The sequence below is a fragment of the Paraburkholderia phenoliruptrix genome (assembly GCF_019511605.1).
Classification (GTDB): domain Bacteria; phylum Pseudomonadota; class Gammaproteobacteria; order Burkholderiales; family Burkholderiaceae; genus Paraburkholderia; species Paraburkholderia phenoliruptrix_A.
In genome coordinates, this window is record NZ_JAEUAV010000032.1 from 1 (window position 1) to 87,940 (window position 87,940).

At 62.8% G+C, this 87,940-nt stretch carries 81 protein-coding genes and 1 riboswitch; of the genes, 41 read left to right on the top strand and 40 right to left on the bottom strand.

Features of this window, described 5'->3' with window-relative positions:
- Positions 1–13: 13 nt before the first annotated feature.
- Both JNB89_RS27720 and JNB89_RS27725 read right to left on the bottom strand, forming a co-directional pair.
- Positions 14–805: a CbtA family protein gene (locus JNB89_RS27720; protein WP_220364325.1), complete on the bottom strand. Its 792-nt coding sequence runs from the start codon at positions 803–805 to the stop codon at positions 14–16.
- An 11-nt stretch (positions 806–816) separates the two neighbouring features.
- Complete coding sequence (locus JNB89_RS27725) at positions 817–1,038, bottom strand: CbtB domain-containing protein (protein WP_013341877.1); 222 nt, start codon at positions 1,036–1,038, stop codon at positions 817–819.
- 50 nt (positions 1,039–1,088) lie between these two features.
- Positions 1,089–1,177, bottom strand: a riboswitch (adenosylcobalamin (AdoCbl) riboswitch).
- Between the two features lie 75 nt (positions 1,178–1,252).
- Here JNB89_RS27725 and JNB89_RS27730 point away from each other — a divergent pair.
- The 8 genes from JNB89_RS27730 to JNB89_RS27765 all read left to right on the top strand — a co-directional run bounded on the left by JNB89_RS27730 (position 1,253) and on the right by JNB89_RS27765 (position 10,776).
- The gene (locus tag JNB89_RS27730) at positions 1,253–1,879 is read left to right on the top strand and encodes a histidine phosphatase family protein (protein WP_220364326.1); all 627 of its coding nucleotides are present in this window, start codon (positions 1,253–1,255) and stop codon (positions 1,877–1,879) included.
- A gap of 128 nt (positions 1,880–2,007) precedes the next feature.
- Positions 2,008–3,519: an ATPase domain-containing protein gene (locus tag JNB89_RS27735; protein ID WP_220364327.1), complete on the top strand. Its 1,512-nt coding sequence runs from the start codon at positions 2,008–2,010 to the stop codon at positions 3,517–3,519.
- A 4-nt stretch (positions 3,520–3,523) separates the two neighbouring features.
- A complete protein-coding gene (locus JNB89_RS27740) occupies positions 3,524–5,182 on the top strand; it encodes an ATP-binding protein (RefSeq protein WP_220364328.1) in 1,659 nt (552 codons plus the stop codon).
- An 81-nt stretch (positions 5,183–5,263) separates the two neighbouring features.
- Positions 5,264–5,872 (top strand): MarR family winged helix-turn-helix transcriptional regulator, encoded by a 609-nt coding sequence (locus JNB89_RS27745; protein ID WP_220364329.1) that lies wholly within the window; start codon positions 5,264–5,266, stop codon positions 5,870–5,872.
- The gene (locus JNB89_RS27750; protein WP_220364330.1) at positions 5,869–7,971 is read left to right on the top strand and encodes an FUSC family protein; all 2,103 of its coding nucleotides are present in this window, start codon (positions 5,869–5,871) and stop codon (positions 7,969–7,971) included. Before JNB89_RS27745 ends, JNB89_RS27750 begins: the two co-directional genes overlap by 4 nt.
- A gap of 33 nt (positions 7,972–8,004) precedes the next feature.
- Positions 8,005–8,214 (top strand): DUF1656 domain-containing protein, encoded by a 210-nt coding sequence (locus JNB89_RS27755; protein WP_013341883.1) that lies wholly within the window; start codon positions 8,005–8,007, stop codon positions 8,212–8,214.
- Between the two features lie 7 nt (positions 8,215–8,221).
- On the top strand, positions 8,222–9,268 hold the full coding sequence (locus JNB89_RS27760) for an efflux RND transporter periplasmic adaptor subunit (RefSeq protein WP_220364331.1): 1,047 nt from the start codon (positions 8,222–8,224) through the stop codon (positions 9,266–9,268).
- A complete protein-coding gene (locus JNB89_RS27765; RefSeq protein ID WP_220364332.1) occupies positions 9,265–10,776 on the top strand; it encodes an efflux transporter outer membrane subunit in 1,512 nt (503 codons plus the stop codon). The genes JNB89_RS27760 and JNB89_RS27765 overlap by 4 nt, the downstream gene beginning before the upstream one ends.
- Positions 10,777–10,999: 223 nt before the next feature.
- Here JNB89_RS27765 and JNB89_RS27770 read toward each other — a convergent pair whose 3' ends face one another.
- From JNB89_RS27770 to xylA, 6 genes are all read right to left on the bottom strand, one after another.
- Positions 11,000–11,458 carry a (2Fe-2S)-binding protein gene (locus tag JNB89_RS27770; RefSeq protein WP_013341887.1) on the bottom strand — a complete coding sequence of 153 codons (459 nt, stop codon included), beginning with the start codon at positions 11,456–11,458 and terminating at the stop codon, positions 11,000–11,002.
- A gap of 14 nt (positions 11,459–11,472) precedes the next feature.
- Entirely contained in the window at positions 11,473–13,740 is a 2,268-nt protein-coding gene (locus tag JNB89_RS27775; protein WP_220364333.1) for a xanthine dehydrogenase family protein molybdopterin-binding subunit, read from the bottom strand.
- Between the two features lie 226 nt (positions 13,741–13,966).
- Positions 13,967–15,166, bottom strand: coding sequence for a sugar ABC transporter permease (locus tag JNB89_RS27780; RefSeq protein WP_013341889.1), 1,200 nt, complete (start codon positions 15,164–15,166; stop codon positions 13,967–13,969).
- The gene (gene xylG / locus JNB89_RS27785; protein ID WP_220364334.1) at positions 15,163–16,722 is read right to left on the bottom strand and encodes a D-xylose ABC transporter ATP-binding protein; all 1,560 of its coding nucleotides are present in this window, start codon (positions 16,720–16,722) and stop codon (positions 15,163–15,165) included. The genes JNB89_RS27780 and xylG overlap by 4 nt, the downstream gene beginning before the upstream one ends.
- Positions 16,723–16,801: 79 nt before the next feature.
- Positions 16,802–17,830, bottom strand: coding sequence for a D-xylose ABC transporter substrate-binding protein (gene xylF / locus JNB89_RS27790; protein ID WP_013341891.1), 1,029 nt, complete (start codon positions 17,828–17,830; stop codon positions 16,802–16,804).
- 147 nt (positions 17,831–17,977) lie between these two features.
- A complete protein-coding gene (xylA, locus tag JNB89_RS27795) occupies positions 17,978–19,300 on the bottom strand; it encodes a xylose isomerase (protein WP_220364335.1) in 1,323 nt (440 codons plus the stop codon).
- Between the two features lie 266 nt (positions 19,301–19,566).
- On the opposite strand from xylA, the gene JNB89_RS27800 reads away from it, so the two are divergent.
- The 4 genes from JNB89_RS27800 (at position 19,567) to JNB89_RS27815 (ending at position 22,924) form a co-directional block, all read left to right on the top strand.
- On the top strand, positions 19,567–20,790 hold the full coding sequence (locus JNB89_RS27800) for a XylR family transcriptional regulator (protein WP_220364373.1): 1,224 nt from the start codon (positions 19,567–19,569) through the stop codon (positions 20,788–20,790).
- 34 nt (positions 20,791–20,824) lie between these two features.
- Complete coding sequence (locus JNB89_RS27805) at positions 20,825–21,898, top strand: aldose epimerase family protein (RefSeq protein ID WP_220364336.1); 1,074 nt, start codon at positions 20,825–20,827, stop codon at positions 21,896–21,898.
- Between the two features lie 172 nt (positions 21,899–22,070).
- The gene (locus tag JNB89_RS27810) at positions 22,071–22,364 is read left to right on the top strand and encodes a DUF4148 domain-containing protein (protein ID WP_135895624.1); all 294 of its coding nucleotides are present in this window, start codon (positions 22,071–22,073) and stop codon (positions 22,362–22,364) included.
- Positions 22,365–22,543: 179 nt separating this feature from the next.
- Entirely contained in the window at positions 22,544–22,924 is a 381-nt protein-coding gene (locus JNB89_RS27815) for a hypothetical protein (RefSeq protein ID WP_220364337.1), read from the top strand.
- Positions 22,925–23,076: 152 nt separating this feature from the next.
- On the opposite strand, the gene JNB89_RS27820 is transcribed toward JNB89_RS27815, so the two are convergent.
- Positions 23,077–23,577 carry a hypothetical protein gene (locus JNB89_RS27820; protein WP_223216876.1) on the bottom strand — a complete coding sequence of 167 codons (501 nt, stop codon included), beginning with the start codon at positions 23,575–23,577 and terminating at the stop codon, positions 23,077–23,079.
- 345 nt (positions 23,578–23,922) lie between these two features.
- On the opposite strand from JNB89_RS27820, the gene JNB89_RS27825 reads away from it, so the two are divergent.
- On the top strand, positions 23,923–24,567 hold the full coding sequence (locus JNB89_RS27825) for a helix-turn-helix domain-containing protein (RefSeq protein ID WP_135895627.1): 645 nt from the start codon (positions 23,923–23,925) through the stop codon (positions 24,565–24,567).
- Positions 24,568–24,580: 13 nt separating this feature from the next.
- Here JNB89_RS27825 and JNB89_RS27830 read toward each other — a convergent pair whose 3' ends face one another.
- Positions 24,581–25,702, bottom strand: a complete 1,122-nt coding sequence (locus JNB89_RS27830) for a 4-hydroxyphenylpyruvate dioxygenase family protein (protein ID WP_013341899.1) — start codon at positions 25,700–25,702, stop codon at positions 24,581–24,583.
- Between JNB89_RS27830 and JNB89_RS31275 the strand changes: the two genes are divergently transcribed.
- The gene (locus JNB89_RS31275) at positions 25,701–25,835 is read left to right on the top strand and encodes a hypothetical protein (RefSeq protein WP_262927981.1); all 135 of its coding nucleotides are present in this window, start codon (positions 25,701–25,703) and stop codon (positions 25,833–25,835) included. The genes JNB89_RS27830 and JNB89_RS31275 overlap by 2 nt on opposite strands.
- A gap of 138 nt (positions 25,836–25,973) precedes the next feature.
- On the opposite strand, the gene pcaQ is transcribed toward JNB89_RS31275, so the two are convergent.
- Positions 25,974–26,972: a pca operon transcription factor PcaQ gene (gene pcaQ, locus JNB89_RS27835; RefSeq protein WP_220364338.1), complete on the bottom strand. Its 999-nt coding sequence runs from the start codon at positions 26,970–26,972 to the stop codon at positions 25,974–25,976.
- Between the two features lie 107 nt (positions 26,973–27,079).
- Here pcaQ and pcaH point away from each other — a divergent pair, with 107 nt between their 5' ends.
- The gene (gene pcaH, locus JNB89_RS27840; protein WP_220364339.1) at positions 27,080–27,784 is read left to right on the top strand and encodes a protocatechuate 3,4-dioxygenase subunit beta; all 705 of its coding nucleotides are present in this window, start codon (positions 27,080–27,082) and stop codon (positions 27,782–27,784) included.
- Between the two features lie 3 nt (positions 27,785–27,787).
- Positions 27,788–28,375 (top strand): protocatechuate 3,4-dioxygenase subunit alpha, encoded by a 588-nt coding sequence (gene pcaG, locus JNB89_RS27845; protein WP_220364340.1) that lies wholly within the window; start codon positions 27,788–27,790, stop codon positions 28,373–28,375.
- Positions 28,376–28,513: 138 nt separating this feature from the next.
- Here the strand turns inward: pcaG and JNB89_RS27850 are convergent, their stop codons facing one another.
- Positions 28,514–29,761: a serine hydrolase gene (locus tag JNB89_RS27850; RefSeq protein ID WP_220364341.1), complete on the bottom strand. Its 1,248-nt coding sequence runs from the start codon at positions 29,759–29,761 to the stop codon at positions 28,514–28,516.
- A 180-nt stretch (positions 29,762–29,941) separates the two neighbouring features.
- Positions 29,942–30,208: an H-NS family nucleoid-associated regulatory protein gene (locus JNB89_RS27855; protein WP_220364342.1), complete on the bottom strand. Its 267-nt coding sequence runs from the start codon at positions 30,206–30,208 to the stop codon at positions 29,942–29,944.
- A 314-nt stretch (positions 30,209–30,522) separates the two neighbouring features.
- On the opposite strand from JNB89_RS27855, the gene JNB89_RS27860 reads away from it, so the two are divergent.
- The 4 genes from JNB89_RS27860 to JNB89_RS27875 all read left to right on the top strand — a co-directional run bounded on the left by JNB89_RS27860 (position 30,523) and on the right by JNB89_RS27875 (position 33,943).
- The gene (locus tag JNB89_RS27860) at positions 30,523–31,158 is read left to right on the top strand and encodes a LysE family translocator (protein WP_220364343.1); all 636 of its coding nucleotides are present in this window, start codon (positions 30,523–30,525) and stop codon (positions 31,156–31,158) included.
- 305 nt (positions 31,159–31,463) lie between these two features.
- On the top strand, positions 31,464–31,667 hold the full coding sequence (locus tag JNB89_RS27865; protein ID WP_013341906.1) for a cold-shock protein: 204 nt from the start codon (positions 31,464–31,466) through the stop codon (positions 31,665–31,667).
- Between the two features lie 291 nt (positions 31,668–31,958).
- Positions 31,959–32,183, top strand: coding sequence for a hypothetical protein (locus JNB89_RS27870; RefSeq protein ID WP_013341907.1), 225 nt, complete (start codon positions 31,959–31,961; stop codon positions 32,181–32,183).
- A 200-nt stretch (positions 32,184–32,383) separates the two neighbouring features.
- Positions 32,384–33,943 carry a methyl-accepting chemotaxis protein gene (locus JNB89_RS27875; protein ID WP_220364344.1) on the top strand — a complete coding sequence of 520 codons (1,560 nt, stop codon included), beginning with the start codon at positions 32,384–32,386 and terminating at the stop codon, positions 33,941–33,943.
- A gap of 120 nt (positions 33,944–34,063) precedes the next feature.
- Here JNB89_RS27875 and JNB89_RS27880 read toward each other — a convergent pair whose 3' ends face one another.
- The 8 genes from JNB89_RS27880 to JNB89_RS27915 all read right to left on the bottom strand — a co-directional run bounded on the left by JNB89_RS27880 (position 34,064) and on the right by JNB89_RS27915 (position 45,476).
- On the bottom strand, positions 34,064–35,206 hold the full coding sequence (locus tag JNB89_RS27880) for a porin (protein WP_220364345.1): 1,143 nt from the start codon (positions 35,204–35,206) through the stop codon (positions 34,064–34,066).
- Between the two features lie 859 nt (positions 35,207–36,065).
- The gene (locus JNB89_RS27885; protein WP_013341911.1) at positions 36,066–36,239 is read right to left on the bottom strand and encodes a hypothetical protein; all 174 of its coding nucleotides are present in this window, start codon (positions 36,237–36,239) and stop codon (positions 36,066–36,068) included.
- Between the two features lie 163 nt (positions 36,240–36,402).
- A complete protein-coding gene (locus JNB89_RS27890) occupies positions 36,403–36,609 on the bottom strand; it encodes a hypothetical protein (RefSeq protein WP_223216877.1) in 207 nt (68 codons plus the stop codon).
- Positions 36,610–37,022: 413 nt separating this feature from the next.
- Entirely contained in the window at positions 37,023–38,234 is a 1,212-nt protein-coding gene (locus JNB89_RS27895) for a PLP-dependent aminotransferase family protein (protein ID WP_220364347.1), read from the bottom strand.
- 180 nt (positions 38,235–38,414) lie between these two features.
- Complete coding sequence (locus JNB89_RS27900) at positions 38,415–39,587, bottom strand: NAD(P)/FAD-dependent oxidoreductase (protein ID WP_220364348.1); 1,173 nt, start codon at positions 39,585–39,587, stop codon at positions 38,415–38,417.
- Positions 39,588–39,737: 150 nt separating this feature from the next.
- Positions 39,738–41,237: an L-piperidine-6-carboxylate dehydrogenase gene (gene amaB / locus JNB89_RS27905; protein ID WP_013341924.1), complete on the bottom strand. Its 1,500-nt coding sequence runs from the start codon at positions 41,235–41,237 to the stop codon at positions 39,738–39,740.
- A 166-nt stretch (positions 41,238–41,403) separates the two neighbouring features.
- Positions 41,404–44,385: an FAD-binding and (Fe-S)-binding domain-containing protein gene (locus tag JNB89_RS27910; RefSeq protein ID WP_220364375.1), complete on the bottom strand. Its 2,982-nt coding sequence runs from the start codon at positions 44,383–44,385 to the stop codon at positions 41,404–41,406.
- A gap of 62 nt (positions 44,386–44,447) precedes the next feature.
- Positions 44,448–45,476, bottom strand: coding sequence for a DUF1338 domain-containing protein (locus JNB89_RS27915; protein WP_220364349.1), 1,029 nt, complete (start codon positions 45,474–45,476; stop codon positions 44,448–44,450).
- 153 nt (positions 45,477–45,629) lie between these two features.
- Between JNB89_RS27915 and JNB89_RS27920 the strand changes: the two genes are divergently transcribed.
- Together JNB89_RS27920 and JNB89_RS27925 are read left to right on the top strand one after the other, a co-directional pair.
- The gene (locus tag JNB89_RS27920) at positions 45,630–46,535 is read left to right on the top strand and encodes a LysR family transcriptional regulator (RefSeq protein WP_220364350.1); all 906 of its coding nucleotides are present in this window, start codon (positions 45,630–45,632) and stop codon (positions 46,533–46,535) included.
- Positions 46,536–46,640: 105 nt separating this feature from the next.
- Positions 46,641–47,369, top strand: a complete 729-nt coding sequence (locus tag JNB89_RS27925; protein WP_013341928.1) for a YrzE family protein — start codon at positions 46,641–46,643, stop codon at positions 47,367–47,369.
- A 115-nt stretch (positions 47,370–47,484) separates the two neighbouring features.
- Here JNB89_RS27925 and JNB89_RS27930 read toward each other — a convergent pair whose 3' ends face one another.
- Positions 47,485–48,444 carry a LysR family transcriptional regulator gene (locus JNB89_RS27930; RefSeq protein ID WP_220364351.1) on the bottom strand — a complete coding sequence of 320 codons (960 nt, stop codon included), beginning with the start codon at positions 48,442–48,444 and terminating at the stop codon, positions 47,485–47,487.
- Between the two features lie 97 nt (positions 48,445–48,541).
- Between JNB89_RS27930 and JNB89_RS27935 the strand changes: the two genes are divergently transcribed.
- Complete coding sequence (locus JNB89_RS27935) at positions 48,542–50,611, top strand: NAD(P)-binding protein (RefSeq protein ID WP_220364352.1); 2,070 nt, start codon at positions 48,542–48,544, stop codon at positions 50,609–50,611.
- Between the two features lie 183 nt (positions 50,612–50,794).
- Here JNB89_RS27935 and JNB89_RS27940 read toward each other — a convergent pair whose 3' ends face one another.
- A complete protein-coding gene (locus tag JNB89_RS27940; protein ID WP_220364353.1) occupies positions 50,795–50,962 on the bottom strand; it encodes a hypothetical protein in 168 nt (55 codons plus the stop codon).
- A 50-nt stretch (positions 50,963–51,012) separates the two neighbouring features.
- Positions 51,013–52,179 carry a DUF4382 domain-containing protein gene (locus JNB89_RS27945; protein WP_220364354.1) on the bottom strand — a complete coding sequence of 389 codons (1,167 nt, stop codon included), beginning with the start codon at positions 52,177–52,179 and terminating at the stop codon, positions 51,013–51,015.
- A gap of 290 nt (positions 52,180–52,469) precedes the next feature.
- Here JNB89_RS27945 and JNB89_RS27950 point away from each other — a divergent pair, with 290 nt between their 5' ends.
- The 6 genes from JNB89_RS27950 (at position 52,470) to JNB89_RS27975 (ending at position 59,100) form a co-directional block, all read left to right on the top strand.
- Positions 52,470–52,718 carry a hypothetical protein gene (locus JNB89_RS27950; protein ID WP_013341933.1) on the top strand — a complete coding sequence of 83 codons (249 nt, stop codon included), beginning with the start codon at positions 52,470–52,472 and terminating at the stop codon, positions 52,716–52,718.
- Between the two features lie 142 nt (positions 52,719–52,860).
- The gene (locus JNB89_RS27955; RefSeq protein ID WP_220364355.1) at positions 52,861–53,253 is read left to right on the top strand and encodes an RcnB family protein; all 393 of its coding nucleotides are present in this window, start codon (positions 52,861–52,863) and stop codon (positions 53,251–53,253) included.
- A gap of 485 nt (positions 53,254–53,738) precedes the next feature.
- Positions 53,739–56,066, top strand: a complete 2,328-nt coding sequence (locus tag JNB89_RS27960) for a sigma 54-interacting transcriptional regulator (protein WP_220364356.1) — start codon at positions 53,739–53,741, stop codon at positions 56,064–56,066.
- Entirely contained in the window at positions 56,056–57,291 is a 1,236-nt protein-coding gene (locus JNB89_RS27965; protein WP_220364357.1) for a DUF917 domain-containing protein, read from the top strand. Before JNB89_RS27960 ends, JNB89_RS27965 begins: the two co-directional genes overlap by 11 nt.
- The gene (locus tag JNB89_RS27970; RefSeq protein ID WP_013341937.1) at positions 57,288–58,013 is read left to right on the top strand and encodes an aspartate/glutamate racemase family protein; all 726 of its coding nucleotides are present in this window, start codon (positions 57,288–57,290) and stop codon (positions 58,011–58,013) included. Before JNB89_RS27965 ends, JNB89_RS27970 begins: the two co-directional genes overlap by 4 nt.
- Before the next feature lie 799 nt (positions 58,014–58,812).
- Positions 58,813–59,100: a hypothetical protein gene (locus JNB89_RS27975; protein ID WP_223216878.1), complete on the top strand. Its 288-nt coding sequence runs from the start codon at positions 58,813–58,815 to the stop codon at positions 59,098–59,100.
- Positions 59,101–59,125: 25 nt separating this feature from the next.
- On the opposite strand, the gene JNB89_RS27980 is transcribed toward JNB89_RS27975, so the two are convergent.
- The 6 genes from JNB89_RS27980 to JNB89_RS28005 all read right to left on the bottom strand — a co-directional run bounded on the left by JNB89_RS27980 (position 59,126) and on the right by JNB89_RS28005 (position 67,231).
- Positions 59,126–60,334, bottom strand: coding sequence for an MFS transporter (locus tag JNB89_RS27980; RefSeq protein ID WP_220364358.1), 1,209 nt, complete (start codon positions 60,332–60,334; stop codon positions 59,126–59,128).
- A 156-nt stretch (positions 60,335–60,490) separates the two neighbouring features.
- A complete protein-coding gene (locus JNB89_RS27985; protein WP_013341940.1) occupies positions 60,491–60,889 on the bottom strand; it encodes a hypothetical protein in 399 nt (132 codons plus the stop codon).
- 84 nt (positions 60,890–60,973) lie between these two features.
- Complete coding sequence (locus tag JNB89_RS27990) at positions 60,974–62,251, bottom strand: NAD(P)/FAD-dependent oxidoreductase (RefSeq protein ID WP_013341941.1); 1,278 nt, start codon at positions 62,249–62,251, stop codon at positions 60,974–60,976.
- Between the two features lie 98 nt (positions 62,252–62,349).
- A complete protein-coding gene (locus tag JNB89_RS27995) occupies positions 62,350–63,924 on the bottom strand; it encodes an ABC transporter substrate-binding protein (protein WP_431026609.1) in 1,575 nt (524 codons plus the stop codon).
- Between the two features lie 277 nt (positions 63,925–64,201).
- Positions 64,202–66,271 (bottom strand): TonB-dependent receptor, encoded by a 2,070-nt coding sequence (locus JNB89_RS28000; protein ID WP_220364359.1) that lies wholly within the window; start codon positions 66,269–66,271, stop codon positions 64,202–64,204.
- 309 nt (positions 66,272–66,580) lie between these two features.
- The gene (locus tag JNB89_RS28005) at positions 66,581–67,231 is read right to left on the bottom strand and encodes an FMN-dependent NADH-azoreductase (RefSeq protein WP_135895661.1); all 651 of its coding nucleotides are present in this window, start codon (positions 67,229–67,231) and stop codon (positions 66,581–66,583) included.
- 126 nt (positions 67,232–67,357) lie between these two features.
- On the opposite strand from JNB89_RS28005, the gene JNB89_RS28010 reads away from it, so the two are divergent.
- Both JNB89_RS28010 and JNB89_RS28015 read left to right on the top strand, forming a co-directional pair.
- Complete coding sequence (locus tag JNB89_RS28010) at positions 67,358–68,245, top strand: LysR substrate-binding domain-containing protein (RefSeq protein ID WP_135895662.1); 888 nt, start codon at positions 67,358–67,360, stop codon at positions 68,243–68,245.
- 126 nt (positions 68,246–68,371) lie between these two features.
- The gene (locus JNB89_RS28015; protein WP_013341946.1) at positions 68,372–68,695 is read left to right on the top strand and encodes a hypothetical protein; all 324 of its coding nucleotides are present in this window, start codon (positions 68,372–68,374) and stop codon (positions 68,693–68,695) included.
- 9 nt (positions 68,696–68,704) lie between these two features.
- Here the strand turns inward: JNB89_RS28015 and JNB89_RS28020 are convergent, their stop codons facing one another.
- The 4 genes from JNB89_RS28020 to JNB89_RS28035 all read right to left on the bottom strand — a co-directional run bounded on the left by JNB89_RS28020 (position 68,705) and on the right by JNB89_RS28035 (position 71,383).
- A complete protein-coding gene (locus JNB89_RS28020) occupies positions 68,705–69,136 on the bottom strand; it encodes a DUF6691 family protein (protein WP_220364360.1) in 432 nt (143 codons plus the stop codon).
- A gap of 1 nt (position 69,137) precedes the next feature.
- A complete protein-coding gene (locus tag JNB89_RS28025) occupies positions 69,138–69,584 on the bottom strand; it encodes a YeeE/YedE family protein (RefSeq protein WP_220364361.1) in 447 nt (148 codons plus the stop codon).
- Positions 69,585–69,688: 104 nt separating this feature from the next.
- Positions 69,689–70,642, bottom strand: coding sequence for a universal stress protein (locus JNB89_RS28030; protein WP_220364362.1), 954 nt, complete (start codon positions 70,640–70,642; stop codon positions 69,689–69,691).
- Between the two features lie 51 nt (positions 70,643–70,693).
- Complete coding sequence (locus JNB89_RS28035) at positions 70,694–71,383, bottom strand: CBS domain-containing protein (RefSeq protein ID WP_220364363.1); 690 nt, start codon at positions 71,381–71,383, stop codon at positions 70,694–70,696.
- Positions 71,384–71,603: 220 nt separating this feature from the next.
- Here JNB89_RS28035 and adhP point away from each other — a divergent pair, with 220 nt between their 5' ends.
- On the top strand, positions 71,604–72,629 hold the full coding sequence (gene adhP / locus JNB89_RS28040) for an alcohol dehydrogenase AdhP (RefSeq protein ID WP_220364364.1): 1,026 nt from the start codon (positions 71,604–71,606) through the stop codon (positions 72,627–72,629).
- Positions 72,630–72,917: 288 nt separating this feature from the next.
- Positions 72,918–73,301 carry a DUF3564 domain-containing protein gene (locus JNB89_RS28045; protein ID WP_013341952.1) on the top strand — a complete coding sequence of 128 codons (384 nt, stop codon included), beginning with the start codon at positions 72,918–72,920 and terminating at the stop codon, positions 73,299–73,301.
- A gap of 41 nt (positions 73,302–73,342) precedes the next feature.
- Here the strand turns inward: JNB89_RS28045 and JNB89_RS28050 are convergent, their stop codons facing one another.
- Positions 73,343–73,534, bottom strand: a complete 192-nt coding sequence (locus JNB89_RS28050; RefSeq protein ID WP_135895666.1) for a DUF2964 family protein — start codon at positions 73,532–73,534, stop codon at positions 73,343–73,345.
- A gap of 213 nt (positions 73,535–73,747) precedes the next feature.
- Here JNB89_RS28050 and JNB89_RS28055 point away from each other — a divergent pair, with 213 nt between their 5' ends.
- The 3 genes from JNB89_RS28055 to pqqD all read left to right on the top strand — a co-directional run bounded on the left by JNB89_RS28055 (position 73,748) and on the right by pqqD (position 76,496).
- Positions 73,748–75,721 (top strand): sigma-54-dependent Fis family transcriptional regulator, encoded by a 1,974-nt coding sequence (locus JNB89_RS28055; protein WP_220364365.1) that lies wholly within the window; start codon positions 73,748–73,750, stop codon positions 75,719–75,721.
- Between the two features lie 287 nt (positions 75,722–76,008).
- Positions 76,009–76,083 carry a pyrroloquinoline quinone precursor peptide PqqA gene (gene pqqA, locus JNB89_RS28060; RefSeq protein WP_013341955.1) on the top strand — a complete coding sequence of 25 codons (75 nt, stop codon included), beginning with the start codon at positions 76,009–76,011 and terminating at the stop codon, positions 76,081–76,083.
- Positions 76,084–76,214: 131 nt separating this feature from the next.
- Positions 76,215–76,496: a pyrroloquinoline quinone biosynthesis peptide chaperone PqqD gene (gene pqqD, locus JNB89_RS28065; protein ID WP_013341956.1), complete on the top strand. Its 282-nt coding sequence runs from the start codon at positions 76,215–76,217 to the stop codon at positions 76,494–76,496.
- A gap of 159 nt (positions 76,497–76,655) precedes the next feature.
- Here pqqD and JNB89_RS28070 read toward each other — a convergent pair whose 3' ends face one another.
- The 3 genes from JNB89_RS28070 to JNB89_RS28080 form a co-directional block, all read right to left on the bottom strand.
- Positions 76,656–77,906 (bottom strand): c-type cytochrome, encoded by a 1,251-nt coding sequence (locus JNB89_RS28070; protein ID WP_220364366.1) that lies wholly within the window; start codon positions 77,904–77,906, stop codon positions 76,656–76,658.
- Positions 77,907–77,995: 89 nt separating this feature from the next.
- A complete protein-coding gene (locus tag JNB89_RS28075) occupies positions 77,996–79,723 on the bottom strand; it encodes a methanol/ethanol family PQQ-dependent dehydrogenase (RefSeq protein ID WP_220364367.1) in 1,728 nt (575 codons plus the stop codon).
- A gap of 445 nt (positions 79,724–80,168) precedes the next feature.
- Positions 80,169–81,065, bottom strand: coding sequence for a LysR family transcriptional regulator (locus JNB89_RS28080; protein WP_220364368.1), 897 nt, complete (start codon positions 81,063–81,065; stop codon positions 80,169–80,171).
- A 218-nt stretch (positions 81,066–81,283) separates the two neighbouring features.
- Between JNB89_RS28080 and sdhC the strand changes: the two genes are divergently transcribed.
- The 5 genes from sdhC to JNB89_RS28105 all read left to right on the top strand — a co-directional run bounded on the left by sdhC (position 81,284) and on the right by JNB89_RS28105 (position 86,570).
- Positions 81,284–81,700: a succinate dehydrogenase, cytochrome b556 subunit gene (gene sdhC / locus JNB89_RS28085; protein ID WP_041729290.1), complete on the top strand. Its 417-nt coding sequence runs from the start codon at positions 81,284–81,286 to the stop codon at positions 81,698–81,700.
- A gap of 4 nt (positions 81,701–81,704) precedes the next feature.
- Entirely contained in the window at positions 81,705–82,073 is a 369-nt protein-coding gene (sdhD, locus tag JNB89_RS28090; protein ID WP_220364369.1) for a succinate dehydrogenase, hydrophobic membrane anchor protein, read from the top strand.
- Positions 82,074–82,077: 4 nt separating this feature from the next.
- On the top strand, positions 82,078–83,853 hold the full coding sequence (gene sdhA / locus JNB89_RS28095) for a succinate dehydrogenase flavoprotein subunit (protein WP_218741273.1): 1,776 nt from the start codon (positions 82,078–82,080) through the stop codon (positions 83,851–83,853).
- Positions 83,854–83,877: 24 nt separating this feature from the next.
- The gene (locus tag JNB89_RS28100) at positions 83,878–84,582 is read left to right on the top strand and encodes a succinate dehydrogenase iron-sulfur subunit (protein WP_013341963.1); all 705 of its coding nucleotides are present in this window, start codon (positions 83,878–83,880) and stop codon (positions 84,580–84,582) included.
- A gap of 551 nt (positions 84,583–85,133) precedes the next feature.
- Positions 85,134–86,570, top strand: coding sequence for a sialidase family protein (locus JNB89_RS28105; protein ID WP_220364370.1), 1,437 nt, complete (start codon positions 85,134–85,136; stop codon positions 86,568–86,570).
- 78 nt (positions 86,571–86,648) lie between these two features.
- Here JNB89_RS28105 and JNB89_RS28110 read toward each other — a convergent pair whose 3' ends face one another.
- Both JNB89_RS28110 and JNB89_RS28115 read right to left on the bottom strand, forming a co-directional pair.
- The gene (locus tag JNB89_RS28110) at positions 86,649–86,969 is read right to left on the bottom strand and encodes a pyrimidine/purine nucleoside phosphorylase (protein ID WP_220364371.1); all 321 of its coding nucleotides are present in this window, start codon (positions 86,967–86,969) and stop codon (positions 86,649–86,651) included.
- Positions 86,970–87,137: 168 nt separating this feature from the next.
- On the bottom strand, positions 87,138–87,842 hold the full coding sequence (locus JNB89_RS28115; protein WP_220364372.1) for a hypothetical protein: 705 nt from the start codon (positions 87,840–87,842) through the stop codon (positions 87,138–87,140).
- Positions 87,843–87,940 lie beyond the last annotated feature (98 nt).

Below are 87,940 nucleotides of genomic sequence, written 5' to 3' on the forward strand. Positions count from 1 at the left end.
GCCCTTGCCAACCTCAACCCGCCGCCACCCCCGCTCGCCTGCGATCCACCCGCATAAACGGACTGCGCTCCACAATCGCGCCAAACAGCAGACCGATGGTGGTCCACATGATCGCCTGCATGCCAAGCGCGGCCACGCGGAACTTCCACAGTAGCGCGGCGGGGAAACCGGCCGGCACTTCGTCGATAACCGGCATCGACGTCTGCACGACAGCAATGATCGCGATGAACACCAGCGCCCCCACGATCGAACCGTTCCAGGCACCGAACCTGAGCGCTGCCCGCCGCCGCACTTTCAGCGAAAACACCAGCGCGGTGAGTGAAATGGCGATCATCAAAAAGAACAGGCCCGTGCGCGTGCCTATGGTTTCGGGCGAACCAACTGCCGGCGGGTTCGCCGGATATTTGATGTTCGGCACGATTACCAGCGCCACGAACGCGCCTAGCGCAAGCCACGCCGACAACGCCCGCACGCTGATCGCGCCCGCTCGCCCATACGCGTAAGCAAACACCAGTGCGAACAATCCGCCGAACGCCGCGCCGTACACCACCACGCCTGTCAGCAAACCCCAACCGGCTTGCGTGTCGCGACTGACCAGTTCCTCTTCATGCGAATGCTCGTGCGCATTCGCGGCCTGCGGTGCATGGTGATGCTCATGCGCCGCGCCGCCCGAATCGCCGGCTTGTTCCTCGAGGGCGATAGCCTGATTGACCTGAGGCTCGCCGGCCACGCGAGCGAACGCGAACGTGAGCAGCCCCGCGGCGATGCCTGCGAGCATCCCGCGCAACAACAACTTACCAACCATGTTCTGCTCCGTTAGTGGCAGGGAAAGCCGAGCAGATGGCGGCCGTCGTGCACGAACTCATGCACGTACATGCCGGGAAAGATGGAAGTGGCACCCTGTTCCGCGCCGACGAAATACAGCGCGAGCAACAGCAGCAATCCGCCGAACAAGGCCCAGGGCAACAGTTCACGCAGCGGAATTGGCGTGGGCTGAATAGCCGGTTGGCTGGCGGAATCGAAGACAGCTTCAGTCATGATGAACATCTCCTGGGGTAACGCGCCCCGTAGTCGATTGCGAAGGAATGCTGCGAAGCTCAGGTCTGGCTTTCGGCTTGCAATGCCGATTACAGTGGCGCGACCGCGCCGGGCTCTCACCGGCTTCCGCGCCTCGCAGTGCGGCTATTCTACGCGCTAAACTTCAGGGCCCGCTATCGCGGCCCGACCAGCCCGTTTTTATAAAAGCACACGAATGAACCTACGGCTGTTGCTGATCAGCCATGCCGCGACGGCGGCCATGCGCGCGGGCCGTTTTCCCGCCGACGATCCGCTCGACGCCCGCGCTCTCGAAGAAGTGCAAGCCGCGCGCTCGCGCCTGCCCATCGCGGACGATGCAACCGCCTTCGTGAGCCCCGCCCTCTGCGCACGCGAAACCTCGCGCGCGCTCGGCCTCGCGGCACGAACAGACGCAGCATTGGCGGATATCGACTACGGCAACTGGCGCGGCCGCCGCCTGAGCGAGCTCGCTAAGCACGCGCCAGACGCGCTCGCCGCATGGACGCGCGATCCTGACGCCGTCCCTCACGGTGGCGAGTCGTTCGCCCAGGTGGTGAAGCGGATCGGCAACTGGCTCGACGCGCTTGCCGTGCATGTCCCGCTCGACTCACATGACGAACCCCACGTTACAGCAGACAACGCATCTGTCGGCAAGCGCGCTGTCGTGGCCGTCACGCATGCGCCAGTGATCCGCGCCGCGATCGTGCATGTGCTCGGGGCGTCCCCGGAGATCTTCTCCAGCATTGAAATCGCGCCGCTTGCCGCCGTCGAAATGCGGCACTCGCGACAACGGGGCTGGACCTGGTGGCCGGGCTCAAGCTGAGTCTGGTTGCGCGCGCAACGTCCCAAATGTCAAACACACATTCCCGCAGATAGGCATGCAACTTGCATTCTGGCGTTACCGGCTGATTGACCTCCAGTCTATTACTTTGATGCAAACCGTCCACCGCTATGTCACAAGCCAAACACACGCCTGACCGCCTTCGCTCGGGAATCGAGGGAATCGACGACATTCTCGGAGGTGGCCTGACGCCGCACCGCATGTATCTCGTCGAAGGCGCGCCGGGCACGGGTAAAACTACCCTAGCCTTGCAATTTTTACTCGAAGGCGTCCACGAGGGGCAGGTAGGTCTGTACATTACGCTCTCGGAGACGCGCTCTGAACTGATCTCCGTAGCGGACAGCCACGGCTGGGACCTGAGCCAGTTCCGCATTCTCGAGTTGCTCTCCGACGAAGGCCTCGACCCGCAATTCGAGCAGACCGTGCTGCACCCGGCAGAGGTCGAGCTTGGCGAAACCGTGCGCAGCGTGATCCAGCAAGTCGAACAGATCAAGCCCGCGCGCATCGTGCTCGACAGTCTGTCTGAACTGCGCCTGCTGTCGCAGAACGCGCTGCGCTACCGGCGGCAGATTCTCGCGTTAAAGCGCTACTTCGCCACGCGTGAATGCACGGTGCTACTGCTTGACGACAACACGTCCGATCCGTCGGACATTCAGTTGCATAGCATCGCGCACGGCGTCATCACACTAGACAACGTCGTGCACGACTACGGCGGCAACCGGCGTCGCGTGCGCATCGCGAAGATGCGCGGCATCAAGTTCCGCGAGGGTTATCACGACTTTTCGCTGGATACCGGGGGCATCAAGGTCTATCCGCGCCTCGTCGCGGCAGAGCATCACGCGGACTTCGGCACCGAGATGACGAGCACCGGCACGCCGGGCCTCGACATGCTGCTCGGCGGCGGCCTGATACCAGGCACGAACGCATTGATAGTCGGCCCGTCCGGAGTCGGCAAAACCACTACGGTGGTGTCGTGCCTGATTGCCGCGCTCGAACGAGGCGAACGCTGCGTCTATTACGTATTCGACGAAACACTGGTCACCCTGGTCGCGCGCTGTGCGACGGTTGGAATGAACCTGCAACCGTATGTGGACAGCGGACTGCTCACGCTGCGCCAGATCGACCCGGCGGAAATCTCACCGGGCGAATTCGCGAGCGACGTTCGCGTTTCTGTCGAACAGAGAGGCGTGAGATACGTTGCGATCGACAGCCTGAACGCCTACCTGCAGGCCATGCCCGGCGAACGCTATCTGCTGCTGCAGATGCATGAACTGCTCGGCTATCTGAACCAGCAAGGCGTTATCACGATGCTCGTGTTGGGGCAGCATGGAATCATCGGCGAAATTCAAAGCGATATCGACATCAGCTATCTCAGCGACGTCGTGATCCTGTTCCGTTACTTTGAACACCATGGCGAAGTGCTGACCGCGGTCACTGCCGTGAAGAGTCGCGCGAACGCGCATGAGCGCTCAATCCGTCAGTTCAGGCTGACGTCGAAAGGCGTCGAGGTAGGCGAGGCGCTGCGCGACTTCGAAGGCGTGCTGTCCGGGCTGCCGGCTTATCGCGGCAGCACTGCGCTGCTCGGCGCGACAGACCACGTCATCGACACGTCGCGGCAGTAATCTCATGGAGCAACGCGTCCTGATCCTCGCGCCGTTTGGCCGCGACGCCGATGTCATTGCCGAGGTCCTGAACAAGGACAACCGCTCATGCCTTGCCTGCCGCGATGCGGACGCGCTCACCGAAGCCCTGGATGCGGGCGCGGGCACCGCATTGATCGCCGAAGAAGCGCTTGCCGATCAACGCGCGACGCGTTTATTCGAATGGCTCGAACACCAGCCCGCATGGTCGGATTTTCCGTTCATTCTGCTCGCTGCGACCGGCACTGGCCGCCGTTCGCCGCGCGGACTGGAGGCGCTCGAGCGGCTCGGCAACGTGGTCGTACTGGAACGTCCACTGAACTCGGAGACTCTGCGGCGAGCGGTGGCGTCGGGGTTGCGGGCGCGCGCCCGGCAATATGAATCGCGCCGCCATCTGGCCGAGCGCATAGAGGCGCAGGAAGCATTGGTCCAGCTCAACGATTCGCTTGAAAGCAGGATTGCCGAGCGCACTCACGAACTGGCTTCGGCCAACAACCGGCTGATGATGGAAATTCACGAGCGCGCGAAGGTGCAGGCGGTGCTCGTGCAATCGCAGAAGATGGAGGCGCTCGGGCAGCTCACCGGCGGCATCGCGCACGACTTCAACAATCTGCTGAACGTCATCATGGTCAACTCCGAGTTGATCGCACGCGTGAGCAGCGACGAGCGCATTCGCAGCATGGCCGCGACCGTCAAGCGCGCCACTGAGCGCGGCGCCAAACTCACCGGCCAGTTGCTCACGTTCTCGCGCAACAGCAATCTGGATCTGAAGGCCGTCGACGTCGTCGCCTTGCTGCAAGGCATGCGCGACATCATCACCGTGTCGCTGGGATCGGGCATCAGCTACAGCAACGAATTCGAAAGCGACGAGATGTGGACGCAGGCCGACGCGAATCAGCTGGAGCTCGCCGTGCTGAATCTCGCGATCAACGCACGCGACGCCATGCCGGGCGGCGGCCAGTTGAGGGTCAGCGTGAAGGAGCGCCCGGCGCCCGACCAGACCCTCGCCGAGGGCCAATATGTCGTGATCGAGGTCACTGACACCGGCTCGGGCATTCCGCCCGACATCGTCACGCGCGTGTTCGATCCGTTCTTCACCACCAAGCCGATCGGCAAGGGAACCGGCCTCGGCTTGAGCCAGGTGTACGGCATTGCGCGCCAGGCCGGCGGCACCGCACGGCTCGTGAGCGAAGAAGGCGTCGGCACCACCGTCGAACTGTGGCTGCCGATGCGCGAGCGCGTCGCGCCACAGAACGCCGAGGCATCGAATACGGAAGCGAACGCCGTCGGCGAAAAACGCGTGCTCGTGATCGAAGACGACAGCGAAGTGCGCGCCATGCTGGTGGAGTCGCTGCGAATGCTCGGCTACAACGTGACCGAAGCCGCCGACGGCCGCGCCGGCCTGAACCGTCTCGCGGACGACAACCCGGACCTGCTGATGGTCGACTTCGCGATGCCCGGCATGAACGGAATCGACGTCATCGCGGAAGCGCGCAGAATGCGCAGCGATCTGCCGGTGATTCTCGCCACCGGTTATGCAGACGTCGATATTTCCGGTCTTTCAGTGGAACGCTGCACCGTATTGCGCAAGCCTTTCCAGCTCGACGACCTTGCGCGGAGCATCCGCCTCGGACTGATTGCCTGAAACGCCGGCTTTCCTCGGGCCGCCAGGAATTTTCCAATTCGATAGTTTGCTAACGATTGTTTTGGAAATAGAATACCGGCCATGACGAATCTCGACGCCCTACGCCGTAAAGTGAGCAGCACGCTCGTGATCGCTGCCCGCAAGTGGCGGCGCACGAGTCATGGCGTGCTGTCCGCGTTCAACGTGTCGGAGGCGTGCGCCACGCCGCTCCTCACCGCAAGCCGGCTGGGCGAGGCGGTCCGTCAGGTCACGCTGGCCGACTACATCGGCATTGAAGGGCCGTCGCTCGTGCGTCTACTCGATCAGCTCTGCGCGGCGGGCCTGATGCGCCGCGACGAAGACCCCGCGGACCGGCGCGCCAAAACCGTGGCACTGACCCAGCAAGGCCGCTTTGTGACGCAAAAGATGGAAGACGAACTCGTCACACTGCGCGCGCAGGCCCTCAAAGGCATTTCGCGCAGCGACCTGGAAGCCACCCTGCGCGTGCTGAGCGCATTCACCGCCGGTCCCACCGAAGAGGCGCAAACCTCCGAGGCTGCTGGGGCCGTAACGCCCGCGCGGGCCGCGAACGTCACGAACGCCGCGAACGCCGCCAATCCGGCAAGAAAGGCGACAGCCGCGCAGCGAGTCAATGCCCCGCGCGGGAAACCGCGTCGGGCAACGCTCAAGGCACGGCGTAGCGCGCGATGATCTACCCTTCCGTTCGCGACTGGCTCTTCTCGGTCAAGACCTTTGCCGCTGCGATGATCGCGCTGTACATCGGCCTCGCGCTCGAACTGCCGCGGCCGTACTGGGCCATGGCGACGGTGTACATCGTGTCGAATCCGTTCGTTGGCGCGACGCGCTCAAAGGCGATCTACCGCGCGCTCGGCACCGCGCTCGGTGCGTCGGCGGCTGTGCTGCTCGTGCCGCCGTTCGTCGAATCTCCGTATCTGTTCAGCGTAATCCTCGCGCTGTGGGTCGGCACACTGCTCTTTCTCGCCATCTCGGACCGTACCGCACGCAGCTACGTGTTCCTGCTCGCAAGCTATACGATGCCGATCATCGCACTGCCCGCCGTCACCAATCCGGCAGGCGTGTTCGATCTCGCGGTGAGCCGCACCGAAGAGATCACCCTCGGCATTGTGTGTGCAAGCATAGTGGGCAGCGTGGTGTTCCCAAGCCGGCTTGCGCCCACCATCATCGAACGCACCGATGCATGGTTTCGCGACGCGGCGTTCTACGCGACCGAAACGCTGTCGGGACGCGTTGCAGGCGCGGCGATTTCCGGTGCGCGCCAGCGGCTCGCAGCCACCATCAACGGTCTGGAATTGCTGCTGAGCCAGTTGGCGTACGACCACACGCGCCCCGACCTTTTGACGCGCGCGCACGAACTTCGCGGACGCATGCAGTTGCTGTTGCCGCTCATGTCTGCGCTTGCCGATCCGCTCACTGCGCTCTACAACAGCGGCAGTCACAAGTGGCCCGAAGGGCTCGAAGCGCTGCTCGCCGACATCGTCAAATGGTTCAATGCACCGCTGCCGACGGCGAGTGCGGGCTATCATCCGGACCCGGCCGCAAACGCGCTGCGCGAGCGTATTGCCGCGATGCAGCCGCCGCCCGCCGCGCTCACGACATGGGAAGGCGCGTTGCTCTCGAGCGCACTGTGGCGCATGAAGCAGGTAATAGACGTGTGGCAGGACTGCCGCTCTTTGCGCATCATCATCACGCGTGAAGAAGGCTTCTGGCGGCCGCGTTTTCGCCATTGGCGGCTTGGCGGCACGGAGCGTTTCTTCGACCGCGGCATGATGTTGTTCTCGACCGGCTCGACCGCGGCGGCGGTGATTCTCGCGTGCAGTCTGTGGATCGCCTCGGGCTGGGCGGACGGCGCGAGCGCCGTGACGCTCGCGGCGGTCGCCTGCTGTTTCTTCGCCGCGCTCGACGAACCCGCGCCCATGGTGTTCCGCTTCTTCGTCGCCACGGCAATCAGCGTAGTGGCGGCAGGCGTGTATCTGTTCGCCGTGCTGCCGCACGTGCACGACTTTGCGATGCTGGTGATCCTATTTGCCGTGCCGTTCATTCTGGTCGGCACGTTGATTCCACGCCCGCAGTTCAACATGGCGACGGTGCTTGTGGCCGTGAATACCGCCACCTTCATCAGCATTCAGGATGCATACGACGCCAACTTTCTGACCTTCCTGAACAGCAATCTCGCGGGCCTCGCGGGGCTGCTGTACGCGTATCTGTGGACTCGCGCGGTGCGCCCGTTCGGCGCCGAACTTGCGGCCGCCCGGCTATTGCGCTCGAGTTGGACCGACGTCGCGTTGACGGCGTCCACGCGGCCGATCGTTGACCCGCGCAATCACGCGGCGCGCATGCTGGACCGCCTGATGCAGCTGATTCCGCGACTCGGCGCGACGGACGACCAGCGTCATCCTTCCATCGAAAGCTTTCGCGATCTGCGGATCGCCTTCAATTCCATCGATCTGCGCCGTCTCACGCGCAAGCTCGGCGGCGAGGCGCCGGCCGCGATCGAACAGGTGCTCGACGGCGTGCATGCCTATTACGAGAACTGCGTGAACCGTCGCGCGCGCGAGCCGGTGCCCGCCAGCCTGATGTCGTCGATCGACTCGGCCGTCGCGCGCGTCACCTCCGAAGGGCTTGCCAATGCGGGCGCGGCAAGCGCGGCCTCGCAAACCTCGGCACGCCACTTGCGCGACGCGCTGCATGCGCTGATCGGCATGCGGCTATCGCTCTTTCCGGCCACGCTGCAAGCAGCCACGCCGCCCACCCGCGACGCGAGTGCCTGATGCGCCGTTCAACACTTCTGCTCTGGTCCCGCGATGATCGGTGAAATAGACATTTTCGGTGTGTTCGTGCCGGCCGTGCTGGTGCTGATGCTGGTCGCCTATCTGATCAATCTCGCGATTCGCACGGTGCTCGCGCGGGTCGGCTTTTACCGCTTCGTGTGGCATCGCTCCATTTTCGACCTCGGCATCTATGTGCTGGTGCTGGGCCTTGTGGTCGTCGTTTCGCACAGACTCGTTTCGTGAAATCAACGTGAAAAAAACCTGGTTCTCCGTGGGTCGGATCCTGCTGACCCTGATCGTCGTCGTGGCCGCCGCACTCGTGCTGTGGAAGCTGATCGGCTACTACATGTTCGCGCCCTGGACGCGCGACGGGCACGTGCGCGCCGACGTAATCCAGGTCGCGCCCGACGTGTCGGGGCTGATTTCGTCGGTTCAGGTGGTGGACAACCAGCAGGTCAGGCAAGGCCAGGTATTGTTCGTCATCGATCAGGCCCGGTATGCGCTCGCGCTGCGCCAGGCACAGGCCACCGCGCAGCAACGCCGTGCCACGCTCGACCAGGCGCGCCGCGAAGATGCGCGCAATCGCAAGCTTGGCAACCTGGTGGCCGCCGAAGTGGCAGAAGAAAGCCGCTCGCGCGTCGATCAGGCGGAGGCGGCGCTTGCAGACGCGAACGTCGCGATCGACACGGCGAAGTTGAACCTGCAACGCGCGACCATCGTGAGCCCGGTTGACGGTTACCTGAACGACCGCGCGCCGCGTGCGGGCGAATTCGTCGCCGCGGGACGCGCGGTGCTTTCGGTCGTGGACATGCATTCGTTCCGCGTCGACGGCTACTTCGAGGAAACCAAGCTTGGCGGCATCGCCATCGGGCAGCCTGTCGACATCAGCGTGATGGGCGAGCCGCGCGTGCTGCGTGGCCATGTGCAAAGCATCGTTGCGGGTATCGAGGACCGCGACCGCACCCAGGGCACCAATCTGCTGCCGAACGTGAATCCGGCCTTTAGCTGGGTGCGGCTCGCACAACGCATTCCGGTGCGCGTAGCGCTGGACGAAGTGCCCGCGGATTTCCGCATGATTGCAGGGCGCACTGCAACGGTGTCGGTACGCGATGCGGATCATGCGCACGCTTCGCATGTGGCAGCGGCTTCGGGTGCCACGAGTGCTTCGGGCGCCACGGGTGCGTCGGGTGCTTCGGATGCTTCGGGCGTTACGGGTCCCGCGGCTGCTTCGCCCGCTTCTGGCGCCCTGGCTTCGCAGTCTGCGTCGTCCGCCATCGCTTCGGGCGCCTCGCAATGAAAGTGCTGCGCTTTGTGCCGTCCCCGCTCTTTTCCCGCGCGCTCGGGCTGCTGCCGCTTGCCGCGTTGCTCAACGGCTGCATGAACGTCGGGCCGAACTATTCGCTACCGAAAGACGCGCTCGTCAATGCGCCGCTCGCCAATGCGTCCATCGAAGGCGCCGACACGGCGCTCACCTCGCGCGCCGACGTGCCCGCTGTCTGGTGGAAGCTGTACGACGATCCGGTGCTGAACCGTCTGGTCGACGAAGCATTGCAATCCAACACCGACTTGCGCGTGGCCGCCGCCAATCTTGCGCGCTCGCGCGAGGCGCTCGGCGTCGCGCAGGCGCAAGGCGGATTTTCGGGCAAGGCGTCGGCGGCCTTCCAGCGCGCGCAGGAATCGGCAGAACAGTACCTGCTGACCGAGAAACTGCCGGTCGTGAACGAAGGCGATGTCGGCATCAGCGTCGCGTACGAGATCGACCTGTTCGGCAAGCTGCGGCGCGGCGTGGAAGCAGCGCAAGCCGACGCCGAAGCCGTGCAGGCCGCGGGCGATCTCGCGCGAATCACGGTGGTAGCGGACGTGGTGCGCGCCTACGTCGAGCAATGCTCGGCCGCCGAGGAACTGAACATCGCGCAGCAATCGCTCGCGTTGCAAAGGCAGCGGGTGGACGTATCGCGCCGACTGCGCGACGCGGGGCGCGGCAATCAGACGGAAGTCACCCGCGGTCAAACGCAGGTCGATACGTTGTCCGCGGATATTCCGCGATACACGGCACGTCGCAAGATCGCGCAATACCGGCTCGCGGCGCTGCTCGCGCGAGCGCCGTCCGACCTGCCGCCCGCCGTTCTCGCCTGCGAAAAGTTGCCGCGGATTCGCCAGCCGATTCCCGTCGGCGACGGCGCCGCGCTGCTCAAGCGCCGGCCGGACGTGCGCGAGGCCGAACGTCAACTGGCGGCATCCACAGCACGCATCGGGGTGGCGACCGGCGCGCTGTATCCCACCGTGAGCATCGGCGCATCGGCGGGTTTGACGGGCGTTCTCGAAGATCTGGGCACCTCGCCCACCGCGCGCTGGGGCTTCGGTCCGCTGATCAGTTGGACATTTCCGGCGAACGGCGCGCGCGGCCGCGTGCGCGAAGCGCAGGCGTCGAGCCGGGTCGCGCTGGCCCGCTTTGACGGCGTCGTGCTGACCGCGTTGCGCGAAACCGAAACCAGTCTCGCCACTTATGCCTCCGACTACGCTCGCGCCGAATCTCTGCGCGCCGCGCTGAAGTCCGCAACTCAATCCGCCGACGAAACCCACCGGCTGTACCGCGCGGGCCGCGAGTCCTTCATTTCGGACCTGGACGCAACTCGCACGCTGACCTCGACCAAAGCACAGGTCGCCGCTGCCGAAGGCCAGGTGGCCATTGATCAGGTCAATCTCTTCCTCGCACTAGGCGGCGGGTGGGAACAGGGCGGGCAACCCGCTCCCACGCCCGCGGCTGCAGCTTCCGGGGCAGCCGCGCACACCACGGCACCGTAAGCAGCCACTCAATTCTTACGTTCTATTTTTGTCTTTCTTTCTTTTGCCTTTCATTTGCGGTTAAATACCTGCCACCAACCACACGTACGAGGCCAAGGTATGTCGTCATTCATGAAAAGCGCAGCAGCATTGGGCGGATGCATCGGCATCTTCACGGCCGTGGTGGCCGTGCTCGAAATCCTGGCGGGCTAGGCGTCGGGCCCACGCAAAACGCCGGCCCAGTTCATGCGGGCCGGCGTTTTGCCGCTTGATGAATTGCGGCGCGCACACGCGGATAGGTGCCGCAACGGCAGACAATATTGCTCATCGCCGCGTCGATATCCGCATCCGTGGGGCGCGGCTTCTGTTTCAGCAGGGCGCAGGCGGCCATCAGTTGCGCGCTTTGACAATAGCCGCATTGCACCACGTCCAGATCGATCCACGCCGCCTTCAATGCTTGCGCTTCCACACCTTGCAGTCCTTCTATGGTCGTGATCTTCTGTGTATTCACACTCGACAGAGGCGTCTGACACGACAGGCAAGGCTTGTCGTTCAGATGCACGGTGCAGGCGCCGCAAATGCCCACGCCGCAGCCGAACTTCGTCCCCGTCATGCCGAGTTCGCAACGCAACACCCACAATAGCGGCATGTCCGCTTCCGCTTGCACGGCTACAGCGCGTCCGTTGATATGTAGCGATCCCATGTGCGTCTCCGGCTTTATGTGAGTCTCAACGGCAGGTTGCGCAGGCGCCTGCCGGTCAGTGCGAACACCGCGTTCGCGACAGCGGGTGCCACCGGCGGCACGCCAGGCTCGCCAACTCCTTGCGGATGCAACTGACTCGGCATGATGTCGACTTCGATCATCGGGCAATCGTTGATCCGCACCACCGGAAAGTCGACGAAGTTCTTCTGCTCGACCTGACCGTTCACAATGGTTATCTCTTCCTGCAATGCGGCAGAGAGGCCGAACACGATTGCGCCCTCCATCTGCTGACGAATCAGGTTCGGGTTCACCGGCAAGCCGCAATCGATCACACATGTCACGCGATGCACGCGAATCCGTCTGTCGGGCCCAATCGATACTTCTGCGACTTGCGCCACGACGCTGCCGAACGCCTCGTGCAGCGCGATGCCGCGCGCACGCGGCGCGCCATCGGCGGAGTGCGTCAACGGATGCCGCCACGCGGACAATTCAGCCGCTCGCTGCAACACAGCCAGATGCCGCGGATGCTGCATGAGCAGCGCGGCGCGAAATGCAACGGGGTCCTGATCGACGGCCGCGGCGAGTTCATCGGTGAAGCTCTCTGTGAAGAAAGCCTGATGCGAATGGCCGACCGAGCGCCAGAAGCCGACCGGCACCGGCAAATCGACAAGCTTGTGCGCAACGCGTGCGGCCGGCCATTCATACGGTTGGTCGAAGGCTCCCTCGGTCGTGGTCTTGTCAAGTGGAATGCGCGGCACGCCGTAATAGCGCGTGAGCGCTTCGGGCACGATTGCCTGACTCGCAGACGCGCTGTGCCATGCAACCAGTTTGCCGTGACTGTCGAAGCCCGCCTTCAATCGCGACACACACGCTGGCCGATAGAAATCGTGCGTGAAGTCCTGCGCGCGCGACCACAGCGTTTGCACAGGACGGCCGCCCGCCTGCTGCGCGATTACCGCAGCCTGCGCGATGTAGTCGAGTTCAAGACGCCGGCCGAATGCACCGCCCAGCAATTGCGCGTGCACATGCACCTTGTCGTCGTCGATATGCAGCACCTTGGCGACGTGATGCCGCGCAAGCGCGGGCACTTGTGTCGACACCCAAACGGTCGCCGTGCCATCGGCAACCTGCACGGTGCAGTTCAGCGGCTCGACCGCGCCATGCGCGAGATACGGCGCGTGATATTCGGCGGCGACAGTGCGCGCGGCCCCGCTCAGCGCGTCGTTGACGTCGCCGCGACGGTAGTACGCGTGGCCGTCTCCATCGTCGAGTGCGAGCACGAGGCGGCGCTCCACTTCCGCACTCGAAAGCGAAGCCGCAGCACCGTGCTTCCATGTGACCTTGAGCGCCTCGACGGCCTTTATCGCGCGAAACGGGTTGTCCGCGATCACCGCGACGCCGCCCGTGCCGCCCGCATAAGGCGCGAATGCAAGCGCCTTGACGAAGCCGCGCAATCTCTGCGCTGCTGTCGCGTCGAAACTTGCGACACTGCCGCCGAGCGTCGGGCACATCACCACGCTCGCGTAGAGCAGACCGTCAGGCAACGCGTCGATGCCAAAACGCGCGGTACCGTTGATCTTCGAGGCAGCCTCGATACGCCGCAGCGGTTTGCCGATCAACGTGAAAGTGGCGGGATCTTTCAACGCAACCTTGCGAGGCAGCGCCTGCTGAGCCGCGGTCGACGACAACTCGCCAAAGCTTGCCTTATGTCCCGCCGGATGCATCACGTAGCCGTTTTGCGCTGCACATTCGCCGGGCGGCACGTGCCATTGCGCCGCGGCAGCGGCAATCAGCATGGCGCGCGCAGACGCGCCGGCTTCGCGCATGGGCGTCCAGAGGTCGTTGATGCTGGAGGAGCCGCCGGTCATCATCGTGCCGGCTTCGCGCACCACTTTGCGCGTGTACCAGACAATCGCGCGCTTCGTCATGCTGTCGTGATCGGGACGAAACGGCAGATCGTCGATCACGTTTTGCACGCTGTTATAGATGTTGTCGATTGGCGCGTCCTCGAGACGCACGCGCGACCAGTCAGCGTCGAGTTCTTCTGCAAGCAGCATGGCAAGGCCCGTGTGAATGCCCTGCCCCATTTCCGCCTTGCACATCATGATGGTGACGCTGCTGTCCGCGGCGATCTTGACCCAGCCGTTCAGCGCGCTCTGCGTGCCTTCGATGGGTAACGGCGCCTCAGTCGTGAGGCGCTGCCGCGCGGGCAGCACCGACCAGCCCACCACCAGCGCGCCCACTGCGCCCGCGCCGCCGATGAGGAAGGTTCTGCGCTTCATGATGATGGCCCGTCTGCTCGCCTGCCGGCAACCCGCCGCAAGGCGCGGTTCGCGCCCTGCGTTCTCACGCAATATTAGTAAGACGGAGAGACGGGCGCGGACTTAAATAGGCAAGATGGAGCCGTATTCGCGCGGCACGGGCATGTCAGCGCTCAAGGCTCATGCTGTGAAGCCATAAGGCGCTTCATTAAATGTCCTGAGCGAACCAGTGCTTGACTGAACAGGCTCACCGCCGGTTCGACCCCGACACGACGTCGATCCACACGGCCAATACCAGAATGCCGCCCTTCACGATCATTTGCCAGTAAGCATCCACGTCGAGCATCGACATGCCGTTGTCGAGACTCGCCATCACCAGCGCGCCGATCAACGCACCGTAAACCGTGCCCGAGCCGCCGCGCATCGAGGTTCCGCCAATGAAGCACGCAGCAATCGCGTCGAGTTCGCCCATCGAGCCCGCCGACGGCGATCCCGCAGCGAGCCGCGCCGTGTTCACAATGCCGGCGAATGCACACATCAATCCCATCAGCGCAAAGATAGCGAGCTTCACGCGGTCCGTATTGACGCCCGAAAGGCGCGTCGCTTCGAGGTTGGAACCGACCGCATAGATGCGGCGCCCAAACACCGTCTGTGTGGCGATCCACGTAAAAATGCCGAGCAGCGCGAGCAGCAGCAGAACAGGTACCGGAATGCCGCCGTAGCGGTCCAGCGTCGCAACAAAGCCCGCGAGAATCGCACCGGCGCCGACCACCTTCGCGACGTCCTGCCAGACGGGCACCACGCTCAACTGATACCGCTCGCGGTTGCGGCGCTGGCGTACCGTCAGAAACGCGAGCAGCAGAAACAGCACGACCGCTAGCGTATCGCCGGCTAGTTGCGGCAGATAGCCCTGCCCGACGAACACGAAGCTGTCGGAGACCGGCGCGATGGTCGAGCCGCCCGTCACGCCAAGCAGAATGCCGCGATAAGCAAGCATGCCGCCCAGGCCCACAATGAACGAGGGCACACGCCGGTAGGTCGACCACCATCCGTTGAAAAGGCCGATGAGCACACCCAGCAACATCACCACCGGCAGCGTCACGCCGATCGGCCAGTGGCGGTTCACGTCGAGTATCGCCGCTACACCGCCTAGCAAACCCAGCAGCGATCCGACCGACAGATCGATCTCGCCCGCAATGATGACGAACACCATGCCGCACGCGAGCATGCCGGTAATCGACATTTGCCGCAGCAGATTCGACAGATTGCGCGGCGTCACGAATGCGCCATGCGTGAGCACCGAAAAGAAAATCCAGATTGCGGCCACGGCAATCAGCAACGCGAGAATCTTGTAGCGCGCGAACAGTTGCTGAATGCGCAAGGTACCGCCGAATGCGCCTCGTGGCGCGTTATCGTCGGCGCGTTGGGAAGTAACGTCGGGCGTCATGCTGCACTCGCTGCGGTTGGGTTCGGGACTCGCTGCACGGGACGGATGGCGGCGCTGAGAATGTCTTCCTGCGTAAGGCCTTCGTTGACGAAGTCGCCGCGCAGTTCGCCCTCGCCGATCACCAGCACGCGATCGCTCATGCCGAGTACCTCCGGCAATTCGGACGACACCATCACGACTGACATGCCGCGCTGCGCCAGCTGAAAAATGAGTTTGTAGATTTCGAACTTTGCACCGACGTCGACGCCGCGTGTCGGCTCGTCGAGAATCAGCACTTTTGGATTGGTCAGCAGCATGCGCGTGAGCACGGCCTTCTGCTGGTTGCCGCCGGAAAGACTCGCGATCGACAACAACGGATGGGCCGCGCGTACGGAAAGCCGCTTCATTTCCGTGTGAATCGTATCGAGCTCGGCGGCCGAATCGATACGGCCACCCGACGCAAAGCGCTGCAGCACCGCGAGGGTAATGTTGTGGCCCACGCTCAGGCCCGGCACAATGCCGTGGCGTTTGCGATCTTCCGGCACCATGCCGATGCCTGCGCGAATCGCGTCGATAGGCGCGCGAATCTTCACGGGCTTGCCTTCCATCACGACCGTCGCCTCGCTGACTCCAGGATACGCGCCGAAAATCGCCTGCATCAATTCCGTGCGGCCGGCGCCGACCAGACCGGCCACGCCGAGAATTTCGCCCCGCCGCAATGTGAACGACACATCGTTCACGCGTTTGCGGCGCGGATTCGTCACGTCGAAGCAGGTCACATTGCGCGCTTCGAAAATGACTTCGCCCACAGGATGCGGCTCGCGCGGGAACAGGTTCTTGATCTCACGTCCCACCATCAACGAAATGATGCGATCTGTCGTGAGCGTGTGCATGGGCTCGGTGGCGACATGGCGTCCGTCGCGTATCACGCTAATGGTGTCGCAAACAGCGGCCACTTCGTCGAGCTTGTGCGAAATGTAGACGCAGGCCACGCCGCGCCGTTTGAGATCGCGCACGAGGTCCAGCAAAATGGCGATCTCCGCCGACGTGAGCGACGACGACGGCTCGTCCAGAATCAGCAGCTTCGCGCGCTTATTGAGCGCCTTGGCAATTTCAATCAGCTGCTGATGGCCGCCGCCGTAGTTCATCACCGGCTGCGCGGCGTTGATTCCGCTAATGCCGAGTTCGCGCAGCAGTTCGTCGGCGCGTTGATACATTGCCGCGTAGTTCATTCGGCCGCCGGGCAGCGTGATTTCGTTGCCGAGAAAGATGTTCTCCGCCACCGACAGTTCCGGCACCAGCATAAGCTCCTGGTGAATGATGATGATGCCGGCGCGCTCGGTGTCGCGTATGCTCGCCGCTTTCAGCGGCTTGCCTTCCCAGGTTATTTCGCCATCCCAGGTACCGTACGGATAAACGCCGGACAGTACTTTCATCAGCGTGGATTTGCCTGCGCCGTTTTCTCCACACAAGCCAACGCACTCGCCGGGCGCGACCGTGAGGTCGATACCGTCGAGTGCCTTCACACCTGAAAATGCCTTGACGATGCCGCGCATCGTCAGTAACGGTTGCGTCATTCGCTATGCCTCGCTGCAAGGCGTGCGACCGCGCCGGTACGCTATGACCGTACCGGTGCGAGCCGCACGCACGTTACGGTCATTGGCTCGCGAGCTGGGCCTGGGTGTAGAAGCCGTCCTTGACGACCACGTCGACGTTGCTTTTTGTCAGCAACGTGGGCTGCAGCAGCACCGTGTCGACTTTCTTCTTGCCGTTGTCGTACTGCGCATTGAAGGCTGGTTTTTCGCCCTTAGCCAATGCAACGGAAAGCTTGGCGGCTTCGCCCGCGATCAGCTTCAACGGCTTGTACACCGTCATGGTTTGCGTGCCCGCAATCAGGCGCTTGACTGCTGCGAGGTCCGCGTCCTGGCCCGATACCGGCACCTTGCCTGCCATATGCTGGGCGGCAAGCGCCTGGATTGCGCCGCCTGCCGTGCCGTCGTTCGAAGCGACAATTGCGTCGATCTTGTTGTTGTTCGCGGTCAGCGCATCTTCCACTATGCGCAGCGCCGTGGACGCGCTCCACTCCGGCACCCACTGCTGACCCACTACCTTGATATCGCCCTTGTCGATGGCGGGCTTCAATACCTTCAACTGTCCTTCGCGCAACATCTTCGCGTTGTTGTCGGTCGGCGCGCCGCCGAGCAGGAAGTAGTTGCCCTTCGGCTTTGCCTGGAGAACGCCTTGCGCCTGCAGTTCGCCGACCTTTTCGTTGTCGAACGAGATATAGGCGTCCACGTCCGCATCCAGGATCAGGCGGTCATACGAAACCACCTTGATGCCCGCTTTCCTGGCTTCGGCCACGACGTTGCCGAGCGTTTTCGAATTGAATGGCACGATCACGATTACATCGACGCCGCGCGAGATCAGGTTCTCGATTTGCGAAATTTGCCGGGCCTCGCTGGCATCCGCGGATTGCACGGATACCTTCGCGCCGAGCTTTTCTGCAGCGGCGACGAAATAGTCGCGATCGCGCGACCAGCGTTCGACCCTCAGGTCGTCGATACAGAAGCCGATTTCAGGGTGATCCTTGCTCGCGTGCGCAAGCGGCGCGGCAAGCGACAGGCTGGCCAGTACCGCTCCACACACGAGCGAACTCAGTACAGTACGACGCGTTGCGAACTTCATCTCTGTCTCCTTCGTCTGATAGCCGGAATACCGGATTGGACGGCCTGCGCTGCGAGACGCAGGTCCGGACAAGCGACAACCCAAAGCTTCTTTTTTGTTTTGCGCGAGACGTACCCGCGCGCCTCTCTCCGATTGCAACGATGCTCTCTAACGCCCGCTATAAATGGCCTGATTGACGATGTTTTCCATGCGCTCCTGCTGGCCGCTCTTGTGCTGCGGATTCAGATCGCGCGACACTGCTTCGGCGGCGAGCGTCGACAACGAATAGTCGCCGGAAAGAATCTTGCGCCCGAAGTCCGCGTCCCAGCCCGCATAACGCTGACGCCTGAACTCGCCAAGACGGTCGTTGCCGATCAGCACAGCCGCCCGTTCAAGCGCGAGCGCCAGGTTATCTATTGCGCCGATGTGGCCATGAAACAGGTCTTCCGCATCCACGCTTTGCCGGCGCACCTTCGAGTCGAAATTCATGCCGCCAGTGGTGAAGCCGCCGTGCCGCAAGATCTCATAGAACGCAAGCGTGAGTTCTTCCACACTATTTGGGAATTGATCCGTATCCCAGCCGTTTTGCGGATCGCCGCGATTCGCGTCTACGCTGCCAAAAACGCCTAGCGCATAGGCCGTTGCTATTTCATGGTGAAACGAGTGGCCCGCAAGCGTCGCATGATTGGCCTCGATATTCACGCGAATTTCTTTCTCGAGCCCGTATTGCAGCAAGAAGCCGTGCACGGTCGCGACATCGTAATCGTATTGATGCTTGGTCGGCTCCTGCGGTTTAGGCTCGATCAACAGAGCGCCTTTGAAGCCGATCTTGTGTGCATGCTCGACCACCATGTGCAGAAAGCGCGCGAGTTGATCGCGTTCGCGCACGAGGTCGGTGTTGAGCAGCGTATCGTAACCTTCGCGCCCGCCCCACAACACATAGTTCTCACCGCCAAGCCGCTGCGTCGCATCGAGAGCGTGGCGCACTTGCGTCGCGGCATAGGCGAAGATCTCAGGGTCGGGACTCGTGGCCGCGCCGGCTGCATAGCGCGGGTGCGAAAACAGATTCGCCGTACCCCACAGCAGTTTGACGCCCGTATCGTGCTGCTTGCGCTCGAGGTAATCCACTATGCGGGAGAAGTTCTCGCTGTATTCGTGCAGGTTTGCGCCTTCGGGCGCGACATCGGTATCATGAAAGGTGTAGTACGGCGTGCCCAACTTCGAGAAGAACTCGAATGCGGTGTCCGCTTTCAGGTGCGCCATTTCCATTGCGTCGCCTGGCTGCTGCCAGGGGCGCCTGAACGTGCCTTGCCCGAAAATGTCCACACCGGGCCATACGAACGTATGCCAGTAACACACCGCAATGCGCAGATGTTCTTCTAGCGTTTTGCCGAGTACCTTTTTGCTCTTATCGTAATGGCGGTACGCAAGCGGGTTGTCCGATTGCGGGCCTTCGTAACGGATCTCGGGAATATGTTCGAAGTAGGACATCAGCGTCTCCTTCCCATCTAAAGGGATTATGTTGCACCGCAACCCGCGCGACGAGGCCGGGCCGGTCGATAAGGTGACGCCATGCTGCCGCTTGCGCAGGGCATCGGCAATTGCGAAATTGCGCAGTACGCTTGATGTTTCTTACCGCCTTCCATTTTGTTTTGCACCGGCGCGCGTTTCGCGGCCTAGAATAACTGGACGCTTAAAAACAGGGACCAAGGAGACAAGGCACTGTGGGTTTTGTGATCCGCATGCCGCCCACCGCCATGACCCGTCCGCAAACACCACAGACCACGCATCGCATAGCGCTGCTGTTCAACGCGAACAAGGTCTACGACCGCGAGATCATTACCGGCATTGGTAACTATTTGCTGTCCACGCGCGCGGCCTGGGACCTCTTTCTCGAGGAAGATTTCCGCTGCCGCCTGACCGGCATCGAGCGCTTTGACGGCGACGGCATCATTGCCGATTTCGACGATCCGGCGGTGAGCGAAGCACTGCGCGATTGCCCTTTGCCGGTTGTCGCAGTGGGCTCGTCATTCGAGGACCCGGCGCAATATCCTCCGGACTTACCCTATATCGCAACCGATAACAGCAAGCTGGTTTCGCTCGCCTACACGCATCTGATCGGCGCGGGACTCGAGCACTTTGCGCTGTACAGCTTGCCGCAAGCCGAAGAGAACCGCTGGGCGCAACAGCGCGAACTCGCATTCGCTCACCTGCGGCATGCAGACGGCTACAGTGCAGAGCAGGTTCACAGCGAGATTTATCGCGGCCTGTCGACCAGCGCACCTTCATGGAACCAGGCGACAGAACAACTGACGGCGTGGCTGCGCGAGTTGCCGAAACCGGTCGGCATCATTGCGGTGACCGACGCGCGTGCGCGGCATTTGCTGCAAGCGTGTCTGATCGCGGGCATTCCAGTGCCTGAGGAAGTGGCGATTATCGGCATCGACAACGACCCGCTCACGCGCACGCTGACGCGCATTCCGCTTTCTTCGGTTATTCAGGGCACCGAGGAAATGGGCCGCACTGCCGCTCACCTGCTGCATCAGATGCTGCGCGGTGCACGCTTTCCGGGGCGGCGCATTCTCGTGCCGCCGGTTGGCATCAACGTGCTCGAATCGACGAAACACCAACCGCTCGCCAGTCCCTATGTGATGCGCGCGCGGCATTTCATTCGTCAGTATGCGTGCCAGGGCATTCGCACAGAACAGGTTGCGGACTATGTGGGCGTGTCGCGCTCATCGCTCGAAGAGTACTTTCGGCGCGAAAGAAAGTGCACCGTGCATCAGGAAATCTTGCACCATAAACTCGACGTCGCCAAAGCACTGCTCGCGAAGGGGGACGCGTCGAGTGCTGAAGTGGCGATACGTTGCGGCTTTACTTCGCTTCAATACATGTACGCGGTATTTCGTCGCGAGCTTGGATGCACGCCGCGCGAGTATCAGGAGCGCGCGAAGTCCACTGAGGCTTCCACGCCGGGCTGAGCATGCCTTTACTCATTAATTTTCTATCGACGACATGATCAGCATCGCACAACTTTCCTCAGAATCATGGGGCACGCTCAACGGCACAGACCGCGTGTCGCTCTTCACGCTGCGCAATGCACATGGCATGAAGGTGGCGATCAGCGATCTGGGCGCGACGCTCGTTTCCTGGCATGCGCCGGACCGCGCGGGGCGTCTTGGCGATATTCTGCTCGGCCACGATACGCCGGCTCAATACGTTGCGGCCACAACTTATATGGGCGGCCTGATTGGCCGCTGGGCCAACCGCATTGCGGATGCGCGCTTTACTCTCGACGGCATTCAGTACACGCTCGATCGAAATGAAGGCACGAGGCTGCTGCATGGCGGAAGCGTCGGCTTTCATCGCATGCTATGGGACGTGAGCGAAGACAATGGGTCATTGCTGATGCGACTCGAGTCGCCAGAGGGCGACGCCGGCTTTCCCGGCAATGTGACCACGCAAGTGCGTTATACGCTCGACGACGACGGCACGTTGACGATCGAGTACGAAGCCGTTTCCGACGCCGCCACGCCGCTCAATCTCACCAGTCACGGATATTTCAATCTGACGGGGCGGCCAGGCACCGATATCCGCGGGCACATGCTGTCGATCGACGCCGACCAGTTCTACGAAATCGACGCAGCCATGATCCCGTGCGGACTCGCTGACGTGGCGGGCAACGCGTTCGACTTCCGCCAGAGCGCGCCGATCGGCGCGCGCCTCGACTGGCCGCACGCGCAGCTCGTGCAGGCCGGCGGATTCGACCACTGCTACGTCTTACGCGATTCAGCAGGTGGCGCCGGCAAGGTGCGCGAAGTCGCCTGTCTTTACGACCCGGGCAGCGGCCGCGAGATGACCGTCTCGACCGATCAGCGTGGCTTGCAGTTTTACAGCGGCAACTGGTTGAAGGGCGAAGCAGGACGCGGCGGCGTGGTTTATCACGCACATGCCGCGCTGTGTCTGGAAGCGGGCGGTTTTCCAAATCAGGTGAACATGCCCGCCGAGCGCGAAGAACTCATTCTGCGGCCTGGCGACACGTACCGCCAGGTCACCGCATATCGCGTAGGCGTGCGCGAGGGCATTTGACAAAGAGCCTTCATTGTTTGCGCGCGTCATTACAGCACGCCGACTTATCGATTGTTGCAAGAGTGAATTACTGCATTGGGGGTTTTCCCTGAAAAAACCGCTTCCTACAATCCGCGCATGGTGCCGACGCCCCGCTGCGGCATCTGACGACATCATCCCGGAGGGAAGCATCATGAATACGCAGATCAAGCTCATTGCGCTTTTCGTCGCGCTGGCTGCACCGTTGGCTTCGTTTGCTCAGGCCGAGCAGCCGCTCACGCGTGCGGAAGTCAAGGCGCAGTTAAAGCAGATCCAACAGGCCGGTTATAACCCTGCGGTTGCCGTGGACGCGAACTACCCCGCCGATATTCAGGCGGCGGAAGCTCGCGTTGCTGCGCAGAATGCGATGGCTCAAAGCGAGACTACCGGCTATGGTTCGACAGCGACCGGAACGTCGCAAGCCGGATCTGCCGCGCCGGCTCAGTAATGGAGGGGCTTGCCGTTGCTGCCGTTGCTGCGGTTGCTCTTCACGGCGAGCCTTATTGTCTCTTCGTCTATTCGCTGTGCGTTGAAAAGTAGCGCACGCAGACTGCGCTTTTCCATTAATACGCAACAACCACTTTCACTGCGTTCGATCTAAGATTGGTGCTCGAAAAAGGAGCGCCTATGGGTTCGACCGTCAAGAATTCGTTGCTGTGGGTTTTCGATCCTTTCGAGGACGATTCCGGCTTCACGAGAAAGCGCCTGTTCGGCTTCGAAGCGGCTTATGTGGATGGCCTGCTGTGCCTTGCAGTCGGCAATGGCGAAGAGCCGTGGAACGGACTGCTGGTGTGTACGTCGCGTGATCGGCACGCCGATCTTATTGGCGAGTTGCCCGAATTGGCGCCGCATCCTGTCCTGGGAAAATGGCTTTATCTGTCGCAGAAGCATGAAGAATTTGAAGCAATTGCAGGCGCGGTCGTGAAGCTGGTGAGCGCGCGCGACCCGCGCGTGGGGGTAGAGCCCGGCGCGGGGAAGAAAAAAACGAAGAAGGTGATGGGGAATTAGGCGCGGCACGGCTTGCCGTGCCCGCTGCGTCATGCAGCGTCAGCGGGCCGCGCCGCCCCTAATGCCACGACACCCGATGCCGCAGCGAACACCGTTGCGAGCGACATTTAAGAAAAAGAAGCTTCGTTTTGCACGTCGCACCAGTGCGGCCCTCACCACGGCGCCCGCCTTTCGCTCTGGCTGAACCGCGTGACACGCAATTGCGCTTCATGTACAGCGAACACCGGCGCGCAAAGCAACTGCTGCTCATGTAAATCGAAAATCCTGATAATCGAAAGGCAATCGGCAGTTTCAATAATCCAGGCATCGCGACTGGCGCCAGAAGCTGCGCCATCCAGAATACGCTCGGCGTCGAGAAAAAGCTCGCGCTCAACTGCGCCAAAACCCGCCTGCTGAAGATACCAGGCAAGATAAAGAACCTCCGCGAGTTTAGCCAGCAAACTCCCGTTACCCTTGCCCGCTTTGAAAGCTGCCAATGCAAGATGCCAGGTAAGCGCCTGCTCGCGAGCGTAGGCGGCCGTGTATGGCAAGAGTTGCGCTTTGCCAAGCGGTTTTCTGCGCGGTTGATTCCCCGATGGCCGTTTTTTCCGATTCTGCGACATGGAGCGATTTATGTTCGTGATGCCATTTTTAGTTTCAGCATCGTAATACATTGGAACGATAAATCAATTGCCACGCGCCAGTTTTAACATTTAATCAATATGCGGCGGGCATTGGCATTTCAAAGTGGCGGTTTTATGTCACATCGCGCTGCAAAGTCACGCTAAATGCAGGGCCGGCCAACCCGTGAGATATGCAGGCGCCGCATCGTGCACTCGTTTCCAATCAGAAAAAGCGCCTTCCATGCCGTGCATAGGCGGGCGGCAGCATTAACCTGCTCTCAACCAAGTCGCCGCTGCTACCGAATGTTATTATCGGAAACATTGAAGATGCCGCCCGTACCGCAACCGGGCGAGCAACTAATGCAGCAACCAACGCAGCAACCAGCGCAGCAACCCATGGACACCAACACCACCAAGCCTGTCGAACCCTCCACCGCCGACCTGGGCCGGCGCGTGCGCGCCGCCCGTCAATCGCAGGACCTCACGCTCGAGACCGCAAGCCGTCTTTGCGGCGTCTCGCGCTCCACCCTTTCCAAAGTCGAAAACGGCCTCATGTCCCCGACTTTCGACGTGCTGCAGAAAATCGTCGTCGGTCTGAAGATTGAAATCGGCGAATTGTTCGGCTCGACGCCTAAAGTCAGCGCGAGCGGACGTCGCGCGTTGACGCGCAAAGGCGAAGGCCAGCGCCACGCCTATCGCGGCTATCAAATGGAACTGCTCGCGACCGACCTCGCGCACAAAGCCATGCTGCCGTTTCGCATCCGCATTTCGGCGCATACGCTCGACGCGTTCGACGACTGGGGCCGCCACGAAGGCGAAGAATTTCTGTATGTCATCAGCGGCAGCGTCTGCCTGTATTCGGAGCTGTATGCGCCGACGCACCTCAACGCGGGCGACAGCCTCTACTTCGACAGTCGCACCGGCCACGCGGCGGTATCGACAAGTGAAGAGGACGCCGAAGTATTATGGATGGCAACGAACGCGGATATTCCCCGAACGCCCAACCGCGACGAATCCGCCGCCAAATCTGCGGTGAAGTAGCGTAATTCGCAGGTCAATCGCGCGCCTGTGCGAGTGCGCTCAAATTGCCTTCGCCGAATCCGTGATGTCCCTGGCGTTGCACAATCTCGAAGAAGATCTCGCCGGCGCGGCGGCGCACGAAGGTCTGAAAAAACAGTTGCGGCACACCGTCGGCGCCAATCTCGCCATCCACGAGAACATGCGTGGACTTCAGGCGCTGCACGTCGAGGCCATGCCCCGGCAAGCGCGCGTCGAGCTGCTCGTAGTAGCGCGGCGGCGGCTCCACGAATTCCACGCCGTTTGCAAGCAACTGCTCGACACAAGCAAAGATATCGTCCGTGGCGAGTGCAATGTGCTGGACACCTTCGCCGGGATGATCGGGCAAGTACTGATGCATGAGATCTGTCCGCCGTGTGCCCTCTTCATACAGCGGAATGCGGATCGCGCCACAAGGCGACACCATCACGCGCGATTCGGCTGACACATGCCAGTTGGCGTGCAGCTCGTGAATTTCGCGGAAATTCAGCAGGTCGCGGTAAAAATCGAGCCACTCCTGCATGCGGCCCGCGCCCACCGTTTGCGTCAGGTGATCCACGGCGACGAGGCCCGTGCCGGCGTGGCTCAGATCGGCATGCGCAGTGTCTATGTGTATCGGGCGGAAGTCGATGTCGAAGATGGAGATATCGCCCAGCCCGCCGCGCTGGCCCCCGCGCCCGCGCCAACGGTCGACAAAGTAGATGTGCGAGTCGCCAATGCCCTGAATGGCGGGAATCAGCAGCTCGCCAGCGCCGATTCTCTCGCCTTCGAACGCCCACGCGCCCAGTTCGATAGCGCGGTCGAAAGCGCGCTGCGCGTCGGCCACGCGAATACCGATTGCGCAAATGCCCGCGCCGTACTCCTCGGCGTAGCGCGCGGCAAACGAATCGGGCTCGGCATTGATCAGGAAATTCATTTCGCCCTGCCGGTACAGCGTGACATCCTTGCTGATGTGGCGCGCAATCGCCTTGAAGCCGAGCCGGGTGAAGGTGTCGCCAAGCGCCTGCGGATCGCGCGAGGCGAACTCCACGAATTCCAGGCCGGCAGTGCCGAGCGGATTGTGCTCGGGCGCCGACACAGCGCGAAGCGCGGCTTCTGGAGTGGGCAAGTCGCTGGGCATGGCAATCTCCTTGTACGGTCTTTCGATGCTGGTTCGCTTGTTGCTAATCGCGGTGCCAATCATGTCGCCGACCGCGCTGCAGGCCGTGCTGCCCGGCTCGCAATTCGACGCTGCCCGAGCGATGTGGCGCTAACGAGCGGGAAGCAGCCGCTTTCGCACCGTGTTTTTACACCGGCTCACGCCAGCTTCGCAACCTCATTTTGTACTGAATGGTTCACTACAGCGACGATCCGCGTTGCGGCGCCGGTCGTGGGTGAACGCGGTGGCTCTGTCAGCTCGCCGGCGTCCGGCCGCGCACGCGCTTGCGCGTTACCTTGCCCGCGGCGTTGCCGCCGCTTGCCGCCATCCTCGCTTGCGCGACTTCCCGCACCGCGTCGATAAACGCTCGACCCACCGGCGAAGGCTGGGTATCGGAGCGCCGGATCAAGCCAACCGGTTCGTCCGTGCCAGCAAACGGCAGAGGCAAACGCACGAACATGCCGTGCGTCAACTCGTACTCCACCGCGCTCAACGGCACGAACCACACGGCGTCGTTCTCGAGCGTCAACGCGCGCCCCGTCGATACCGACAACACTTCGACAAACGCGGACAGCGGCAGCACGCCCCACGCGCTCAGCAGACTGTCCGCTGACTGCCGGATCAGCGTGCCAAACGGCGGCAACACCACCGGGAAGTCCTGCAACGCAGCGGGCGGCAAGCCCGACGTTACGTCGAGTGGATGCCCGGCCCGCACGACGGCGACCAGCGGCTCGCTGAACAACTGCTCGAAGCTGAGCCCCACCATTCGCTCAGGGTCGGCTAGCCGCCCGATTGCGAATTCAATCGTGCCCGCTTTCAGACGCTCGAGCAATTCCGGGTTTGCGCCCGTTGCCAGACGCACGATTACACGTGGCCAGAGCGACGCAAAACGCTTGAGGACAGGCGGTATCAACGCGCCGGCGACAGTCGGCAGAACGCCGACCTCGAGCGTCGCGGCGGCCGCGCCTTCTGCGCGTGCGAGCAGATTGACGCCCTGGCGCAAGGCGCTGACGCAAGCGCTCGCATGCGGCATGAACAGTTGCCCTTCGCGCGTCGGCACGGCTCCGTGGCGCCCGCGCTCGAACAGTTTCACGCCGAGAATGTCTTCCAGTTCTGCGACGGTCTTCGAGACGGCAGGTTGGGTGATCGACAGGCTGCCAGCCGCCCGCTGGACGCTCCCGAATTGGGCCACGGCCAGAAAGCACTGAAGATGACGGAATTTGACGCGGCTGTCCGCGAGGCTTCGTTGCATAACGGGAGGTTATATTAAAAACGCCAAAACGTCATTTTTCATAACCGGATAGTTTGGATAAAGTCTCGCCATAACGCCGTATCCCACAATCCCCGAAGGAGACATCGATGGACGATTCCTTTCTCAGCGCGCGCGATTTCGCGTCGCATCCCCAGTACATCTCTCCCAGCTACGGTTCGTCGGTCAAACGCGGCCCGACGCGTCCGTTGATTCCGCTGAAGGAAAAGCTGCGCGACCAGCGCGTGCCCGTGTACGGCACCGAAGACCTCGGCGCGCTCGACAACGACCTCACGCGCAACGCCGTGCGTAACGGCGAGCCGCTTGGCGAACGCATCATCGTGACGGGCCGCGTGCTCGACGAAGGCGGCCGCCCGGTGCGCAACACGCTCGTCGAAATCTGGCAGGCCAATGCCGCCGGCCGTTATGTGCACAAGGTCGATCAGCACGACGCGCCGCTCGATCCGAACTTCCTCGGCGCCGGCCGCTGCCTGACGGATAACGAAGGCCGCTACCGTTTCCTGACCATCAAGCCGGGCGCGTACCCGTGGGGTAATCATCCGAACGCCTGGCGTCCGAATCACATTCACTTCTCGCTGTTCGGCGAGCATTTCGGCTCGCGGCTCGTCACGCAAATGTATTTTCCCGGCGACCCGCTGCTGGCGTTCGATCCGATCTTCCAAGGGACGCCCGAACACGCGCGCGACCGGCTGATCGCTAAATTTTCGCTCGACACCACGCAAGAGTCCTACGCGCTCGGCTACGACTTCGACATCGTGCTGCGCGGCCGCAACGAAACCCCGATGGAGCGCTAAGCCATGACCACTCTCAAGCAAACGCCCTCGCAGACGGTTGGGCCCTACTTCGCATACGGTCTGTGCCCGCAGCAATACGACTTCGACTTCAAGAGCCTCTTCACGCCCGTTCTCGCGGACCGCGAGGCGGCCGGCGAACACATCGCGATTGTCGGCCAGGTGTTCGACGGGGACGGCAAGGTCATCAGCGACGCGATGCTGGAAGTGTCGCAAGTGGATGCGAACGGCCACTACCCTGAATCGCGCGAGGAAATCCTGAAGACGGGCTTTCGCGGCTTTGCGCGCGTCGGCACCGGCACGGATCCGCACAAGCGCTTCGTCGTGGAGACGGTCAAGCCTGGCCGCGTGAGTGCGGACGAGGCGCCGCATCTGAACGTGATCGTTACGATGCGGGGCATGCTGCTGCACGCTTTCACGCGAATCTACTTCGAGGACGAAGCGCAAGCCAACGAACGAGACCCCGTATTGGCGACAGTGCCGGCTGATCGCCGCGATACGCTCATTGCGCGCCGCGATCCGAACGCAGCCAACGTGTATCGCTTCGACATCTATATGCAAGGCGACAAGGAAACGGTGTTTTTCGACCTGTAACGCCGATTTCTCACACTTTCATGTAGCTTTCATCTACACTCAAGTCGATCCGTCCAGCGACTGGATCGCGAAACTCCAGGTAGTTGAGCCCGCCTTGCGCGGGCTTTTTTTCGCACTCGCTGCAACAGCGGACCGCCGTCACCTCAGCGAGCAACCCAGCCAGCGGCGGATTCTGATTACGTCCGCAAGATGGTCGCGCGGGCCTGGCGCGCCAAGCACGACAATGTCGATGGGTCGGCCGTGCACCATCATTCGCACGACGACGCAGTGCCCGGCTTCATTAATGAAGCCGGTTTTCTGCAACACGATCGAGCGGTCGCCCCCTCTCACGAGCGCATTCGAGTTGTGATAACTCAGGCTCGCGCGCCGGCCGCCGGGAAATACCAGCTGAGCGCGGTCTGTCGAATAGGCGCGAATCAGCGGATAGCGGCTCGCTGCCGCCACGAGCCTGGCGAGGTCGCGCGCCGTCGACACGTTGTGCGGCGACAGGCCGGTGCCGTTCACGAACCGCGTATGGCGCATGCCGAGCGCACGTGCCTTTGCATTCATCGCGGCCACGAAGCCCGGCCTGCCGCCCGCGTAATCGCGGCTCAACGCGGCAGCCGCGCGATTCTCCGACGACATCAGCGCAATGTGCAGCATGTCGTGGCGAGGCAGAACCGAGCCCACACTCAGGCGCGATCCGGTGAACTTGTCGAAATCCTGGTCCTGAACCGTGACGTTGAGCGGCGCATCGAGCGCGTGTTTCGCGTCGAGCGACACTACTGCCGTCATTAGTTTGGATATCGAAGCAATAGGCATTACCGTGTCGGCCTGTTTTTCCGTGAGCACGGTTTGCGTTCGCTCGTCGATCACAAACACCGAACGCGAGCGCAGCAATGCTCGCGACTTCGGCGTATAGCCGCAGCGCGGCAACAGGCGAAGTCTCGCATGCGCCGCGTGCGCTCCATGGGCCGACGTACGCGAGGCCGCTACAGGTTGCCGCTTCCGATGCACGGTCACGCTCGCCGGGTGCTTCGGACCGCGTGGTTCGCGGACAATGCGTGCGGCCTGGCGGCGCGCTTTGGGCGCAAGCTTGCTTGCATGCAGCGGACGCTCCGTGTCGGTGATGTGTTTGCGCTTGTGCGCGACACGCTGCCGCGCCTTGTGCCTGGCAACTTTCTTCGCCTTGCTCCCGGTCCGCGCTTGCGCCTTCGAGAAGTGCCGCACCGGCGGCGACACATGGCGGCTCACACGAACCGACGCTTGCCGGGGAGGCTCGTGAGCCGCCCCGAACGTCCAGCCGATGTTCAGCCACAACAGCGCGAACACGGCGGCACAGCGAAGCCACGCAGCAAAATGGAAAACAGGAAATGACAATGAAGGAGTGACTCGACGGTACGGCATGCAGCTTCCAGTTCTGTGGCGCGCGCCTTCAATGCCGAAAATGAGGAGGAGAACCGAGCGAGCGCGCCACCGGCAAAAGAGCGGAGATGTTAATGGAGATCGCACACACGATCAACGCGAAACTGCCAACGAGTCGGCGCGCAACTGGCATGCGCGCGCACTGCAGTGACCCGCCGGCGCTCAGCAGCGGAAGTGCTCGATGTTTTGCCCCGCGTAAATGGCGCGTGCCAGCCAGTCAGGTTTCTCGCCATGTCCGTCCCACGTATTACCGAATGCATCGCGATAAATGACCGCGCGCGTCGCGCTGGCGTCCGCTTCAATCGACTCGGCGAGTGCTTCTATCGTGATGCCGTATTCGTCCATGCGCCGGCGTATCCACACGATCAGGCGCTCGCGTGCATTGCCGTCGAGGTCGAACAGCCGTTGTTGTTCTTCTCGCTCTTTCATAAGTAACGGTGTGGCAGTTGATAGTGCCTGCGATTGAAAAGAAAAAAGATCTGGCTGGAAGAACGCGAAGCCTTTCTGTTATTCCCGAATGAGTGACACCGGGTATTGGGGAATTCGCCGCGATTGCTCGAATTGCACCCCGCGCTGCGGTGTTCCGAAGCAGCTTCAGCGTATGGAGCGCGATTCTAGCATTCAAATATTTGCGGCTGCCGCCAGCGTGTACGCGGGACACCCATGCTATCTTTCAATGACGTTGTCCATTCCCAAACAATGACCGCAATGAAGGCCGATAGTCAGAACAAGGAGACGCAACCATGCCAGCCTCAACCGCCATCCTCACCATTCTTGCCGCGCTGCTATTGGGCGCAATGAGTCCCGGACCGAGCTTCGTTATCGTCGCTAGAAATGCCATTGGTCTTTCGCGCGGGGACGGCCTCGCCACTGCGCTCGGCATGGGAATAGGCGGCGTGTTTTTTAGCGGTATTGCACTGCTCGGCTTGTACACGTTGCTTGCCACCGTCGAATGGCTTTATATCGGCCTGAAAGTGGCCGGCGGACTTTACCTCGTTTATCTGGCCTCGAAGATCTGGCGCGGCGCCGCTAAACCGCTGGCATTCGACGCGGGCCAACGTGCCTCCACCAATCCGCGTAAATCTTTCTGGGTCGGCCTCAGCACGCAACTGAGCAACCCCAAGACGGCGGTTTACTACGGCAGCATCTTCGCGGCGCTGTTGCCGCAACATCCGCCGCTGTGGTGCTACTTCGCATTGCCGCCTGCAATTTTCTGCATTGAAGCCGGCTGGTACACGATAGTTGCGTTGTGCTTTTCGAGCCGGCGTCCGCGCGAGATCTATCTGCAGTGGAAAGCGTGGATCGACCGCGTCGCCGCCAGTGCGGTCGCCGCACTTGGCTTGCGTCTGATCGTGACCGCGCACAAGGTGGGGATCTGAGCCGAACAGCGAGTTGAACCACGACATAAAGCCCGATACGAACCGCCATCCGGATAGCCCCATAAACGGGGCCATCTTGCAAACCCACGGCAGAACTGGCGGTGCGCGGCACATCAGAACAGTTACAAGTTAATTGTTGACGCTGGTGTGCCGCAGCGGTTACTGTGGCATCCGAAGTTCAAGAAGTTCGATTGCTGTTCATCAATGTCTCGCTCCTCAGCGGTATTCGTTGTCCTCTCCCTCCTTGACGCTTCTCCCGCTCTTTCGCAGAGCACATCTTCTATTTCTTTTCTCAGGGGTTCTTTATGGATACCGGTACCGTTAAGTGGTTCAACGACAGCAAAGGCTTTGGCTTCATCACCCCGGACAAGGGCGGCGACGACCTGTTCGCGCACTTCTCCGAAATCAAGGGCAATGGCTTCAAGACGCTCGCTGAAAACCAAAAGGTGAGCTTCGAGACCAAGCAGGGCCCGAAGGGTCTGCAAGCGGCCAACATCACGCCGCTCTAAGCAAAGCATGAAGGGCTCGGTGTCCGGCATCGGACATCGGGCTGCAGCGACATCCTCGCGGAGTTTCATCTCCCACAGTTGGCGCGCGACCGCTTCAGAGTTGCGGTGGTATTCGCAATTCGCCCGAGCGCCAAACGCCTCGTTGCACCTCATCCCCCTTTCGGCTTCAACGCCTTTTTAGCTCTCCGGCTGCGTTCTGATTCGGCTCGCAATGGCTTTGAATCGGCTCGTCCGCGCGACTCATTGAAAGTTCGCACGGCGGCGCGCGCCCGCACATCATTAAAATTCAAAATGCAAAACAAACATATTCATCATTACAACGGCTATGCCGTCAAACCTTCGGCGCACCGTTTGCCCGACGGTACGTTTTCGTCCAACCTGTTGCTCGAACGCGCCGATAGCGCGCGCTGCGAGGGTCTCTACCAGTTCTACTCGCTCGACTACTTCGCCGACGAAGAACAGGCCCTGCAGCATTCCGCACGCTGGGCCCACGAGTGGGTCGATACGCGCGGTTGACGCATACAGAAGCGTCATAGTGCGCCGTTCTGCGCTTTTGACGCTCTTTACCAGCGCACGGCGAGCGCAACCGCTCGCTCCGCTGCCCGTTTTCTCGGCACGCGGATAAAGAATCGGCCTCGACAGCCGTTATGCGAACTATGGCGCGGCCCCGCCCGCGCACCCTATTTTTCGCGTCCAACGCACTGTCGAATCCGATAATGAACCGTCTGACACTGAAACAGAAGTTGTGGGTGCCCCTGCTGCTTTGCTGGGCAGCGCTGCTGATCGTAACCATCGTCAACGCGCTCGATGCACGTAGCGCGCAACTGGACGCGCGCCGCGCGGCTCTTGCGGACGTCACCGACATGGCCGCCTCGATTGTCGCGGACTACGCGAAGAAGGCGGAGGCCGGCAAGCTCTCCGTCGACGAAGCCAAGCAGCAGGCCATCGCCCGCGTCAACGCGCAGCGTTACGGCACGTCGGGCTACGTGACGATCGTACGCGGCGACTCGGTGATGATCGCTCACCCGATGAGCCCCAAACTCAACGGCAAGGACATGAGCGGCTTTCGCGACGCGAAGGGCAACGCGCTCTATCACGAGATCGCCGCAGCGGGCGGCTCCGCGGCGGGCTCCGGCTATCTGCGCTACTGGTGGCCGAAGCCCGGCGAGACGAAGCCGAGCGAAAAAATCGGCTACGTGAAGCGCTTTGCGCCGTGGAACTGGGACTTCATTGCAGGCGCCTACATGGACGACATCCAGGCGCAGTTCTACGAGACATTGCTGCGCTCAGGCGGCATGCTGCTGGTGCTGGGCGTGCTCGTGTCGTTCGTCGCGTCGCGCGTGGTGAGCAATGTGTCGCGCTCGATCGGCGGCGAGCCGTCCGCGGCCGCGCAGATCGCCATGCGGATCGCTCGCGGCGACCTGGCTACACCCATCGACCTGCGCCGCGGCGACACCACAAGTCTGCTGTTCTCGCTGCGCGAAATGCGCGATCAACTCGCAGCCACCGTCGCACGCATCAAGACTTCCGCCGAGACGATCACCGTCGCTTCCAAGGAAATTGCCGCCGGCAATCTCGACCTGTCGAGCCGCACCGAAGAGCAGGCGGCGTCGTTGCAGCAGACCGCCGCCAGCATGGACGAACTGACCAAAACCGTCACGCAGAACGCCGACAACGCCGCAACGGCTTCCGATCTGGCTAAAGACGCGTCGAGCATCGCTGCGCGCGGCGGCGAAGTGGTCAACGACGTCGTCGAAAAAATGGCCGGCATTACCGAGAGTTCGCGCAAGATCGGCGAGATCATCAACGTGATCGAGGGCATTGCGTTCCAGACCAACATTCTTGCGCTCAATGCCGCCGTAGAAGCCGCGCGCGCCGGCGAGGAAGGCCGCGGTTTTGCGGTCGTCGCGGGCGAAGTCCGCAATCTCGCGCAGCGCAGCGCGACGGCAGCCAAGGAAATCAAGGTGCTGATCGACCAGTCCGTCGAGCAGGTCGGCGAAGGCTCGACGCTGGCCGGCCGCGCGGGCAGCACGATCGGCGAAGTGGTCGAGGCAGTGCGCCGCGTCACGGCGATCATGAATGAAATTTCGGCGGCGTCCAAGGAGCAGAGCTCCGGCATTGGCGAAGTGAATCTCGCGATCCGCCAGATGGACGACGTCACCCAGCGCAACGCGGCACTGGTCGAGCAGGCAGCGGCCGCCGCCGGTTCGCTCGACGAGCAGACCGAGCAGTTGCGCGAGGCCGTCGCCGTGTTCAAGGTCGAACAACCGGCCTGATCCGGGCAGCGGAACGGCGACTCGCCGCGCGTCGAGGTGCAGTGACGCACCTTTCGCGAAAGCAAAAAAAAGGTGCCCCGAGGGGCACCTTTCTCTACAACAAGCAGCTTCTGCTGAAGCTTAGAAGCGGTGACGCAGACCGACCGTAGCAGCCGTCTGGTTCTTCGACGACGACGGAGCTTGCGTGATGTCGCCGCTGTAGATCGAAGCGACGCCGCCGTCGCCCATTGCGTGCTGGTACACGGCTTGAGCGTAGACGTCCGTGCGGCGCGACAGAGCGTAGTCAGCCTGCAGGCCGATCTGGTGGTAACGCACCGAGGTCGAACCGCCGTTCGCAGCAACGCCGTAGCCCTTGCCGTCCGTGAACGTGTAAGCAACGCCCAGGCCCAGAGCCGGGGTCAGGTTGTACTTGCCGTTGACTTCGTAGTTGTTGGCACGCAGCGATTGCTGAAGGCCGGTAACGTTGTCGATACGCGATTGCGTCCATGCCAGGCCAACCGTAGCCGGGCCGAACGAGTACGAACCAGCCGCGCCGAATTCACGCTGACGGAAGTTGCCCGTCAGACCAGCGAATGCGCCGTCCGAAGCGCCGCCGTTGCTAGCCGTGCCAGCTGCGTTCGTTGCGCCCGGGTTGTTCTGCTGCGCGTAAGCAGCACCCAAACGCAGACCTTGCCACTGGTATGCAGCGCCCAAGCTGTATTCGCGATTGTTTGCGAATGCGCCAGCCTGGTTCGAGAAGCCGTACGTGCCGCCGAACGTGAAGCCAGCGTAGTTAGCGCTCGTGTACTTGACCGAGTTGTTAACCGCGAAGCCGCCGTTCGTGTTCAGGTTGTCGTTGTTGAACGGGTGCGCGAAGTACGTGCCGCCCCAGCTGCCCGTTGCGGTCAGCGGTGCCAGGAAGTCTTGCGCTGCGTCGTATTGACGGCCCAGCGTGACGGTACCGAATTGCGCGCTCGACAGACCGACGAATGCCTGACGGTTGAACATGCCGTTGTTGTTCGCGAAGCGGCCGTTGTTGACGTTAAAACCGCTTTCCAACGTGAAGATTGCCTTCAGGCCGTTGCCCAGGTCTTCCGAGCCGCGCAGACCGAAGCGGCTCTGGTCGATGCCGCCGCTGCCAGCTGCCCACTTGGAGCTGTGAGCAACGTTGCTCGTGTAGGTCACGCCTGCGTCCAGCAGACCGTACAGGGTGACGCTGCTTTGTGCGTGAGCGACGGAAGCGAACGATGCGGCAACCGCAACGACGATGAGACTCTTTTTCATGCGTGGGACTCCTGTTCGATAAATTTTCGCGAGGGGAGCGGGACCAGCCTCGACAGCACGAGCACGTGCCGCCGCCCTATCGCCGAACCTTGCCGGTACGGCCGGGCACCCTCTGAACGAAGCGTGAGTGTAGGGGGACACCCTAATAGTCGCGCGAGCAATTCTCGCAACACGGTCTTGCAGGATCGGCAATAATCCGACGGCGAGGGCGAGTAAGTTGCTGAATTCTTAGAGAAAAACGCAAAAAGGGACAGAGGCGGCGTTTGCGTGAGACATAATTAATTTGCAACTTATCAATAACTTTGGTTGCGCGAATGCAACAGCTCGTAATAGCCGTGAAGTAATTCTGCGGGTTGAAAAATGGACGAGGCGGCCGAACGTTGCTTATTAATTAGGCAGACACGCGATACAGAATCGCGCGATTAATTATTTTAAAAATTGTGGAACTCAATTAGCCGGATATTGTCGCATTTGACGAATTCATCGATTGGCTTATCGCCGTTGTTCGCGATCTCGGGCCTGATGCGCTGCATAACGGTGACAATGATCGGATGACAGCCCTCGCTTGCGGATGCCGAGATCAGCCGGCTTTCTCCCGCAAAATAAAAGCCGCCCTTCAGGCGGCTTTTCGCGCGATTGCGGCAAAGGCGCCGCATCCACTTATTTCGATGCTACTCATAGGGTGAAGCCTTCAGCACGGGCGTGTCCGGAGGTAATCTGCGGCGCCGACCGCCGCGTGACTCACCCGGTGCTGAAAGCGGACGGCAATGCATCGAACAGCCTTCCATCTACATTAACGGCACGGCCGTTCGTCTTTTCACGCGTAGTTTCCCTAATTCCGGCAAGGCGCCTCGCTGAACTAGGACTGCTTTTGGGACTGCCCAAGGGCGTCTTCGTCTTCCGGAGAACTGCCGGGCGCGAGCGGATCGGTGTCGGGCGGCGTGCCGGGTAGCGGACGCGGCTGGTCTTCGGGCGCGTCCAGCGGCTCGTTCGACGGGTCGGCTACGGGGTCAATCGTGGGGTCGGTTTGCATGACGAGGCTCCTGAGAAGGGGATGTTCCCACCTCCTCCGGCGCAACCGCTATTCCTGCCGGGGACGGCTTGTGCAGCCGTCAGGCAAGAGCCCTGATCGTCCAATGTAGAAAATGCCTGCGTGCGCGGTGCGAATTTCAAGCGTCTGCGCTGGGCAGGCGCGTCTAACGACGTTCCTCTCCCGGTGCCGGGGAATCGTTGACGGCGCCTGTCAGGAAAGGCTCCAGTCCGAACAGCCACGCAAAGCAGAATGTGACCCGCGCGAGCAGTCGCAGCGGGCGCTGCGGCGCTCGCTCGACAACGCCCGAAAGCGGCGCTGCAAGAATCGGTTCGGGCTGCGTGAAGTCAGTAGCGGGCTGGTCGTGTCGCATGGTCATTGTCGTTTTGATTGGTGTGGGCGCGGACCATGAGCAATGCGCGTGCCACGGCGGGCGTGGCGATTGTCGAGGCGCCTGGTTTGCGCTTAACGGCGAGTTTTAAGGACAAGGTCGCACGCCGGGTGTTGACCGATGATCGCCCTGATCGCCCCTGATCGGTCTTATCGCCGTCGTGCGGTCAGGGGACTGGGGGCTGGGAATTGGTGGGACGGGCGAGGGTGAGCGGCTGGGCGGCCGACGAGACCGACGAGGGCGCGCGCAAAACGTAGCCTCCGAGTGGCACGCTATGGCGTTAGCAGGAGCCGGTTCGCCTCCTTGACAAGCACGATCGGCAGACGAAAGCTGGACTCGACCCGGGAAGGGCGATAACGATCGCCCGCCTCGCTGTGCAGATCATCTCGGAGCAGCTATGCGCCGTATGCGCGCTTCAGACGCCTTACGCCTTCTTCAATATCGGCAATGCCTGGCGCGGCAAACGACAGCCGCAGCGACGCGGCATCGACCTTGTCCGCGAAAAACGCGTTGCCGGGCACGAACATGACCTTGTTTTCGATCGCGCGTTGCAAAAGCGCGGAGGCGTCCATACCACTGGCGCTGCCGCTGCCCGCTGCATTCAGACGGGCCCAGACGAACATGCCGCCCTCGGGCCGATGAAACTGCAGAGCATCCCCAAGCTGCAACTGCAGTGCGTCGCACAGCGCTTCGCATTTGCGCCCGTACATTGCGGCGATACGTGGCAGGTGTCGTTCGAGCGCGCCGTCCGCGAGGTATTCGGCGGCAATGGCTTGGGTCCACGGCGCGCTGCAAAGGTCGACAGTTTGCTTCGCGATCACGCAACGCCGCGCGATTTCTGCCGGCGCGATTGTCCAGCCTACGCGCAGGCCGGGCGCGACAATCTTCGAGAGGCTAGCGAAATGGACAACCCAGTCGCGCGAGCCAGGCACTTCAGCGGCAAGAGACAGAATGGAAGGAACCGTTTCGCCGGAAAAACGCAGGTCGCCGTAGGGGTCGTCTTCGACAAGGACAAATTCGTATTGCACCGCCAGCTTCAGCAGCGCGATGCGGCGCTCGCGTGTAATGGTCGCCCCCGTGGGGTTCGCAAACGTGGGAACCGTATAGAGCAGCTTGGGGTGCGCGACCGTACCGGAGGCAAGAAGCGTGGCGAGATAGTCGACGTCGAGACCGTGAGCATCGACAGGTATCGTCACGATGTTCGCCTGCTGAAGCCTGAGTGCCTGAAGCGTAGCGGGATACGCCGGCTGTTCGGTTAGCGCGACATCGCCCGGATTCAACAACACGCGAAGCAACAGGTCGAGCCCCTGCTGCGATCCCGTCGTGACGACCATCTCGCGGGGCGCGCATGGCACACCGCGACGCGCCATCAGGTTGATAAGCTCATGCTTCAGGCGCGGCAAACCGTCGGTGGGTCCATATTGAAGACACTGGCTCGTGTCCTGGTACGCGCGAGCCGAGGCTTGCTGTAGGCCGTCGACATCGAAAAGATCGCTGGCAGGATAACCGCCCGCAAACGAAATCATGCCCGGCTCGGCGAGGTATTTGAAAAGTTCGCGAATCGGGGAGCCAGAGGGGCTCTGAAAAGGAGCAGTAAATTCGTACATGTCGTGGTTAGCTGAGAGCCGGGCATACAAACGCTCATTGTGGTGAGCGGTTATGACCGCAGCAAACGATATCTATGCACTACGTAGTGCGGTTTCGTCATCAAGCGCATGGCCGGCAAAAGAAAAAGCCCGGCAACAGCCGGGCTCCGCATGCTCGTTCCATGCAGATCGAACCACGCTCTAAACCACGTTCTTTTCCACAATCGGCCGATTTTCCAGCAAGCGCTGCCAGCTTAGCGAAGACAGATCGAGCGACACATAGCGCCCGTTGAGAATCAGCTCGCTCACGCCGCGGCCGGTCGCCGGACCTTGCTGCAAACCATGGCCGCTATAACCGTTGGCAAACACGCAGTTATCGACTTGCGGGTGATAGCCGATAATTGCGTTGTGGTCGAACACGTTGTACTCGTAATAGCCAGACCAGCAGTTCTCCACACGCAGCGCCTCGAATTGAGGCACACGGTGCGCGAGCGTCGGCCAGATGACGTCGTCGAAAAGAGCGTGGTCGACCTCGTCGAGCGGCAGATCGTCTGGATCGTTGTCCGCCTGCGGCGAGGTGCCGCAAATATAAGTCTTCCCTTCGGGGCGAAAGTACACGCCGCTCGGATCGATCAGCAGCGGACAAGCGTCGAGCCGCGCCGGCGAAGACACATTGAAAATGCTGCGGCGGCGGGCGAACACCGGAATGTCGATGTCCATCATCGCGGCGATCTTGCGCGCCCACGCACCGGCGGCGTTCACCACCGTATCGCATGCATGGCGTTCGCCGTTGCCGGCAGTCACGTGTGTGACCTTGCGGCCCTCGCGAACCACACCCGTGACTTCCGCCGCGACGTAACGCGCGCCGAGCGACTGTGCTTTCTTGCGCAGTGCCTGCACGAGTCCATAACCGTCGAACCACCCTTCGCCGCTCTCACCGAATGCGCCGGACACCAGGTCCTCGACATTGAGCCACGGGAACCTGGCCTTCAGCGCCTGCTGATCCAGCAGATTGATGTCTGCGCCAAGGCTCTTTTGCAGCGCGTGATTCTCGCGCAGCGTTGCATCCCCTGCGGGGGTGGCGAGAAACAGATAGCCGCCTTCGTGCAGATCAATCGACGGCCGGTTGCCGTCGACTTCGAGCAGCTCGCCGATATTGCGCAGGAATTCGATACCGTACAGCGACATCTGAACCGACAGCGGCGTGGAAAACTGCTGCCGGATGGAAGCGGCCGACAAGGCCGACGACGACTTCGCATAGGTGGGGTCCCGCTCGATCACCGTGACCGAAACGCTCGGGTCAGAAGCCCGCAAGAAGTAAGCGATAGAACTGCCGATAACCCCGCCGCCAACAATAACGACTCGAGAACTCACGACTTGCTCCATATGGCTCATGACCGGACGGTTGGCAATAAGGCGCCCACCGCCACTGCGTAACCCACGTTGTCTTGCACGCCCGCACAAGCACAATGCCTGAAAAAAACGGCCGTCTTGCAACGGCCGTCGCTACGCAGCGCAATAGGCCTAGCCGATGTTGAAATCGATACCCTGCGCGAGCGGCAGAGCCGACGAATAGTTGACCGTATTGGTTGCGCGGCGCATATAGGCCTTCCACGAATCCGAGCCCGATTCGCGCCCGCCGCCGGTTTCTTTTTCGCCGCCGAACGCGCCGCCAATTTCGGCGCCGCTCGGTCCGATGTTCACGTTGGCAATACCGCAGTCGCTGCCCGAGGCCGAGAGGAATCGTTCGGCTTCACGCAGGTCCGTTGTAAACACGCACGACGAAAGACCGTGCACGGCGGCGTTGTTGCCGTCTATTGCTTCGTTGAAGTCGCTGTACTTCAGCACGTAAAGAATCGGTGCGAAGGTTTCCTTCAGCACCACCGGCGTTTGCGAAGGCATTTCGACAATGGCCGGCCGGACATAGAAAGCCTTCTCATGGCCCGCAACCGTGTGACGCTCGCCGCCGAACACCTTGCCGCCTTCGCTCTTCGCCTGCTCCAGCGCCGCCTGCATGCGGTTGAACGACTGCTCGTCGATCAGCGGTCCCATCAGCACGCCCTGTTCGAGCGGATTGCCGATCACCACCTTGCTGTAGAGCGTCTTCAAACGTTCGACGGCTTTGTCGTAGACACTTTCGTGAACGAACAGCCGGCGCAGCGACGTGCAGCGCTGACCTGCCGTGCCGACCGCCGAAAACACGATGCCGCGCAGCGCCAGTTCGAGATCGGCGGTGCCGGAAACGATACCCGCGTTATTGCCGCCGAGTTCGAGGATCGAGCGGCCAAAGCGGCGCGCCACTTCCACGCCGACGGTGCGGCCCATTTCCGTGCTGCCCGTCGCGCTAACGATATTCGAGCGCGGGTCGGCAACCAGCTTCGCGCCGACCTCGCGGCCACCGTTGACCACACACGTGAGGCCTTCAGGCGCGTCGCCGAACTCCTTTAACGCGTCTTGCAGAATCTTGTCTACCGCGAGCGCGGTGAGCGGCGTTTTTTCCGACGGCTTCCAGATCACCGCATTGCCGCACACGAGCGCAAGCGCCGCATTCCACGACCATACGGCAGCCGGAAAGTTGAAGGCGGAAATCACGGTGCACACGCCCATCGGATGCCAGGTCTCAGCCATACGATGACCTGGGCGCTCGGATGCGATCGTCAGGCCATAAAGCTGACGCGACAGACCGACCGCGAAATCGCAGATGTCGATCATTTCCTGAACTTCGCCGAGGCCTTCCTGAAGAATCTTGCCGGTCTCGAGCGTAATGATGCTGCCAAGCGCGTGCTTCTGCTCGCGCAGTTTGTTGCCGAGCAGGCGCACCAACTCTCCGCGGCGCGGCGCCGGCACGTTGCGCCAGCTTGCGTAAGCCTTTTGCGCGTTGGCGAGTGCGGCGTCGACGTCGGCAACCGTCTTGCTCGCGACGCGGCCAATCAGTTCACCGTTGATCGGCGAATGAACGGCGATGTCGCCCGCTTCCGCGAGGTGGGAAATGCCGAGCTCGGAGAGAATGGTCGATGCTTTCACGATTGAGACCTCTTTGAATTTCCAATACGAAATTTTGGTACGTTCGGAAACTATACACGCCCGGGTTTTTGGCGGCAATAACAAACGTGCTGCGCTGGCCGCATGAAGCTCGAGCGGTATTTCTGATCGGAAAAGCGGCGCCCATAGGGCGTGCAACGGCAGTGATTTAATGGGCGTTGTCAGCGTCGCCCGTCGCCTGACTGAGCGCCTGACTGAGCGCCTGCATGGCCAACTGCGCAATATGCACCGACTGCCTGCCCGCGCCGTGCTGAATCTGCTCGCGACAGCTAAAGCCATTGGTCACCACGATCGCCGCAGAGGGCGCGTTGCGCACGAGCGGCAACAGCTTGTCTTCGGCGATCTTCATCGACAGGTCGTAGTGGTCGGCGTTGAAACCGAACGAGCCGGCCATGCCGCAACAGCCGGTGTCGAGCAGCGACCACCGCACGCCGAGTTTGTCGAGCAGGGCCGTGTCGCCCTTCATGCCGAAGATCGACTTCTGATGACAATGGCCGTGCACCACCACTGCCGCGTCGAGTTTCGGCCAGTCGAACTCGGCGCGCGCGACGAAATCCGAAAACAGGAAGGTTTGATCCGACAGCTTTCGTGCATCCGGATCGTTGGGAAGCTGCTTCAGCAGTTCGTCTTTGAAGACGGACAGGCAGCCCGGTTCCAGTCCGACTATCGGCACGCCGGCGCGAATGTCGTCGGCGAGTTCATCCACGGCGCTGCGCAGCAGGGCGCGCGCTTCGTCCAGCAGACCGTAGTCGTACAGCGGCCGCCCACAGCAAAGACGCTTGCGCGGCAAGACCACGTGGTAGCCGATGCGAGTCAGCACGTCGAGCGCGGCCGTCGCAATGTCCGGCGAGAAGTGCTCGTTGAATGTGTCGACCCACAGAATGACCTTGCGCGAAGGTTCGCTCGCAACGGCGCTGCCTGCGGCCGCACGACGCCTCGCGATAGCGCGGAAAGGGCGCGGCGCGAATACCGGCAGATGCCGCTCGGCAGCCACGCCCGCGACCCACTTGCTGGCATGCGCCAGTGGTTCCGCCGACGTGATAAAATTAGTTAGCCATGCAAAGCGACTCGCTAACGGCGCCCATTGGCCGATGCGACCCATGAACATGGCCTGGCGTGGCCGACGGTGCTGCTCGTAGTAATGCGACAGGAATTCCGCCTTGTACGAGGCCATGTCGGTATGCGTCGGGCAATCGGACTTGCAGCCCTTGCATGCGAGGCATGTGTCCAGTGCTTCCTTGACTTCGACGCTGTTCCAGCCGTCCTTGACCACCTCGCCCTGAAGCATTTCCCAGAAGAGATGCGCGCGGCCACGCGTCGAAAATTTTTCCTCGCGCGTCGCGCGAAAGCTCGGGCACATGGTGCCGCCCTCGAGAGAACGGCACTTGCCCATGCCGATGCAGCGTTCCACCGCACGCTGCATGCCGTCGCCCTCGGGGCTCGCGAACGCAAGCCTGGTGGTGAGCGTGACCGGCTTGTAGGCCGGCCCCATGCGCAGGTTTTCGTCGGCGCGGTAGGCATGAACTACCTTGCCCGGATTCAGGCGATTGTGCGGGTCCCAGATTGCCTTGAACTCTTCCATCGCCCGCATGATTTCCGGGCCATACATGATGGGCAGGAATTCGGCCTTGGCCTGGCCGTCGCCATGTTCGCCAGATAGCGAGCCGCCGAAATCGACCACCAGTTGCGCCGCCTCGCGCAGAAAACTGCGCCATTTGCCGACGCCTTCGGCGCTGCGTATGTCGAACGTGATGCGCGCGTGCACGCAGCCGTCGCCGAAATGACCGTACAGACACGTCTCGTAACCGAAGCGGTCGACGAGCGCCTGAAACTTGCGCAGATAATCGCCGAGTCGCAACGGATCGACTGCCGCGTCCTCCCAGCCGACAATCGGGTCCGGCTTCGACGGGTCGACCGACAGCGCCACCGCCGATGCGCCCGTTTCGCGTATCGACCAGATCTTCTGCTGCTGCGGCATTTCTTCGACGACGAGGCCGCTGATCTCCATGCCCGCCGCGCCGGACTTGAAATACGCGTCTGCCTCATGCGCCTGCGCGAGCGCCTCGGGCACAGTGTCAGCGCCGAATTCGAGGACGACCCACGCGTCGCCTCCGGGCAGCAGCGCGATTTCGTCGCGCTTCAGGCCGCGCGCCTGCAAACCGCGAATGATCGCGCGGTCCAGACCTTCAATGGCAATTGGCGAAAAACGGTTGAAGTGCGGCACGGCGTCCGCAGCGGTGTAGATGTCGCTGAAACCGAGCACGAGCAGCACACGAGACGCCGGGCTGCGCACGAGGCGCACCTTGGCCTGCAGCGTGACCGCGCAGGTGCCCTCGGTGCCCACGAGCGCACGCGCAACGTTAAAGCCGTTTTCCGGCAACAACTGATCGAGATTGAAGCCGGAAACGCGCCGCCTGATTTGCGGGAACTCAGCGCGAATGCGCTCGGCGTAGCGCTCGCGCAAGTCACGCAACTTCGCGTAAATCTCGCCCTGGCGCCCGCCTCTCGCGATAATCGCTTGCAGTTGCGCTTCGCTGGTCGGTCCGACCCAGAAGCGCGCCCCGTCGTACGTGGCGATTTCCAACGCCTCGATATTCTCAACGGTCTTGCCGCCCATTACCGAATGCGCGCCGCATGAGTTGTTCGCGATCATTCCGCCGAGCGTGCAACGGCTGTGCGTGGCAGGGTCGGGCGCAAACGTGAGGCCATGCTGTTCTGCCGCATCGCGCAGCGTGTCGCAAATCACGCCCGGCTCGACGATAGCGGTTTTGCCTTGCGGATCGATGCTGACGACGCGGTTCACGTACTTGCTCGTGTCCGCCACCACCGCAACGTTCACGCACTGCCCGTTTTGCGACGTACCGCCGCCTCGCGTCAGAAACGGCACGTCGTGGCGGCGGCACACTTCGAGCGCTGCGACGAGATCGTTCACATCGGCGGGCACGACGACGCCCAACGGAATCTGCCGATAGTTCGACGCATCCGACGCGTACAGCGCTTTCGAGCCGGCGTCGAAGCGCACTTCGCCGCGCAGCCCGGCGCGCAGATCGGCCTCGACCCGTTGCAGCAGGCGCGCGCTTGCTTCGAACGGCGCGGCCCGCTTCGCTGCATGCGCCGGCGCATCGTTCACAGCCTGGCCCACGGCGTCCTCAACCGCGTCTGTTGCCGCATTTTCCACCGGCTTTTTCACCTCTACTGCGCCGCGTTCGCGGTCATTTTGAAAATGCCCTGCGCGTTGCCGGCGTCGAAGCGCAGGTCGGTCACCCAGCTACGCGACGCCTGATCGAACGTGCGCTTGCGCGTAATGAACTCGTAGAACGAACCGGGAACCTTGCGCGTGACGAGCTTGCCGGCCACCGAGCGGAACTGGCGCTCGACGGTGTCCGCGCGATACGCCGTCTGGAACACGCGGCCGGAACGCGAGCGCTCCACTTCCGGCTTCATGGGCCGGCCCTTGCTCTTCTCTTCGTCCGACAGCGTGAACACATCTTCCACGCGGTCGGTCGCGTGATTGAACGCATTGCCTTCGGTGGAAATCCACGCCATTTCCGCGGATTCGCGCAACAGCACTTCATAGTCCGCCTCGTCAGGCACATCGTGCTGACGCGCGAACGCGCCGACAATCACCGGCAGTAGCGCGTGCGCGGCGTCGATAGGCAGCGAGCCCTCGCGCTCCAGCTCCCAGAGCTGCGCGACCGCGAGCGGCGTCAGCGGATCTTTCGACGAACCGACCACGTTCGTCACGGCCTGCTGGAATTCGGCGGAGAAGCGCTCGGGATGCAGTTCGCTCACGAAGAACTGCGCGATTTCGTCGGGCGCGTCTTCATGCGCGTAAGCGCGGCCCGTCATGCCCAGCTTGTCGAGCGGATAGCGGCCATTCAGCCTGAAGCCGAGCGGACGCAGGATTCGGGTAAACGCGGCCTCGCCCGGCGGCAGTGCGCCGTTGTGCTCCCAACGCACGGTGCGCAGCGCGCCGTGGTCGAAATAGACCGAGCCGCCGTTTGCGATTGCGTCGCTCGTGTAGGCGCGGCCATTGGGCGAACGCTCCAACAGGTCCTCGAACAACGCCATGTTCATTGCCTGCGCGAGTTCGGCGCGGGTGACGGTGCCGTCTTCCCAGTCTGCCAGTGCAGTTGGAAACTTCAACGTCGTGAAAAGCGACTCCGTTTTTGCCGGACCCAGCAGCTTCAACAACAGGCGTTCAACGTTCGAATTGCGCATTTGCTCGTCTCTCGCGGCGCGGCGCCGCAACGGGAATGGGGGGTTCTAGCGAGCCGTCATGGCGGCCGACCTTACGTAAACAGCATTATTCAAACTGTTGCGAGCCGCGTAAAGCGAGATTAAATTGTCACTTGATGACTTTCCGGAACAAACATGCGTAAGTTCAAGATTCCCAACATGAGCGCGCTGCTGGCCTTTGAAGCCGCCGCGCGGCACGAAAGCTTCACGCATGCGGCGAAAGAGCTGTTCCTCACCGAAAGCGCGATCTCGCGGCAAGTCGCAACGCTCGAATCGAATCTCGGCGTGCGCCTTTTCGTTCGTTCGAAGCAGCGTGTGATGCTCACTCGCGCGGGGCGCCTGTACGGCACCCAGGTGCGCCGCGCGCTGGAGAATCTGGATCGCGACACGCTCTCCATCATTGCGCACGGCAGCGGCGGCGGCTATCTGGAGCTTGCGGTGCTGCCCACCTTTGCGTCGCAATGGTTGATTCCGCGCATGAAGGACTTCAACGACCGCAACCCGGACGTGCGCATCAACATGGGCATCCGCACGGACCTGTTCTCTTTCGAGGAGTCGCATTTCGAAGCCGCCATTCACTATGGCAAGCCGACATGGCCGGGCACCTCGTCCGACTATCTGTTCGGCGAGGAAGTGGTGCCGGTGTGCTCGCCGTCGCTGCTTGCGAAGACGGTCCGCAAGCCGCAGGAATTGCTGAACTACCCGCTGCTTCACTCGACCACGCGTCCCGACGCCTGGTCGCGCTGGTTTGCGAATCTCGGCGTGGAAGACAGCGCCACGATGCACGGCGTGCGCTACGAACTGCATTCCATGCTGATCAGCGCGGCCGCCGCAGGGCTCGGCATTGCGCTCGTGCCCAAGTTTTTCGTCGACGAACAACTCCCGCAACGGGGCCTCGTGATTCCATTCGCCGCCACCGCGGTCGAAGAATCCGCTTACTACCTGGTCTACCCGACCGAACTCAGTCACGGCAAGCCGCTGGAACTGTTCAGGACATGGCTGCTCGAGCAAGCCGCCGCATACAACGCGCGCCCCCGCTGATACAAGGGCTTGCAGGCGGTTCACGGCATGGCGCTTGCGCAAGCGCAGAGGCCGGGCGACGTGCGCGGCACAGGCGACCTGTTCCTCTCTCTTGCAGGAGACACCATGAAACTGCTCACCACACAAGACGGCCTGCCTCGGCTGTCATGGGGCCCGATTTTCGCGGGCGTGATTCTTTCGATGATCGTCTATCTGATCATGAGCGTGCTCGGCACGGCCATCGGCGCATCGCTGCTCGCGCCGATGTCCAAACCGGATCCGCTGCACGGCTTCGGCTTCGGCTCGGGCGTGTGGGTGATCGTGACGACGGTGCTGGCGGTGTTCGTCGGTTCGTACTACGCAGGACGTTGCGCACCCGTGCTCGGCTGGCTGCACGGCCTGCTGGCCTGGGCGGTGATGACGCTTTTCATCGTGTATGGGATGACTTCCGTCATCACCGGCGCGGTGAGCACGGCGGGCAGCGTCGCAGCGACTGGTGCGCAAGTGGGCGCGCAGGTCGGCGCCACGGCGGGCAACCAGGCCGGTGGCACCAACTCGGTGGTCGATACCGCCAAGCAGCAGATGCAGTCGGCGCTTGCATCGGCAACTTCGATGGCGTCGAGCCCCGAAGCCGGACAGCAGGTGCGCGAAACCGCGGACGCCGCCGCGCGCGGCGTGGCGCGCGCAAGCTGGTTCTCGTTCGCGGCGTTGGTTGTCGGCGCGATTATCGCCATCGTATCGGGCAATGCAGGCTTCCGGCATCAGCCGCCGGTTGAAGAAAGTGGCGGCTCGGGCGTCGGCCGCACCGCGGTTCCGGGACACAACCGCGTTGTTTCGCCGCGCAGCAGAGCCTGAGCGCGGCTAACCATGACACGGCAAGCGGCCCGCGCGGGGCCGCCTGCCGTTCGCTGCTACACGCAACCCTTGGGCGCGGTGCACGCCGAAGAGGTGAAGCAGCGCGTCGCCATGCTCAAACCGGCGCGCGAGTTTGCACGCCCTCTGCTGAAGCGAGAATGGTTTCGACGTTCTCCAGTTCGACGCGCATTTCGTCGATAAGCCACTGCGCCACCTCGCGCGTAGCGCGTGACGGCTCGCGGCTGCGGCATTCAAGCACATAATTGCAGCCCGTCTCGACGATGCGTCGCGACGCCGGAACGACCGTACCGGCATTCAGCGGCGCGGCGACGGCCAGCAGCCAACCCAGCATCACGCCATGCCCTAGCATGGCCGCCTGCAACGCCAGGCCCGCATCCGAATAGCTGACATGTTTCGCACCTGCCCCGTTCGCAAGTCCCGTCACGGCAAAATAGTCGGCCCACGTATGCGTGGTCGGCTCGAGGTGGATCAGCGTGTGGCCGCACGTGCCGTCAGCCGTTTGACGCAGTGCGTCGAGCGAACCGCGTTCGGCAAGATAGTCTGGACTGCATACGGCAATGATCACCTCGGGGCAAAAGAACAACGCGTCGCTCGCCGACCCGGGCTTGTGCAGGCGAATGCCGAGATCGGCGCCGTCGAGCGGACCATAGAGCCTGGTCGCCATGACTTGCAGACGTAGATTCACTGCCGGGAACGCAGCCTGGAAGCGCGGGTGACGCGGCAGCAGCCACTGCGCGGCAAAGCCGCTGGACACTGAGAGCGTGACCGTCTCGTTCTCCTGCTGGCGGCTCTTGAGTTCGTGGATGGTGTCGCTCACGAGGCCGAAACCGGAGGCCACTGCCTGTTGCAGCTTTGCTCCCTCGTCGGTGAGAGCAAGCCCTGTCTTCGTGCGTGCGAACAGCTTGAAGCCGAGTGCGTCTTCGAGGCGCGCCACCATGCGGCTCACCGCCACCGGCGTGACATTCAGTTCATGCGCCGCGCGCGTGAGGCTCAGGTGGCGCGCCGCCGCCTCGAAAACGTGCAGCGCCTGAAGCGACGGAAGTCGAAGTGCCATCGGCTAACACCATGTAATTCACGTTGACGAAGATGTAAATTGACGCGCTTCGAGGGCACCCTTAGCGTTGTCGGCAGACCGTTTAGAGAGTGCCGACATGACCTTGCCCACCGCGGACGACACGCGCCCCGCCGCTTCTTCCGACCCGCTGCTGCAACCGCTGACCATCAAGCAGCTCGTGCTGAAAAACCGCGTCATGAGCACGAGTCACGCAAGCCGTCTCATTGAAGGGGAATTCCCGCAGGAAGCCTACCAACGCTATCACGAGGAAAAGGCGCGCGGGGGCATTGGCCTGACGATGTTCGGCGGATCGTCGAACGTGAGCATAGACAGTCCCAACACGTTCCAACAGATCAACATGGGCGTCGACGCAGTCGTGCCGCATCTGCAGCGCTTTTCCGAACGCGTGCACGCGCACGGCGCCGCGCTGATGTGTCAGATCACGCATCTGGGCCGGCGGGGCGACCCGTATGCCGAACCGTGGTTGCCGATGCTCGCGCCCTCGGCGCGCCGCGAGACGCTGCATCGCGCGATCCCGCAAGCGATCGGCACGCATGACATCGCGCGCATTGTCAGCGACTTTGCACGCGCCGCGAAACGCTGCATGCAAGGCGGACTGGACGGTCTCGAAACACACGCCGGCGGCCATCTGATCGGGCAGTTTCTCGATCCGACCGTCAACTTGCGCAGCGACCGCTACGGCGGTTCGGCCGCGAACCGCTGCCGTTTTGCGCTCGAGGTCCACGAGGCGATCCGCAAGGAGGTCGGCAACGAGTACCCCGTCGGCCTGCGCTTTGCGCTCGAAGACGGCTGCAGCTTCGAAGAGAGTCTTGAAATGGCGCGCATTCTCGAGCAAAGCGGCCTTTTCGACTTTTTCAACGTGGTCTATGGGCGTATGGACACAAAGATGTCGCTCATCGTCAACAGCATGCCGGGCATGTTCATGCCGTCCGCGCCGTGGCTTGCGAAAGCCGCCGCGTTCAGGCGCGCTGTGCGGCTACCGGTCTTTCACGCCGCGAAGATCGCCGATCTCGCCACCGCGCGCCATGCGATCCGTGAGGGCCTCGTTGACATGGTCGGCATGACGCGCGCGCATATCGCGGAGCCGCATCTTGTGCGGCTCATAGAAAACGGACGCGAAGAAGCCGCGCGGCCGTGCGTGGGCGGCTTGCATTGCCGCAATGCGAAGGCCACCTGCATCCACAATCCGGCGACCGCGCGCGAAACCTATTTGCCGCACGCCATCGTGCCGAGCGCGACGCCGCGCAAGGTGCTGGTTGTCGGCGCAGGACCGGCGGGGCTCGAAGCGGCGCGCGTTTGCGCGAGCCGCGGCCACCGCGTGACGCTGCTCGAAGCGGCCGATCGCGCCGGTGGACAACTCCTGCTTGCGGCGTCCGGAAGCTGGCGCAAGGACCTGATCGGGATTGTGGACTGGCGTCTCGGCGAACTCGTGCGCCTTGGCGTCGAAGTCCGCTATAACCACTACGCGGAACTCGACGATGTGCTCGAAGCGCGACCCGACGTGACGATCGTGGCAACGGGCGGCATTCCCGATCTGGGCGGACTGGCGGGCGGCCAGTGGTGCCTCTCGGTCACCGACGCGCTGACGGCCACGCCGCCACGAGCGGGGCGTGTCGTCGTCTATGACGGCACTGGGCGCCACAACGCGTATCTGTGCGCCGAGCGCTACATGTCGGCGGGACTCGAGGCGGGACTCGAGGTGCGCCTCGCCGTGCTCGACGCGCTGCCCGCGCAGGAAACCGGCGGCAAAGGCGACGACCTCGTGTGGATGCGCAATCTCGAGAAGTGGCGGTTGCCGGTGCGCACACACGTCGAACTGATCGAGGTGCAACGCGGCGACGCGGGCGTATTGCGCGCGATCTTCAGACACCAGCTAACCGGCGAACTCGTGCAAATGGAGGCAGAGCATGTAGTGGTCGAACGCGGGACGATAGCCGTGGACGATCTCTTCGAAGCGGCGCGCGCGCATTCGGTGAACGACGGTCAGATGGACCTGGCGGCCTTCGCGCGCGGGGCGGCGCAGCCGGTCTTGCAGAGCGCGAATGGCGGCGGGCAGTTTCATCTATACCGGATCGGCGACGCCGTGGCCTCGCGCGACATTCACACGGCGATCTACGATGCGTATCGGTTGTGTGTGGCGATCTAGGTTAAACCCTGGCGCACGGCTCTCTGCCTTTACCTGGCCACGATGCGGGAATGCGGGCACGCTTGCGAGAGTAAGCGAAACCCCGCAGCGCTTTGAGCCCGACAGCCACAAGTCGAAGCGATGCGGGAGCGCCGCACAGGCGCGCCCGCGATGCCAACGAGCATGTGATCAGCGGGGTGACGCTTAGCAGTTACCCTTCTTCGCCTGTCCCGGCGGGCAGAAGCCGTTGCCCGGACCGCCTTGCGGATGGCCTTGCGGCACCACGACCACACCCGGCGCATCAGGCACATACAGCGCGCAGCCGCTCAACATCACGGCACCCGTAGCAAGCAGACAGAAGATCTTTTTCATGAGGTTCCCCGAGGAAGGGCTTGCGCCCTTCCGTCATCATCTAATGGTGGTTAGAAGCTGAAGTTGACGTTGGTTTGATCGGTAGTCAAGACATTGACTGCCGACTGCTGGGTCGCACCGGTCACGCTGGTGGCCTGCGCGGTGTACTGACCCGCGACGCCCGCCACAGGCGCGAGCGAGACCGGCAGCGTACCCGAATACGTGCCGACGACGGGCGCGGCCGCCGGCAGGTTCATCGCATAGGCGCCGGTATCCAGATTGGCGTTCGCGCTGGTGATTTCGTAGTTGACGCCGCTCACCGACTGCAACGCCCGCACGATACCCTGCGCGCTCACGGGCAGAACCGTGCCGCTTGCAACGTGCATGGTGGAGGCCGGCAGCGTGATCGGCGCAGCCGAGGTAGACACCACGGTCGATGCGTTCACAACGACCGGCACGGAACGCACCACGCCCGTCGCCACGTTGTTCTGCACGATCACAATGTCGTAGTTGCCGCTCGTGGAGCTCTGCTCGAGCGGTGTCAGCACGAACTGTCCGCTGCTGTCCGCCACGGTGCCCTTGATGATGCGACCGTTCTGCTCGGCATACACCGCAGCGCCCGCTTCCGCAGGCGCGACGTAGCCAGAGATCGTGCCGCTCACCACCGTGGGCGTGGCCGTCACGACCGGCTTCAGACTGTATGAGCCGTTGCCTTTCTGCACGATGGACTTGCAGGCGTCGAAGTCGAGCACGAGGTCAACCAGGGTATTCGCCTGCACGGTGAAAGGCCGGATGATCTTGTAGCCGCTTTGCGTGGCGCTCGGCGTGTCGAGGCCCTGCTCGCTGCCGCCTGTCGGGACAACAGAGTTGGCCAGCGCGTTGCCCTGGTTCTGCGCGAGCACGAGGCGGATCTGCTGATACTGGCCGGCGGGCAGGGCCGTTTGCCCGAGGTCCGCGAGCACGCCGTTGGTCAGCGAAAGCAGGTCGATTCGTTGCGGCGTCGCCAATGTGACGTCGCGCCAGCCGCTGTCGCCGTCGCCGGCTTGCGCGTTCATGTTCACGCGCACCTTGTTGACCGTCACATAGACATGGTCGAAACCGCACGCGGGAGCGTCGGTCATCTGGACTCGCAGCGTGCCGGTCGGCGTACTGCCGCCGTCGCCGCCACCGCCTCCGCAGGCCGTTAGCGCAAGCGGGAGTGCAAGGACGCACGTGAGCGTTTTAAACAGGGTTTTCATGGGGAATCCCTCCTTCATCGTTGTTGTGGCCTGAAGGATATGGAAATTCCCTGTAAGGAGATCGTGCAATTTGCAACGACTGGTAACCCCGTCCGATTTGACATTCTTTGCCATATCAGGGGAGACTTGTACCCGTAACTTGCATATCATGCTTTACAAAGGTGCTAAAAGCCGGCGCGAATCCTTTAGCCGGTCCGCATAAACCCGGGGCAATTGGCTATTTGCCACGGGTGGTCTAAGGTTTAGTTGCTCTTCGTTACACAACAAGAACGAACGTTGCGAGGTGGGACATGCTCACACTGATCGACCAGGAGATCGCGCACCTTGCGCGGGTGATGCGCGCGTCAATGGCTGGGGACCTCGCGGGGCCGATCCTGCCGGGCGCTTACTGGCGCGAGCGGCTTCATCAACTGCTGGATTCGCAGCACTTGACCAATGCGCAATTGCGTTCTATTGACGTGCTTCTGCTGCAACTGGACGAACTCGAAGCCCAAGCCGCAAATAACAGCGCTCATGGCGTTGCAATCGGCACTAGCTAATGGGCTGCAATACGGCACAATAAGGAGCGGAAATCCTCAAACGCAAATTTTGAGGCGTGCGGCATCGCGCAATTGCGGTTGCCAACGTCGTCGGTTTTGCGCTTTCTTAACCTTGAGCCACCAGTTTCAGAGGAGATGGCTAATGAGCAAATCCCGTCTATTTCTCGCATCGACAATTGCCGCGAGTCTTCTCGTATCGTCGCTAGCATTTGCTCAGCCGCCGCAAGGCAACCCAGGGCATGGCGGAGGCCATGGGCAGGGACCGGACAAAGGCAAGGGACCGAACGGTCACGGGCATAAGCAGATGCCGCCCGGACACAGCCCCGATGGCCCGGGCAACTCGGCAAACGCGCCGGGACATTGGCGCAAGGGCGACCGCCTGCCTCCCGAATACCGCGACCGTCAATACGTGATCGACGACTGGCGTGCGTACCGGCTCGCTCCGCCGCCGCGCGGTTACTCGTGGGTCGGCATCGGCGGCGACTATCTGATGGTGCAGTTGTCCTCCGGCTTGATCTTGCGCGTCGGGCCGTAAGCGGCGACACCCAGGCGGCCGCCGCGTGCGGTCGCCTTGGCTGTTACGCGCTTGTTCCGCTTGTTCCGCTTCTTCGTTTTGGTGAAAGGCACGGCTTCCTGGCTGCACCCCATCCGGTCGCTGCCGTGCCTTCCTCGCTCCCTCTGTTCTCAGCGACTGCTGCCTGATCGCGGCCCGCTCCCCGCTGCACCGCTAAAGAATCACGCAAACTCCGCCGTTATATCCGTAATGCATAGCAAGCGGGTTGCGACGGCTTGTGCTACCGCGCGCGCCTCGCCGTGACAAGCGCGAAGCAACCGGCGCAACGATTAATTTCCAAAGACAACATCGGCAGCAAGCCGTCATACTCTGTCTCTCCCAGGGTGGAACATTCCTACAGCAGACTAGGAAGTTTCGCCTGACACCTGATCGATGCATGACCGCCGTCGCCAGACGGCCACTTCCGCGTTGCGTCGCACGCGGATCATGTGGAGCGTACTCGCTAAATGAGTTATACCCCTGTCGTTCCGTTCGCCCAGGAGAAGACCGAATCGACCGAGTCGGGCTCCTTCGTGGGCGGCGCGCCGGCGTTTCGGCAACTGGTCCGGATGATCGATCGCGTCGCGCCCACCGATCATCCATTGCTGATTTTCGGGCCGACCGGCTCGGGCAAGGAACTGGTGGCGCGTCGCGTGCACGCGCACAGCCAGCGCCAGGACCAACCTTTCGTCGATGTCAATTGCGGCGCGATTCCCGAGCATCTCGTCGAAGCCGAACTATTCGGGCACGTCAAAGGCGCATTCACGGGCGCCGCCGAAAACCGCCAAGGCCTTTTCCAGCAGGTCGGCAAGGGCACGCTGCTGCTCGATGAAATCGGCGAGTTGCCGCTCGCATTGCAACCCAAGCTGCTGCGTGTACTGGAGACGCGCACGTTTCGCCCGCTCGGCTCGGCGACCAGCCTGCACTTTGCAGGACGCGTCGTAGCCGCGACGCACCGCGACCTGCGCGAGCTCGCGCGCGAGGGACTCTTTCGCGAGGACCTGTTCTATCGCCTCGCGGTATTCGTGCTCGCTGTGCCGGGACTTGAGCAGCGCGTGGAGGACATTCCCGCGCTCGTCAACCACTTCGCGTCACAGCACGCGCGCCGTCTGGAGTTTTCACCGGCGGCGCTGCGGCGGCTCGCGCAGCATCCATGGCCGGGGCACATCCGGCAATTGCGCAATCTCATCAGTCAGCTGAGCGTGCTTGCCGAAAGCGCACACATCGACGTGGATACGCTCGAGCCGTTCCTTGCTAACGAGGCAAGCGGACCGGTATCGCGCGCGAGCCTCGCGGACATGCTGTTGCAACTGGAAGGCCGCGACAAGCTGAGCGCCGCCGAAGATCTGCTGATCGATCGCGCGCTGGAACGCACGAGCGGCAACAAGAGCGCAGCGGCCGCGCTGCTCGGCGTGGGCCGCAAGACCATCGAACGGCGCCTGAAGTCGCGTGAGGAACATCATCGGGAGGCGCGCAAGTGCCTTGAGCATGCGCGGGCGTTGATCGAGGAATCGAATTTCGCCGAGGCCATTCCGCCGCTGCGCCGCTGTCTCGACGTGCTGCAAACGCCGAACGAACACGAAGCCGTGCGCCGCCTGCAGTTCGACGCCTACCGCCTGCTCGGCATGAGCTTGCGCAGCGTGCACGGCTGGCTGTATGCGGAGGCCACCGCGTGCTATGCCGCGGCGCTCGCCATCGGCGAAGGTGTTTGTGCGCCCGCGGAGATCGCTGCGATCCAGTTCGGCATCTGGACCACGCAACTGACTACGCTGCAACTGAAGCAGGCACGCGCGACTGCGCAAAACATGCTGGAGCGCGCGCAGAACGGCGGCGATCGGGTATCGCTCGACGAAGCTCACGTGGCGATGACCAACACGCTGTTCTGGCTGGGCGACAGCGAGGAAGCGCTTGCCTGTCTCGCACGCGGCAATCTGCTCGGCGTGGGGGTCAACGACATTCGCACCGGCTCGCAAGGCATCGACCTCGCAAGTCTCGCCCTCACTTTCGAAGGACTCGCCGCGTATCAGATCGGCGCTTTCGCGCAGGCGCGCCGCGCGATGGAGATGCTGATTCTGCGCGCGTCGGAGCCGGGCGTGCACGCGCTCGCTCACGTCGTCAATCTGCAAGGCGCGGCGTGGCTCGCCGCGCTCTTCGATGACATCGACCGGCTCGGCCGCCTCGCGAGCGAACTGGAATCGGTGTCCATCGCATATGGCTTTGCGTTCTATCGCGGCGTCGGCCAGGTGTTGCGGGCCTGTCATCTCAGCGCGCTCGGCCAAACCGACGAAGCCGAAACTGTCATGCTCGACGGCTACGATAACCATGTCGTGTGCAATGGCGGCGCGCTGTTCTATTCGTTCAAGACGTGGCATCACGGGGAACTGCTGCTGCGTGCCGGACGCGCCAGGGAATGCGAAGCAATGCTGGCCACCGCCATCGACGAAACACTGGCGCGCCAGGAACGCGTCTACCTTGGCAAGCTGCTCGTCACACGGGCACGCGCGCAGTGGGCGCTCGGCGACGTGAACGCGGCGGAGCTGGGCTTGCGCACGGCCCTGTCGACCGCGCTCGCGTTTGGCTCCGTGCCCGCGCGCGTGGAAGCCGCGCGTTATCTCGGGGACCTCTTGCGCTCCACGGGCCGCGTCGCAGAAGCGATCGAGACACTCGAGCGCGGCTTGCGTTCGCTGCCGGTGGATGCAACGCCGCGTGTGGCAGGCACGGCGAAACTGCTGGCTGAACTCCAGCAACAGACTTCTTTCGACAACTACACTCAAGGAATCGTAAATGGCATTTGACCTACGCCCGGAAGATCTGGAACCGCTGTTATTGGGCGCGGCCTTTTTCGGCAGCGGCGGGGGCGGCACGATCGAGTCCGCCCGGCATCTCGCCGCGCATTTCGTGGCCGGCGACTACTACCCGACCGATACGGTCAAGGTGGTCTCCGTCGAAGAAGCCACCGAAGGCGCGGCCGTCATGGTCGCGTATCTCGGCGCGCCCGAAGCGATCAATTCGGCGACCTATCCGCTGGGTCCCGTGACAGCCGTGCAGAACGTGCAGGCGCGGCTCGCCTCGCAGTCGAAGAAGCTCGCCTATGTGATGCCGCCGGAAAGCGGCGCGCTCGGCTTCACAGTCGCGGCGCTGGTCGCGGCGAAGCTCGGCCTTGCGGTGATCGACGCGGACGGCGCCGGCCGCGCCGTGCCCTCGTTGCCGATGCTCACGTTCGCCGCCGCTGAAATCGACCCACGGCCTGCGTTTCTCGTGAGCCAGGGTGGCTTGTGCGTCGAACTCGACGTGACGCCTCGCACCGGCACCTTCGGCGCCCCGACGCATCAGCGCGACGTGTCGGCGATCGTCGAGCAGATGATGCGCCCGGTCGTCGCCGATCCCGAGTTCGGCCAGTTCGGCGGACTCGCGATGTGGGTCATGCAGCCGGCCGACATTGGCCGCGCGACGCCAATTCGCGGCACGCTCACGCGCGCGCTCGACCTCGGCCGCGCGTTGCAGGCAGGCGCCATTGGCAGTGCGCGGCAGATGGCGGACTATCTGGTCGAGCGTTGCGGGCTTGCCGCGCGAGTGGTGTCGGAGCCGGGCGAGCTGGTGTCGGCGGAAGTGGATACGAGCGGCGGCTTTGACGTCGGCAAGATCCGGATTCAGGCGCAACAGCATACCTACACGGTCATGTACCAGAACGAGTCGCTGCTCGTATGGGACAGCGCGTGCCCGCAGCCAATCGTGCTCGCGCCGGACAGCGTCGCATATTACGTGGGCGGCGAAGGCCAGTCTGTCTTCAGCAATGGCGACCTCGTGAACTCCGACGGCTCGCTGAACCCCGTTGTCGGCAAGCGCCCGGTGACGCTCATTGCCTGGCGCGCTGACGCGCAACTGCGCAAGCCCGGCCTGATTCTGGACAGCTTCATGCAACTGCTCAACTCGCTCAACTATCTCGGCCCTTATGTGCCGCTGGAGTCATTGCAGTCGCTTCAATCACTACAATCCGCCCACAAGGGAGACGCATCTTGAACTCGCCGATTCGCATCTGCGTGCTCGTGCCTGTCGCCACGTCGCAGTACAACGAACGCATCCTCAAAGCCATCGCGCCCGTCGTGCCGCCCGACGTGCAGGTCGAGATTCGCAACATCGCAACCGGACACCCCGACATCGAGAACCGCACGAACTGGCTGCAAAACGGCATGCCGGTGGTCGAGCTCGCGCAGGCCATTGCCAACGACGGCTTCGACGGCATCTGGCTGACCGACTTCGACATGTGCGGCGTGGAAGCCGCCCGCGAGGTGATCGACATTCCGATCATCGGCGGCTTTCCGGCTTCGGCGTTCACGGCGCTTGCGCTCAGCCAGCGTTTCTCGATCGTCACGATCCTGCCGAGCACGCTCGCCATGCAGCGCGGCCATCCGCAGACGTATGGCATTCAGGACACGTTCGCGTCGATTCGCGCAATCAATTGTCCGGTCGCGCAGCTCGACGACATGGACGTCGTGATCATCCGCACTTTCGACGCCGCGTTGAAGGCAATCAAGGAAGACGGCGCGCAATCCATTCTGCTCGGCTGCACGGGTTTCGTGGATGTCGCTAGCCGTGTCTCCCGAATGCTCAGCGACGAGATGGGCAGCTATGTTCCGGTGATCGATCCGAACCAGGCCGGCTTCAGCTTTCTCGTGTCGCTCGTGCGCATGCAGGTGCGCCCAAGCCGGCTGACGTACAGCAAGGTCAGCCTGCAGTCGTAGGTCTTCCGGTCGGGCCGTCCCAGGTTCTTCCGGGGCGGCCCGGCTTTCCGGGTTCTTCCCGGCTATTCCCGGTTATTTCAAGCCCCTCCCAGTTATTCCGGTTCGTCCGGCCTGGCGCCCGCTCGCCTCGCCGACCCTCTGCCGCGTGGCCGCTCGTGCCCCGGTGCTTTATGCCCTTACCCAGTTCGCCCGTCTTGTCCGGTTCGGACGAAAACGCCCCTCTACGCGCCTTGCCTCGCCACATGGACGAAACCGTCCACTTTCAGCACCCTACCTGGACGGGATTGACCAGGATCGCATAAGTCCGCCACCCGGTTTGCTCGCGCAGACGCCGTCTCGACATATGGCATGGCCCTTGCTTTTATGAGCGCTCGCAGCGTTGAGCCCAACCGCTGTGACCGAATTTGTCCGAAACACCGGGAGCCGGGAGACCAAACAGGAATCGTGTGCCGCACTGTGTTCGAGCTTCGGCGTCTGGACCGCACGACGCCGCTCATCGAACCATCGCCATTCATGAACGCGACGAGTCGATTAGTTATACGAACGAGTGCAGAGCACCGACCACACCGCCGATTGCGTGTCGTCGGCATAAGACTGAGAGAGGGCTGTGCTGTAGCAGTGACAGTGCTGGATCGTGGCAAGAGAACGCGTCCATAGAGAAGCGGCTTGCCATGCAACGCACTGAATAGCGGAAAATCCTTTGGCTATGTACCAGACGATCCGCTGCGGGGTTGGTCTGGCCGCCGTTGCATGCCCTCGGGGGGCGGCAACGGCGGCTCGTCCGTTGTAGTGAGCGCACATGAACAAGCTGCAAGACCAGTTCTACGCGGCGTCAGATCGTCAGCGACGCCGCGAGCAGACCAGACTGGCTACTCACGGGGGTTCAAGCATGCATCACCACATACTGGAGAACGAGCTCGTTCATCTGGAGCGCGTGATCTCATCTGTGTCGCAAAAGCCTTTCCCGCCTACCTATTGGCGCGAACGGGTCGAAAACCTCAAAACCTCGCCGCAGGCGACGATGTATCACCAGCGCATTGCCCGCCTGTCACGCCTCGTCGCGGAACTCGCGGAGCTAACCGAATAACCCGGTCCAGGCTCGCTCTGTCATGTCAGCGTGGCGCCACCCGCGTGTCACGCGCCTTGCCGGCCACCAGCAGCACGATGGTGGCAATGCAGAACATCGCGCCTGCATGAAAAGCGGTGGCAGCGCCCAGCCGGTCCCACAACTCACCGGCGATCACGCTCGAAAACAGAGTGGCGATCCCGCTCAGCAAGTTGAAAAAGCCAAACGCTGTGCCGCGAAGTTGCGCCGGCGCGGTGTGCGAAACCATGGTGGCGAGCAGCCCTTGGGTCATGCCCATATGCAAGCCCCACAATGCGACGCCGAGCAGCACGCTGCCCCAGTGGTTGCCATGTGCGAGCACGAGGTCCGCGACGATCAGCACGACAAGGCCCGCAATCAGCAGCCTCGTGTGACTCGTCGTGTCGGCGAGCTTGCCGAACGGATAGGCCGACAGCGAATACACGATATTCATCGCCACCATCACGAGCGGAACCCACGCGACAGGCACACCGCTGCCCATCGCCCGCAACACGAGAAACGCTTCGCTAAAGCGCGCGAGTGCAAACACGCCGCCAATGGCGACAACCCACCAGTAGTTCGCACCCAGCTTCTTCAGGTTCTCCAACCGGATCGGATTGACCCGCTTCGCGCCGGGCGCGCGCGCCGGCTCGTGGATGCCGACGCTCAGCAGCGCGACGGCCAGCACGCCTGGTATGACGGCAAGCCAGAATGCGAGACGAAAGTTATCGGCCCACACCGACATGATGAGAACCGCGCACAGCGGCCCCAGCACCGCGCCGATGGTATCGAGCGACTGGCGCAACCCGAACGCGGCGCCCCGCAGATGAACCGGCGTGACGTCGGCAACCAGCGCATCGCGCGGCGCTCCGCGAATTCCCTTGCCGATGCGGTCGATCACGCGCGCGCCCACGACGACGCCGACCGTCGGTGCAGTCGCGAAGAGCGGCTTGCTCAACGCGCCCAATGCATAGCCTGTCACCGCGAGCCACTTCCGGTTGCCGAGATAATCGCTGAGCGCGCCGGAGAACACCTTCACGATGGGCGCCGTTGCTTCGGCAATGCCTTCTATCAGGCCGATGGTCGCGGCGCTCGCGCCCAGGCTCACCATCAGGAACATCGGCAGAAGGCTATGGATGATCTCCGACGAGACGTCCATCAGCAGACTCACGCACCCTAGCACCCACACACTGCGCGGAATGCTTTCGAGCACGCTGATTCGGGATCGGACTCGCATCTGTGTGTTCCGTTTGCGAAAGAGTCGGGCATTGAACCGGCATGCGTTAAACCAGCAGCCAGATCAGCAAGCGCACGACCTAGGCGAGAGCCGCGCGAGAGTCAGACGAGACCCGCATAAAACTCTGGCAAAACCACGGCAAGACCCACGCGCCAATCACTCCTGGCACTGCACGTCCTGCCTCGGCACCGCGATCAGCACGGGATAAGTGCCGTGGTCGAGTTCGACGCGCGCCACCACGGCAGTCAGCGAACTGTCGATCTGATCGTACACGCTGACCTGTTCGCGCCGCAGCGTGGTGATGCCGGTACATGCGGACGCACGCCCCTCGTCGGAAATCCGGCACTGGATCGGATTGTCGGCGAGGTAGCGATACTGGTCGCGCGGGGGCGTAGCCAGGTATTCCCGCACGCTCTGCTCGGACCCGCCCACGCCGGTCACTTTTCCGATCGCGCATTGCAGTGCGCCGGTATCGCCGTTAGTGGATGTTTGAGCGTTAGCGGCCGCACTGGCCGCGACGGCTGCGGCAAGGGTCAATGCAAGGTGGTATCTCATCGCGCAGGTCACGTTTGTCGGACTGAAGTGGGCAATTGTAAAGGCAGCTTGCCCGACCGGCTCGCCAACGCGCCGCGTGTCGCGTCAGTGGAGAATGTCCTGGATGCGATAGTAGGCGCCAACGAGCGGCAGCATCCAGCGGCGCGCGGCATGCGCGGGCACTGGCGGCCAGGGCAGCGCACGCCACGGATTGGCCCCGGCGCGCCCCTCCATGACGTCTGCCATCACACGTCCCATATGGGTGGACATCTGCACGCCGTGCCCGCTGTAACCCATGGAGTAGTAGAGCCCGTCATGCTGTCCGGCGCGCGGAAGGCGGTCCACCGTCATGTCGACGAGACCGCCCCAGCAATAGTCGATTCGCGTGCCGTGCAACTCCGGAAAGTACCTGGCGAGGTTGGCCTGCAGCACCTGGCCGCTTTTTGCATCCGAGCGCGGATCGGACATCGCGAATCGCGCGCGCCCGCCCCAAAGCAGCCGGTTGTCCGGCGTCACGCGAAAGTAGTTGCCGATATTCAACGAGGTCACATAGTTGCGACGATGCGGAAAAAGCGCGTCGAGCCGCGTTTGCGAAAGCGGCTCCGTGACCACGATGAAACTGCCGACAGGCGCCATTCGTTGCTGGAACCACTGCAACGGCCCTTGCCGCGATGGTCCGGTTGCCACCAGCACCTTGTCGGCCCGAATCACACCGCGCGTCGATGTGATCTCGTAGCGGCCGCCGTCCATGCGCTTCGTCCGCGTCACGGCGGCGTTCTCGAAGATGCGCGCGCCGTGCCGCGCCGCGCTTTGCGCGAGGCCCACGCCGAACTTGCCCATATGCATCTGCGCCCCGTTACGCTGCAACAGGCCGCCGTGAAACGCATCGGAGCCCACTTCGCTGCGCGTGCGCGCCGGCTCGATCAGTTCGATATCCTGATCGACTTCGCGATGCAGTACTTCGTAGGTCCGCGCAAGCTTGTCGAAGTGCTTCGGCTTTGCCGCGAGTTTGAGCTTGCCGCAACGCACGAAATCGCAGTCTATCCGGTGCTGCGTCACGATCGCCTCCACCGTCTGCACCGCGCTCTCATATGCGCGATAAAAGCCACGGGCCTGCTCGAGTCCCACACTTGCAGCAAGCGCGGCGAAGTCTTGCGCGACGCCGGTATTGCACTGCCCGCCGTTTCTTCCCGAGGCCTGGCCGGCAATCCGGCCGGCTTCGAGCAGCGTGACGGACACGCGGCGGGTAGCGAGTTCCAGCGCAGCCGACAGGCCGGTGAAGCCGCCCCCGATCACGACCACATCGCTGTGCCCTTCAACAGGCCCTTGCGCACCGTCCCTGAATTCGGGAGCTGTGTCCAGCCAGTACGAATCTAGCTTCATTGTCTTTGCGGTTCAATGCCAACACGGAGACCGGCCTGCGCGCGAGGTGTTCGCGAGAAGCCGGTCAGCGCAACGCTCGACACGCTAAAGCGCCCAGGTCAGGCAGACCACCATGCGTACTCGGCAAACGAAAAGCCCATCATGCCGCCGGTGGGAATCGAGCCGACGCCTTTCAGGCGCTTGTCGTTGGCATCCAGAAGACTGATGAACGCGGGTATGCCTATGCCGCTCTCGTCTGCAACCAGCGCCTGCATGTCGGCGTACATCTGCTTGCGCTTGGCGTCGTCGGTCTCGGCGCGCGCGTTGACGAGCAACTGATCGAACTTCGGGTCCTTCCACGCGGACTCGTTCCATGGCGCGTCCGATTTGAAGAACTGCGTGAACAGTACATCGGCGCTCGGGCGCGGATTGATGTTGCCAAAGCCAAGCGGATGCTTCATCCAGTGATTCGACCAATAGCCGTCGGCCGGCACGCGATTCACGCTCAGATTCACACCGATCTTCGAGGCCGTCTGCTGGATCAACTGCGCCATTTCGATAGAGCCGTTCGCGTCGGTGGTCGCGTAGATCGGCGGCAATGCGGCAGTGCCGACCGCGCCTGCCTTCTGCAGGTAGAACTTCGCCTTGTCGAGATCGAATTTGCGCTGCGGCAGCGAAGCATTGAAGTACCGATGCCCTGGCGGAATCGGCTGATCGTTGCCGATCACCGCGTAGCCGAGAAACACCGCCGAACGGATCTGTTCGCGGTCGAACAGGTACTTCATGCCTTTCACGAAATCGGGGTTGCCCGTCAGCGCATTGTCGCGGCGCATGATCAGGTCCGTGTACAGGCCCGACTTCGTTTCCTTGATCTCGTAACCCGGCGTCGCGGCGATGCGCCGCGTGGCACGCGGGTCGACGGAGTTGATCAGATGCACATCGCCCGCAAGCAGCGCGCTCACCCGCGCGGCGTTGTCGCTGATGCCGATGAGCTCGATCTGGTCGAGGTACGGCTGTCCCGGCTTCCAGTAGTTGTCATTGCGCACGCCGACGGTACCCGCGCCCGGCCTGAAACTTTTCAGCTTGTATGGTCCCGTTCCGATTGCGGAGTTGAAGTTGGTCGTGCCGTCCTTGACGATGACGAGCTGCGGCGTGGCGAGGATCACCGGCAGATCGGCGTTCGGCACTTGCAGCGTCAGCGTCACTTCGTTCGGCCCGCTTGCCGTCACGCTCGCGAACTGATCGGCAAGCGTCTTCACGCGCGAGGCGGTTTGCGGATTCTTGTGACGCATCAGCGAATAGACCACGTCCGCCGGCACAAGCGGCTTACCGTCGTGAAAGGTCACGCCGCGGCGCAGCTTGATGATCCAGGTTTTCGCATCGGTGCTGGACACCGATTCGGCGATGTTCATGCGCGGCGTCAGGCTCTCGTCGAGTTGCGTGAGGCCGCTGTAAAACATGAAGAAGCGGATATAGTCGCTGCCCGTCGAACCCGCTGCGGGATCGAGCGTATCCGATACCGAACTCGTGTCGCACGCGACGCGGATGCTGCCGCCCTTCCTGGGCACCTCGGCGGCAAGCGCGCCCGGTGCAGCCGTGAGCAGCCCTGCGCCGGCGGCCATCATGCCGGTTCCCGCGAGCATGCGCATCATGTCGCGGCGGCTGATGCCGCGGTTAATCGTATCGTCGTTCACGTCAATTGGCTCCGCAGATGTTTAATGATCTAAGCAACGTTCCGTACGCGGCGGGAAGATTTCCCAAGTCTCGTTAGCAGCATCGTATGCCGGCATGGACTGCAAAAAGCGCCGACAAAAAAAGGCCGACGGCATAAACAAACTGTTCTTTTGCCGCTAACGCGTCAATTTGTATGGTCGCCGCCTGGGAGCTCTGGAGCGTGCCTGTTGCGGGCTATGCGAGGCGGCCGCCGAGGCGCCGCCTTCGTGTGATGACAAATGCGACTAGGGCCGCGCGTCAGAACCGTGTGCGCAAGCCCACCATTACGCTTCGGCCACCTTCGGGTGCGATGTCGCGCACCACCGAACTCGCATAGCGGATGTCCTGGTTGGTCAGGTTATCGCCGCGTAGATAGGCTAGCCAGTCGGTCGCGCCGACGCGGAACTTGTAGGTGAGAAGCAAGCCGAGCTTCGTATAGGTAGCCGTCGGCAGATCGTTCTCGGGTACGCGGTGCTGGCCCCACGCGTGTTGCAGTTCGGCGCGCGCACCGAATGGACCATAGCCGTAGTCGACAGCCACTGTGGCGCGCAGCGGCGAAATACGCGGCAGCGGCTGGTCGTTGTCCATATTGCGCGCATGCGTGTAGTCGCCAGTGAACTCCACGTCCACCTGGTGCGGGCCTTTCTGAAAAACGCGCCACTTGCCGTCCAGTTCGATGCCGTAGAACTCCGCGCGCACGCCGCGATATACGGCTTCGTTCAACGCATCGTCAGTGCCGGGCGCGACGACCTGGTCGGAGTCGTCCACCAGGCGGCCTGTGTTGAACTCGGTCAGATAATTTTTGAAGCGGCTGTAAAACACGCCGACACTGCCCTTGTTGGGGCCGCTCGCGAACCGCAGCGACAGATCGGTCGACACGGCCTTTTCTTTCTGCGCATCCGGTTCGCCTATCAGGTACTGACCTGTGGCGTCGTGCGGACCGTTGGCATACAACTCGTACAGCGCGGGCGCGCGCTCGGTGTAGCCGACGTTGCCCGCCACGGACCACAGCGGCGTCAACTTGTAGAGCGCACCGAGCGATGCGCTCACCGCGTTGAAGTCGCGGTCGCGCGCGCTCGCGAACTTGTCGTTGCCGGCCGCCGTCGGCTGTTGTTTGACGTGCTCGTAGCGAAGGCCCGCGCTCAGCTTGAACGCATCGGTCACGTTCCACTCTTCGAGGCCGAACAGCGCGACGTTCGTGGTTTGCGTGGTCGGCACGAGTGTCTCGTCGCCCAGAGCAGAGAAGGTGTTCTGGCTGAGTTGAACGCCGAGCGCGCCCTCGAACGGACCCATCTTGCGATGCCGCGCCTCGATGCGTGCCTCGTATCCATGATTGCGGAACGTCGTGCTGGTCTCGCCGTTGTCGATTTCCTTGTGCTGGTAGTCCGTATAACCGAAGTCGAATTTGAGTTGCGAGAACGGTCCGCGCAGGTTGCGCACTTCGGATGCGAACGCTACGTGGTCCTGGCGCATGCGCAGCCGCACGTCGTCCTCGGCGACCGAGCCGTAGTTCGCTTCGTAGCCGTTGTACGACAGGCCCGCGTAACCGTCGGCCCATGTGTAGGCGCCGCCGAGCGCTCCGCCATGCCAGCGGCCGTCGCTATTCGGCAGGCTGCCGTAGGCCTCGTCCGCGTCGGGACCGTCGAGCGCGCGCTGGCGGTCCGAATGCGCGAAGCCGGGAATGCGCTCCTTGCTCGTTTCGCGATCGAATGCGTCGACGTGAAAGGCGAATTGCCCGTTGCCGCCTTCCACCTGAGCCGCGCCCGCCCGCGCGTCGTTCGCGCCGCCATAGCTCGCATCCACGCCGCCGGTCAGCCCCTTGATCGGCTCGCGCGGAATGCGGTTGTCGATGGTGTTCACCACGCCGCCGATTGCATTGCCGCCGTACAGCAGCGCCGCCGGTCCGCGCACGATCTCGACACGCTCGACGGTGAGCGGCTCTTGCGGAACTGCGTGATCGTAGGACAACGACGACGCGTCCCACGCGGCGACGCCGTTTTGCAGAAGTCGGATCCGGTCGCCGTCCATGCCGCGAATGATGGGTCGCCCCACCATCGGACCATAAGTCGTGGTGGACACGCCGGGCAGGCCGTTTAGCGTCTCGCCGAGCGAGTTGGTCTGACGGCGCGTGAGCGCGTCGCCGTACAGCGCGGTTGCGGGAGCGATCAGGTCGCTGTCGCCCAACGGATTCGCGGTGACGAACACCGGCGCAAGGGAACCCTCTCGCGTCGGGGTCGCATTCTGGGCCGGAACCGGATTAGCGGACTGCGCATGGGCCAATGCGGCAACCAGCGCAAGAGAAAGCGGCGACAGCCGAAGCGCGCGCATGCTTGTGCGTCGAATGCGTCGAGAGTTTTTGTTCACGGTCATTTTGGGATTCGCTTGCACACCGGGACCGCCATTAACGCAACGTTATAACGTTGCGTTTCATGAGCGGACGATTCCGGGCCGACATTGAGCGATGGGACGTGCGGCGCAACAGCGGGCGACTCGTCCTGCTCAAAGCGAGCGAATGATATAACGTAACATTTGTTACGTAAACTGACAGCGAACAAACGATGCACACCAAACCGCTCGAAAGCAGACGAGCGTCACCAGCCGCGGCGGCGACGCTCCAGCCCTGGCACCGCGCGTGACTTACTTCGCAGCAGAAACAGCGCTCGCCCTCGCGAGAGCCACGGCCTGGTCGCATGCAGCCTGCCGCGCCGCGCGGTCGACCTCCGCTCCCAACAGCGTCTTCTCGACGATGATCGATTCGACATCCGTCACGCCGACCGAACGCAGCCACGCCTCCATGAACGGCCGCTGATAATCGAACGAATGCGCGGGTGTGATCGAGTCGATCGAATAATCGAGACCGCGCGCGTAGATCACCACGGCGTTCTTGCCGCGCAGCAGGCCGGTCAGCCCTCGCTCGTCGAACGAGAAGAGCACGTTTCGTTGCGATACCACGTCGATGAAGTGCTTGAGCTTGTACGGAATCGAGAAATTCCACAGCGGCACCGAAAACAGCAGCGTGTCGGCGTCGTGCAAGCGCTGCGCGAGTTGACGAATCCGGGACCACGCCTGCTGCTGGGCTTCGCTGAGGGACGCGCCGCTCAGGTCGGCGTACTTGGCCTCGAGCGTGTCGCCGTCGAACTCCGGCAATTCGGTCGACCACAAATCGAGCACGTCGATTCGAGGTTCGGGATGCACTTCCCAATAGGTGTCCAGATAAACGTGCGCCACTTCGAGCGACGCGGAGCGCGTCTTACGCGGTGACGATTCGACATGCAGCAGGGTCGGCATCAGATTGCTCCACTCGGTTTTGGGGTGGAGCAATCACAACATATTTCAAAGAGAAATTTAAACGAAGTATAGTGAGCCGATTCAGTCAGATTCGCACTGAATCCGCCAACTCGAGGAGAGCGTGCTGTGTTCGATACTGTCCTGTTGCGTTCATTCGTGGCGGTCGTGAAGGAAGGCGGCTTCACGCATGCCGCCGCCCGTTTGAATCTGACGCAGTCGGCGGTGAGCGCGCATGTGCGGCGCCTCGAAAACCAGATCGGCCGCGAATTGCTGGCGCGCACCACGCGCTCGGTCGCGCTCACCGCTGACGGCGAGTTGCTGCTCGGCTACGCGCGCGCGATCCTTGCGCTCAATCAGGATGCGCAGGCGCAACTGTCGCGCGAGCCCAGCCAGGGCGAGGTTCGTGTCGGCCTTTCCGAGGACCTTTCCAACGTGCGGCTGATGAACGTGATGCAGGCGTTTGCCGTGCGCTATCCGCGCATCGCTTTCAGTGTGCGCGTCGGCATTCCCGCCGATCTACTGGTCGCAATGGATCAGGGCGAACTCGACGTGGTGATCGGCGGCCGCTGCGACGGTGGGCGTGCCGGGCAGGTACTGTGGCGCGAGCCTTTGGTGTGGGTGGGCGCGGAATGGTCTTCGCTTGCGCGGGGCGCGCCCGTACCGCTCGCGCTGTTCCCCGAACCTTGCCCCTATCGCGAAGCGGCGCTCGCCGCTCTCGCGCGCGGCGGCGTGGAATACCGGATCGCGCTCGTGGGCTCGAGCGTCGCCGGTTTGCGGGCAGCGGCGCAAGCCGGCTTCGCGGTCACGCCGATGGTCCACACGCAACTTGTGAACGGCTTGCGCGTGATGCCGCCCGATGCGGGTCTGCCCGCGCTTCCGGACGTCGAATTCACGATGTTCGCTGCGGGCGGTCCCTCGCCCCGCATCGCCGATGAACTGGGCAGCGCGATCGTGCAGGCATTCGCGCACAAGGCGGATGCGGCCGATGCACGCAGGGCGCAAGCAAACGGGTAACAGTCATACCAGCATAAACGCCTGGCTGGTTGCGCGAGTGGACAGTGCTTACGATTGGAGCGTGTCAAGGTCGAGCGCACCACCCGACCGCCACCATCCACCCTCCACCACCGCCCTGGACCGATCATGAAGCGCTTTCACATTGCACTGGCTGTTGCCAATCTCGACGACTCCATTGCCGACTACAGCCGGCGCCTCGGACAACCGCCGTCCGCCATCGTGCCGGGCAAGTACGCGATGTGGCGCACGGATCTGCTTAACTTTTCGATTAACGAAACACCGGCGCAGGCGGGCCAGTTGCGCCATGTCGGATTCGAGGACGACAGCGCTGCGGCGTATTCGAGCAGCGTCGACGTCAACGGCCTCGAGTGGGAGCTTTTTTCCGCCGCGGAACAGGACGCGCGAATCGTCAGCACCTATGGCAAGGCGGTGCGTTCCACGCCACTTTAGGCGGAACTGTCACGCGTGCTGGCGGCGCGGCTTCGCGCGCTCGACGAGTTCGAACGCCGCCATGCCGCCTAGCATCGCGGCGACAAACACCCAGGCTTTTGGAAAACCCGCGCCCAATGCGACAAGAGCAGGGCCCGGACAAAACCCGGCCAGCCCCCAGCCGATGCCGAATAGCGCGCTGCCCACAATCAGCCTCGTGCTCACAGCGGAACTCGCGGGGATTTGCATGGGCAGGCCGAGCAGCGATTTAGTGCGGCGTCTGGCCAACCAGAACGCGACCACGCCGACGGCCAACGCGCCGCCCATGACAAAAGCGAGCGACGGGTCCCACTTTCCGGCGAGATCGAGAAAGCCGAGCACTTTCGCCGGATTGGCCATACCCGAGATCATCAGGCCGACACCGAACAGTAGCCCGGAAAGCAACGCAGTCAGTTTCGCCACGTCAGCCTCCGAGCACATGTCGATAGACGAAGACCGTCAGGAAGCCGGCCACCATGAAGGTGGCCGTGGCGACCACCGAACGCAGCGAACCGCGCGCGATTCCGCAGACGCCATGTCCGCTCGTGCAGCCGCTCGCGTAGCGCGTACCCAGGCCGACGAGAAAGCCGGCCACGAGCAACTGTCCCCAGCCCGCGCCAATGTCGAGCACGAGCGATTCGCCCAGCAAATGCGCAAGCACCGGCGCAGCAACCAGCCCCGCCAGAAATGCGACGCGCCACGCCGTATCGCTGCGCTGTGAACCGAACAAAGCGCTCACGAGGCCACCCAGAATGCCGCTAATACCGGCAATTCGCCCGTTGAAAAGGACGAGCACCGCGACGGCGACCCCGATTGCGAGGCCGCCGGTCAGCGACCAGCCGGGCGTGAAATTAGCGATATCGATCGACACGTGGCCTCCAATTGTTCCGCGATTGTGCCACTTTGGCCAACGCATGCGCCAATCGATTCAAACCGGCATCGCATCACGCGTATGCACGCGTGCCGCTCGCCGGTTTATGCGTCGGACCGCGGCCGCGCGAGCAGCACAGGAGTACGGGCAAGGCGCGCTGTGCGGGCCGCGACGCTGCCGAGCAGCCAGCGTGCGACGCCGCGTCGTCCATGCGTGCCCAGCACCAGCAGGTCCGCGTGCCACCGTTCGGCATCGCGCACGATGGCGTGCGAGACGTCGTCGCTGACAGGCTCGGTTTTGACGAGCGCGGTCTCCGCCGTATTGCCGAGCGTTTCGAAGACGCTTCTTGCTCTCGCCATAGCCGCCTCGCCTTCTTCGATGAAAGCCTCTTCGAGCACGTGGATCGGCACGAAATCGGTCAACCGCACTGCACGGTCGACCACATAGATCGCGCGCAAACGCGAATCCGGCCGGGCGAGCCGACAACCGGCGTGCAGCGCATCCAGCGACGCCACGCTGCCGTCGAGAGCAAAGAGAATCCGCTGGGGCGAAGGCCCGATGTCGGCCTCATAGCCGGCAGGCACGATGAGTATCGAACACAGCGCGCGCGTAGTGACGAACTCGGACACGGTGCCCTCCACCCAGCGCATCATGCCGTGATGCTGACGCGCGCCGAGCACCAGCAGATCTGCGCCCCATTGTGCCGCCGCATCGATCAGCGCGTTCGCCGTGTAACCGCCCTGCCTTGCAATCTCGATCACGCCCGATTCGACCTCGATGCCCGCGTCCGCGAACATCTTTTTCGCACGCGCCACGGCTTGTGCGGCGTCGCGCGCGAGTTCGGTTCGCGCGAGCTGCAACTCCGCGTCCGTCATCGATCCGAGCGGCAACAGCACGCGAGGGTTTTCCGCCACGCTCACAATGCGGATCAGCGCGCCGGGCAGCGTCATGTGGCATACGTAGTCCGCTGCGCGCGCCGATTCCGGCGAAGCGTCCACGGCAATGAGAATCCGCCTGATGGCGGCGGCGCCGTCGGCGCCGCGCTCGCTTGAACTCATAATGCTGTCTCCATGCGGTTCGGCTGGCGCGCTTGCGCCGCCCGTCGTTTTTCAAATGCCCGGCATTACCTGATACGGCTCAGTGTGGTCTTCGATCCGCTTGACGCCCGGTATGCTTTGCGCCGCGACGCGAACCGCATCCACCGCCTCGGCCGACTGAAACACGCCCCACAGATGCACGACGCCATCGGTCACGACAATGTTGCGGCCAGCAAAAGCCCACTTGCGGCCCGCCAGTTCGCCCATCAGCAGCGCGCGGATTTCGGCGTCCGAAAGCGTGGACTTCGAAACCGGTTCATCCGGCACGCTCGCGAGCGCCTGCACGAGATTCGCACGGCTAACGATGCCGACGAGCCGTCCCGCTTCCGTCACGGGCACACGCTTGATGCCGCGCGTCTCGAGGATACCGGCCACCTCGCCGAGCAGCGTGTCGGGCTCGACGGTGATCACGTCCGTGGTCATGACATCGCTCACTTTGGTGCCATGCGTTTTCACGTAGTCGCGCGCCTCGTGGCTTGCGGACCAGAAGTCCAGCCACGACACGCGCCTGCGCTCGTCGGTGCCTATTTCGCTGCGCCGCAGGAGATCGCCCTCGCTGATCATGCCGACGACGCTGCCGTCCGGATCGAGCACCGGCGCCCCGCTGATACGTTTTTCGACAAACAGCCTCGCGACCTCGCGAATGGTCATGTCGGGTGTGACCGAGATGACGTTGCCGGTCATGACATCAGATGCGCGCATGGCAAGCCTCCTGAGTGATTAGGTGATGGTGTGATTCCAGATTAGGACGGCGCCGCCTGCCCCCGCTTGACCTGGATCATGCGGAAGGACCTTGCACGCAACCGTGGTCCCGGCGCTGCAACCGCGCGCCGTCGGCGAGCGTCCTGGCTGACTCATGTCAATTCGTTCGAGTGCACGGAGCAGATACTGATTGCGGTCCAACCATCGTCTGGAGAAGCTCATGGCTCACATGATGAAAGCCGCCGTGGTTCGCGAATTCGGTGCGCCGCTGCATATCGAGGAAGTCGCCGTGCCACGGCCTGGCCGCGGTCAGATTCTCGTCAACGTGAAGGCGTCGGGTGTCTGTCACACCGACCTGCACGCCGCCGACGGCGACTGGCCGGTCAAGCCGTCATTGCCGTTCATTCCCGGCCACGAAGGCGTGGGCTATGTCGCCGCAGTGGGCGAAGGCGTCGCGCATGTCAAGGAAGGCGATCGCGTCGGCGTGCCGTGGCTCTATACCGCGTGCGGTCACTGCGAACATTGCCTCGGCGGTTGGGAAACGCTGTGCAACGAGCAGCAGAACACGGGTTACTCGGTCAACGGCGGGTATGCCGAGTATGTGCTGGCGGACCCGAACTATGTCGGCCATCTGCCGGCGTCCGTTTCGTTCGAAGACATCGCGCCGATTCTGTGCGCCGGTGTGACCGTCTACAAAGGCATTCGCGTGACGGACACGCGGCCGGGTCAATGGATCACCATTTCGGGAATCGGCGGCCTCGGCCATGTCGCGGTTCAATATGCGATTGCGATGGGCCTGCGCGTCGCAGCCGTCGACATTGCGGAGGACAAACTCGCTCTTGCGCGCGAACTCGGCGCGGAACTCACGTTCAATGCGCTGGAGTGCGACCCGGCCGCCGCGATTCAGAAGGAAATTGGCGGCACTCACGGCGTGCTCGTGACCGCCGTGTCGCGCAGCGCGTTTGCGCAGGCGCTAGGCATGGTACGGCGTGGCGGCACGGTCGCGCTGAACGGCTTGCCGCCTGGCGACTTTCCGCTGCCGATCTTTTCCACGGTGCTCAACGGCATTACCGTGCGCGGCTCGATTGTCGGCACCCGCAGGGACTTGCAGGAATCGCTCGACTTTGCCGCGCAAGGCCGCGTTCGGGCGCGGATTCATCTCGACCGGCTCGAGAACATCAACCATGTTTTCGAGGAACTGAAGAACGGCCGCGTGGACGGCCGTGTGGTGCTGAAACTCGACTAGCCGCCGCGCGCTCGCGGCCGCCATGACGCTGGGTTCGCCGTTGCAAGGCGGCTGATCCAGATCAATCCGCGCATGGCCTGGCCTGACAGAGTGACAACAGGCAATTCACGCACCCGTGCGGTCGATCCCGGCATGACGGTAGCACGGCAGACGGCGGTATGGTCGTCGACGAAGATGAACTGGAACGCGGCGCGAGCGCGAAAGCGAAAGCGAAAGCGAAAGAGAGCGCAGATCGCGCCGCGCTAACCAGCTTTGATCAAGCGGGGGCATTTTGTCAGGAGAACCACGATGCGTCTCACTATCCACCTCCACACGTTCGATCGCGTCCACCCCATGGCATTCGCCATTCTCTGGCTCGATCTGGACACGCGGCAATGGTCTCGCGAAGGCCATCTTGGTCTCGAACTCCCCGAATGGGGCACGTTGCAAATGGACTGCGGCAACACGCTGGTGTGCTCGCCCGAAGACGGTGCGCCGGTCTGCGTGCTCGAAGGTCTCGACCTGAACGACTGCAACAGACGCTTTGAAGGCGAAACCGGGCGCGCGCAGTGGTGCGCCGAACGCGCCCGGACGCTGATGACGGGCCACTGGCACGTGCAATGTATCGACAACGAACAGGCGCAGGCCGAACACCGCCTGTTTGCCGCCGGCGACGAATCGGAAAGCGTCTGAACCCCGTGCGCGCGGCGCGTGCCGCGCGCACCTGGACTACCTCAGTCTCTGTCATTGGCTCCGGGATTGAGCAGCAGCACGAACGCTGCGACTCCGGCGACCATAGCTGCGAACCCGTATCGCACGAAGCCGCTGTTGTCGAACAGCAGTCCGTCGATGGCCAGGGACAACCCGGCAAGAGACACAAACACGGCAACCACTGCAACGACGATCCGGTATTCGGCGCGTACCATGATTTTCTCCTGGCCGCTCGCGCGGCAGCAGCATCCATATTTTCCAGGCGGGCGTGCATCACCCAAGCTCATGATCCGTGCTTTGCCGGCGCCGCGATTGACTGATGTCAACGACGTCCGCCACGCGGATGCCGATCAGCTGGCGCGGTATTTGCATTGTGTCGCACCAGCACGACTCCGGCACAGCGACCGGAGCCTGACCAGGAGGAGACAATGCGCGATGACACGTATCACGCCGTAACCCCGCTCGCCCCGCGCGAGGCTTGCTGGCTGACGCCGTCCATTCAGAAGTCCCATGAACGCTCGGAAGTATTTGGTTTGAGCGAGTCCATGCGCCCGGACTACGACGTGCTGCCCGCAGCCGAACTGGCATTGAAGCTCGAGCAGAACCGCATTCTCTGCGCGCACGCCACGCCGGTTATGGAAACCCTGCATGAGCAGATTGTGAACACCCAAAGCATGATCGTGCTGACGGATGCCGAAGGGCTGATCCTTCATTCCATCGGCGACGACGACTTCCTGCAGCGCGCCGAGAAGGTTGCCCTCAGACCCGGCGCGAACTGGGCGGAAAGCCGACAAGGCACCAATGCGATCGGCACGGCGCTCGCGGAACGCACTGCTACCGTCGTGCACGGCCAGCAGCACTATCTGGCTGCAAACCGTTTTCTGACCTGCTCGAGCGTGCCGATTCTCGATCCGTACGGCGATCTGATCGGCGTACTCGACGTGACCGGCGACCACCGCAGCTATCACCAGCACACCATGGCGCTCGCGAAAATGTCGGTGCAGATGATCGAAAATCATCTGTTCGCCAATACGTTTCGCGACACCTTGCAGATCGCCTTTCACGGCCGTCCGGAGTTTCTGGGCACGTTGATGGAGGGCATCGCCGCATTCACGTGCGACGGCCGCTTCCTGTCCGCGAATCGCAGCGCGCAATTCCAGCTCGGCCTGCCGCTTGCCGGGCTGCGGGCGCATACGCTGTCGTCGCTGTTCGGGCTCACGAGCGCGCAGCTGCTCGACCGTCTAAGCATGCAGCGCGACCGTCACCTGTCGCTGAACCTGAGCAACGGCGCGGTGGTTTGCGCACACGTCCAGTTGCGCCGCGGCACGGTGGCCGACGAGCCCGCCCGGCCACGCGTGCAGAGTCCGCCGCCCGCAACGCAGCGCAGCGAAAGAGCCGCGGCGGCCGCGAATCCGCTGTCGAAACTAAGCTCGCTCGACACAGGCGACCCGCAGATCGCGGCGGTCATCACCAAGGTACGCAAGGTGATCGGCAAGAACATTCCAATCCTCATCACCGGCGAGACGGGCACTGGCAAGGAACTGCTCGCGCAAGCCATTCACAACGATTCGCCGCGACATGCCGGGCCGTTTGTCGCGGTGAACTGCGCGTCGATACCGGAAACGCTGATCGAATCGGAACTGTTCGGCTATGAGGAAGGCGCCTTCACCGGCGCGCGGCGCAAGGGCGCTGTCGGCAAACTGCTGCAGGCCAACGGCGGCACGCTTTTTCTCGACGAAATCGGCGACATGCCCTATCCGTTGCAAGTGCGGCTCCTGCGGGTGCTGCAGGAGCGCCTGGTGAATCCGCTCGGCTCCGCGAAGTCGATTCCGGTGGATGTCGCGATCATTTGCGCGACCCATCGCGATCTGCGCGAAATGATTGCGCAGGCCCGCTTTCGCGAGGACCTGTACTACCGGCTCAATGGCCTTGTCGTCAAACTGCCGCCGCTGCGCGAGCGTACCGATTTGGCCGCAGTAATCCGAAAGATGCTGGATAACGCATCGGCCGAGAATGCCGGCGGCCAGCCACTCACCATTGCGGACGACGTCATGACGCTGTTCGAGCAATGCGCGTGGCCGGGCAATTTTCGCCAGTTGGGCAACCTGCTGCGCACCGCGGCCGTCATGGTGGACCAAGATGGCGAGATCCGCCGCGAGCATTTGCCGGACGACTTCTTCGACGACCTGCGCGCCGTCTGTCCGACATCTGCGCAAAAAGCGGGCGTATTGCCGCTGCCCACGGGGCGGCTGCACGACGTCGCCGCAAGCGTGATTGCCAACGCGCTCGCGCAGCATGGCGGCAACGTGTCGGCTGCGGCACGCACGCTTGGCATCTCGCGCAATACGATCTACCGCAAGCTGCCGGCGCACGGCGCAAATCACAGCGAAGACGCAGCGTAACCGCCCGGTGCCGTGCCGGCATTGCTCCATCGTGCAACACTGGTGCTCCACAATTGAACAGCGCGCGGCCATCAGCACCGCGCGTTGCGCGCTCCACGTTCGCGCACGGCGCGCGTTCACCCGCGTTCACCCGCAAGCGAGCCTTGGTTGGCGATACAACGCATGACTTGAGCTTTTAACCGGCTCAATGGAGACGTCAACACGTTCGGCATGGACCTTGCGTTTGGATACGAGACCGCTTCAACGATGCGGTTATTCAATCGAACGTCCTATCCAAGGAGACAGCCATGCAGTGGACCACCCCCGCCTACACCGACCTGCGTTTCGGTTTTGAAGTCACGATGTATATCGCCACACGCTGAAGCAAGTATGAATTCCGCGCGCGTCGTTCGACGCGACGCGCGCGGCACGATCCGAGTCGTCCCTCATCGCAACGTGAATCTTCTTAGCATGCAGGCGCGGCCTGCCACCACGACTACAACGCGTGCCTCGCATGAACGCTCCGGATACTGAACGCTGCGCCGGTCCGCGGCCACATTTGCGTCCGCTCTTTTGCGTGCGATGGGAAGTGGACGAAGACGGCTACGTACTGCTCTCGCCGAACGGAAAGATCCGCCTGAATCCAAGCGCGGGCGAAATACTGAGCCGTTGCGACGGCACACGCGAACTCGACGACATCATCGGCGAACTCGAAGACTTGTTCAACGCGTCGAATCTCGCCACTGACATCTACCGCTTCATCGAGCATGCGCGGCAGCGCGGCTGGCTGGAGTGAATTGAACCGCGGGCAAGGTAGCGCGGGGCCATTCGGCTTTTCGGATTGCATTGGCCGCGCACGTGTTCAAGCGCCCGGCGATTCTGCTGAACGACAGAGAATCGCCGGGCGCTTTGCTGAGCGGGCCGCGCCGCCCGCCACTTTTTTGGACGCCTACAGCTATTGCGCAGCGCCTGCGTTGAGCGAAGTACCCGCGGTCAGCGGTCGTGACGACGCCCTCGCGCCCTCGTCCGTCAGCTTGCTCTTGCCGGCGCTGTAGCCGTTCGAATACAACAGGAACGCCATGATGTCCGCGTAATCCTGCGGCTTCATCTTGCCCGGACGATCCGCCGGCATGTTGTTCGCCATGTACCCGTACACACCGCCGATGGTCAGCTTCGAATGGCCCGCAGGTGCGAACGACGGACCACGCAACGCCGGCGCATTCAGTCCTTGCAGTTCAGGACCATGGCACTTCGCACAGGCGCTGGAATACAAGGTCTTGCCATGTGCGACCTGCCCGCGGTCGAAACCGGGCACGTCCGCGGATGCCACCGCGTCCACCTTGATGATATGTGGTCGGTCCATCTCGCGCCCTCCGGTTCGCATGACGGACGACATCACGCCGGCACCGCGAGGACCATCGAGATAGGCAAACACTGCTGCGTCCGGCGCGCTCGCCTGCGCTGCGCGAGGCAGCGTCCAGCCGCGCGTCAACGCGGCTAGCCTGCCGTCGGATTCCATCTTGCGCAGCGCGGCGTCGATACGCGGCTGCAACGCCGCACCGTTTTTGCCGAACGCAAATACGAGTTGCCAGTCGGCATATGGCGACGCGGTCTGCGCAATCCTGAAGTGGCGCTCAGGGTGCGTGTTCGTATACGCGACGACCGCCGGATACCAGACGATCGCGCGTTGCGCATGGCCGTTCGCGACGGCGTCGACGGTCAGTTCAGCGGTGTTCTCCAGATCGAGCTTCACGTTGGGCTGCTGCACGGCGATGAGTTGCGCCGGACTCGCATAAGTGGCAGCAACAGTCTCGGCGCCGTCCTTCTGCGCCACCGCTTCGGGCATCGTCACGCTCACATAGCCTGAGTGCAAATACGCACGCGAAAACCTCAGTTTGCTATCCGAGCCGTCGGCGACGGTCGAACGTGGAAAGCCCGCAATCACATCGCATTTGCGCGCGAGCGCCTTGTCGAGCTCCTTGAGCGACACGCCGTCGTCGTCGCTGCTCGCAAAGCCGCCGGGCGCGAGCGTGAGGGCTATGCCCGCGGTGCGAAAGGCTTCGCGCGCAACGGCCTCGTCGAGTACCGTCGACGGACTGCCCGGAAACGTGCAGGCGCGCACGCCCGCGCTGGCGTGGCCGGAGATCAGCGCGCCGCTCGCGAGCAACGCGCCGGCGAGCGCATAGGAATTGAGTCGAGTCTTCATGATCTTGCTTTCCGGAAAAGGCGGGGCTGCCGCGACCCGCCTGCTCGCGTGCAGCGGCGTGGAGCGGGCCGGTACGGCGGTAGTGGACATCAGCCGTTGTTGAGTGCGAACACGTAGAGCGTGCCGCCGCGTGGGATCTTCTCGGCCGCTTTCGCCATCGGGCCGCCCCAGATGGGATTCGCACCGCCGTAGCCGGCGAGGATCGCCACATACTGCTTGCCGTCCACCTCGAACACCGAAGGTTGCGCGACAATGCCGCTCGCGAGCTTCGGACTCTTCCAGAGCACCTTGCCGGTTGCCGAATCGAATGCATAAAGGTGGCCGTCGAGCGAGCCGCTGAACGCAAGGCCGCCTGCGGTCGTCGCCACGCCGCCGTTCCAGGGCAGCTTGCTCCAGTAGCTCCAGAGCTTCTTGCCGGTGCTGACGTCGATAGCCTGCAGTTCGCCGTAGCCCTTGCTGCCCGGCTCAGGCTTGATCTCGAAGCCTTCGCCGAGGTACGGCAGCCCTTCCATGTAGGTCACCGACTTGCCGGACAGCGACATGCACGCATGCAGCGTAGGAACGATTGCAATGTGCTTGTCCGGATCGTACGAGACCGACCACCAGTTCTTACCGCCGAGGAAGCTCGGACACGTTTCGATTGTGGTGCCCGTCTTCGGGTATTTCGAGCGGTCCTGAATCGGTACGCCGTCCGCTGTGTAACCCGTTACCGAGGTCGCCTTGACGAACGGCTTCGCGTAGATCAGCTTGCCCGTGCCGCGGTCGATCGCATGGAAGTAGCCGTTGCGGTCCGCGTGGATGATGGCGTCGTATTCCTTGTCCTGATACTTGATGTTGGCGAGCACCGGCGTGTTGACGCCGTCGTAGTCCCACGTATCGTTTCTGGTGTACTGGTAATGCCATTTGAGGTCGCCGGTTTTCGGATCGAGCGCGAGCAGCGAATCCGAATACAGGTTGTCGCCCGGCCTGAGATCCGCGAGCCAGGGTCCGGGATTGCCGACACCCCAGTACAGCGTTTTCGATGCCGCGTCATATGTGCCTGTCAGCCATGCAGGTGCACCGCCGTGCTCCTGCATCCCGTCGGGCCACGTGTTGCCGCCCTTCTCGTTGGCCGCCGGAACGGTGAAGCGCTTCCACAGCACGTTGCCGTTGTCGGGATTCAATGCCGCGATAAAGCCGCGTGCGCCATATTCGCCGCCCGCGCTGCCTACCACCAGCGCGCCGTCGAGTGCGAGCGGCGCGAGCGAGAACGCGTAGCCGAGGCCGGGCTCGAACATCGACTTGCGCCACGCGAGCGCACCTGTTTGCGCATCGAGCGACACCACTTCGCCGTTGAGCATCGCGACGTAGACGTTCTTGCCGTAGAGCGCGACGCCGCGATTGATGACGTCGCAGCAGGCGGTCTTGAACGACTCGGCACCGAGCTTCGGTTCGAACTTCCACAGTTGCTTGCCGGTTGCCGCGTCGAAGGCATACACGTTGTCCTTCGGCGTGGTCACGAAGAGGTAACGACCATTGACGATTGGCGTTGCTTCGAAACCCTGCTGCAGATCGGCGGGAAACTTGTAGCTCCAGACCTGTTTGAGCTGCTTCACATTCGACGCATCGATCTGCTTGAGCGGCGAATGGGCCTGGCCGTTGTAGGTGCGGTAGTAGGTGAGCCAGCCTGGATCGCTTTGCGCGGCGGTGAGCCGCTCGTACGTGACGGCCGGGTAGTCGTCGGCTACGGCGGCTGTTGCGCATGACAGACTGACGGCTACGGCGACGCTTACCGCAAGCGCCCTCGGCCGCATCGCTGCAATTGAACGTGTTTTCATCCTTTTGTCTCCTTGTCGACCGGAGTTCGAGCGAAGCTCGTTACTCCGGTCCCATGCAACTTGTTGCGGTCGACCGGAGTTCGAGCAGAAGCCCATTACTCCGGTCCCATGCAACCTTGAGTTCGAGCGCGCTACTCCGGTCCCACACCACCTGGTTGCTGTTGAGTTATCGACGCGAAGCCGGGCGGCTACGCCATCGTCTGGGGAACGCAGTCTGGCTGCGAGCGGTTCAAGGCAAGTCGCATGCCATTGCGGCAGCGCTCGCGCGCAACACGCGCCAGGCCGGACACTGGAGAACAGTCGGGATGAGTCAGCACGCGGGCCGGCGTGCTGAGCGTTGTTGCACGTTGACGCAACCGGTCGCGGATGTGTTGCTAAAAAAGACAGCGCGGCGCGGATCGCAGCAGGCACAGTCGCCCCAAGCCGACGCGCCGCGCCCGACGCCTCAAATGATCGACGCGCCCAACGCAAACGCCTTTTGCAGAAAATTGGCCGTCTTCGCAGGCGCCGCTTCCATGCGTGAGGCCAGCGACAAGCGGATCGAAATCGCGTTGCCGAGCACGTCGGTATACGCAACGCCTTCCACGCGTATCTGACACACGGAAGCCGGCACCAGCGACACCCCGAACTCCGCCGCGACCAGGTTCACCACGGACGAGAGCTGCGGCGCCTGTTGCCCGGCGATCGGCTCGAAGCCCGCCTCCCTGCACGCGCCCACGATCACATCGTGCAGCGTGGGGCTCGCTTCTCGCGGCAGCATCACGAACGGGTCTTCGGCCAACGCGGAGAGGGGGATTCTGCGTTTCTTCGCGAGACGATGCGTGGCCGGTAAAACGACGCGCATCGGCTCGATTGCAATGTGATGGAATTGCACGCCCGCAGGCGACTGGCTGCCGAGGCGCACGAACGCAACATCCACGCGGCCGTCGCCCAGATAGGCGAGCAGTTGCGCCGTGTTGCCCTCCGCGAGCGTGAGCGTGACATTCGGATAGTCCTGCCGATAAGCGCGAATCAGCTTCGAGACAACCGGGTTGAACGCAGCGGACCCGGTGAAGCCGATGTTGAACTGCCCGATCTCACCGCGCCCCGCGCTCTGCGCTTTTTCGACCGCAAGGCGCGTGTCGTAAAGAATGCGCTGCGCGTCGACGGCGAATGCCTCGCCCGCCTCCGTCAACACGACGCCGTGGCCCGTGCGGCGAAACAGCCGCACGCCGATTTCGGATTCGAGCGCGTGAATCTGCTGGCTGAGCGGCGGCTGGCCAATGCCGAGTCTTTCGGCCGCACGCGTGACGTTGCGCTCCTCGGCGACCGCAAGAAAGTAGCGGATATGACGCAGTTCCATGCGGTATCTGTAAAACCTATTTCAGTAAGACGAGATAGATATTGGACAGTATATCAGCGCTGCGACAAAATATCGCCATCGCGCAGTCCGCGTCCTATAAGTCTTCCCCGCAATACAGAGCTTTCATCTTCATGACGATGAGGGCGGGACGAGCCGCGCCGGCCGGGGCGCGCGGCACTGCGCCGTTGTGTTCATTCAATGAGGTGAAGGGGTCTACTGTGGCTGATACATTAAAAAAACCGAGGCCGGAATTCCGGAACATCGGTATCGGGCAGATATTGACGGCGTATCGCCTGCCTCTGGCGGGTCGCGTGTCGATCCTGCATCGCGTGAGCGGCGGCCTGCTGTTCGTCGCGTTGCCGTTCCTGCTGTACCTCTTCGACCAGAGCCTGACCTCCGAGCTGAGCTTCGAGGGCTTCAAGGCGTTTTTCTCCAACATCATCGTCAAGCTCATCGTGCTGGTGCTCGGCTGGGCCTACATGTTCCATTTCTGCGCGGGCGTGCGCCATCTGCTGATGGACACCAACCACGAAGCAGTCACCAAAGAGAAAGGCAGGCAGACCTCGATCGTCGTGTTCGTCGTGTCGTCGCTGCTGACCCTCGCCTTCGCGCTCAAACTCTTCGGAGCATTCTAAAAACATGGCAGCCCCTAACCGAATCGGCTCGAAGCGCCTTGTCGTCGGCGCGCACTACGGTCTGCGCGACTGGCTCGCGCAACGCCTCACCGCCTGCGTGATGGCCATCTACACGGTGATCCTGCTCGCGTGGTTCTTCGTCGCGCGCGATTTCTCCTACGAAGGCTGGGCCTCGATCTTCGCCACCCAGTGGATGAAGCTCGCCACCTTCGTCACGCTGCTCTCACTCTTCTATCACGCGTGGGTCGGCATCCGCGACATCTGGATGGACTATGTGAAGCCCGTTGGCACGCGTCTGCTGCTGCAGGCGCTGACGATCGTCTGGCTGCTCGCGTGCGCGGGCTACGCTGCGCAGATTCTCTGGAGAGTGTAAAAGCATGGCTGCAATCAAGAATAGCCTGCCGCGTCGCAGGTTCGACGTGGTGATCGTCGGCGCGGGCGGCTCGGGTATGCGCGCGTCGCTGCAACTGGCGCGCGCCGGTCTGTCGGTGTGCGTGCTGTCCAAGGTGTTCCCCACGCGCTCGCACACGGTGGCCGCGCAAGGCGGCATCGGCGCCTCGCTTGGCAACATGAGCGAGGACAACTGGCACTACCACTTCTACGACACGATCAAGGGCTCGGACTGGCTCGGCGACCAGGACGCGATCGAGTTCATGTGCCGTGAAGCGCCGAACGCCGTCTACGAACTCGAACACTTCGGCATGCCGTTTGACCGCAACGCGGACGGCACCATCTACCAGCGCCCGTTCGGCGGCCACACCGCGAACTACGGCGAGAAGCCCGTGCAGCGCGCCTGCGCCGCGGCCGACCGTACCGGCCACGCGCTGCTGCACACGCTGTACCAGCAGAACGTCGCGGCGAAAACGCAGTTCTTCGTCGAATGGATGGCGCTCGACCTGATCCGCGACGCCGAAGGCGACGTGCTCGGCGTGACCGCGCTCGAAATGGAAACGGGCGACGTCTACATCCTCGAAGGCAAGACCACGCTGTTTGCCACGGGCGGTGCGGGCCGCATCTTCGCGGCGTCGACCAACGCGTTCATCAACACCGGCGACGGCCTGGGCATGGCCGCACGGTCGGGCATCGCGCTGCAGGACATGGAGTTCTGGCAGTTTCACCCGACCGGCGTGGCCGGCGCGGGCGTGCTGATCACCGAAGGCGTGCGCGGCGAAGGCGGCATTCTGCGCAATTCGAACGGCGAGCGCTTCATGGAGCGCTACGCGCCCACGCTGAAGGATCTGGCGCCGCGCGACTTCGTCTCGCGCTCGATGGACCAGGAAATCAAGGAAGGCCGCGGCGTCGGTCCGAACAAGGACCACGTGCTGCTGGACCTGTCGCACATCGGCGCCGAGACGATTATGAAGCGTCTGCCGTCGATCCGCGAGATCGCGCTGAAGTTCGCCAACGTCGACTGCATCAAGGAGCCGATTCCGGTGGTGCCGACCATCCACTACCAGATGGGCGGCATTCCGACGAACATCAACGGCCAGGTGGTGGGCACGCCCAGGGGCCACGAGGAAGTGGTCAACGGCTTCTACGCGGTGGGCGAATGCTCGTGCGTGTCGGTGCACGGCGCGAACCGCCTGGGCACGAACTCGCTGCTGGACCTGGTGGTGTTCGGCCGTGCGGCGGGCAATCACATCGTGAAGCACGTGAAGGAGCTCAAGGAGCACAAGCCGCTGCCGGCCGATGCGGCGGACTTCGCGCTCTCGCGGCTGGCGAAGCTGGAGAGCTCGTCCTCGGGCGAGTACGCGCAGTCGGTGGCCAACGACATCCGCGGCACGATGCAGAAACACGCGGGCGTGTTCCGCACCTCGGCGCTGCTGGCCGAGGGCGTCGAGGCGATCCGCGAAGTGGCGGCGCGGGTCGACAACATCCATCTGAAGGACAAGTCGAAGGTGTTCAACACGGCACGCGTCGAGGCGCTGGAAGTGGCGAACCTGATCGAGGTGGCCCGCGCGACGATGGTGTCGGCCGAGGCGCGCAAGGAAAGCCGCGGCGCGCACGCGCAGAACGACTTCGAGCATCGCGACGACGAGAACTGGCTGCGCCATACGCTGTGGTTCAGCGAGGGCGACCGCCTCGACTACAAGCCGGTGCACATGCAGCCGCTGACGGTCGAATCGGTGCCGCCCAAGGCGCGGACCTTCTAAGCCACAGAGCAAAGGAATTCTGAAATGGCCAAGCGTACATTTGAAATCTACCGCTACGATCCGGACAAGGACGCAGCGCCCCGCATGCAGACGTACGAGATCGAGATCGACTCGCACGAGCGCATGCTGCTCGACGCGCTGGTGAAGCTCAAGGCGCTGGACGAGACGCTGTCGTTCCGCCGCTCGTGCCGCGAAGGCGTGTGCGGCTCGGACGCAATGAACATCAACGGCAAGAACGGGCTGGCGTGCCTGACGAACCTGAACGAGCTGCCGCAGAAGATCGTGCTGCGTCCGCTGCCGGGGCTGCCGGTGGTGCGCGACCTGATCTGCGACTTCACGCAGTTCTTCAACCAGTACCACTCGATCAAGCCGTACCTGATCAACGACACGCCGCCGCCGGAGAAGGAGCGTCTGCAGTCGCCGGAAGAGCGCGACGAGCTCGACGGGCTGTACGAGTGCATTCTGTGCGCGAGCTGCTCGACGTCGTGCCCGAGCTTCTGGTGGAATCCGGACAAGTTCGTGGGCCCGGCGGGTCTGCTGCAGGCGTACCGCTTCATTGCCGACAGCCGCGACCAGGCCACGGGCGAACGGCTCGACAACCTGGAAGACCCGTACCGGCTGTTCCGCTGCCACACCATCATGAACTGCGTCGACGTCTGCCCGAAGGGATTGAACCCGACCAAGGCAATCGGCAAGATCAAGGAATTGATGGTTCGGCGTACTGTTTGACACGCAGCACCGTTGCTTCAGCTGGGGTCTCGCTCTGAGGCTCCAGCATCTTCTCTTCTGCATGACGTCCCCCAAGCGCGGAACACATCTGCGTTCTGATTCTCCTTCGCATTACCGTGACCGGCGTCCGCGATTTTTTGATTCGCTTAATTAGTCGCCGCGCGTCGGGATATGTCACGACATGATCCAATCGGAATAGGCGCGTCCGCTGCCGCGTGACGTTGCCGGCAGGTCGAGCCGCTGCGCATTCTCTGTTACAAAAAATTCCCTCCGAGGCATTTGGTAAGACCTAAATTGCATGGGCATTCACTCGGCCGGTGGTGACCGGCAGCAGAAGGAAGTCGTAGCCGATGCGCTGGCGGTCTCCAGCGCTCGCGGCCTGCAATGGTCGAAGCGGTAGTAAGTCTGGCGAACAGAACATGCTGAACAAGAAGCGCCGCTGCTGTCGTTGCCACACCTGCAAGCAGGCGCAATCTCCCCAAGTCGCTTAGCAACCGCCAGCGTGCTATCGGTCTGCCCGTCACAGGCCGCTTATGGAGGAGGAGTCTTCTATGTCCTGCAACAAGCCTGGTGTACTTCTGTTCGGCATACCGTTCGCCCTTGCATTGACGGCCAGCACGACGGGCTGGGCCGCGCCGGTTCTGGCGTCGGGTCCGAGTCCGTTTGCCAGTTGCAACATCGGCGGACCCGGCACCAACTACGTGAATGCCGAGGTCGAGCCGTGGCTCGCCGTGAATCCGGCCAACCCTTCGAACCTGATTGCCGTATGGCAGCAGGACCGCTGGTCGAACGGCGGCGCTCACGGTCTGGTGGCGGCCGCTTCGTTCGACGGCGGCCAAACGTGGAAAGAAACTCCGCAGCCGTTCACGATGTGCGCGAACGGCCTGCCGTACGAACGGGCGTCCGACCCGTGGGTGTCGATCGGACCGGACGGCACCGCCTACTCCGTGTCGATCTCGTTCAATCAATCGAACAACAACAATGCCGTCGGCGCGGCGGTGTCGAAGGACGGAGGTCAAACGTGGGGCAACCTGCGCGTGCTCATCGCGGATAACGAACCGTCGTTGCAGTTCTTCAACGACAAGGAGTCGGTGACCGCGAATCCGGTTCGCGCAGGTGTCGCGTATGCGGTCTGGGACCGGCTCGAACTGCCCAACGGCAACCCGTATGCGAACCTGCACACGGCGGCGTTCCGCGGCCCCTCCATGTTCTCGAAGACCACGGACGGCGGCCTGACCTGGAGCACGCCGTCGGTCATCGTGAACGTGCCTTCGCGGCAGCAGACCATCGGCAATCAGATCGTGGTCAACTCGCAAAACGGGACGCTGTATAACTTCTTCGACCTGATCAGCCCACCGTTCTCGAAAGCGGCGGGCAAGGTTGCATTCATCAAGTCGACGGATGACGGCCTTACATGGACCAACCCGCGCATCATCTCCGGTCTGCAAACGGTGTCGGTCACCGACCCTAACACCGGCGAACCGGTGCGCACGGGGGATATCATTCCCGAGCCCGCAATCGACCCGGCAACGGGTCAGCTGTACGTCGTCTGGCAGGATTCGCGTTTTAACGGAGGCCAGTACGATGAGATCGCGCTGTCTACATCCACGGACGGCGGCCAGACCTGGAGCGCACCGGTGCGCGTCAATACGCCCTCTGGAAAGCCGGCGTTCAACCCGAGCGTTCGCGTCAATTCAGCGGGAACGGTGGCCGTCACTTACTACGATTTCCGCACGCTCCAGGCAGGCGATACGTCGACGCTGCCAACCGACTATTGGCAGACCACGTCGACGGATGGCGGCAAGAGTTTTGGCGCAGAACTGCATGTGGCCGGCCCGTTCGACATGAAGACGGCGCCGAACGCGGAGGGCTTTTTCGTTGGTGACTACCAGGGGCTGGACGCGCGGGGAACGGCTTTCGTGCCGCTGTTCGTGCAGACCAACTCGGGTAACACGGCCAACCGCACGGACGTGTTCGCGGCGCCGTAGTGAGTGAAGCCAGCGCTCGCGCTTCGGCCTGAACGCCATGGCATGTCCGGGCGTTCAGGCAAGGCATGCCAGCGGCGCTTACAGATAGCTGCAGACGTAGTCGAGCGTTTCGATCACCTCGATGTCGAAGCGGCTCTTGCCGGGCACCGAGAACGACTCGCCCGCGCGGTAGGTTTTCCACTCGTCGCTGCCTTTCAGGCGGATGCGGCACTGGCCCGCCTGCACTTCCATGAGTTCGGGCGCGTCGGTGCCGAAATTGAGCGTGCCCGGCAGGATCACGCCCAGCGTCTTGCGGCTGCCGTCTGCGAACAGGACGGTGTGCGAGACACACTTGCCGTCGAAGTAGACGTTCGCGCGTTTGATAACGGAGACCTGATCGAATTGCGTTGCAGCCGTCATGGCGGTGTTCCTATGAGTCGTCGTGAAGGGATGCGTGGGCGCCGCGTCGCGGCGGCTCCGCTGTGAGCGATCTGCGCCGACCGTTTATGGGAGCGAGGCGGTCGGGCGCGAACCCGCCATCATACAGGCGCGCAAGGCCGTGGCACGCCAGCGGCGCGGCGCCGGCGCTCAATCGGCCGGAAGCCACCGCCCAGAACGGGGACACGTGCTCACCGCTTCGCCGTTCAGCAGAACCTGCTCAGTACCCGCTTGCAAGCTCTGTGACGTAGCCACGTCGAATTCGATGTTGAGCGCACGAGCCACATGGGCGCTTTCGATGCGCAGTTCCCACGTCAGGAAGATCTGCACGCACTCGGAATTCAACGTGAAGTCCTCCGCGTCGAAAACGCTGCTGCCGCGCCGGACTACACCGTGGGGCTGGCCGGTGTCGAAGATCACAGCCGTGCCGCGTCGCAACGGAATGCGCTCGCCCGTGGACGCGAAATGCAGGTCGAAGCCCTGGTCTTCGGTAAGAAAGAGATTGCAGAAGGCGGCGCCGCCATACTGCCCGGCGTCGTGGTGATACCGCGCGCCTCGGCAGGCCATCAAGGCCACGTCGCTCGTGACGAGCACTTCCGGCAGTCCGAGCGAGCGAGTCCAGTCCGACATTGCCTGCACGCAGCGGGTGTAATCCGGCCAACGCACGCGGGTTCGCGCAAAAGGCATCGCCTCCACGTCGCCCGCTTCCAGGTCCATTCGTGACGACGTTTCCCTGTCCCAGTCCAACAGCACGCGCTGCGGTGGCATGGGTATGTCGACGACGCCCGACAGCACGACCTCGCTCACGCGCCGGCTGCGGATGGCCTCGCCGCTCGAGTAACACGAGATGAGCATGTCTGGTGCGCGCAAAGGTTCAGAACTGTTTGGAGGACGAATGATCCGCTATTGTAGTCGGTGTGAGCGCCGCGCGGAGTGGGGCTTGGGGCTTGGGG

Bases quoted from the DNA above. Each gene is read 5' to 3' on its own strand.
- JNB89_RS27720 (WP_220364325.1), bottom strand. From the start codon at position 805: ATGGTTGGTAAGTTGTTGTTGCGCGGGATGCTCGCAGGCATCGCCGCG.
- JNB89_RS27725 (WP_013341877.1), bottom strand. From the start codon at position 1,038: ATGACTGAAGCTGTCTTCGATTCCGCCAGCCAACCGGCTATTCAGCCC.
- JNB89_RS27730 (WP_220364326.1), top strand. From the start codon at position 1,253: ATGAACCTACGGCTGTTGCTGATCAGCCATGCCGCGACGGCGGCCATG.
- JNB89_RS27735 (WP_220364327.1), top strand. From the start codon at position 2,008: ATGTCACAAGCCAAACACACGCCTGACCGCCTTCGCTCGGGAATCGAG.
- JNB89_RS27740 (WP_220364328.1), top strand. From the start codon at position 3,524: ATGGAGCAACGCGTCCTGATCCTCGCGCCGTTTGGCCGCGACGCCGAT.
- JNB89_RS27745 (WP_220364329.1), top strand. From the start codon at position 5,264: ATGACGAATCTCGACGCCCTACGCCGTAAAGTGAGCAGCACGCTCGTG.
- JNB89_RS27750 (WP_220364330.1), top strand. From the start codon at position 5,869: ATGATCTACCCTTCCGTTCGCGACTGGCTCTTCTCGGTCAAGACCTTT.
- JNB89_RS27755 (WP_013341883.1), top strand. From the start codon at position 8,005: ATGATCGGTGAAATAGACATTTTCGGTGTGTTCGTGCCGGCCGTGCTG.
- JNB89_RS27765 (WP_220364332.1), top strand. From the start codon at position 9,265: ATGAAAGTGCTGCGCTTTGTGCCGTCCCCGCTCTTTTCCCGCGCGCTC.
- JNB89_RS27770 (WP_013341887.1), bottom strand. From the start codon at position 11,458: ATGGGATCGCTACATATCAACGGACGCGCTGTAGCCGTGCAAGCGGAA.
- JNB89_RS27775 (WP_220364333.1), bottom strand. From the start codon at position 13,740: ATGAAGCGCAGAACCTTCCTCATCGGCGGCGCGGGCGCAGTGGGCGCG.
- JNB89_RS27780 (WP_013341889.1), bottom strand. From the start codon at position 15,166: ATGACGCCCGACGTTACTTCCCAACGCGCCGACGATAACGCGCCACGA.
- xylG (WP_220364334.1), bottom strand. From the start codon at position 16,722: ATGACGCAACCGTTACTGACGATGCGCGGCATCGTCAAGGCATTTTCA.
- xylF (WP_013341891.1), bottom strand. From the start codon at position 17,830: ATGAAGTTCGCAACGCGTCGTACTGTACTGAGTTCGCTCGTGTGTGGA.
- xylA (WP_220364335.1), bottom strand. From the start codon at position 19,300: ATGTCCTACTTCGAACATATTCCCGAGATCCGTTACGAAGGCCCGCAA.
- JNB89_RS27800 (WP_220364373.1), top strand. From the start codon at position 19,567: ATGACCCGTCCGCAAACACCACAGACCACGCATCGCATAGCGCTGCTG.
- JNB89_RS27805 (WP_220364336.1), top strand. From the start codon at position 20,825: ATGATCAGCATCGCACAACTTTCCTCAGAATCATGGGGCACGCTCAAC.
- JNB89_RS27810 (WP_135895624.1), top strand. From the start codon at position 22,071: ATGAATACGCAGATCAAGCTCATTGCGCTTTTCGTCGCGCTGGCTGCA.
- JNB89_RS27815 (WP_220364337.1), top strand. From the start codon at position 22,544: ATGGGTTCGACCGTCAAGAATTCGTTGCTGTGGGTTTTCGATCCTTTC.
- JNB89_RS27820 (WP_223216876.1), bottom strand. From the start codon at position 23,577: ATGTATTACGATGCTGAAACTAAAAATGGCATCACGAACATAAATCGC.
- JNB89_RS27825 (WP_135895627.1), top strand. From the start codon at position 23,923: ATGGACACCAACACCACCAAGCCTGTCGAACCCTCCACCGCCGACCTG.
- JNB89_RS31275 (WP_262927981.1), top strand. From the start codon at position 25,701: ATGGCAATCTCCTTGTACGGTCTTTCGATGCTGGTTCGCTTGTTGCTA.
- JNB89_RS27830 (WP_013341899.1), bottom strand. From the start codon at position 25,702: ATGCCCAGCGACTTGCCCACTCCAGAAGCCGCGCTTCGCGCTGTGTCG.
- pcaQ (WP_220364338.1), bottom strand. From the start codon at position 26,972: ATGCAACGAAGCCTCGCGGACAGCCGCGTCAAATTCCGTCATCTTCAG.
- pcaH (WP_220364339.1), top strand. From the start codon at position 27,080: ATGGACGATTCCTTTCTCAGCGCGCGCGATTTCGCGTCGCATCCCCAG.
- pcaG (WP_220364340.1), top strand. From the start codon at position 27,788: ATGACCACTCTCAAGCAAACGCCCTCGCAGACGGTTGGGCCCTACTTC.
- JNB89_RS27850 (WP_220364341.1), bottom strand. From the start codon at position 29,761: ATGCCGTACCGTCGAGTCACTCCTTCATTGTCATTTCCTGTTTTCCAT.
- JNB89_RS27855 (WP_220364342.1), bottom strand. From the start codon at position 30,208: ATGAAAGAGCGAGAAGAACAACAACGGCTGTTCGACCTCGACGGCAAT.
- JNB89_RS27860 (WP_220364343.1), top strand. From the start codon at position 30,523: ATGCCAGCCTCAACCGCCATCCTCACCATTCTTGCCGCGCTGCTATTG.
- JNB89_RS27865 (WP_013341906.1), top strand. From the start codon at position 31,464: ATGGATACCGGTACCGTTAAGTGGTTCAACGACAGCAAAGGCTTTGGC.
- JNB89_RS27870 (WP_013341907.1), top strand. From the start codon at position 31,959: ATGCAAAACAAACATATTCATCATTACAACGGCTATGCCGTCAAACCT.
- JNB89_RS27875 (WP_220364344.1), top strand. From the start codon at position 32,384: ATGAACCGTCTGACACTGAAACAGAAGTTGTGGGTGCCCCTGCTGCTT.
- JNB89_RS27880 (WP_220364345.1), bottom strand. From the start codon at position 35,206: ATGAAAAAGAGTCTCATCGTCGTTGCGGTTGCCGCATCGTTCGCTTCC.
- JNB89_RS27885 (WP_013341911.1), bottom strand. From the start codon at position 36,239: ATGCAAACCGACCCCACGATTGACCCCGTAGCCGACCCGTCGAACGAG.
- JNB89_RS27890 (WP_223216877.1), bottom strand. From the start codon at position 36,609: ATGCGACACGACCAGCCCGCTACTGACTTCACGCAGCCCGAACCGATT.
- JNB89_RS27895 (WP_220364347.1), bottom strand. From the start codon at position 38,234: ATGTACGAATTTACTGCTCCTTTTCAGAGCCCCTCTGGCTCCCCGATT.
- JNB89_RS27915 (WP_220364349.1), bottom strand. From the start codon at position 45,476: ATGCGCAATTCGAACGTTGAACGCCTGTTGTTGAAGCTGCTGGGTCCG.
- JNB89_RS27920 (WP_220364350.1), top strand. From the start codon at position 45,630: ATGCGTAAGTTCAAGATTCCCAACATGAGCGCGCTGCTGGCCTTTGAA.
- JNB89_RS27925 (WP_013341928.1), top strand. From the start codon at position 46,641: ATGAAACTGCTCACCACACAAGACGGCCTGCCTCGGCTGTCATGGGGC.
- JNB89_RS27930 (WP_220364351.1), bottom strand. From the start codon at position 48,444: ATGGCACTTCGACTTCCGTCGCTTCAGGCGCTGCACGTTTTCGAGGCG.
- JNB89_RS27935 (WP_220364352.1), top strand. From the start codon at position 48,542: ATGACCTTGCCCACCGCGGACGACACGCGCCCCGCCGCTTCTTCCGAC.
- JNB89_RS27940 (WP_220364353.1), bottom strand. From the start codon at position 50,962: ATGAAAAAGATCTTCTGTCTGCTTGCTACGGGTGCCGTGATGTTGAGC.
- JNB89_RS27945 (WP_220364354.1), bottom strand. From the start codon at position 52,179: ATGAAAACCCTGTTTAAAACGCTCACGTGCGTCCTTGCACTCCCGCTT.
- JNB89_RS27950 (WP_013341933.1), top strand. From the start codon at position 52,470: ATGCTCACACTGATCGACCAGGAGATCGCGCACCTTGCGCGGGTGATG.
- JNB89_RS27955 (WP_220364355.1), top strand. From the start codon at position 52,861: ATGAGCAAATCCCGTCTATTTCTCGCATCGACAATTGCCGCGAGTCTT.
- JNB89_RS27960 (WP_220364356.1), top strand. From the start codon at position 53,739: ATGAGTTATACCCCTGTCGTTCCGTTCGCCCAGGAGAAGACCGAATCG.
- JNB89_RS27965 (WP_220364357.1), top strand. From the start codon at position 56,056: ATGGCATTTGACCTACGCCCGGAAGATCTGGAACCGCTGTTATTGGGC.
- JNB89_RS27975 (WP_223216878.1), top strand. From the start codon at position 58,813: ATGAACAAGCTGCAAGACCAGTTCTACGCGGCGTCAGATCGTCAGCGA.
- JNB89_RS27980 (WP_220364358.1), bottom strand. From the start codon at position 60,334: ATGCGAGTCCGATCCCGAATCAGCGTGCTCGAAAGCATTCCGCGCAGT.
- JNB89_RS27985 (WP_013341940.1), bottom strand. From the start codon at position 60,889: ATGAGATACCACCTTGCATTGACCCTTGCCGCAGCCGTCGCGGCCAGT.
- JNB89_RS27990 (WP_013341941.1), bottom strand. From the start codon at position 62,251: ATGAAGCTAGATTCGTACTGGCTGGACACAGCTCCCGAATTCAGGGAC.
- JNB89_RS28000 (WP_220364359.1), bottom strand. From the start codon at position 66,271: ATGCGCGCGCTTCGGCTGTCGCCGCTTTCTCTTGCGCTGGTTGCCGCA.
- JNB89_RS28005 (WP_135895661.1), bottom strand. From the start codon at position 67,231: ATGCCGACCCTGCTGCATGTCGAATCGTCACCGCGTAAGACGCGCTCC.
- JNB89_RS28015 (WP_013341946.1), top strand. From the start codon at position 68,372: ATGAAGCGCTTTCACATTGCACTGGCTGTTGCCAATCTCGACGACTCC.
- JNB89_RS28030 (WP_220364362.1), bottom strand. From the start codon at position 70,642: ATGAGTTCAAGCGAGCGCGGCGCCGACGGCGCCGCCGCCATCAGGCGG.
- JNB89_RS28035 (WP_220364363.1), bottom strand. From the start codon at position 71,383: ATGCGCGCATCTGATGTCATGACCGGCAACGTCATCTCGGTCACACCC.
- adhP (WP_220364364.1), top strand. From the start codon at position 71,604: ATGGCTCACATGATGAAAGCCGCCGTGGTTCGCGAATTCGGTGCGCCG.
- JNB89_RS28045 (WP_013341952.1), top strand. From the start codon at position 72,918: ATGCGTCTCACTATCCACCTCCACACGTTCGATCGCGTCCACCCCATG.
- JNB89_RS28050 (WP_135895666.1), bottom strand. From the start codon at position 73,534: ATGGTACGCGCCGAATACCGGATCGTCGTTGCAGTGGTTGCCGTGTTT.
- JNB89_RS28055 (WP_220364365.1), top strand. From the start codon at position 73,748: ATGCGCGATGACACGTATCACGCCGTAACCCCGCTCGCCCCGCGCGAG.
- pqqD (WP_013341956.1), top strand. From the start codon at position 76,215: ATGAACGCTCCGGATACTGAACGCTGCGCCGGTCCGCGGCCACATTTG.
- JNB89_RS28070 (WP_220364366.1), bottom strand. From the start codon at position 77,906: ATGAAGACTCGACTCAATTCCTATGCGCTCGCCGGCGCGTTGCTCGCG.
- JNB89_RS28075 (WP_220364367.1), bottom strand. From the start codon at position 79,723: ATGAAAACACGTTCAATTGCAGCGATGCGGCCGAGGGCGCTTGCGGTA.
- JNB89_RS28080 (WP_220364368.1), bottom strand. From the start codon at position 81,065: ATGGAACTGCGTCATATCCGCTACTTTCTTGCGGTCGCCGAGGAGCGC.
- sdhD (WP_220364369.1), top strand. From the start codon at position 81,705: ATGGCAGCCCCTAACCGAATCGGCTCGAAGCGCCTTGTCGTCGGCGCG.
- sdhA (WP_218741273.1), top strand. From the start codon at position 82,078: ATGGCTGCAATCAAGAATAGCCTGCCGCGTCGCAGGTTCGACGTGGTG.
- JNB89_RS28100 (WP_013341963.1), top strand. From the start codon at position 83,878: ATGGCCAAGCGTACATTTGAAATCTACCGCTACGATCCGGACAAGGAC.
- JNB89_RS28105 (WP_220364370.1), top strand. From the start codon at position 85,134: ATGTCCTGCAACAAGCCTGGTGTACTTCTGTTCGGCATACCGTTCGCC.
- JNB89_RS28110 (WP_220364371.1), bottom strand. From the start codon at position 86,969: ATGACGGCTGCAACGCAATTCGATCAGGTCTCCGTTATCAAACGCGCG.
- JNB89_RS28115 (WP_220364372.1), bottom strand. From the start codon at position 87,842: ATGCTCATCTCGTGTTACTCGAGCGGCGAGGCCATCCGCAGCCGGCGC.